Source organism: Neorhizobium sp. T25_27 (genome assembly GCF_002968565.1).
GTDB classification, from domain to species: Bacteria; Pseudomonadota; Alphaproteobacteria; order Rhizobiales; family Rhizobiaceae; genus Neorhizobium; species Neorhizobium tomejilense.
This window is the reverse complement of the sequence record NZ_PVBJ01000008.1, coordinates 57,672-170,036: the sequence shown is the minus strand read 5'-3', so window position 1 is coordinate 170,036 and position 112,365 is coordinate 57,672. Positions and strand designations below refer to the sequence as shown.

104 protein-coding genes, 1 tRNA gene, 1 pseudogene and 1 riboswitch (2 of these 107 running past the window's edge) are annotated in these 112,365 nt (G+C 62.4%); of the genes and pseudogenes, 52 read left to right on the top strand and 54 right to left on the bottom strand.

Going from position 1 to position 112,365, the window contains the following annotated elements; translation table 11 throughout:
• The 3 genes in view from C5J24_RS21605 to C5J24_RS21595 are tightly spaced (each overlapping or abutting the next) and all read left to right on the top strand, a layout consistent with a single transcriptional unit that may run on beyond the window.
• On the top strand, nucleotides 1-907 hold the 3' portion of the coding sequence (locus C5J24_RS21605) for a branched-chain amino acid ABC transporter permease (RefSeq protein WP_105420841.1). 131 nt of this gene lie to the left of the window's left edge; the window shows 907 of its 1,038 coding nt (coding positions 132-1,038); its start codon lies beyond the left edge, outside the window; its stop codon occupies nucleotides 905-907.
• Nucleotides 907-1,656, top strand: a complete 750-nt coding sequence (locus C5J24_RS21600) for an ABC transporter ATP-binding protein (protein WP_105420839.1) — start codon at nucleotides 907-909, stop codon at nucleotides 1,654-1,656. Before C5J24_RS21605 ends, C5J24_RS21600 begins: the two co-directional genes overlap by 1 nt.
• The gene (locus C5J24_RS21595) at nucleotides 1,653-2,372 is read left to right on the top strand and encodes an ABC transporter ATP-binding protein (RefSeq protein WP_105420837.1); all 720 of its coding nucleotides are present in this window, start codon (nucleotides 1,653-1,655) and stop codon (nucleotides 2,370-2,372) included. The genes C5J24_RS21600 and C5J24_RS21595 overlap by 4 nt, the downstream gene beginning before the upstream one ends.
• Nucleotides 2,373-2,511: 139 nt before the next feature.
• On the opposite strand, the gene C5J24_RS21590 is transcribed toward C5J24_RS21595, so the two are convergent.
• From C5J24_RS21590 to C5J24_RS21580, 3 genes are read right to left on the bottom strand one after another with little or no spacing between them, the layout of a single operon-like run.
• Nucleotides 2,512-3,264, bottom strand: a complete 753-nt coding sequence (locus C5J24_RS21590) for an ABC transporter ATP-binding protein (RefSeq protein ID WP_105403900.1) — start codon at nucleotides 3,262-3,264, stop codon at nucleotides 2,512-2,514.
• Nucleotides 3,258-4,334, bottom strand: coding sequence for an iron ABC transporter permease (locus tag C5J24_RS21585; protein WP_105403901.1), 1,077 nt, complete (start codon nucleotides 4,332-4,334; stop codon nucleotides 3,258-3,260). The genes C5J24_RS21590 and C5J24_RS21585 overlap by 7 nt, the downstream gene beginning before the upstream one ends.
• 6 nt (nucleotides 4,335-4,340) lie before the next feature.
• Nucleotides 4,341-5,477, bottom strand: a complete 1,137-nt coding sequence (locus tag C5J24_RS21580) for an ABC transporter substrate-binding protein (RefSeq protein ID WP_105420835.1) — start codon at nucleotides 5,475-5,477, stop codon at nucleotides 4,341-4,343.
• A 115-nt stretch (nucleotides 5,478-5,592) separates the two neighbouring features.
• Between C5J24_RS21580 and C5J24_RS21575 the strand changes: the two genes are divergently transcribed.
• From C5J24_RS21575 to C5J24_RS21555, 5 genes are all read left to right on the top strand, one after another.
• Entirely contained in the window at nucleotides 5,593-6,378 is a 786-nt protein-coding gene (locus C5J24_RS21575; protein WP_105420833.1) for a methyltransferase domain-containing protein, read from the top strand.
• 310 nt (nucleotides 6,379-6,688) lie between these two features.
• Complete coding sequence (locus tag C5J24_RS21570) at nucleotides 6,689-7,204, top strand: invasion associated locus B family protein (RefSeq protein ID WP_105404031.1); 516 nt, start codon at nucleotides 6,689-6,691, stop codon at nucleotides 7,202-7,204.
• Between the two features lie 42 nt (nucleotides 7,205-7,246).
• Complete coding sequence (locus C5J24_RS21565) at nucleotides 7,247-7,513, top strand: type II toxin-antitoxin system VapB family antitoxin (protein ID WP_245446748.1); 267 nt, start codon at nucleotides 7,247-7,249, stop codon at nucleotides 7,511-7,513.
• Nucleotides 7,513-7,905 carry a type II toxin-antitoxin system VapC family toxin gene (locus C5J24_RS21560; protein ID WP_105420831.1) on the top strand — a complete coding sequence of 131 codons (393 nt, stop codon included), beginning with the start codon at nucleotides 7,513-7,515 and terminating at the stop codon, nucleotides 7,903-7,905. Before C5J24_RS21565 ends, C5J24_RS21560 begins: the two co-directional genes overlap by 1 nt.
• Before the next feature lie 336 nt (nucleotides 7,906-8,241).
• Nucleotides 8,242-11,148 (top strand): response regulator, encoded by a 2,907-nt coding sequence (locus C5J24_RS21555; protein WP_105421048.1) that lies wholly within the window; start codon nucleotides 8,242-8,244, stop codon nucleotides 11,146-11,148.
• An 18-nt stretch (nucleotides 11,149-11,166) separates the two neighbouring features.
• Here the strand turns inward: C5J24_RS21555 and thiD are convergent, their stop codons facing one another.
• From thiD to thiM, 3 genes are read right to left on the bottom strand one after another with little or no spacing between them, the layout of a single operon-like run.
• Nucleotides 11,167-11,970, bottom strand: coding sequence for a bifunctional hydroxymethylpyrimidine kinase/phosphomethylpyrimidine kinase (thiD, locus tag C5J24_RS21550; protein ID WP_105420829.1), 804 nt, complete (start codon nucleotides 11,968-11,970; stop codon nucleotides 11,167-11,169).
• Nucleotides 11,967-12,605, bottom strand: a complete 639-nt coding sequence (gene thiE, locus C5J24_RS21545; RefSeq protein WP_105420828.1) for a thiamine phosphate synthase — start codon at nucleotides 12,603-12,605, stop codon at nucleotides 11,967-11,969. The genes thiD and thiE overlap by 4 nt, the downstream gene beginning before the upstream one ends.
• On the bottom strand, nucleotides 12,602-13,414 hold the full coding sequence (thiM, locus tag C5J24_RS21540) for a hydroxyethylthiazole kinase (protein ID WP_105420826.1): 813 nt from the start codon (nucleotides 13,412-13,414) through the stop codon (nucleotides 12,602-12,604). The genes thiE and thiM overlap by 4 nt, the downstream gene beginning before the upstream one ends.
• 38 nt (nucleotides 13,415-13,452) lie before the next feature.
• A riboswitch (TPP riboswitch) is annotated at nucleotides 13,453-13,548 on the bottom strand.
• 114 nt (nucleotides 13,549-13,662) lie between these two features.
• Between thiM and C5J24_RS21535 the strand changes: the two genes are divergently transcribed.
• The 3 genes and pseudogenes from C5J24_RS21535 to C5J24_RS21525 form a co-directional block, all read left to right on the top strand.
• Nucleotides 13,663-15,924, top strand: coding sequence for a heavy metal translocating P-type ATPase (locus C5J24_RS21535; protein WP_105420824.1), 2,262 nt, complete (start codon nucleotides 13,663-13,665; stop codon nucleotides 15,922-15,924).
• Nucleotides 15,925-15,996: 72 nt separating this feature from the next.
• On the top strand, nucleotides 15,997-16,272 hold the full coding sequence (locus C5J24_RS21530) for a type II toxin-antitoxin system ParD family antitoxin (RefSeq protein ID WP_105420822.1): 276 nt from the start codon (nucleotides 15,997-15,999) through the stop codon (nucleotides 16,270-16,272).
• Nucleotides 16,235-16,531 (top strand): annotated as a pseudogene (locus tag C5J24_RS21525) (type II toxin-antitoxin system RelE/ParE family toxin); the annotation flags it as partial. The gene C5J24_RS21530 and the pseudogene C5J24_RS21525, both read left to right, overlap by 38 nt.
• A gap of 48 nt (nucleotides 16,532-16,579) precedes the next feature.
• Here C5J24_RS21525 and C5J24_RS21520 read toward each other — a convergent pair.
• Nucleotides 16,580-18,274: an alpha-glucosidase gene (locus C5J24_RS21520; protein ID WP_105420820.1), complete on the bottom strand. Its 1,695-nt coding sequence runs from the start codon at nucleotides 18,272-18,274 to the stop codon at nucleotides 16,580-16,582.
• 145 nt (nucleotides 18,275-18,419) lie between these two features.
• Here C5J24_RS21520 and C5J24_RS21515 point away from each other — a divergent pair, with 145 nt between their 5' ends.
• Both C5J24_RS21515 and C5J24_RS21510 read left to right on the top strand, forming a co-directional pair.
• Nucleotides 18,420-18,602, top strand: coding sequence for a hypothetical protein (locus C5J24_RS21515; protein WP_105420818.1), 183 nt, complete (start codon nucleotides 18,420-18,422; stop codon nucleotides 18,600-18,602).
• A gap of 10 nt (nucleotides 18,603-18,612) precedes the next feature.
• Nucleotides 18,613-18,840, top strand: a complete 228-nt coding sequence (locus tag C5J24_RS21510; protein WP_105421046.1) for a hypothetical protein — start codon at nucleotides 18,613-18,615, stop codon at nucleotides 18,838-18,840.
• A 74-nt stretch (nucleotides 18,841-18,914) separates the two neighbouring features.
• Here C5J24_RS21510 and C5J24_RS21505 read toward each other — a convergent pair whose 3' ends face one another.
• From C5J24_RS21505 to C5J24_RS21495, 3 genes are read right to left on the bottom strand one after another with little or no spacing between them, the layout of a single operon-like run.
• Nucleotides 18,915-19,997, bottom strand: a complete 1,083-nt coding sequence (locus tag C5J24_RS21505) for an HlyD family secretion protein (RefSeq protein WP_105420816.1) — start codon at nucleotides 19,995-19,997, stop codon at nucleotides 18,915-18,917.
• Nucleotides 19,998-20,048: 51 nt separating this feature from the next.
• A complete protein-coding gene (locus C5J24_RS21500; protein WP_105420814.1) occupies nucleotides 20,049-21,785 on the bottom strand; it encodes an MFS transporter in 1,737 nt (578 codons plus the stop codon).
• A complete protein-coding gene (locus tag C5J24_RS21495) occupies nucleotides 21,772-22,227 on the bottom strand; it encodes a MarR family winged helix-turn-helix transcriptional regulator (RefSeq protein ID WP_105420812.1) in 456 nt (151 codons plus the stop codon). The genes C5J24_RS21500 and C5J24_RS21495 overlap by 14 nt, the downstream gene beginning before the upstream one ends.
• A gap of 252 nt (nucleotides 22,228-22,479) precedes the next feature.
• On the opposite strand from C5J24_RS21495, the gene C5J24_RS21490 reads away from it, so the two are divergent.
• Nucleotides 22,480-22,683, top strand: coding sequence for a hypothetical protein (locus C5J24_RS21490; protein ID WP_105403911.1), 204 nt, complete (start codon nucleotides 22,480-22,482; stop codon nucleotides 22,681-22,683).
• A gap of 224 nt (nucleotides 22,684-22,907) precedes the next feature.
• Here the strand turns inward: C5J24_RS21490 and C5J24_RS21485 are convergent, their stop codons facing one another.
• Nucleotides 22,908-24,401: a DHA2 family efflux MFS transporter permease subunit gene (locus C5J24_RS21485; protein WP_105420810.1), complete on the bottom strand. Its 1,494-nt coding sequence runs from the start codon at nucleotides 24,399-24,401 to the stop codon at nucleotides 22,908-22,910.
• Between the two features lie 187 nt (nucleotides 24,402-24,588).
• On the opposite strand from C5J24_RS21485, the gene C5J24_RS21480 reads away from it, so the two are divergent.
• The 7 genes from C5J24_RS21480 to C5J24_RS21450 all read left to right on the top strand — a co-directional run bounded on the left by C5J24_RS21480 (nucleotide 24,589) and on the right by C5J24_RS21450 (nucleotide 33,664).
• Nucleotides 24,589-25,401: an IclR family transcriptional regulator gene (locus C5J24_RS21480; protein WP_105420808.1), complete on the top strand. Its 813-nt coding sequence runs from the start codon at nucleotides 24,589-24,591 to the stop codon at nucleotides 25,399-25,401.
• 148 nt (nucleotides 25,402-25,549) lie between these two features.
• Nucleotides 25,550-26,302, top strand: coding sequence for a gluconate 2-dehydrogenase subunit 3 family protein (locus C5J24_RS21475; protein WP_105420806.1), 753 nt, complete (start codon nucleotides 25,550-25,552; stop codon nucleotides 26,300-26,302).
• A gap of 12 nt (nucleotides 26,303-26,314) precedes the next feature.
• Nucleotides 26,315-28,081 (top strand): GMC family oxidoreductase, encoded by a 1,767-nt coding sequence (locus C5J24_RS21470; protein WP_105420804.1) that lies wholly within the window; start codon nucleotides 26,315-26,317, stop codon nucleotides 28,079-28,081.
• Complete coding sequence (locus C5J24_RS21465; protein ID WP_105403916.1) at nucleotides 28,078-29,289, top strand: cytochrome c; 1,212 nt, start codon at nucleotides 28,078-28,080, stop codon at nucleotides 29,287-29,289. The genes C5J24_RS21470 and C5J24_RS21465 overlap by 4 nt, the downstream gene beginning before the upstream one ends.
• Nucleotides 29,290-29,474: 185 nt before the next feature.
• Nucleotides 29,475-30,710, top strand: coding sequence for a peptidase T (gene pepT / locus C5J24_RS21460; protein WP_105420802.1), 1,236 nt, complete (start codon nucleotides 29,475-29,477; stop codon nucleotides 30,708-30,710).
• Between the two features lie 204 nt (nucleotides 30,711-30,914).
• Entirely contained in the window at nucleotides 30,915-31,778 is an 864-nt protein-coding gene (locus tag C5J24_RS21455; protein WP_105420800.1) for a hypothetical protein, read from the top strand.
• Between the two features lie 308 nt (nucleotides 31,779-32,086).
• Nucleotides 32,087-33,664, top strand: coding sequence for an ABC-F family ATP-binding cassette domain-containing protein (locus tag C5J24_RS21450; protein WP_105420798.1), 1,578 nt, complete (start codon nucleotides 32,087-32,089; stop codon nucleotides 33,662-33,664).
• Between the two features lie 6 nt (nucleotides 33,665-33,670).
• On the opposite strand, the gene C5J24_RS21445 is transcribed toward C5J24_RS21450, so the two are convergent.
• From C5J24_RS21445 to C5J24_RS21420, 6 genes are all read right to left on the bottom strand, one after another.
• Nucleotides 33,671-34,228, bottom strand: a complete 558-nt coding sequence (locus C5J24_RS21445) for an isochorismatase family protein (RefSeq protein WP_105403920.1) — start codon at nucleotides 34,226-34,228, stop codon at nucleotides 33,671-33,673.
• Nucleotides 34,229-34,379: 151 nt separating this feature from the next.
• Nucleotides 34,380-35,162, bottom strand: a complete 783-nt coding sequence (locus tag C5J24_RS21440; protein WP_105420796.1) for an SDR family NAD(P)-dependent oxidoreductase — start codon at nucleotides 35,160-35,162, stop codon at nucleotides 34,380-34,382.
• A 76-nt stretch (nucleotides 35,163-35,238) separates the two neighbouring features.
• A complete protein-coding gene (locus C5J24_RS21435) occupies nucleotides 35,239-35,658 on the bottom strand; it encodes an HD domain-containing protein (protein ID WP_105403922.1) in 420 nt (139 codons plus the stop codon).
• A 57-nt stretch (nucleotides 35,659-35,715) separates the two neighbouring features.
• The gene (locus C5J24_RS21430; protein WP_105403923.1) at nucleotides 35,716-36,090 is read right to left on the bottom strand and encodes a GFA family protein; all 375 of its coding nucleotides are present in this window, start codon (nucleotides 36,088-36,090) and stop codon (nucleotides 35,716-35,718) included.
• A 64-nt stretch (nucleotides 36,091-36,154) separates the two neighbouring features.
• Nucleotides 36,155-36,526 (bottom strand): type II toxin-antitoxin system PemK/MazF family toxin, encoded by a 372-nt coding sequence (locus C5J24_RS21425; protein ID WP_172724091.1) that lies wholly within the window; start codon nucleotides 36,524-36,526, stop codon nucleotides 36,155-36,157.
• The gene (locus C5J24_RS21420) at nucleotides 36,526-36,789 is read right to left on the bottom strand and encodes an AbrB/MazE/SpoVT family DNA-binding domain-containing protein (protein WP_105403925.1); all 264 of its coding nucleotides are present in this window, start codon (nucleotides 36,787-36,789) and stop codon (nucleotides 36,526-36,528) included. Before C5J24_RS21420 ends, C5J24_RS21425 begins: the two co-directional genes overlap by 1 nt.
• Nucleotides 36,790-36,953: 164 nt before the next feature.
• Here C5J24_RS21420 and C5J24_RS21415 point away from each other — a divergent pair, with 164 nt between their 5' ends.
• Nucleotides 36,954-37,457 (top strand): hypothetical protein, encoded by a 504-nt coding sequence (locus C5J24_RS21415; protein ID WP_105421044.1) that lies wholly within the window; start codon nucleotides 36,954-36,956, stop codon nucleotides 37,455-37,457.
• A 23-nt stretch (nucleotides 37,458-37,480) separates the two neighbouring features.
• Here C5J24_RS21415 and C5J24_RS21410 read toward each other — a convergent pair whose 3' ends face one another.
• From C5J24_RS21410 to C5J24_RS21385, 6 genes are all read right to left on the bottom strand, one after another.
• Nucleotides 37,481-38,857 carry an FAD-binding oxidoreductase gene (locus C5J24_RS21410; protein ID WP_105420794.1) on the bottom strand — a complete coding sequence of 459 codons (1,377 nt, stop codon included), beginning with the start codon at nucleotides 38,855-38,857 and terminating at the stop codon, nucleotides 37,481-37,483.
• Nucleotides 38,854-40,539, bottom strand: a complete 1,686-nt coding sequence (locus C5J24_RS21405; protein ID WP_256427192.1) for a thiamine pyrophosphate-requiring protein — start codon at nucleotides 40,537-40,539, stop codon at nucleotides 38,854-38,856. Before C5J24_RS21405 ends, C5J24_RS21410 begins: the two co-directional genes overlap by 4 nt.
• Nucleotides 40,539-41,768 (bottom strand): alpha-hydroxy acid oxidase, encoded by a 1,230-nt coding sequence (locus C5J24_RS21400; RefSeq protein WP_105420790.1) that lies wholly within the window; start codon nucleotides 41,766-41,768, stop codon nucleotides 40,539-40,541. The genes C5J24_RS21405 and C5J24_RS21400 overlap by 1 nt, the downstream gene beginning before the upstream one ends.
• Before the next feature lie 12 nt (nucleotides 41,769-41,780).
• Complete coding sequence (locus C5J24_RS21395; RefSeq protein WP_105420788.1) at nucleotides 41,781-43,481, bottom strand: thiamine pyrophosphate-requiring protein; 1,701 nt, start codon at nucleotides 43,479-43,481, stop codon at nucleotides 41,781-41,783.
• Between the two features lie 47 nt (nucleotides 43,482-43,528).
• Entirely contained in the window at nucleotides 43,529-44,992 is a 1,464-nt protein-coding gene (locus C5J24_RS21390; RefSeq protein ID WP_105420786.1) for an NAD-dependent succinate-semialdehyde dehydrogenase, read from the bottom strand.
• 139 nt (nucleotides 44,993-45,131) lie between these two features.
• The gene (locus C5J24_RS21385) at nucleotides 45,132-45,923 is read right to left on the bottom strand and encodes an SDR family NAD(P)-dependent oxidoreductase (RefSeq protein WP_105420784.1); all 792 of its coding nucleotides are present in this window, start codon (nucleotides 45,921-45,923) and stop codon (nucleotides 45,132-45,134) included.
• A gap of 369 nt (nucleotides 45,924-46,292) precedes the next feature.
• Here C5J24_RS21385 and C5J24_RS21380 point away from each other — a divergent pair, with 369 nt between their 5' ends.
• The 3 genes from C5J24_RS21380 to C5J24_RS21370 all read left to right on the top strand — a co-directional run bounded on the left by C5J24_RS21380 (nucleotide 46,293) and on the right by C5J24_RS21370 (nucleotide 49,618).
• Complete coding sequence (locus C5J24_RS21380) at nucleotides 46,293-47,078, top strand: alpha/beta fold hydrolase (protein ID WP_105420782.1); 786 nt, start codon at nucleotides 46,293-46,295, stop codon at nucleotides 47,076-47,078.
• Nucleotides 47,075-48,235, top strand: coding sequence for an LLM class flavin-dependent oxidoreductase (locus C5J24_RS21375; protein ID WP_105420780.1), 1,161 nt, complete (start codon nucleotides 47,075-47,077; stop codon nucleotides 48,233-48,235). The genes C5J24_RS21380 and C5J24_RS21375 overlap by 4 nt, the downstream gene beginning before the upstream one ends.
• Nucleotides 48,236-48,946: 711 nt before the next feature.
• Entirely contained in the window at nucleotides 48,947-49,618 is a 672-nt protein-coding gene (locus C5J24_RS21370) for a spermidine synthase (protein WP_105420779.1), read from the top strand.
• Nucleotides 49,619-49,671: 53 nt separating this feature from the next.
• Here C5J24_RS21370 and C5J24_RS21365 read toward each other — a convergent pair whose 3' ends face one another.
• Complete coding sequence (locus tag C5J24_RS21365) at nucleotides 49,672-50,379, bottom strand: GntR family transcriptional regulator (protein WP_105403935.1); 708 nt, start codon at nucleotides 50,377-50,379, stop codon at nucleotides 49,672-49,674.
• A gap of 198 nt (nucleotides 50,380-50,577) precedes the next feature.
• On the opposite strand from C5J24_RS21365, the gene C5J24_RS21355 reads away from it, so the two are divergent.
• From C5J24_RS21355 to C5J24_RS21330, 6 genes are all read left to right on the top strand, one after another.
• Entirely contained in the window at nucleotides 50,578-51,189 is a 612-nt protein-coding gene (locus C5J24_RS21355) for an NADPH-dependent FMN reductase (protein WP_105420775.1), read from the top strand.
• A gap of 68 nt (nucleotides 51,190-51,257) precedes the next feature.
• Nucleotides 51,258-52,382: an LLM class flavin-dependent oxidoreductase gene (locus C5J24_RS21350; RefSeq protein WP_105403938.1), complete on the top strand. Its 1,125-nt coding sequence runs from the start codon at nucleotides 51,258-51,260 to the stop codon at nucleotides 52,380-52,382.
• Nucleotides 52,383-52,396: 14 nt separating this feature from the next.
• The gene (locus C5J24_RS21345; RefSeq protein WP_105403939.1) at nucleotides 52,397-53,176 is read left to right on the top strand and encodes an alpha/beta fold hydrolase; all 780 of its coding nucleotides are present in this window, start codon (nucleotides 52,397-52,399) and stop codon (nucleotides 53,174-53,176) included.
• 274 nt (nucleotides 53,177-53,450) lie between these two features.
• Nucleotides 53,451-55,802, top strand: a complete 2,352-nt coding sequence (locus C5J24_RS21340) for a xanthine dehydrogenase family protein molybdopterin-binding subunit (protein ID WP_105420773.1) — start codon at nucleotides 53,451-53,453, stop codon at nucleotides 55,800-55,802.
• A 10-nt stretch (nucleotides 55,803-55,812) separates the two neighbouring features.
• Nucleotides 55,813-56,535: an enoyl-CoA hydratase/isomerase family protein gene (locus C5J24_RS21335; protein ID WP_172724090.1), complete on the top strand. Its 723-nt coding sequence runs from the start codon at nucleotides 55,813-55,815 to the stop codon at nucleotides 56,533-56,535.
• A 174-nt stretch (nucleotides 56,536-56,709) separates the two neighbouring features.
• Entirely contained in the window at nucleotides 56,710-57,771 is a 1,062-nt protein-coding gene (locus tag C5J24_RS21330; RefSeq protein WP_105420768.1) for a class I SAM-dependent methyltransferase, read from the top strand.
• A gap of 37 nt (nucleotides 57,772-57,808) precedes the next feature.
• On the opposite strand, the gene C5J24_RS21325 is transcribed toward C5J24_RS21330, so the two are convergent.
• From C5J24_RS21325 to speB, 13 genes are all read right to left on the bottom strand, one after another.
• On the bottom strand, nucleotides 57,809-58,771 hold the full coding sequence (locus tag C5J24_RS21325) for a thioesterase family protein (RefSeq protein ID WP_172724089.1): 963 nt from the start codon (nucleotides 58,769-58,771) through the stop codon (nucleotides 57,809-57,811).
• Nucleotides 58,768-59,826: an alcohol dehydrogenase gene (locus tag C5J24_RS21320; RefSeq protein ID WP_105420764.1), complete on the bottom strand. Its 1,059-nt coding sequence runs from the start codon at nucleotides 59,824-59,826 to the stop codon at nucleotides 58,768-58,770. Before C5J24_RS21320 ends, C5J24_RS21325 begins: the two co-directional genes overlap by 4 nt.
• 103 nt (nucleotides 59,827-59,929) lie before the next feature.
• Nucleotides 59,930-60,430, bottom strand: a complete 501-nt coding sequence (locus C5J24_RS21315) for a MarR family winged helix-turn-helix transcriptional regulator (RefSeq protein ID WP_105420762.1) — start codon at nucleotides 60,428-60,430, stop codon at nucleotides 59,930-59,932.
• Nucleotides 60,427-61,296, bottom strand: a complete 870-nt coding sequence (locus tag C5J24_RS21310; protein ID WP_105420760.1) for a fumarylacetoacetate hydrolase family protein — start codon at nucleotides 61,294-61,296, stop codon at nucleotides 60,427-60,429. Before C5J24_RS21310 ends, C5J24_RS21315 begins: the two co-directional genes overlap by 4 nt.
• 25 nt (nucleotides 61,297-61,321) lie before the next feature.
• Nucleotides 61,322-62,371: a gentisate 1,2-dioxygenase gene (gene gtdA / locus C5J24_RS21305; protein ID WP_105420758.1), complete on the bottom strand. Its 1,050-nt coding sequence runs from the start codon at nucleotides 62,369-62,371 to the stop codon at nucleotides 61,322-61,324.
• Between the two features lie 128 nt (nucleotides 62,372-62,499).
• On the bottom strand, nucleotides 62,500-63,402 hold the full coding sequence (locus C5J24_RS21300; RefSeq protein WP_105420756.1) for an IclR family transcriptional regulator: 903 nt from the start codon (nucleotides 63,400-63,402) through the stop codon (nucleotides 62,500-62,502).
• Nucleotides 63,403-63,461: 59 nt separating this feature from the next.
• Complete coding sequence (locus C5J24_RS21295; protein WP_105420754.1) at nucleotides 63,462-64,541, bottom strand: iron-containing alcohol dehydrogenase; 1,080 nt, start codon at nucleotides 64,539-64,541, stop codon at nucleotides 63,462-63,464.
• 86 nt (nucleotides 64,542-64,627) lie between these two features.
• Entirely contained in the window at nucleotides 64,628-65,398 is a 771-nt protein-coding gene (locus tag C5J24_RS21290; RefSeq protein WP_105420752.1) for a carbon-nitrogen hydrolase family protein, read from the bottom strand.
• 12 nt (nucleotides 65,399-65,410) lie between these two features.
• Nucleotides 65,411-66,205 (bottom strand): ABC transporter permease, encoded by a 795-nt coding sequence (locus C5J24_RS21285; RefSeq protein WP_105420750.1) that lies wholly within the window; start codon nucleotides 66,203-66,205, stop codon nucleotides 65,411-65,413.
• The gene (locus C5J24_RS21280; RefSeq protein ID WP_105420748.1) at nucleotides 66,202-67,056 is read right to left on the bottom strand and encodes an ABC transporter permease; all 855 of its coding nucleotides are present in this window, start codon (nucleotides 67,054-67,056) and stop codon (nucleotides 66,202-66,204) included. Before C5J24_RS21280 ends, C5J24_RS21285 begins: the two co-directional genes overlap by 4 nt.
• The gene (locus tag C5J24_RS21275) at nucleotides 67,053-68,090 is read right to left on the bottom strand and encodes an ABC transporter ATP-binding protein (protein ID WP_105420746.1); all 1,038 of its coding nucleotides are present in this window, start codon (nucleotides 68,088-68,090) and stop codon (nucleotides 67,053-67,055) included. Before C5J24_RS21275 ends, C5J24_RS21280 begins: the two co-directional genes overlap by 4 nt.
• Nucleotides 68,091-68,288: 198 nt before the next feature.
• A complete protein-coding gene (locus tag C5J24_RS21270; RefSeq protein WP_105403954.1) occupies nucleotides 68,289-69,377 on the bottom strand; it encodes a PotD/PotF family extracellular solute-binding protein in 1,089 nt (362 codons plus the stop codon).
• A gap of 74 nt (nucleotides 69,378-69,451) precedes the next feature.
• Complete coding sequence (speB, locus tag C5J24_RS21265; RefSeq protein WP_105420744.1) at nucleotides 69,452-70,510, bottom strand: agmatinase; 1,059 nt, start codon at nucleotides 70,508-70,510, stop codon at nucleotides 69,452-69,454.
• Nucleotides 70,511-70,692: 182 nt separating this feature from the next.
• Here speB and gcvA point away from each other — a divergent pair, with 182 nt between their 5' ends.
• The 5 genes from gcvA (at nucleotide 70,693) to C5J24_RS21240 (ending at nucleotide 74,961) form a co-directional block, all read left to right on the top strand.
• Entirely contained in the window at nucleotides 70,693-71,634 is a 942-nt protein-coding gene (gene gcvA, locus C5J24_RS21260) for a transcriptional regulator GcvA (protein WP_105420742.1), read from the top strand.
• 125 nt (nucleotides 71,635-71,759) lie between these two features.
• On the top strand, nucleotides 71,760-73,478 hold the full coding sequence (locus C5J24_RS21255) for an ABC transporter ATP-binding protein (RefSeq protein ID WP_105420740.1): 1,719 nt from the start codon (nucleotides 71,760-71,762) through the stop codon (nucleotides 73,476-73,478).
• Nucleotides 73,479-73,555: 77 nt separating this feature from the next.
• Nucleotides 73,556-73,816 (top strand): type II toxin-antitoxin system prevent-host-death family antitoxin, encoded by a 261-nt coding sequence (locus C5J24_RS21250; protein ID WP_105420739.1) that lies wholly within the window; start codon nucleotides 73,556-73,558, stop codon nucleotides 73,814-73,816.
• 140 nt (nucleotides 73,817-73,956) lie between these two features.
• A complete protein-coding gene (locus C5J24_RS21245) occupies nucleotides 73,957-74,250 on the top strand; it encodes a hypothetical protein (RefSeq protein WP_371674732.1) in 294 nt (97 codons plus the stop codon).
• Nucleotides 74,251-74,289: 39 nt separating this feature from the next.
• Nucleotides 74,290-74,961: a DUF2161 domain-containing phosphodiesterase gene (locus tag C5J24_RS21240; protein WP_105420735.1), complete on the top strand. Its 672-nt coding sequence runs from the start codon at nucleotides 74,290-74,292 to the stop codon at nucleotides 74,959-74,961.
• A 66-nt stretch (nucleotides 74,962-75,027) separates the two neighbouring features.
• On the opposite strand, the gene C5J24_RS21235 is transcribed toward C5J24_RS21240, so the two are convergent.
• Together C5J24_RS21235 and C5J24_RS21230 are read right to left on the bottom strand one after the other, a co-directional pair.
• Nucleotides 75,028-75,351, bottom strand: coding sequence for a hypothetical protein (locus C5J24_RS21235; RefSeq protein ID WP_105420733.1), 324 nt, complete (start codon nucleotides 75,349-75,351; stop codon nucleotides 75,028-75,030).
• A gap of 87 nt (nucleotides 75,352-75,438) precedes the next feature.
• Complete coding sequence (locus C5J24_RS21230; RefSeq protein ID WP_046666016.1) at nucleotides 75,439-76,302, bottom strand: DMT family transporter; 864 nt, start codon at nucleotides 76,300-76,302, stop codon at nucleotides 75,439-75,441.
• Nucleotides 76,303-76,514: 212 nt separating this feature from the next.
• Between C5J24_RS21230 and C5J24_RS21225 the strand changes: the two genes are divergently transcribed.
• Nucleotides 76,515-77,870 (top strand): PLP-dependent aminotransferase family protein, encoded by a 1,356-nt coding sequence (locus tag C5J24_RS21225; protein ID WP_105421042.1) that lies wholly within the window; start codon nucleotides 76,515-76,517, stop codon nucleotides 77,868-77,870.
• Between the two features lie 33 nt (nucleotides 77,871-77,903).
• Here the strand turns inward: C5J24_RS21225 and C5J24_RS21220 are convergent, their stop codons facing one another.
• Nucleotides 77,904-78,947, bottom strand: a complete 1,044-nt coding sequence (locus tag C5J24_RS21220; RefSeq protein WP_105403963.1) for a GlxA family transcriptional regulator — start codon at nucleotides 78,945-78,947, stop codon at nucleotides 77,904-77,906.
• A gap of 149 nt (nucleotides 78,948-79,096) precedes the next feature.
• On the opposite strand from C5J24_RS21220, the gene C5J24_RS21215 reads away from it, so the two are divergent.
• The gene (locus C5J24_RS21215; RefSeq protein WP_105420731.1) at nucleotides 79,097-80,173 is read left to right on the top strand and encodes a class I SAM-dependent methyltransferase; all 1,077 of its coding nucleotides are present in this window, start codon (nucleotides 79,097-79,099) and stop codon (nucleotides 80,171-80,173) included.
• A 92-nt stretch (nucleotides 80,174-80,265) separates the two neighbouring features.
• Here the strand turns inward: C5J24_RS21215 and C5J24_RS21210 are convergent, their stop codons facing one another.
• The 3 genes from C5J24_RS21210 to C5J24_RS21200 all read right to left on the bottom strand — a co-directional run bounded on the left by C5J24_RS21210 (nucleotide 80,266) and on the right by C5J24_RS21200 (nucleotide 82,527).
• A complete protein-coding gene (locus tag C5J24_RS21210) occupies nucleotides 80,266-81,336 on the bottom strand; it encodes a GH25 family lysozyme (RefSeq protein WP_105420729.1) in 1,071 nt (356 codons plus the stop codon).
• Nucleotides 81,337-81,463: 127 nt separating this feature from the next.
• Complete coding sequence (locus C5J24_RS21205; protein ID WP_105420727.1) at nucleotides 81,464-82,018, bottom strand: sugar O-acetyltransferase; 555 nt, start codon at nucleotides 82,016-82,018, stop codon at nucleotides 81,464-81,466.
• 23 nt (nucleotides 82,019-82,041) lie between these two features.
• Nucleotides 82,042-82,527: a GFA family protein gene (locus C5J24_RS21200; RefSeq protein WP_105421040.1), complete on the bottom strand. Its 486-nt coding sequence runs from the start codon at nucleotides 82,525-82,527 to the stop codon at nucleotides 82,042-82,044.
• A 63-nt stretch (nucleotides 82,528-82,590) separates the two neighbouring features.
• Between C5J24_RS21200 and C5J24_RS21195 the strand changes: the two genes are divergently transcribed.
• Nucleotides 82,591-83,535, top strand: a complete 945-nt coding sequence (locus tag C5J24_RS21195) for an NAD(P)-dependent oxidoreductase (protein ID WP_371674731.1) — start codon at nucleotides 82,591-82,593, stop codon at nucleotides 83,533-83,535.
• 32 nt (nucleotides 83,536-83,567) lie between these two features.
• On the opposite strand, the gene C5J24_RS21190 is transcribed toward C5J24_RS21195, so the two are convergent.
• The gene (locus tag C5J24_RS21190; RefSeq protein WP_046666022.1) at nucleotides 83,568-84,017 is read right to left on the bottom strand and encodes a DoxX family protein; all 450 of its coding nucleotides are present in this window, start codon (nucleotides 84,015-84,017) and stop codon (nucleotides 83,568-83,570) included.
• 152 nt (nucleotides 84,018-84,169) lie between these two features.
• On the opposite strand from C5J24_RS21190, the gene C5J24_RS21185 reads away from it, so the two are divergent.
• The 3 genes from C5J24_RS21185 (at nucleotide 84,170) to C5J24_RS21175 (ending at nucleotide 86,365) form a co-directional block, all read left to right on the top strand.
• Nucleotides 84,170-84,472 carry a SelT/SelW/SelH family protein gene (locus C5J24_RS21185; protein ID WP_046629407.1) on the top strand — a complete coding sequence of 101 codons (303 nt, stop codon included), beginning with the start codon at nucleotides 84,170-84,172 and terminating at the stop codon, nucleotides 84,470-84,472.
• 102 nt (nucleotides 84,473-84,574) lie between these two features.
• Nucleotides 84,575-84,661: transfer RNA gene (locus C5J24_RS21180), tRNA-Leu, on the top strand.
• A gap of 531 nt (nucleotides 84,662-85,192) precedes the next feature.
• The gene (locus C5J24_RS21175) at nucleotides 85,193-86,365 is read left to right on the top strand and encodes an SH3 domain-containing protein (RefSeq protein ID WP_105420725.1); all 1,173 of its coding nucleotides are present in this window, start codon (nucleotides 85,193-85,195) and stop codon (nucleotides 86,363-86,365) included.
• A gap of 55 nt (nucleotides 86,366-86,420) precedes the next feature.
• Here C5J24_RS21175 and C5J24_RS21170 read toward each other — a convergent pair whose 3' ends face one another.
• From C5J24_RS21170 to C5J24_RS21140, 7 genes are all read right to left on the bottom strand, one after another.
• Entirely contained in the window at nucleotides 86,421-87,566 is a 1,146-nt protein-coding gene (locus C5J24_RS21170; RefSeq protein ID WP_105420723.1) for a serine hydrolase, read from the bottom strand.
• 92 nt (nucleotides 87,567-87,658) lie between these two features.
• Nucleotides 87,659-89,299 (bottom strand): ABC transporter ATP-binding protein, encoded by a 1,641-nt coding sequence (locus C5J24_RS21165; RefSeq protein ID WP_105420722.1) that lies wholly within the window; start codon nucleotides 89,297-89,299, stop codon nucleotides 87,659-87,661.
• 6 nt (nucleotides 89,300-89,305) lie between these two features.
• On the bottom strand, nucleotides 89,306-90,142 hold the full coding sequence (locus C5J24_RS21160) for an ABC transporter permease (RefSeq protein ID WP_105420720.1): 837 nt from the start codon (nucleotides 90,140-90,142) through the stop codon (nucleotides 89,306-89,308).
• Nucleotides 90,139-91,080 carry an ABC transporter permease gene (locus C5J24_RS21155; protein WP_105420718.1) on the bottom strand — a complete coding sequence of 314 codons (942 nt, stop codon included), beginning with the start codon at nucleotides 91,078-91,080 and terminating at the stop codon, nucleotides 90,139-90,141. Before C5J24_RS21155 ends, C5J24_RS21160 begins: the two co-directional genes overlap by 4 nt.
• A 295-nt stretch (nucleotides 91,081-91,375) precedes the next feature.
• A complete protein-coding gene (locus C5J24_RS21150; RefSeq protein WP_105420716.1) occupies nucleotides 91,376-92,068 on the bottom strand; it encodes a GntR family transcriptional regulator in 693 nt (230 codons plus the stop codon).
• A gap of 169 nt (nucleotides 92,069-92,237) precedes the next feature.
• Nucleotides 92,238-93,587 carry a glutamine synthetase family protein gene (locus C5J24_RS21145; protein ID WP_245446744.1) on the bottom strand — a complete coding sequence of 450 codons (1,350 nt, stop codon included), beginning with the start codon at nucleotides 93,585-93,587 and terminating at the stop codon, nucleotides 92,238-92,240.
• Nucleotides 93,588-93,630: 43 nt separating this feature from the next.
• Nucleotides 93,631-95,118, bottom strand: coding sequence for an aldehyde dehydrogenase (locus tag C5J24_RS21140; protein WP_105420714.1), 1,488 nt, complete (start codon nucleotides 95,116-95,118; stop codon nucleotides 93,631-93,633).
• A 207-nt stretch (nucleotides 95,119-95,325) separates the two neighbouring features.
• Here C5J24_RS21140 and C5J24_RS21135 point away from each other — a divergent pair, with 207 nt between their 5' ends.
• The 7 genes from C5J24_RS21135 to C5J24_RS21105 all read left to right on the top strand — a co-directional run bounded on the left by C5J24_RS21135 (nucleotide 95,326) and on the right by C5J24_RS21105 (nucleotide 104,597).
• Nucleotides 95,326-96,771, top strand: coding sequence for an aldehyde dehydrogenase family protein (locus C5J24_RS21135; protein ID WP_105420712.1), 1,446 nt, complete (start codon nucleotides 95,326-95,328; stop codon nucleotides 96,769-96,771).
• A 7-nt stretch (nucleotides 96,772-96,778) separates the two neighbouring features.
• Nucleotides 96,779-98,710 (top strand): MOSC domain-containing protein, encoded by a 1,932-nt coding sequence (locus C5J24_RS21130; RefSeq protein WP_105420710.1) that lies wholly within the window; start codon nucleotides 96,779-96,781, stop codon nucleotides 98,708-98,710.
• Nucleotides 98,711-98,976: 266 nt separating this feature from the next.
• Nucleotides 98,977-100,359, top strand: a complete 1,383-nt coding sequence (locus C5J24_RS21125) for an aspartate aminotransferase family protein (RefSeq protein ID WP_172724088.1) — start codon at nucleotides 98,977-98,979, stop codon at nucleotides 100,357-100,359.
• A complete protein-coding gene (locus tag C5J24_RS21120) occupies nucleotides 100,356-101,339 on the top strand; it encodes a 3-hydroxyacyl-CoA dehydrogenase NAD-binding domain-containing protein (protein WP_105420706.1) in 984 nt (327 codons plus the stop codon). The genes C5J24_RS21125 and C5J24_RS21120 overlap by 4 nt, the downstream gene beginning before the upstream one ends.
• Entirely contained in the window at nucleotides 101,336-102,136 is an 801-nt protein-coding gene (locus tag C5J24_RS21115) for a 3-keto-5-aminohexanoate cleavage protein (protein ID WP_245437479.1), read from the top strand. Before C5J24_RS21120 ends, C5J24_RS21115 begins: the two co-directional genes overlap by 4 nt.
• Entirely contained in the window at nucleotides 102,133-103,053 is a 921-nt protein-coding gene (locus tag C5J24_RS21110) for a siderophore-interacting protein (protein ID WP_105420704.1), read from the top strand. The genes C5J24_RS21115 and C5J24_RS21110 overlap by 4 nt, the downstream gene beginning before the upstream one ends.
• A 161-nt stretch (nucleotides 103,054-103,214) precedes the next feature.
• A complete protein-coding gene (locus C5J24_RS21105) occupies nucleotides 103,215-104,597 on the top strand; it encodes an aspartate aminotransferase family protein (RefSeq protein WP_105420702.1) in 1,383 nt (460 codons plus the stop codon).
• Between the two features lie 61 nt (nucleotides 104,598-104,658).
• Here C5J24_RS21105 and C5J24_RS21100 read toward each other — a convergent pair whose 3' ends face one another.
• Both C5J24_RS21100 and C5J24_RS21095 read right to left on the bottom strand, forming a co-directional pair.
• Entirely contained in the window at nucleotides 104,659-105,807 is a 1,149-nt protein-coding gene (locus tag C5J24_RS21100) for a C45 family peptidase (RefSeq protein WP_245446742.1), read from the bottom strand.
• Between the two features lie 21 nt (nucleotides 105,808-105,828).
• Entirely contained in the window at nucleotides 105,829-106,761 is a 933-nt protein-coding gene (locus C5J24_RS21095) for a serine hydrolase (RefSeq protein ID WP_245446740.1), read from the bottom strand.
• A 486-nt stretch (nucleotides 106,762-107,247) separates the two neighbouring features.
• Here C5J24_RS21095 and C5J24_RS21090 point away from each other — a divergent pair, with 486 nt between their 5' ends.
• The 3 genes from C5J24_RS21090 to C5J24_RS21080 all read left to right on the top strand — a co-directional run bounded on the left by C5J24_RS21090 (nucleotide 107,248) and on the right by C5J24_RS21080 (nucleotide 110,702).
• Nucleotides 107,248-108,102: a hydrolase gene (locus tag C5J24_RS21090; protein WP_105420696.1), complete on the top strand. Its 855-nt coding sequence runs from the start codon at nucleotides 107,248-107,250 to the stop codon at nucleotides 108,100-108,102.
• Nucleotides 108,103-108,140: 38 nt separating this feature from the next.
• Nucleotides 108,141-109,712 (top strand): ABC transporter substrate-binding protein, encoded by a 1,572-nt coding sequence (locus C5J24_RS21085; RefSeq protein ID WP_105420694.1) that lies wholly within the window; start codon nucleotides 108,141-108,143, stop codon nucleotides 109,710-109,712.
• A gap of 138 nt (nucleotides 109,713-109,850) precedes the next feature.
• Entirely contained in the window at nucleotides 109,851-110,702 is an 852-nt protein-coding gene (locus tag C5J24_RS21080) for a serine hydrolase (RefSeq protein ID WP_105420692.1), read from the top strand.
• Nucleotides 110,703-110,920: 218 nt separating this feature from the next.
• Here the strand turns inward: C5J24_RS21080 and C5J24_RS21075 are convergent, their stop codons facing one another.
• On the bottom strand, nucleotides 110,921-112,365 hold the 3' portion of the coding sequence (locus C5J24_RS21075) for a diguanylate cyclase domain-containing protein (protein WP_105420690.1). It continues 121 nt past the right edge of the window; only the last 1,445 of its 1,566 coding nucleotides appear in the window; the start codon falls outside the window, past its right edge; its stop codon occupies nucleotides 110,921-110,923.

The following is a 112,365-nucleotide window of genomic DNA, read 5'->3' as shown; positions in this document are numbered from 1 at the left end:
GATCGCCGCTTACTTCCTGCTGCCGTCGAAGATGCTGATCCTCACCGAGATCGCCATCCTGGCCCTGTTTGCCGTGTCGCTCGACCTGGTGCTCGGTTTCGCCGGCATCGTCTCACTCGGCCACACCGCCTTCTTCGGCCTCGGCGCCTATGTGGCGGGCCTGATGGCGCAGCATTATTTCGCCGAACCGGTGACCGGGCTGATCGTCGCGGGCGTCGCCTCCGGCGTGCTTGGCCTTCTCACCAGCTTCCTCATCCTGCGCGGCTCCGACCTCACCCGTCTGATGACCACGCTCGGCATCGGCCTGATGATGGCGGAAGTCGCCAACCAGATGGCCTGGTTGACCGGCGGCGCCGACGGGCTTTCCGGTTTTTCGCCCGGCCCAATCCTCGGCATGTTCGAGTTCGACCTGTTCGGCAAGGTCGGTTATCTCTATTGCGTCGGCGTCCTCTTCATCGGCACGATGATCATGCGCCGCATCGCCTTCTCGCCTTTCGGCCTGTCGCTGAAGGCGATCAAGGGCAATTCGATGCGCTCCGCCATGGTCGCCGTGCCTGGCCGCAAGCGCATCGTTACCGCCTATACGATCGCGGCGGTGTTTGCCGGCATGGCGGGGGCGTTGCTCACCCAGACGACGGCCTTCGTTTCCCCCGATGTGCTCGCCTTCCACCGCTCGGCCGATGTTCTGCTGGTGCTCGTCATCGGCGGTACCGGTTATCTCTATGGCGGCATCTTCGGCGCGATCCTGTTCACGCTGGTCAAGGACTGGCTGTCGGTGATCACGCCGCAATACTGGATGTTCTATATCGGCCTGCTGCTCGTTATCCTGGTGCTGATCGGCCGTGACCGGCTGTCGCGCTGGGTCGAATACCTGCCCGAGCGCCTCTCGAAGAAGGAGGACCGCTGATGAACGAGATCGTTCTCGAAACCAGGCACCTGGTGCGCCGCTTCGGCGCCTTCCTTGCCACCAACGATGTGAGCTTGAAGGTGGAACGCGGTGCTCGCCACGCGCTGATCGGCCCGAACGGCGCCGGCAAGACGACGCTGATCAACCTTCTGACCGGCGTGCTGCCGCCGTCGGAAGGCCAGGTTTTCCTCGAAGGCGAGGACATCACCTCGATGGCCTCGTTCCGGCGGGTCAAGCGTGGGCTGACCCGCACCTTCCAGATCAACCAGCTGTTCAACGAGTTCACCCCGCTCGAAACGGTGGCGCTGGCGATCGCCGAACGCGAAGGCGTTGGCCACAATCTGTGGCGATCGATCGCCGGTTACGGCAAGGTGGTGGACGAGGCGGCAGACCTGCTGGCGCGCTTCGGCCTTGCCTCTGTGATGGGCGAGCGCACCGTGATCCTGCCCTATGGCAAACAGCGCCTGCTCGAGATCGCGCTGGCCTTTGCGTCAAAGCCACGCGTGCTGCTGCTCGACGAACCGGCGGCCGGCGTGCCCGAAGACGAGCGGCACGAAGTGCTGCAGATCGTCTCCGACCTTCCGGCCGACGTCACCGTGCTGCTGATCGAGCACGACATGGACCTGGTCTTCTCGTTCGCCAACCGGATTTCGGTTCTGGTGGCGGGCGCGGTCTTTGTCGAAGGAACGGTTGCGGAAATCTCCAATGATCCGCGCGTCAAGGCCGTCTATCTCGGAGAAAACGCATGAGTGCCCCGGTCCTGGTCACCGAAAAACTGGTCGCGGGTTATGGCGAGGCGAGCGTTCTCGCCGGCATCAGCCTGACGATCGGAGAGGGCAAAACGCTAGCGTTGCTCGGCCGCAACGGCACCGGCAAGACGACCTTCGTCAATACGCTCGCCGGCGTCACCACCCATCATTCCGGCTCGATCCACCTGATGGGGCGCGACGTGACGAAACTGCGGGCCGACCGCCGTGCCGCGGCAGGCATCGGCTGGGTGCCGCAGGAGCGCAACATCTTCAAGTCGCTGACCGTCGAGGAAAACATGACCGCGATCGCGCGCCCTGGCGTCTGGACGCTGGAGCGGGTCTACACGATGTTCCCGCGGCTGAAAGAGCGCCGCAAGAACCTCGGCAACCAGCTCTCCGGCGGCGAACAGCAGATGCTGGCGGTCGGTCGGGCGCTGATGGTCAATCCGAAACTGCTTCTCCTCGACGAGCCGACCGAAGGCCTTGCGCCGATCATCGTCGATGAACTGCTTTCGGCGATCCAGCGCATTACCCAGGGCGAGGGCATGTCGGCCATCATCATCGAGCAGAAGGCCCGCAAGGTCCTGCCGCTTTCCGACGACGCCGTCATCCTCGATCGCGGAGCGATCGTTTACCAGGGTACCAGCGCCGACCTGCTCGCTAACGAGGATATCCTCGGAAAGCATCTGACCGTGGAAAAGGGTGCAAGGCACTAGTTCCGAGAGAGGGTGAGGAAGGGCGGCTCCGCCCTTCTTCCCGCGACGGACAGGTATCGGAAGCCAGGCCTCCTGAGGCCGTTATGCTCGACTGCCCGCGCGGCCGAAACCGTCACGGAGCTGGTCTCGGCAAATTCGTTCAGTGTGCCGTCCCGTCGACGATCACGTGGTCGTGGTCCATCGAGCATTTCTCGATGCGGGCGTGGACCTTGTAGACGTCGCGCAGCATGTCGACGGTAACGACTTCGCGCGCGTTGCCGCAGGCGCGCATGCGGCCGTTGGCGATCACCAGGACCTTGTCGGCAAAACGCAGGGCCTGGTTGAGGTCATGGATGGCGATCATCACGATCATGCCTTTCGAGCGCGCCCGACGCCGCATGAAATCCAGCACCTCGACCTGGCGGTGAAGGTCGAGCGCGCTGGTCGGTTCGTCCATCAGCATGATTTCCGGTTCGCGCACGAGCGCCTGGGCGATCGACACCAGCTGGCGCTGGCCGCCGGAGAGCGCGCCGAGATCGCGAAACGCGATGGAGGTGATGTTGAGCGCCCTCATGATTTCGTCGATGAACGAGAGGTCGCTGTCGCTGACGGTCCAGGATTGGCCCTGCTTGCGGGCGAGAAGAATGGATTCGTAGACGGTCAGCACCGCATTGGCCGAAGTGTCCTGCGGCATGTAGGTGATGGCGTTCCTGCTCCTGGCGCCATCGATGACGATTTTGCCAGGGCCCTTCAGAAGGCCGGTGATGCGCTTGAACAGCGTCGACTTACCGGCGGCGTTGGGGCCGATGACGGCGATCAGCTCTCCCGCCTTCATGACTGGCGTCGTCACGTCTTCTACGAACAGCTTGCGGCCGTGATAGGCGCCGACCGATTGCAGTTGCATCGCTACCATGACCGGCTCCGGTTCGAGAGGATGAGCGAGAAGAAGAACGGTACTCCGACCAGCGCCGTGATGATGCCGATCGGGAAGACCACGCCCGGGATGATCGACTTCGAGACGATCGAGGTGACCGACAGAAGCAGCGCTCCTGACAGGATGGAGCCCGGCAGGAAGAAACGCTGGTCTTCGCCGAGGATCATGCGGGCGATATGTGGGCCGACCAGGCCGACGAAACCGATCGTGCCGACGAAGCTGACCGGGACTGCGGCGAGCAGCGAGATGATCAGCATGGTTTCGAGGCGGATGCGCCGGACATTGACGCCGAAGCTCGCGGCCTTGTCCTCGCCGAGCCGGATCGCGGTCAGCGCCCATGCGTGGCGCGCAAACAGCGGCAGCGCGATCAACAGGACGGCAAGGGTGATGCCGATCTTCGGCCAGGTCGCCTTGGTGAGGCTGCCCATGGTCCAGAAGACGACCGCCGACAGCGCCTGCTCGGAAGCGAGATATTGCAGGAAGGCGAGCAGCGCGTTGAAGGTGAAGACCAGCGCGATACCGAGCAGGACGACCGTCTGCACCGAAACGCCGCGCATCTGCGAGATAAAATGGATGAACAGCGTGGCGATCAGCGCCATGATGAAGGCGTTGACCGGCACCAGCAGGGTTGCCGCAACCGGCAGAATGGAGACGCTGGTGACGATCGCCAGCGCCGCCCCGAAACTGGCAGCCGCCGAGATACCGAGCGTGAACGGGCTTGCGAGCGGATTGGCCAGGATCGTCTGCATCTGCGCACCGGCGACCGACAGCGCGGCCCCGACCACGATTGCCATCACGGCGACCGGCATGCGGATATCCCAGACGACCGCCCGTATCTGGGCCGAGACGGAGGAGGGGTTTATCAGCGCGGCGACGACTTCGCCGAGGCTGTAGCGGGCCGGCCCCCAGGCGAGATCGACGGCAAATGACAGGCAGAGAGCGGCCGTCATGGCCGCGAGGATCAGAAGCTTGCGACGGGCGAGGGCGCGGTAGCGCTCCCGCCCCGCTTCAGCTTCGATCGGCAATGGCAATGCGGCGATCTCGGCCATATCGGTTTACTTCGCTGCCTTGGCGTCCAGCCAGTAACCCGGCTGATAAGGGACCGGCAGGAATTTCTCGTGGAATTCCTTGAAGGTCGCATCCGGATCGAGATCGGCGAACAGGTCGGGATGGAACCATTTCGCCATCTGCTGGACGGCGGCGAACTGGTAGGGGCTCGTATAGAACTGGTGCCAGATCGCATGCACATTGCCGCCCGCGACTGCCTTGGAACCGGTGAAGGCGGCGTTCTGCATCAGGGCGTTCAATGCCTTGCCGCTGTTCTCGGCGGTTGCGGTGGCCGTCGGACCGACATTCACGAAGTCCTTGGCGTTCTTGGTCTGGCTCCAGTTGGAACCGGTGACGACGATGACATCCGGATTGGAGGCGACGACCTGCTCGGCATTGATCGAGCCCGTATAACCGGGCAGGAAGTCCGAACCGAGGTTATGGCCGCCGGCCCAATCCACCATCAAACCGAAATTGTCCGGACCGAACGTGCCGCAGCACTCAACCAGGCCGGCCGCACGATACATGAAGACATTGGGTTTCTTCGGGTTGGCGGTCTTGAGCTTGTCCGTCACCCGCGCCATCTGCTGCTTCCAATAGGCGGCGACGGCTTCGGCGCGGTCCTCGTGGCCGAAAAGTTTGCCGAGCACCTTGAGGCTCGGTTCGGTATTGGCAAGAATCTGCTCACGGAAGTCGATATAGACGATCTTCACGCCGATCTTGTTCAGCATCTCCTCGAGCTTCACCTCGTCGGCGGCCTTCTTGTTGCCGATCGGCAGCAGCATGACATCCGGGTTCAGCTTGACGACGGTCTCGGTCTGCAGCGTGCCGTCGGTCAGATTGCCGAGGAACGGCAGTTCCTTGCCCTTCGGGAATTTCGCGAGATAGGTGTCGTAACCGTCCTTGTCGGTGGTCAACAGGTCGTTGCGCCAGCCGACGATCTTGGCGAAGGGATCTTCCTTTTCGATCGGAGCAACCGAATAAAGCATCCGGCCTTCCCCCAGAATGACGCGCTCAACCGGCTTGTCGAACGTCACTTCGCGGCCGGCCACGTCCTTGACGGTGAACGACTGCGCCAGCACGGAAAAGGGCAGAAGGCTCGCCAGCACAACCGTCGATGTTGCAAGCATTTTCGCGAAATTCATCTGGAAACTCCCCCGATGTCTGATAATGTCCGCATGCATATGAAATATGACTTTTGGAATCAAGTTCTATGTTTTAGAGCTTTTCCAAAGTAGTCTGACTGTCGGGGCGCCTATAATGAATTCGATGAACTCCAACTATTCCATCCGTGATGAAATCCGCGACTTCTGGTCGGAGAGGGCGGCGACGTTTGACGAGAGCGTCGGCCATGAAATCTTCTCGGAGGAAGAACGCAAGGGCTGGCAGCGGCTGATCCGCAAGCATCTGGGCGATGGCACCGGCCGCGCCGCTCTGGACCTCGCATGCGGCACCGCCGTCATTTCGCATCTGATGAACGACGTGGGTTTCAAGGTCACCGGGCTCGACTGGTCGGATGCGATGCTGGGCCAGGCGCGCGCGAAGGCTGCGAAGCGCGGCACCGATATCCGCTTCGTGTCCGGTGATGCTGAAAACACCATGGAGCCGAAGAACAGCTACGACGTCATCACCAACCGGCATCTGGTGTGGACGCTGGTCGATCCGTCGGCCGCCTTTGCGGAATGGTTCTCCGTCCTGAAGCCGGGCGGCAAGGTGCTGATCCTCGATGGCAACATGGGCAAGGAGACCTGGGTCAAGGGCCTGCAGAAGTTCTGGTCGAGAATCACCGGCAAGCCTGCGCCGAGCCACATGAGCCCTGCCATGGCGGCCCGTCACCAGAACATCCGCTCGCGCGTCTATTTCTCCGACGCGATGCCGGCTGAAGCAGTGGTCGATCTGCTGACCAAGGCGGGTTTCGTCAACATCGTCGTCGACCGCAAGCTGTCCGACATCCATTGGGCCCAGGCCCGAAAGATGCCCTTCCTGCGCGGTCTCGAACGTATGGTGCAGGAACGCTTCGCGATCTGCGCGACGAAGCCGGAATAATCTCCCGATATGAGGTGGCCCCTGGCGGCCACCTTTCGACCCACGGCAAATGTGCACAGCATTTATGGCCGCCTGACATGATTGTGACCGGGCTGTGACCGTGGGGCATTAACCTTTGACCGCTTCCCCCGAAACCCGGGGGAAGCGCAAAGTAACGCGGATCACGATCTGGCCTCATCCGGGCCCTGCGAGTGCCTCGTTTCGGGATCTGCGCCCGATGCAATTAACCTTGTGATAACCGATCGATTTTTGAATGGGCTATCTTCTGCGCGCGGTCATCGCCGCCGCGGCTCCCTCGCCATTTCCGACCATGGAGACAAGATTGTCCATCAAGCTTTTCGCCCTTTCCGCGCTCGCTCTTTCCACAATCGCAGCACCCGTCCTTGCCCAGCCCACCCCGAGCATGGTGAGAAAATTCGATGCCTGGGGTCTCTATTCCTACAAGGGCGACGGCGGTACGACCTGTTACGTGCTGACCACGCCGACCCAGATGCAGCCCGCCAATGTCGATCACGGCGACAACTTTTTCCTGGTTGCACCAAAGCCTTCCGGGTCCGGCTTCTACCCGCAGGCGATCATGGGTTACGACCTCAAGGGCGGGTCGCAGATGACGGTTACTGTCGACGGCCGGACCTTCGCCTTGGAGCCGAAGGGCAATTCCGGGTGGACGAAGCAGGAGAGCATCGATGCCGCACTCATCGCGGCGATGAAATCGGGAAGCAGCATGACGCTCGAGGCGGTCTCCCAGCGCGGCACGCAGACCAGCTACACCTTCTCGCTTTCCGGCGTAAGTGCTGCATTGACCCAGGCAGGGCGCTGCGGCTGACAGGGTCTCGCTCGCTTTGTCATGGCGGATGTGGTATCTGTCATGACAAAGACCGGAGCGACTGCCATGAACCTGCAGATACGTGATCCTCGTGCCCGCGAACTCGCGGAACGGCTCGCAAAAAAACGTAACGTCAGCATGACCGAGGCGGTAATCGAGGCGCTTGAGGAGACGCTTTCAAAAGAGGAACAGGCGGAAGCGCCCCTGCAGGAACGCGTGATGAAAATCGTCGATCGCCTTCACGCCATCAAGGGTGGCGAGGGACGGGACATGACCAAGGAAGAAATCGACGAAATGTGGGGCCATTAGTGTTCGTCGATACTTCCGTCATCGTCGCAATCTTTACCAAGGAGGAGGATGCGCCACAGTGGATAAGCAAGATCGAAGCGGCGGAAAACCTCTGCACCAGCGCCTTGGTCGTACTTGAGGCCGCCATGAGGCTGTCGACGAAGCTCGATGAGGATCCCATCGTCATTGAGCAAGGTCTATCCTCTTTCTTCAAGGAGGCGAAAATCCAGATCGTCCCAATCGAGGAAGCGGATGGCGAGCTGGCGATCCGGACTTTCCGGGATTACGGCAAGGGCAGGGGACACCCGGCGCAGCTTAACCTGGCAGATTGCCTCTCTTATGCCTGTGCTAAAAACCGCGGCCTGTCGCTGCTCTACAAGGGCGACGACTTTGCCTGTACCGACTTGGCCTGAAGCCCTTCGGACTACGTCGAAAATAGCCCTCTGCGCCCATGGCTTTTTCGTGGCAATGCCCTAGTTGACGATTGTCAAAAAGGCTGTCTCAGGTGATCGTTGTCATGTAAGACGGCATAGCCGATCGCCGCCGAAAGCCCGCTGATGAATCATTCGACTGCCGAGACAGCCTTTCTTTCCCATAGCGGCGAAATGGCCCGTCTTATTGCGGCTTTCGATTGGGCAGGCACCTCGCTTGGGCCGATCGCCGCCTGGCCGCAGAGCCTCAAGACCACGATTTCCCTCATGCTCCGTTCGCCGGTCCCGATCGTCACGCTGTGGAACGAGGACGGGGTGATGATCTACAACGACGCCTATTCCGATTTTGCCGGACGGCGCCATCCCGGCATCCTCGGCTCCAAGGTGCGCGAGGGCTGGCCTGAAGTCGCCGACTTCAACGACAACGTCATGAAGGTCTGTTTCGCCGGCGGCACGCTTGCCTATTCCGACCAGGAAATGGTGCTCGACCGCTCCGGCGTGCCCGCCTCCGCCTTCATGAACCTCTATTATTCTCCGGTCTATGACGAGGCCGGAAAACCTTTCGGCGTGGTGGCGATCGTCGTGGAAAACACTTCCAAGGTGCGGGCGGAGCAACGGCTGCAGGGCGAGGGCGAGCGTCTGAGGCTGATGTTCGACCAGGCGCCGGGCTTCATGGCCATGGTGACCGGACCGGACCATGTTTTCGAAATGGCGAACGGCGCCTATATGCGCCTTGTCGGCGGCCGCGAGCTGCTCGGTCGGCCCATCCGCGAAGCCCTGCCCGAAGTGGCGGAGCAGGGGTTTTCCGACCTGCTCGATGAGGTCCGCAGAAGCGGCCGTCCCCATCTCGGCCAGGGTGTGAGCGTGATGCTGGCGCGCCGGCCCGGCCAGCCGCCGGAAGAACGTTTCGTGGATTTCGTCTATCAGCCGATCGTCGACGACGCCGGCCAGCCGACCGGCATCTTCATCCAGGGCAGCGACGTCACCGACCAGAAGAAGGCGGAGATCGCGCTTCTCAAGGAGACCCGGCATCTCGAGGTGCTGAACCGGCTCGGCGCCGAACTTTCCGCCGAACTCGACCTCGAAAAGGTGGTGCAGATGACCACCGACGCCGGCGTCGAACTGACCGGTGCGCAGTTCGGTGCTTTCTTCTACAACGTCGTCAATGACCGCGGCGAAAGCTACATGCTCTATGCGCTGTCCGGCGTTCCCCGGTCGGCTTTCGAGAATTTTCCGATGCCGCGCAACACGGCTGTTTTCGCGCCGACATTCAGCGGCGAGGGCGTTATCCGCTCCGACGATATCATGGCGGACCCACGCTACGGCCGCAATGATCCGTATTTCGGCATGCCGAAGGGTCATCTGCCGGTGCGCAGCTATCTTACGGTTCCGGTGATCTCCCGCTCCGGCGAGGTGCTCGGCGGCCTGTTCTTCGGCCATGCCCAGCCGGCTCAGTTCCGCGAGGAGCATGAGCGGCTGGTGGTGGGGGCTGCCGGCCAGGTGGCGATCGCCATCGACAATGCGCGGCTTTTCCGCGCCGCCGAACGCGACCTGGCAGAACGCCAGCGCGCCGAAGAGGCGCTGCAGGTGCTGAACGCCGGCCTCGAACAGAAGATCGCCTCCGAAATCTCGGAGCGCATGAAGATGGAAGAGGCGCTGCGCCAGAGCCAGAAGATGGAAGCGCTCGGCCAGCTGACAGGCGGCGTCGCGCATGACTTCAACAACCTGCTGCAGGTGATTTCCGGCAATCTTCAGCTTCTTGCCAAGGACGTTGCCGGCAACGAGCGCGCCGGGCGCCGGGTGGAGAATGCGCTTGCCGGGGTGCAGCGTGGTTCCAAGCTCGCAAGTCAGCTGCTCGCCTTCGGCCGCCGCCAGCCGTTGGAGCCGAAGGTCGTCAATATCGGCCGGTTCCTCACCGGCATGGAAGAGCTGCTGCGCCGGACGCTTGGCGAAGATATCGAGGTCGAGACGGTCCGCTCCGGCGGCCTCTGGAATGTGCTGGTCGACCCGACCCAGATCGAGAATGCGCTCCTCAACCTCGCGATCAACGCCCGCGACGCGATGGAAGGCGGCGGCAAGTTGACGATCGAGGCGGGCAACGCTTTCCTTGACGACAATTATGTGCGCCAGCATGCGGACGTGCCGGCCGGCCAATATGTCATGCTGGCGGTGACCGACACGGGCACCGGCATGACGCCGGAGGTGATGGAACAGGTGTTCGAGCCGTTCTTCTCGACGAAGCCCATCGGCAAGGGCACCGGCCTCGGCCTCTCGATGGTCTACGGTTTCGTCAAGCAATCCGGCGGCCATATCAAGATCTACAGCGAGCTTGGGCAGGGCACGACCGTCAAGATCTATTTCCCGCGCATCCAGCGCAGCGAGGATCTGGTGACCGACGCCGATTTCGGTCCGGTGACCGGCGGCACCGAGACCATTCTGGTGGCGGAGGATGACGAGCAGGTGCGCGCCACCGTCGTCGAACTGCTCGGCGATCTCGGTTATGCAGTGTTGAAGGCGAAGGACGCCGCGGGTGCGCTGAGTATCATCGAAAGCGGCGTGCCGGTCGATCTTCTGTTCACTGACGTGGTCATGCCGGGGCCGCTGAAGAGCACCGAGCTTGCCAGGCATGCGCGCGAGCGGATGCCTGATATAGCCGTGCTGTTCACCTCCGGTTATACGGAAAACTCGATCGTGCACGGTGGCAGGCTCGATCCCGGCGTCGAACTGCTCTCGAAACCCTATACGCGCGAGGCCTTGGCGCGAAAGATCCGCCACGTGCTGAACGGCCAGCAGCATCGCAACCGGGTGAGGGCGTCGTTCGCGGCCAAGCCGCCCGTCCCGCCGATCGGTCAGCGGCCGGTTCTGCCGCGTTATTCCGTGCTGCTGGTCGAGGACGATTTCCTGATCCGCATGAGCACCGCCGATCTGCTGGCAGAACTGGGGCACCAGGTGTCCGAAGCCTCGACCGCGGAGGAGGCGATTACCATGATCGAGGCGCGTAGCTTCGACGTTGTGGTCACCGATCTCGGCCTGCCGGGTCTTTCCGGCGGCGAGTTCGCACAACAGGCGCGCAAGCTATCTCCCGATGTCGGCATTGTATTCGCGACCGGTAACGACCGCATTCCCGACGAGGCGGCAGTGGAAGGCGCGGTGCTTCTGAAGAAGCCCTACGGCAGCCGAGAGATCGCAATAGCCTTCGAGAAGATTGCAGTGCAGAAAGGCTGAGAACCAGTCGTCTCGCCCTCACCACCACACGTAAAAATGCGATACCGGGCCATGGCCGCTGCCGACCGTGAGGGTATCGGCGGCGGCGATTGCGCCGGCGAGATAGGTCTTGGCGACGGCGACCGCCTGCGCGGGCGAGGCGCCCTTTGCGAGCTCGGCTGCGATTGCGCTGGACAGCGTGCAGCCGGTGCCGTGGGTGTTTCTGGTCGCGGTGCGCTCGCCCTCGAACCAGTGGATGCCGGTAGCGTCCGCCAATACGTCCGGGCTGTCCTCGCCTTCCAGATGACCGCCCTTCACCAGGACGGCCTTGGGACCGATCTTCAGCAGCCGCTCAGCCTGGGCTGCCATCTCTTCGCGGGTCGTGGCGATCGTCTCGCCGAGCAGGGCTGCTGCTTCCGGCAGGTTGGGGGTGACGACGGTGGCAAGCGGCATCAGCTTGTAGGTGACGGCATCCACCGCGTCGAGCGCCAGCAGTGGTGAACCGCCCTTGGCGATCATCACCGGATCGAGCACGATCGGCACGGTATCGCGATAGGGCCGCAGCACGTCGGCGACCGCCTCGGCAATCTCGGCATTGGCGATCATGCCGATCTTCACCGCGTTGACGCGCACGTCGAGAAAGACGGTACGGATCTGATTTGCGACGAAGGCGGCGGGCACCGCATGCACCCCGGTGACGCCTTGGGTATTCTGAGCGGTCAGCGCGGTCAGCGCCGCCATGCCATAGGTGCCGCGGGCCGCAAAGGTTTTCAGATCCGCCTGGATGCCGGCGCCACCGGAAGGGTCCGAACCGGCGATTGACAGGACATTCTTGATGCTCATGCGCGCGCCCTTTCGATTTCCGCGGCAATTCCGCGGGCTGCGGCCTGCGGATCGGGCTGGCCGCAGATAGCGGAGACGACCGCGATACCCTTTGCGCCGGCGGCGAGTGCGAGGCCGGCATGTTCCGCCTTGACGCCACCGATCGCGACCGCCGGAACCGGCGCCATGGCGACGATGCGCGCAAGCCCGTCGAAACCGATCGGCTGCTTGTGGTCGGGCTTGGTGCCGGTCGCAAAGACGGGACCGATGCCGACATAGTCGACGATGGAAGGATCCACCCGCCGCGCCAGGTCCTCGGTCTCCACCGAGAGGCCAAGGATCATGCCATGGCCGGCGCGCTGCCGCGCCATCACTGCCACCATGTCGCTCTGGCCGACATGCAAGCCTTCGGCGCCGATCGCGATCGCCGCCTCCACGTCGTCGTTGATGATCAGGGGAACCCCGGTACCGGCCAGTACCGCCTTCAGCGCCCGGCCGGTTTCGATCATTTTTGCCGTGTCCGCCTGCTTGTCGCGGAGCTGGACGATGGTGACGCCGCCGGCGACGGCCAGCCTTGTCGTCTCGATCATGCCGATCTCGCGGCAGAGATCGGGATCAAGGACGAGGTAGACGGAAAGGTCGAAGGTCTTTTTCATGCTGCGGCGATCCTTGCCTTTGCATCGAGCGTCTCGCTGGTTAGCGCCGCGAGGCGGTCGAGGAAGATCGGCGAGAAGAAGCCGGGACCGGAGGCGGTAAACGCCGCTTCCTCGCCCGCGACCGCGAACATCGCGAGCGCGGCGACCGTCGCCTCGAAGGGATCGTCCGCGGTGGCGGCAAAGGCGCCGACCAGGCAGGTGAGCGAGCAGCCGAGCGCTGTGACCCGCGGCATCAGGGCAGAACCGCCGAGGATGTGGACCGAACGCCGGCCGTCGGTGACGAAATCCACCTCGCCGGTAACAGCCACCACGCAGGCCTGCTGCCGGGCGATGGCGATGGCGGAGCTTTCGGCCGCCGCGACGCTGTCGCCGCTGTCGACGCCATGGCCGCTCGACTGGCTGCCGGCCAGCGCGATGATTTCCGACGCATTGCCACGGATGATCGTCGGCCTCAGTTCCATGAGTTCAGCGAGCGCCACGCGGCGATAGGCGGTGGCGTAATGGGCGACGGGATCGAGCACCCATGGCTTGCCAGCTTCCGTGGCGGAGGCGGCCGCGGCCTTCATGCCGGCCAGGAAATCCGGCGACAGGGTGCCGATATTGATCGTCAGGGCCGAAGCGATGCGGGCGAATTCGCCGGCCTCTTCCTTCGTATGCACCATGGCGGGCGAGGCGCCGGCAGCAAGCATCACGTTGGCTGCGATGTTCATCGCTACAAAATTGGTGATGTTCTGGACGAGCGGATTTTTCGCGCGCATCGCCGTCAACAGCTGGCCGGGGGTTTCCGCAAGGAGCGTTGTCGTCTGCATGTCTGCCTCGTTCGGCGGGGCAGGCGCAGGGCGCAATGTTGAACGCCCGGACGACTCCCTCCGCCAGCATGATCTGGTTCAGGTTCTAAGGGTGCTTCTCAGCCCGGCTCTGCCGGACGCCCCTGTCTTCACCATGGCTTACAGCAAAGAGAATGCGCTTCGCCAGTGATTTTTTCTGATTTTAGGCCTTGCAGCTCTAGTCGCTAGAGGTTGTAGAGACGGGGCTCGGTCCAAACGGGAAAGAGACGATGAGCGCCACGACACAGGCACGATACAAGGTTGGCGGCATGGATTGCGCCAGCTGCGCGACGAAGATCGACACCGCGGTTCGCCGCATGCCGGGCGTCGCGGACGTGTCCGTTTCGGTTGCGTCCGGCACGATGACGGTAAAGCACGACGGGACAGGCGATCTTGGCGCCATCGAGAAGAAAGTTGTCGGGCTGGGGTATACGCTGAGGGCGCTGGGGCAGAAGTCCGGTGAGGATGCGCGGCGGCGCGGCACGCTCCCACTAATCTCCCCCCTTGAGGGGGAGATCGGCAAGACGCACGACCACCATCACGCCCATGACGGCGGGCACGATCATTCCCACCACGACCGTGCCACAACAGAAATCGAAGACCTGCATGGCCACGATCACGGGCCGATGGACGGGCCGTGGTGGAAATCGGAGAAGGGCCGCCTGACCATCCTGGTCGGGTTCGTGTTGACGGCGGCTTACGGGCTCGGCCACCTCGGTCCCGCCTATGGCACCTATATCTTCACTGCCGCGATGTTGGTCGGCCTCGTGCCGATCGCCCGGCGCGCGATCATGGCAGCACTTGCCGGCACGCCGTTTTCGATCGAGATGCTGATGACGATCGCCGCCGTCGGCGCTGTCATCATCGACGCGTCGGAAGAGGCGGCCGCCGTGGTTTTCCTTTTCCTCGTCGGGGAACTGCTGGAGGGGGTTGCGGCCGGCAAGGCGCGCCAGAGCATCCAGAGCCTGACGGCGCTCGTGCCGAAGAACGCGCTGCTCGAAGAAAACGGCCAGACCCGCGAAGTGCCGGCCGAGAGCCTTACGGTCGGCGCGACCATCCTCGTGCGTCCCGGCGACCGCATTTCGGCGGACGGTGTCATCATCGCCGGCGAAAGCGCGATCGACGAAGCGCCGGTGACTGGCGAGAGCACGCCGGTTGCCAAGGGCATGGACGACACGGTCTTTGCCGGCACGATCAACGGCGATGCCGCCTTGCGGGTTCGCGTGACGGCAGCTGCCGAGGACAATACGATTGCCCGCGTGGTGCGGTTGGTCGAGGAGGCGCAGGAGAGCAAGGCCCCGACCGAACGCTTCATCGACCGGTTCTCGCGGTATTACACGCCGGGTGTCGTCGCAGTGGGGGCACTGGTCGCCATCCTGCCGCCGCTTGTCGCCGGCGCGTCCTGGAGCGAGTGGGTCTACAAGGGCCTGGCGATCCTCTTGATCGGCTGCCCCTGTGCGCTGGTCATCTCGACGCCGGCTGCAATCGCCGCCTCGCTGTCGTCGGGTGCCCGCCGCGGCCTCTTGATGAAGGGCGGCGCGGTGCTGGAAACGCTCGGCAAGATCACCGCCGTCGCGCTCGACAAGACCGGCACGCTGACGGCCGGCAGACCCCAGGTGACCGATGTCATCGCCTTCGGCCGCAATGCGGAAGACGTGTTGCGCTTGGCCGCCGCGCTGGAAACCGGCTCCAGCCATCCGCTCGCCGTCGCCATCCTTGCCAAGGCTGCCGATGACGAGGTGGAGATCCCGGCTGCGACGGATGCCCGGGCGCTCGGCGGCAAGGGCGTCACGGCGATTGTCGAAGGCCAGGAGGTATTCTTCGGTTCGCCGAAGGCCGCAGTCGAACGCGTTTCGCTGCCCATGGCGCACGGCCGGCGGATCACCGGCCTCAACGACGAAGGCAAGACCGTCTCGGTGCTGATCGTCGGCGGGGTCCTTGCCGGTGCCGTCGCCATGCGCGACGAACCGCGTCCCGACGCCAGGGAGGGCCTGAAGGCGCTGACCGATGCCGGCATCAGGATCGTGATGCTGACCGGCGACAATGCCCGCACCGCGGCCGCAATCGGCAAGGAGCTCGGCATCGAGGTGCGTGCCGAGCTGATGCCGGAAGACAAGAGCCGCATCGTCGGCGAGCTGAAAAGCCGGGGTTTCGTGGTCGGTAAGGTCGGCGACGGCATCAACGACGCGCCCGCACTTGCCGGCGCCGATGTCGGCATCGCGATGGGCGGCGGCACCGACGTGGCGCTCGAAACCGCTGACGCCGCAACGTTGCACGGTCGGGTCGGCGACATCGCCGCCATGATCGAACTGTCGAAGCGGACGATGCGCAATATCTACCAGAACATTACCATCGCACTCGGCCTGAAGGCCGTCTTCCTGGTCACGACCATTTTGGGCATCACCGGCCTGTGGTCGGCGATCCTCGCGGACACCGGCGCGACGGTGCTGGTGACGATCAATGCGTTGCGGCTGCTGCGGGTGAGGAACTAGCGCCAGCCTACGGGAGGTTGCGCAAGACACTGTCGTGTTGCAAGATAGGGCAGCGTAAAACGATAGGCTGACATGCGCACCAACAAATCCATCACCCTGACACTCGGTAAACAGCAGCAAGTTCTCGATGCAATGGTGGAATCGGGGGACTATGACTCCGCCTGCGAGGCAGTGCGCGCTGCGCTGCGGGCACTTGAGCGCGAAAGGGAAGCCTTGGACGAAATCATGCGCCTGAAGGTCCAGGAAGCTATGGACGATCCGCGCCCCAGTATTCCCGCAGCCAAAGTATTCGCGGAACTTCGCGAATTCCATGCCAGCCAGGCGAAAGCCGACAAGCGTGGTTCATAGGGTCGAGTTTCGACCGGCAGCCGTCACTGACCTCCGGCGGATTTACCTGGGAATTGCCCAAGAGGCCGGGCACGAGCGCGCTGGAAACTATATCGATCGAATTGAAGCGGCCTGCATGAGCCTCGCGGCATTTCCCAAGCGCGGCACGGTCCGGAACCATATCCATCCGGGCCTGCGCATCATAGGGTTTGAGCGTAGCGCCGCCATAGCGGTCGTCGTCGAGCAGGACAGGGTTAATATCCTGCGTATTCTACCGCGGGGCATGGATTTTCCCTCTGACTGGTCCACGGATGATTGCCGCTCCTTCTCAAAGCGTCCGCGCCAAAACCGCGAAAGCCTCGTATGGCTTCAGCATCAGGTTTTCACCCAGCCGGTCGACCGGTTCATAGTTCGAGATCAGGCACTCGCCGGGCATCCTCAATTCGCCCGGCAGCTCGACGGGAACCTCGCGGGCCCTGAAATTGGCGACCACCACCAAACGCTCCCCGTCGAGCGTTCGCGAGTAGACGAAGACGTCCGGATGGCTGTCGAGCCAGCTCTGATAAATCCCATAGACGATCACCGGGTGGCGTTTCCTGAGCGCGATCAGCTTGCGATAGTGGTTCCAGATTGACTTCTCGTCGGTCATCTCCCGCTCGGCATTGATCGTCGGGTAATTGGGATTGACCTCGATCCACGGCACGCCGGTCGAGAAGCCGCCATAGGGCGCGGCGCTCCATTGCATTGGGGTGCGGGCGTTGTCGCGGGCGTTTTCGTTGGCGCCCTTGATGAACTCTTCCGGCGACAGGCCGGCCTCGATATGGAGGCGGTGCATGTTGAGTGTCTCGATGTCGCGATACTGCTCGATCGTCGTGAACGGCACATTGGTCATGCCGATCTCCTCGCCCTGGTATATGAAGGGCGTGCCCTTCATCAGGTGCAACACGGTCGCCAGCATCTTGGCCGATTCTGCCGGATGACCGGTCGCATCGCCATATTTGGAGACAGCGCGCGGCAGGTCGTGATTGCCCCAGAAGAGCGAATTCCAGCCGTCGTCCGACAGCGCGTATTGCCACTTGCCGAGCACCGATTTCAGTTTCACCAGGTCGAACGGTTTCGACCGCCATTTGCCGAATATCTCATCCCATTGCTGGGTCACATGCTCGAACTGGAAGACCATCGACAGTTCGTGGCGGTTGCGGCCGGAATAGAGGAGAGCCGAACCGGGTGTCGCGCTCCAGGTCTCGCCGACGGTCAGGATATCGCGATTGCCGAATGTTCTGCGGTTCATTTCCTGCAGGTAGTCGTGCAGGTGCGGACCGTCGTGGACGATTTCCTGGTCCACCTGCTTGCCGATATAGTCGATGACATCCATGCGGAAACCGGCAATGCCGCGCTCCAGCCACCAGTTCATCATCTTGTAGATCTCGGCGCGGACCGCGGGGTTTTCCCAGTTGAGATCCGGTTGGCGGGTCGAGAACAGGTGCAGGTAATATTCACCGCTCAGGGGATCGAGCGTCCAGGCCGGCCCGCCGAAGGAGGATTTGAGGCTGTTGGGCGGCCCGCCGTCTGCGGCCGGCTTGCGCCAGATGTAGAAATCGCGGAACGCGTTGCCCGGCCCCTTGCGGCTCTCGAGAAACCACGGATGTTCGTCCGACGTGTGGTTGACGACGAGGTCGAGGACGATGCCCATGCCCCGGTTCCGCGCCTCCGATACCAGCCTGTCGAAATCGGCCAGCGTGCCGAATTCCGGGGCGATGTCCTGGTAATCGGAAATATCGTAGCCGTTGTCGTCCATCGGCGACTTGTAGATCGGCGATAGCCAGATCACGTCGATGCCGAGGGATTTCAGATAGCCCAGCTTTGAGGTGATGCCGGGGATATCGCCGACGCCGTCGCCGTTGAGATCGCAAAAACTGCGCGGATAGACCTGGTAGACGGTGGCGGTGTGCCACCATTTGCGTTCTATCGGCAATTCAGCCTGCTTGATCGCTGCGGCAAGCTGATCCTGAAAGTCGTTCATCGAAGCCCTCCCTGCCTCTTTAAGCTGTTCGAACGCGAGAGTGCGGCCAGGGTTCCTCACCCCGGCGGCAACAACTCGTCGGATGGAACATCGTGACTCGCTGCGGGTTAGACCAGTGGGAAACCGCAAGAAAAGGAGACCCTTCATGAGCAGCAGACTTCCCCCGACGCCTTCGGAAAACTTGAGCCACAAGGGCTCCGGCGAACAGACCCATGCGTCCGACATCAAGCGCGGCAAACCGCAGGCGGCGAACGATCCCGGCAAGCAGGGCCAGCAAGGCAATACCAAGGTCAACACGACCCATCAGGGTTATCAGCAGGACCGATAGGGAGTTCATGATGTCGACATCGCAGAAGACACCCGCAAGCATCCGCCAAGGCGGGCCGGGTGCGTCCCATGAAAACGCCCCCGATGCGAAAAAGGGTGTGCAGCTCGACGTGAAGAAGCCACCGGCCGACGACGACCTGCGCTCCAAGAGCCGGGTCTCGGGCGGCGGCGGCGAACGCGACAGCCACCACACCCACGATGCGAAGAAGAAGGGCGGCCAGGTGAACACGGCGCACTGACCCGTTACTTTGGATCGATGAAGAAACGCCCTTCCGGAGCGCCGGGAGGGCGTTCTAGTTCGATTGGCCGTCGGTCAGTCGAGCTTGCCCCCGACCAGAGCCACGCCGCGCGCCATGTTCCCTTGCGCGAGGTCTACACTTGCGACCACCGACATGCCAGGGACCAGCCTGTCGGTGAGCTTCTGTTGCGGCTCGATTGCGATCCGGACCGGGATGCGCTGGGCAACCTTGGTGAAGTTGCCGGTGGCGTTGTCGGCCTTGATGACCGAGAATTCCGAGCCCGTGGCCGGCGCGAAACGCTCGATCCGTCCGGCGAACCTCTCATGACCGAGGGCATCGACAGTGAAGGTCACCTTCTGGCCAGCAGCCATGCCGTCGAGCTGGGTTTCCTTGAAGTTGGCGACGACCCAGACCTGCGCAGGCACGATCGAGCCGATCTGGGTGCCGACCGAGACATACTGCCCGACGCGGCCGGCGACTTCGCCGAGAGTGCCGTCCTGCGGGGCGGCGATGCGGGTATTGGCAAGGTCGATCTCGGCGAGCTTCACCGCCGCCTTGGCGCTTTCGACATTGGCCTCCAATGACTTGCGGCTAACCACGATCGTGTTCAGGTCCTGTTCGGCAACCAGTACGGCGGCCTCCGCCTGATGCACCGCGGCCTGGGCCTGGTTGAAGGCGGACCGGGTCTTTTCCGCGTCGCTCTGGGTGGCGATGTTCTTTTCGAGTAGGCTCTGGGTGCGGTCGTAGGCGGTTGTCGCCGCATCGAAGGCGGCCTTGGCGCTTTCGACGGCGGCCTTGGCGGACTGAATTTTGGCTTCCGCAGACTTGCGGCTCTGTTCGGAGTTGGCGAGCGAAGCCTGCGTCGTCGCCAGCGCTGCCTTCGCCTGTTCGAGCTTCTGGGCGTAGATTCGGTCGTCGATCCTGGCGATCAGATCGCCCCGGCACACCCTCTGGTAATCCTGGACCGGCACTTCCGTGAGGTAGCCGGCAAGCTGGGGACTGAGGATGGTCACTTGGCCGCGCACATAGGCGTCGTTGGTGGTTTCGACCGAGCCGTGGAAGGGCGGCAGGTTCCAGGCGTAGAGCACGACGATGATGCCGGCGGCGCCGATGGCGAGCGCGACATAGGTGGCGATGAAGCGGAAGATCTTGGACATGGCAGTTTCGTTTCTTGTTCTTTGTTTCTTCTTTGGGCTCTGTTCGGAGCGTCAGCCGGCGGCGGGCATCGGGTTGCTGGTGGGTAAAAGCCGGTGGCGGTTGCGCCAAGCGACGTGGAGGAGAAGGCAGGCGAGGGCCGCGAGCGATGCCCAGGCGGTCAGCAGGGAGGCATCGTTGTAGGCGAGCGCGTAGGCCTGTTGCTGGACCTGCTTGGCGAAGAGGGCGGCGCCCTGCAAAGCCTGCTGGTTCTGGTCGGTCAGCACCTTGCCATAGGCGCTGCTGAGCTGTTTCAGGCGGGATGCGACCAGCGGATCGGTGGAGGCGAGTTCGGAGACCAGCCGGAAGGAATGGAACTGCTCCCGCCACTGCACGAAGGTGCCGTAGAGCGCGCTGCCGAGATAACCGCCTATCTTCTGGGTGGCGAGGAAAACGACGATGAAGGAGAGGATGTAGCTTGGGCCGCGCTTCATCGCAGCACCCATGCCGATCATCAGCGCCGGCGGCAGGAAGAGGCCGCTCGCGAAGCTCACCAGGAACTGGCTGAGATACATCTGTTCCGGGCGGGTGAGGATGGTCGACTGGCTGTCCATATAGCTGCCGACTGCGACCAGCAGCAGCGCGACCGCGTGGATCGCCGAGGCCCGGCCGGGTTTCATGACCATGGCGCAGATGATGCCGGAAGCGACGGCTCCGGCGAGGATAAGCCAGTTGAGGCCGGCCATCTGATCGTTCAGCAAGCCGGTATTGCGCAGAAAGTTGACAGCGCCGCTGGTCTGTTCGGAAAACAGCAGGCGGGATACCATCAGCGCGCCGGCAAAGTGCAGGATTTCGCGGGAGGTGAGCCAGCGGATGTCGACCAGGTGGTTCTTCCGGTTGAGTTCGATCGCCGCAAAGATTGCCGAGGCCGCAATGCCGCCGATGATCATCCAGCCGAGCCAGTCGACCGCAATCCACCAGTAGAGCCGGCCGACGGTGAACGCCACGGCAAAACAGCCAAGCCCGGCAGCGAGGAAGAGGTAGCTGACAAGGTCGAGACTGCTGATTACTTTCGCCCGCGGCGGCGAGGTCAGCGGCAGGACATAGACGAGGCCGAGCGCGACCATGGCAAGCCCCATCTCGACGAGATAGAGCGCGTGATAGCCTCCGGTATCGAGGAGATAAGGCGAGATGATGCCGGCCACCGGCGTGGGCAGGGCAAGCGCCGTTAGCGCGCCACAGAGGCCAACGCTCAACTTCTTCGTCGGGGAAACCGGCTCGAGCACATAAAGGAAACCGAGCGAGGTCATCGGCGCGGCCGCGACGCCTGCAAAGAAGCGCAACGCCAGCGCGCTTTCGTAACTGTCGGACCAGAAATGCGCCAGGCACACGAGCACATAAACGACGATCGCCACTTCGGCGAAATTGCGCAGACCGTATTGTGCCCGCACCTTGAAGAGCAGCAGCGTCAGGCTGGCATTTGGAAAGAGATAGGCGGCCATCAGCCAGGTAGCTTCGGTCTGGGTCAGATCCATCGCCCCGGCGATCTGCTGCAGATTGGTGGAGATGAAGCTCATGCCGAGCCCCTGCGTCAGGGCAATCAGCATGCCTGCCAGCATATAGGCCGCGGTCATCGCCGGTGATTTGGGCACGAAGGCAGGCGGCGCGACCGGGGCAGGCGCCGAGGGAGCGGCGGGTTCCGGGGCGCGCGGGGTTATCTCAACGGTTTCGATCGGCTCCGCCGTTCTACGGAAATCCGGTCGTATGATCGTTGCGTCGTCCTGCCTTGCCGTCGTCTCACGCGGGGACATCGATGTCCTCCAGCTCCCCGATATTGGCCGTGATCCGCTCGAACAGTGCCATGGCGACCTGCACCTGCTCGGCATCGATGTCCTGAAAGATTTGCTCGCGCATGTGGTCGGCAATCGAGCTCACGAGGCTTGCCTGTTCCTCGCCGTGGGCCGTCAGGAACAGAAGCTTGACGCGACGGTCGTTTGGGTCCGGCCGGCGTTCGATCAGGCCGTTCTCCTCCATCCGGTCGAGAAGACGCACCATGGTCGCCTGTTCGAGTTCCAGCTCGCAAGCAAGCTCGCTCTGCGTCATGTTCTGCTTCTTGGCGAGGCGAAACAGGGCGCGCGCGCGCGGGTAGGTCAGCCCATGCGCCATGACACGCTGGTTGAAGGCGGTACGGATCTTGCGGCTGACCTTGGTCAGCGCCTCGAAGAATTCGGATGCGATCGGATCGGGTTTCATCGTGGGCTTACTATTAGTGTGCTAAGTTCTTTGTCGCCTTTAGCTAGCGCACGAGCCGGTCCGTTTCAAGGGCGGGCGGTGCGCCCCACTGCGGATTCGGCAGACGATGACAAAGGGCGGTTGGTGCCGGCACTCGGACCCGCAGTCATTTTGCGGCAGGTCGTCCGTGGCGGGTTTAACCTCCCGTTAACCATCGAGGGCTAAAAATGCTGGTGCGCGAATGACTGCGCGCCTAACCTCTGTGGGATCAACATGTACGTTGTATCGGTGCTCGACAATGGCGACCAACGGACCTTTGTGTCCGAAAGCCTGAAAATTTTAGACCGGATCGTCTACGCCACCATCTGTGGTTCTCCAAAGCAGTTCCTGCTTTCACAGGTCGTCGATATCGTCCCGGTCGACGCAAAACCTACCAAAGCTCCAACGACACGCAACGTCGCCTCGCTGATCCAATAGTCCCCTCAGACTGGACTGGACCGAGAGCGAAAACCCTTTCATCGCCGTGAGCGGCCCACAGGCGCGTCCTTGACCATAGGTCATGGACGGACCCGCGATGGCCTGTTCGCGCGCGCCTGCTCACGTTGGCTGCAACCGATCACACACGGGGTCGCAGCCACGGAGGGCTCGCCGGCCAATGTCGGCGAGCTTCAATTCGCCACGCCCCATAAGCGGCCGCATCGTTACTCTGCCGCATCGGCCTGCTCGGCCGCTATAGCTTCCCCCTTCGCTTCCTTCTTGCGACCCGCGAGCACGTCGCCGGCCGTCCCGGACAGGCGGAAGAAGGAGAAACACGAGGATGCGGAAATGATTGCGATGATGAGGAAGGACATCGCGAAGGCGAAGTTGGTCAGCGTCTCGGAGCCGCCGGAAAAAGAGTGCAGGAGCATGGCCGACATCGCGACGCCGGTACTCTGGGCGATGCGCTGTGCCATCTGCGACAGCGATGTCGCGTGGCTCATCTCCGAGTCTTCGGTTTCCGCGAATGTCAGCGTGTTCAGCGATGTGAACTGCAAGGCGCGGAAGAAACCGCCAAGCAGAATGATGATCACCATGACCATCGGCGCCGTGCCGGGCGTGAAACTGGCGAGCAGCGCCATCGAGGCACTGGCGATCAGCGCGTTCCAGAAGAGCACGCTGCGGAAGCCGAAACGACGCAGGATGCGCCTCGTCATGGTTCGCATGCCGAAGGCGCCGATCGTCGAGACGAAGGTGATGGCGCCCGATTGCAAGGGCGTATAGCGGAAGACCTCCTGCATCAGCAGCGGCAGCATGAAAGGCAGGGCGCCCATGCTGATCCGGAACAGCGAACCGCCGGTGACGCTCGATCGGAATGTGGGATATCGAAAGAGTTTGAGGTCGAGGATGGCATTTTGCGTTTTGCGTGCATGGCGGATGTAGAGGCCAAGCAGGGCAACGCCGCCCGCAACCAGGACCAATGCGCTGGAATTCATGCCGCGGGCGAAGGAATCGAACCCGAAGATGACCGCGCCGATCCCGGCACCGGTGAGGATGAAGCCGGGGAAATCGAAGGAGGTGCGCTCCGTCGGCGGGATTTTTTCGATGAGCGCGAGCGTCAGGATGATCGCCACGATGCCGACCGGCAGGTTGATCCAGAAGATCCAGTGCCACGAGCTGATGCCGGTGATGAAGCCGCCGAGCAGCGGCCCGATCGCCGGGCCGACCACGGCCGGCATGCTCATCAGCACCATGGCGGACACCAGTTCCTCGCGCGGCACCGAGCGCACCAGGATCAGCCGTGCCGTCGGCAGCATCAGCGCGCCGCCGAAACCCTGCAGCGCGCGCGCTGCGATCAGCATGGTGAGGGTGGTCGAGGCGGCGCAGAGCAGCGAGGCGAGGGTGAACAGCGCGATTGCCAGGCAGAACACCCGCCGGGCCCCGAAACGGTCGGCGAGCCAGCCGCTCAAGGGCAGGAAGACGCCCAGCGAGAGTACGTAGACGGTGATCGTCGAATGCAGCGTCAGCGGCGGTTCGCCGAGCGCATCGGCAATCGTCGGCAGGGCCGTGGCGATCGCCGTCGAATCGATCTGCTGCATGATGAGCGCCGATGCGACGATCAACGGCACGGTCTTGCGGGGGTCCAATTCGGTCGCTTTCGGTTCAAGTCGTTGTTCGGTAAGCCCGGTTCCTGGCAGGCCACCAAACCGCGCGGCCACCGATGGTGTTTCCGCTTGCTTCAGTCGTCGTCATGTGTTCTTCTATATGGAACGTCGGTCCATAAACAGAATATTCCCTTGGATATCGGGCTGTCAACGGCGCTTTTGTCACTGCCGCGTTGACGGCGTCCGGATGCACGCCGGCCGATTGCGTGGGAGCGACAACTGAAATGAAGACGGTGGGGACATGAAGATCACGGGAGCGCAGGACGAGGACCAGCAAAAGGGCCGCCTGTCTTCGGTCTCGATGGCGATCCGCATCCTCAAAGCCTTCGAGGGTGACGATGCGGAGATCGGCATCACCGAGCTCGCCCGCCGTCTCGGCATTGCCAAGAGCACCGTGCATCGCCTGGTGGTGACGCTGATGGCGGAGGATTTCCTCGAGCAGAATCGCGACACCGGTCGCTACCGGCTGGGGCTCGAACTTTTCGGGCTCGGTTCGCTGGTGCGCAACCGCATGGACCTTTCCACCGAGGCGCGCACGCTGCTGATGGATCTCAGGCAAGAGACGGACGAGACGGTGCTGCTCGGCGTACCGGCCGGGCCGGAGATCATGTATGTTCGCGTCCAGCCTTCCCGGCAGGCGGTGCGCATCAGCGCGGAAATCGGTATGCGCGCGCCCTATCATTCGACGGCTGCCGGCCGCGCAATTCTCGCCTTCCAGCCGGAAAGCCGCATCGCTGCCCTTGTCGGGGCTACCCTGCCACTAAGGACCCCAAAAACCGTCACCGATCCCGACAAGCTGCAGAAACTGCTCGGCAATGTCCGCCGCCTCGGTTTCGCAGTGGAAGACGAGGAGAACGAACTCGGCATGCGCGCCATCGCCGCACCCATCCGCGACGCCCAGTCGGACGTGGTCGGCGCGGTCGCCATCGCCGGTCCCGTCCAGCGCCTATCGCTGAAGAATCTCAACGCTTTTGCCGAACCGCTGCTCGTCGCGGCACGGGCGGTCTCTGCCCGTCTCGGGCATCGCGGCGCGCTCGCAGGCGGCGACGCCTGACGGACAGCAGCGGTGACGATTTAATGTTCCAGAAGGGTTGCCTCGGGTCGGACCTGCTCTAGGTCACTCATTGAACCGTTCGGTTCGATCACATCGGCGCACGTCGTTTCGGCGCGTCACCGACCTTTTCTCTCCGGGGAGGTCTCTTATGGAAACCCACTGTCTTAAGCGCCCCACGCGGCGCCAATTCCTTTCTTCCGTCGCTTTTACCGTTCTCGCCAGCAGCGCCGCACCGGTGATGGCGCGCAGCATTTCCGGCAGCCTTCCCTGGGAGGCGCGTTCCGCCGATCCGCCGGTACAGGTCAAGCCCGGCGGCTGGCTGTTCTTCACGCTCGAGGAGGCCCAGACGATGGAAGCGGTCGCCGACCGGCTGGTGCCGGCGGACGATCTGTCGCTCGGCGGCAAGGATGCCGGCTGCGTGCTTTATCTCGACCGGCAGCTGGTGGGATCCTACGGCACGTCGAGCCGGCTCTACACCAAGGGCCCGTTCATGCCCGGCCTGCCGACGCAGGGTTACCAGGCGCCTGACACGCCGGCCCAGCGCTACCGATCCGGGATTGCCGCGCTCAACGCGTTCACCCGCGAAACCAAGGGCGGCAAGCGCTTTGCCGAGCTCGCCCCTGATGAGCAGGACGCCGTGCTGAAGGATCTCGAAGCCGGCAAGATCACCCTGCCGAACAAGGTGGATGCCAAGTCCTTCTTCAACCTGATGCTCGCCAACGTGATGGAAGGCTTCTTCGCCGACCCGATCTATGGCGGCAACAAGGACATGGCCTCGTGGAAGATGCTGGGCTTTCCCGGCGCGCGATACGACTACCGCGACCACGTTTCCAAACACAACCAACCCTATCCCCTGCCTCCGGTTTCGATCGCAGGCTCGACGGAATGGATGACCAGGTAGGGACTGAAAAATATGACTACTATTCTACCTCGCAAGGACGCCGTGATTGTCGGCCTTGGCTGGACAGGCGCGATCCTCGCCCATGAACTGACCGAGGACGGGCTCGACGTCGTGGCGATCGAACGCGGTCCGTGGCGCGATACGGCCACCGATTTCAACATCGGTTATGCCCAGGACGAACTTCGTTATGGCATCCGCCGCGACCTCTTCCTGCAGCCGGCGGTCGAAGCGATGACGATGCGCAACAACACCTCGCAGACGGCGCTGCCGATGCGCGACTACGGCTCCTTCCTGCCCGGCAACGGGGTGGGCGGCGCCGGTGTTCACTGGAACGGCCATACCTGGCGGTTCTGGGACAGCGACTTCCAGATCGCCGACCACCTGAGGGACCGCTACGGCGCAGCCCGGATCCAGGACCTGCAATTGCAGAACTGGGGCGTGACCGGCGCCGAGATGGAAAAATCCTTCGACCGCTTCGAATATCTCGCCGGCATTTCCGGCAGGGCCGGCAATATCAACGGCCGGATCCAGGAGGGCGGCAATCCGTTCGAGGACCCGCGCTCGCGCGACTATCCGCTGCCGCCGCTGCAGATGACCTATGCGCCGACGCTGTTTGCCGAAGTGACCAGGTCTTTGAACCTGCACCCGTTTCCGACGCCGGCGGCCAACCTTTCCAAGGACTATATCAACCCGCTCGGCATCGCCATGGGCCAATGCACGATGTGCGGTTTCTGCGAACGCTTCGGCTGCGCCAACTATTCGAAATCCTCGGCCCAGACGACCATCCTGCCGGCACTGATGAAAAAGAAGAATTTTGAGGTTCGCACCGACTCGGAGGTTCTGCATGTGGATCTCGACGTCTCGAAGAATCACGCCCGCGGCGTCACTTATGTGAACACCTCGGGCGAAGAGTTCTTCCAACCGGCCGATATCGTGCTGCTCTGCGCCTATGGTCTCCACAATGTCCGGCTGATGATGCTCTCCGGTATCGGCGAGATCTACGATCCGAATACCGGCGAGGGGACTGTCGGGCGGAACTACTGCTACCAGACCAATGCCGGCGCGCAGGTGTTCTTCGACGACAAGAACTTCAATCCGTTCGTCGCTGCCGGCGCGCTCGGCCAGACGGTGGACGACTTTAACGGCGATGCCTTCGACCATGGGCCGCTCGATTTCGTCGGCGGCGCGGGCATCAACTGCATTCCCTCGAACGGCCGGCCGATCCAGACCCGTCCGACCCCGCCCGGCACGCCGCGCTGGGGCAGCGACTGGAAGAAGGCGACTGTCAAATCCTACAAGTCGACGCTCGGCTTTTCCTCGCAAGGGTCGAGCTACCCGACCCGCGGCAATTATCTGGATCTCGATCCGACCTATACGGACCGGTTCGGACGGCCGCTCTTGCGCTTCACTTTCGATTTCCCGGACAACGACATCCGCATGTCGAACTGGGTCTCGGACCGGATGGAGGAGATCGCCAAGGCCTTCGGCGGCAGGCAATACACCAATACCCGCCGCAAGAAGGGCTGGGATTCGGTGCCCTACCAGAGCACCCACAATACCGGCGGGGCGATCATGGGCACGGACCCCAAGACCAGCGCCGTCAACAAGTACCTGCAGAGCTGGGACGTCGCCAACGTCTTCGTCATCGGCGCTTCCGCCTTCGCCCACAATGCCGGCAAGAACCCGACCGGCACCGTAGGGGCGCTCGCCTATCACACGGCGGATGCGATCCGCCAGCAATATCTCCGCAACCCGGGCCAACCTCTGGTGTCGGCATGAGCAGGATTGTCTTTTCCCTCACCCTTGCCGCAACCGCCCTCTCGGCAGGCCTGGCGCTTGCCCAGGCTCCCGACCAGGCGGACCAGATCATCCGCGGTCGTTACCAGGCGATCCTCGGCGATTGCGCCGCCTGTCACACCGCGCCGGGGGCAAAACCGCTCTCCGGCGGGCTGCCGCTCGAAACGCCCTTCGGCCAGATCATTCCGCCGAACATCACCCCCGACAAGGCGACCGGCATCGGCAACTGGACGGAGGCGGATTTCCGCAGCGCCCTGAAGACCGGCATCGGCCATGACGGCAAGCGGCTCTACCCCGCCATGCCCTATCCGGCCTATACCAGGATGACCGACAGGGACATCGGCAATCTCTGGTCCTATCTCAGGACCGTCGATCCGGTCTTCAATCCGGTCGAAGCCAACCAGTTGCCGTTCCCGTTCAACATCCGGCTGTCGATGATGGGCTGGAACATGCTGAACTTCACGCCTGGCGAATTCCAGCCCGATCCGTCGAAATCGGCCGAATGGAACCGCGGCGCCTATATCGTCCAGGGGCCTGGCCATTGCGGCACCTGCCATTCGCCCAAAACCGCGCTCGGGGCGGACGAGACCAGCGAGCCGTTGCAGGGTGGTTCGCTGCAGGGATGGTATGCGCCCAACATCACCGGCAACAGCTATGTCGGCATTGGCAGCTGGAGCGAGGAGGAGATCGTCCGGTACCTGAAGACCGGCACCAACGGGCATACGATCGCTTCGGGCCCGATGGCGGAGGCGATCCAGGCCTCGACCTCGCTGATGACCGACGCGGACGTGCACGCGATCGCCACCTACCTCAAGAGCACCGAGGGCGGTCCGACGCAGAAACCGCAGCCGATCCCGGCAAGCGATGCGCGGATGAAGGTGGGGGCGGCGATCTATCACGACACCTGTTCGGCCTGCCATGGCGGCGACGGCAAGGGGGCGAACCAGCTTTTCCCGGCACTCGCCGGCAGCTCGATCGTGCAGCAGCCGAGTGCGGAGACGTTGACGCGGCTGGTGTTGCAGGGCAGCCAGGCGGTGCATACGCCTGAGGCGAAAACGACACCCGCCATGCCTTCGCTCGGCTGGCGCCTGACCGACGCGCAGGTGGCTGCGGTGCTCACCTATGTCCGCAACAGCTGGGGCAATGCCGCGCCTTCGGTCGGGGCATCGGATATCGGGGCGCAGAGGTAAAAGCGTTCGTCCTCGGCTATATTTGACGTATACCCCTCACCCTTCCCTTCTCCCCGCGGGGAGAAGGGAAGGCAGTCGGATGAGGGGCAATTGCCGAGCCACAACCTTCATTTCCCCGCTTCACGCGCCTCTATCTGCCGGCTACAACTCCATTATTCCGTTCTGCAATTTTGGATTTGAGAACCATGGCCGATAGCGTTACCGATCGTTTCCTCCGTTATGTCGTCATCGACACCCAGTCGGATGCCAAGTCTCCCTCCCAGCCGTCGACCATGAAGCAGAAGGATCTCGGCCGGCTGCTGGTCGAGGAAATGCTGGCGATCGGCATTACCGATGCGTATCTCGACGAGCACGGCTATATCTACGGGACGATTCCGGCCACGACGTCGAAAAACAACGTGCCGGTGATCTGCTTCTGCGCTCATATGGATACGGCGCCCGATTTCACCGGCACCAACGTCAAGCCGCAGATCGTCAGGAACTATCAAGGCGGCGATATCCAGCTCACCGGCGACAAAAACCAGGTGATCCGGGTGTCCGAACATCCGGTGCTGAAAGACCAGATCGGCAACGACATCATCACCTCTGACGGCACCACGCTGCTCGGCGCCGACGACAAGGCGGGCATTGCCGAGATCATGTCGGCGGCCGAATTCTTCATCAACAACCCGGACGTCAAGCACGGCGCGATCCGCATCCTTTTCACCACCGACGAGGAGATCGGCCGCGGCGTCGACAAGGTGGACCTCGCAAAGCTCGGTGCCGATTTCGGCTATACGCTGGATGGCGAGACGGCCGGCACGATCGAGGACGAGACGTTTTCGGCCGATGCGGTGGAGATCGCCATCAAGGGCGTCGCCATGCATCCGGGCTTCGCCTTCGGCAAGATGGAAAACGCCATCAAGATCGCCGGCGGCATCGTCGCCAGATTGCCGAAGGACATGACGCCGGAGACCACCAAGGGCCGCGACGGCTTCATCCATCCGACCGGCATTTCCGGCGTGATGGAAAAGGCGAACCTCTCCTTCATCATCCGCGATTTCACCGAGGAGGGCTTGAAGACCAAGGAGACCCTGCTCGAGGAGGTCACCAGGCAGGTGATCGCCGACTATCCGGGCTCGACCTACACCTTCACCATCAAGGAACAGTACCGCAACATGAAGGTAGTGCTCGACCAGCATCCGGGCATCGTCGATTACGCGGTCGAGGCGATCAGCCGGGCCGGGATGACCCCGGTGCGCGGCAGCATCCGCGGCGGCACGGACGGCTCGCGCCTCTCCTTCATGGGCCTTCCCTGTGCCAACCTCTTCGCCGGCGGCCACGCCTTCCATTCCCCGCTGGAATTCGTCAGCAGCCAGGACATGGAACTGGCGGTGAAGACGGTGGTGGAGCTTGCGAAATTGTGGGAGGAGCGGGCGTAAGCGCACTTGAGCGTCTATCAAGACAATAGGAAGCCGATGTATTCCTGAAGAGGGGGGCGATGCGGCTTCCTTATTCTGCTATCGCAAGTTACGTGCAAGCCATTCCCGCTAACCTCGGAAATTGCATCTCCGCCGCTGGTGATGTGTTGCGATCATTTTGATCACAACGTCGCTTGGTCCGGAAAACCTGGACACGGGGGTAGGATGACGACGATTGGCAGTTCGATGCTTGGCGTAACCAATACATACGCGCTCAAGCTTCTGCAGGGTGCGGAAACGCCTGCTACTGTGGGCACGAAACCCAGGGCTTCGGAGAACCCATCTTCGCCAGCAACCTTGCTCGACGGCGCAGGAAGCAGCGATGTCAGTGAGTTTATCTATGATGCTTTCGGGAAGTTCTCGACCGCTCCCGATCTCGACGATGTCATCGGGTTGCCGCCGCCGTCAGCGGAGCAAATTGCCGATCCAACGGCGAGCAATCACCCCAGCAAAGTAAAGTTCGAAATCAAGATTGGCGATGTTGTCCTAGCACGAATCTATGAAGGCGGCGTGGCGGAACTTGCCGACGGCTTCGACTATTCCTCCATCGGCTTCGACACCGAGGAGGCAGGTCTTGAAGGAATGGCCCTGGCCCAGGATAGGACCGCCCGCATCCTTAAATTCTTCGCCGAGTTGACATTCGACGTCACAGCTTTTGGCCCCGATGGTGCACCAGTCGTTCCCGCGCCCGAAGTGGAGAGTCCGGTCAATGAAGGCGAGGCCGATGGCCCAGACATGTCCGCAAATAAGCTGCTGCTTTCGCTCATGCTGGAAGCTGATCGCTTTCAGAGCGCGGTAGAGGTCCGGAAAGATTCGACATCCAAGGATCAGGTTGATCGAACCCATGTTCCCGAGAACATGACCGAAGAGGACGTTGCGGCGCTCAGCGACAGTGAGTATCTGTCGCTCCTAAAGGGAACTATCGCCGGGATGATCGATGACTGGTATGCCCACCTTCGCAGCATCTCCATGCAGGAACCCTACATCTATTCTCCAGTGGTGACGGCCGTATCTGAGCCAGCGGGTTGATGCATTCTCCGTTCATGACCCCTCGGATCGTGCCCGTTTTTGCCACCGCAAAGATATACCCAAATTGGTCAATGCCGAGCAAGGACAATACCCGGCGGGATGTGCTTTAAAGTTGGTGAGGCATCTCCTGTTGCCTCCGGTCAACAGACAAGGGATCCTCGCGCTATCCTGCGGGGGTCCTTGTCTGTCCTTGAACGCGCCGCATTTTCCGCTTAGAAAACCGCCATCTGTAGCACCAACAGGACGGTGGACCATGGACCTCAACCGAAACGCAACGCCGCTTTGCCTTGCCATTCGGGAATCCGTCCATGCCTTCCATTACGCTTGCAAACCTTTCATGGTCCACGCCTGACGGCCGGCCGCTTTTTTCCCATCTGAACCTCAGCTTCGGGCCTGAACGCGCCGGCCTTGTCGGGCGCAACGGCGTCGGCAAGACGATGCTTTTGAAGCTGATCGCCGGCGAACTGACGCCCGCATCCGGCACGGTCTCCGTCGCTGGCAGCCTCGGCGTGCTGCGCCAGAGCGTGCAGGTCGCGCCCGGCGAAACGATCGCCGACCTCTTTGGCACGCGCGATGCGCTGGCCACCTTTGCTCGCGCCGAAGCGGGCGAGGCGTCCGCCGAGGAACTCGCCAATGCCGACTGGATGCTGGAGGCGCGCATGGCGGAAGCGCTGGCGCGGGCAGGCCTCGATGCGGATGCGAACACGCCGCTCGAAACGCTGTCGGGCGGCCAGCGCACCCGCGCAGGGCTGGCGGCGCTGGTCTTCGCCGAGCCGGATTTCCTGATCCTCGACGAACCCACCAACAATCTCGACCGAGACGGCCGCCGGGCGGTGATCGACCTGCTCGCCGGCTGGCGCGGCGGGGCGATCATCGTCAGCCATGATCGCGGGCTTCTGGAAACCGTCGATGCGGTCGTCGAATTGACCTCGCTCGGTGCCACCCGTTATGGCGGCAACTGGAGCCGATACCGGGAGCGCAAGGTGCTGGAACTGGCCGCCGCCGAGCACGATCTCACTGACGCCGAAAAGCGGATGGCGGAGGTCAACCGTGTGGCGCAGGAAACCGCGGAGCGCAAGGCGCGCAAGGACAGAACCGGCAAGAAGAAGGCCGCCAAGGGCGACATGCCGCGCATCGTCGCCGGCGGCATGAAGCGGCGGGCGGAAAACACCAGCGGCGACAATGCCCGGCTTGCCGAGCGGCTGCGAACCCAGGCGGCTGATGACATCTCGGCTGCGCGTGAAAAGATCGAGATTCTGCAGCCGCTCTCCGTGACGCTGCCGCCGACCGGCCTGCCGGCGAGCCGGGTCGTGCTCCGGATCGACAACGTCACCGCCGGTTACGAGATTGAAAAGCCGGTCCTGCGTGACCTCTCCTTCGAGATCACAGGGCCGGAACGCATCGCCGTCACCGGTCCGAACGGTTCGGGAAAGACGACGCTGCTATCGCTGATTTCGGGCAGCCTGTTGCCGTTCTCGGGCACGGTGCGGGTGCCGGTCAGATCCGCCATGCTCGACCAGCGGGTGAGCCTGCTCGATCCGGCGCTGTCGATCCGCGACAATTTCCGGCGGCTCAATCCGCAGGCGGACGAAAATGCCGGCCGCGCGGCGCTCGCCCGGTTCATGTTCCGCGCCGATGCCGCGCTGCAGGTGGTCGGCACGCTGTCGGGCGGACAGATGCTGCGGGCGGGGCTCGCCTGCGTGCTTGGCGGACTGGCGCCGCCGTCGCTGCTGATCCTCGACGAGCCGACCAACCATCTGGATATCGATTCCATCGCCGCGGTCGAGGCCGGATTGCGCGCCTATGACGGCGCGCTGCTGGTTGTCAGCCATGACGAGGTGTTTCTGGAGGCGATTGGCATCACCCGCCGGCTGGAGTTGGGCTAGAACCGGTCAGGCGGCTGGCGAGCCGGTCAGCGCCTCGGTCGTCACCAGATTGACGTCGGCCTCGGCGAACTGGGCATTGTAGCGGCGGATGATGGCGGCGGCGCTCTCCTGCGGCTGATCGAGCGTGCTGTGGGCGTCGGAAACCACCGTCACCTTCAGCCCGGCCGCGATCGCCCCCTGCACCGTGCCGGCGACGCAGAAATCCGTCTGGGCGCCGAGGATCACCACTTCCGGCGCACCCTGGTTCTCGATCCAGGCGCCGAGTTCCGGATTGCTGAACGAGTCCCGGACGGTCTTCGAGAAGGTCGGCTCGTCGTCCCGCTGGCCGAGCGCCGGCCAGACGGGCCAGCCGGGCTCTCCCGGCGCCAGCGGATCGCCCTCCGGCCCGTCATGGCGCACGAAGGCGATCGCCCGGCCTTCGCGCCGCGCCCAGTCGATCACCTTTCGGGCGCGCTCGGTCAGCAGATCCGCCTCGTGCAGGGGCGGCTCGACAAGGCCGTCGAACATATTGGTCTGCAGGTCGATGATGATGACCGGCGCTTTTTCCGCGGATGTGCTGGACATGGGGTTGCCTCCATTGAAGACAGGGAAATTGCCGGATTCCCTCCGGATTTCAACCCATATCTTCGCGCTGAGGGCGCGATCGCTCGAGGATAAGGTCAACCGCCGGTCAGCCTGGAAGGGCAATCCGGGAACTTCGGCGCGGAAAACAATCCTACCTTAGCAGCCCTTGGCCGCCGTCCACATAGATCGGGGTGCCCGTCACATGCCGGGAGCGGTTGGAGGCGAGGAAGGCGATGACTTCGGCGACGTCCTCGCTTTTTCCCGGCCGGCCGTCGCTGATCGGGACCTGGCCCTCCGGCCATTCCACCGGGATTGCGGTTTCCTGCGCGTGGCGGAGCTTGGTGTTGTCGCCGATATTGGTTTCGATCTCGCCGGGGCAGACGGCGTTGACGCGGATGTGGTGCTTGCCGAGTTCCAGCGCCAACTGCTGCACCATCGCCACTTGCGCGGCTTTCGTGGCGGTATAGGCGGTGGCGCCGGGTGTCGTGAAGGTGCGGTTGCCGTTGATCGAGGAGACGACGATGATCGAGCCGGCGCCCTGTGCCTTCAGATGCGGCACGGTGAGATGCAGCGTCAGATAGGTGCCGCGCAGGTTGACGGCGATCGTCCTGTCGAACTCTTCCGGCTTCAGGTCGTCGATCGGCGCCCAGACGCCGTTGATGCCGGCATTGGCGACGACGATGTCGAGCCGCCCGAATTTTCCGGCAAGCTGATCGATCGCTGCGCGCATCCGGCTCTCGTCGGAAACGTCGGCTTCGAGCACCAGCGCTTCTCCGCCGGCCTTCTCGATCTCTCGGGCAGTCTTTTCGATCTCGGTTCTCGTATGGCCGAGCAGGGCGACCTTTGCGCCTTCCGCAGCAAGTTTCATCGCCGCCGCCTTGCCGATGCCCGAACCTGCCCCGGTTACCAGAGCCACCTGATTCTTGAGTTCCATGAGCCCATCCTGTCGTCGGATCGCGGCTTCTGCCGCGCAAAAACGAACGGCAAGGGATGGCGCAAGGTTCCCGGGATCAGGATGGATATCGCTCGTCGAGGATGCGCAGGCCTTCCGCGAATTTCGAACCGTCGCCGCCCATCTGGCGCATCTGGGCAAGATTATCGGTGAGGTCGGCGCGCTTCACGGGCCGGGCAAGCGGGTTTTCGATCGAGCGGCGGACGAAGGCGAAATATTCCTCGCCGTCGCGTTTGCTCATCGCGTCCACGGCATCGACGACCGCTTTTGAAAAGCCTTCTTCGCGCAGCCGCTCGAACGTCCAGCCAGGGCCTTTCTCGACCACATCATGCAGCCAGGCGATCTGTTTTTCGTCCTCGCCGGCCACGTTTTCGGCGACGCGCCTGACATGGTCGATGAACGGGCCGCCGGTTTTCGACGACTGTCCTTGATGGGCCTGCGTCGCGATGACGATCGCCTTGTCGATCAGTTCCGACATTTGTCTGTCTCCCGTCCGCTGGGCGGCTCTACAGGGTCCGCGCCCGACGACAATGCGTCAATTGCGATCTTCTTCGAACTGAGGGACGGGAAGCGGGCTCAGCCAGTTCTCCCGCCGCTTCACCCATATTTCGTAGACCGGCTCGAGATCGGTCGGCGCCATGTCGAGCGATCCGACGCGGATCTCGATCTCGTCGCCGTCGCTCTCGTTGAAGACGCGCGAGCCGCATTCGGGGCAGAAGCCGCGGCCATGGAAATACTTGACCTCGCCTTTGCTTTCAAAGCCATGCCGCGGCCAGATGCCGAACGTGACGAAGCTCGAGCCACTTTCCTTGCGGCAATCGGCGCAATGGCAAAGCCCGATCCTGACCGGCGCATCCTTCACCGAATACCGCACGCTTCCGCAAAGGCAGCTTCCAGACCGGATGATCATACTCGCTCCTCCTTCTTCCTCGCCCGGAAATGCAGTTAGGGCAGGGGAGGATGAAGGGAAGAGATCAGGCGGGTTCAGGTGCAGGGTCGATGGCGCTGACGACACGCGAGACGATTTCGTTCATGGTCGCCTCGTCCAGCGTCTCGATATATTGCGCGGTTTTCTGCTGGATGCGGGCGGGAATGTCGAAGCTGCGGACCTGGTTGCAAACGGCGATGCCGGTCGTGTCATGGCCGGAAATCGCCACAGCAAGACCGACATCGCGGATAAAAGCCCCACCGGTGGTGATGGGCACCGTCATGCTGACGCCCAGCCTGTTGATCTCGATCGGCGTGATGACGACGAAACGATGCCGGTTCTTCATTTCCCGGCCGGCGACGGGGTTTGGGTCGATCCAGTAGACATCGCCGCGCCTCGGCACGTTGCTGCGGATCATCAGATCTCGTGCCCTATCGGATCGCCTTCCTGAGCATCGGCGACCGCGGCATTCAACGTCGCCATGGCCTCGCTCCCCTTCAGCAATTCGCTGAGGGTGTAGCGCTTGCGGCCGCTCTCGACAGGACGGGCGATCAACTCACCATTGGCGACGTCGAGCGTCAGTTGATCGCCGACTTCGGTATGCATCAGCTTCAACAGGGCCGGCGGGATGGTAATCACCGCAGCACCGCCTTGGCGTCGGATTTTGGTGGTGACCGGCATGGTTTGCTCCTGAAAGTGCTACATATGTAGCATGTTCTTGCGCGGCAGCAAGGTCGAAGTGGGTTTACGCGCGTCGCTGGGCCACTCGATGGCGGCTCGGGATGCCAGATGGAACAGAATGGCTCAGCCGGCGTTCGAAGCGAGCATTCAGATGGATCGTCGCCATGCGCTCATTTCTCGCCTCTGCCGCGTTTATCGCCTCCGCTTTTTCGCCAAGCTCGGCTCTGGCGGCCGAGGGGGATTTCCTGAAAACGCTTGCCGGCAACTGGAGCGGCAAGGGCACGGTTCTGACCCGCATCGGGGCAAGTCCTATCAATGTCACCTGCAGCTTCACTTCGACGGCCGGGGCGACTACCCTTTCGATGCAGGGAACCTGCCGCGGCCTGCTGGTCATCCGGCGCAGCATATCGGCCGACCTGCAGGCTTCGGAAGACGGTTATAGCGGCACCTATCTCGGACCGTCCGGCCAGCCTTCGGTGCTTTCCGGCAACCGCCGCGGCAATGCGATCAATCTCGGCGTCCGCTGGGCGAGGGTGATTAACGGGGATCGGGTTGCCAACATGACGATCGAGAAGATCGGCGACGACCGCCTCAGGCTTCAAACGATCGACAAGGATCTTTCGAGCGGCAAACCGGTGGTGACCAGTCGCATCGACCTCAGCCGGTGATCATCCGACGTCGGCGGTTTCGTTTATTCCACCTGGCCAAGCTTGCCGGGGTTCATGATGCCCTTCGGATCGATCGCCGCCTTGATGGCGTTCATCATGTCGACGGCGTCGCCGTGTTCGCGGCGGAGATATTTCAGCTTGGAAATGCCGATCCCGTGCTCGCCGCTGAACGTGCCGCCCATGTCCATGGCGCGCTGGTAGAGCCGTTCGGCGAGGCGTTCCGCTTCGGCCAGTTCTTCGGGGATTTCCGGCTTGATCAGGTAACCGACATGGAAATTGCCGTCGCCGACATGGCCGATGATCTTGCCCATGACGAAGGAATTATCGATATCCTCGCGGGCGGCAAGCACCGCTTCGGCAAGCCGCGAGATCGGCACGCAGACATCTGTCGTAAACGCCTTGCAGCCGGGACGCAGCGTCTGGTTGGAATAGATCGTCTCGTGGCGCGCCTTCCACAACCGTTCGCGGTCCTCGGTGCGGGTCGACCATTCGAAGTCCGAGCCGCCGAACTCGTCGGCGATTTCGCGCACCGTGTTCGACTGTTCCTCCACCCAGCGCGGGCTGCCATGGAATTCCAGGAACAGGGTCGGCGCCAGTTTCAGGGTCAGGCCCGCATGCCGGTTGGCGGCTTCGACCGCCACTTCGTCGAGGAATTCGATCCGGGCGACCGGGATGCCGCTCTGGATGGTCGCGACGACGGCTTCCACCGCGCCACGCATCGTCTCGAAGGCGCAGACGGCAGAGGCGATGGTTTCCGGGATCGGATGCAGCCTGACGGTCACCTCGGTGATGACGCCGAGCGTTCCTTCGGCACCGACATAGAGCTTGGTCAGGTCGTAGCCGGTGGAAGACTTCTTCGTCCGCCGGCCGGTGGTGATGATTTTTCCTTGCGGGGTGACGACGCGCAGCGCCAACACGTTTTCGCGCATCGTGCCGTAGCGCACGGCCGTGGTGCCGGAGGCCCGGGTCGAGGCCATGCCGCCAAGCGAGGCGTCGGCGCCGGGGTCGATGGGGAAGAACAGGCCGGTATCGCGGATATGGGCGTTGAGCTGCTTGCGGGTGACGCCGGCCTCCACCTGCATGTCGAAGTCCTCGTGGTTGACCGCGACAATCTTGTTCATGCGGGTGAGGTCGAGCGAGATCCCGCCCTTCAGCGGGATCGTATGCCCTTCCATCGACGAGCCGGCCGCGAACGGCGTCACCGGTATGCCCGCCTCGAAACAGGCCGAGACGACGCGGGCCACCTCCTCTTCGTTCTCGGCATAGACCACCGCATCCGGTAGCCTTGTCGGCTGCCGGGACATGTCGTGGCCGTGGTGCTCGCGCACCGCTTCCGTGGTCGAAAGCCGGTCGCCGAAGTGCAACTTCAGAGTGTCGATGGTGGATTGCAGGGAGGTCATTTTTTCTCACCCGTCAGCATGCGGTGGTAACGCGAACGGGCAATTTCCTGAGTCGTGATGAATTCGAGGAGAACCGGCACGCCCTTTTGCGTCTGCTCAATGCCACGCTTGATCGCCGGAATGATCTGATCCGGCTCGGTGACGCGTTCGCCGTAACCGCCGAGAGCGCGGGCAAAAGCGGCGTAGTCGCCGGAAATGTCGGTCGAGCGGTATTTCTCGGTCGAGACCTTCATGATCGGCAGTTCCATCGCCATCGAGAAATTGTTGAGCAGGATGGACAGGATCGGCAGGCGCTCGCGCACCGCGGTTTCGAAATCCATGCCGGTAAAACCGATCGCCGCATCGCCCCAGACGTTGATGCAGAGCTTGTCCGGATGCATCAGCTTGGCGCCCATGGCGAGGCCCAGGCCATAACCGAGCTGGGTCGTCTTGCCCCAGCCGATATAGGTGAGCGGCTTTACCGACTTCCAGAACGGCGAAAGCTGGTCGCGCGGGCTGCCGGCGTCATGGGTGATGATGGTGTTTTCGATATCGACCGTGTGCTGCAGGTCCCAGAGCACGCGATAGGGCGACAGCGGCTTGCTGTCGGAGGTGAGCTTCGGCATCCATTCGGAAAGCCATTCCTCCTGCACCTTGGCGATCTCGGCGGCGATTTCCGCATGGTCGCGCGGAGAAACCTTGCGGGCTTCGAGCTCGGCAAGCACCGCGTCGAGCGTCAGTGCCGCATCGCCGACCAGTGCCACCTTGGCTTCGATGTCCTTGTTGACGTGGTCGGGATCGAGCGTCGCGTGGATGACCGTCTTGTCGAGCGGCATCTGCACGCCGAAGGCGGTTTCGGTGAAGGAGCAGCCGATGCCGAAGATCAGGTCGGATGTGTCGAGGAAATGGCGCAGGGTCTTCGAGATCGCCGCCCCGCCGGCGCCGACCGACAGCGGGTGGGTTTCCGGAAACGCGCTCTTGCCTTCGAGGCTGGTGGAAACCGGGATCGCTAGCAGTTCGGCCAGCTGTTTCAGCTGTGGCCAGGCCTGTGCGTAATGAATGCCCTGGCCGGCATAAAGGATCGGCCGTTTGGCGGCGAGCAGCAGGTCGACGGCGTCGCGCACCGCGATCGGGTCCGGCCCGTAGCGGGTGGAAAGAACCGGCCGGTAGTTCAGCGGTTCCGGCACCTCGTCCTGCCACATGTCGTTCGGGATCTCGACCAGAACCGGACCGCCGCGGCCATTGCGCAATTTGGAGAAAGCGCGTCGAAAAATGTTCGGGATCTCGGCGGCCGAGGTGATCGGCTCGGCGGACTTGGTGATGTCGCGCATCGAGCGGGTCGCATTGTAGTTCGGATCGACATGCGCGACGCGGCGCTCATAGCCCATCGGCAGGACCAGCAGCGGCACGGATTCGGAATAGGCCTGGGCGATGCCGCCATAGGCATTTTCGGTGCCCGGCCCAAGCTGCATGGCGAAGACGCCGATCGTCTTGCCGGACGAGAGGCGCGACATGGCGTCGGCCATATGCAGGCCGTGGCGCTCCTGGCGCACGATGATCGGGCGGATATCGCCCATGGCCGCGTGTTCGAGAACGTGGTTCACGGGGTAACCGCAGATGACCTCGATCCCCTCGCGCTTCAGGATTTCCACGATGGCGTCGGCAACTTTCATGGCTTTCTCCTCCCCGGAGACATGGTCGATTAGAGGTGCGGTTGGAAATCCTGTGCAGTCCAGGCGCCGGGATGGCGCACGGGCGCGCGGCGAGCCTGGTCGGTATTCAAAAGCCCGCTCTGGCCGAGCGTGATGCGATATTCCTCGATGAAGGCCTGCGCCATATGGGCGGCGCCATGGTCTCCGAGTGCGGCAAGGCCGAGCATGAAGGCGCGGCCGGCAAACGACGAATGGGCGCCGCAGGCAATTGCGCGTGCCATGTCGACGCCGGAGACGACGCCGCTGTCGAACAGGACCGTACCACGGGCGCCCACGGTGCGGGCGATTTCCGGCAGGACGTCGATCGTCGCGGGCGCTGCATCGAACTGGCGGCCGCCGTGGTTGGAGACGACCACGCCGTTCAGGCCGAGTTCGAGCGCCTTTTCCGCATCCGCCGGGTGCATGACGCCCTTGACCATCATCGGTCCGGTCCACCTGTCACGCAGGCGGGCGATCTGCTCCCAGGGGAAGCCGCCGCCGATATGCTTCTGCACGAAGGCGGACGTGGTGACGCGGTCCGGCGCGCCGGCGAAACCAGCCATGTTGGCGAAAGTCGGCATGCCCTTGCGGCGGATCGCATCCAACCAGAAGGGAGCCATCGCCGCCGCGATCATTGTCTTCGGCGTCAGCTTGAAGGGCATGGTGAGGCCATTGCGAAGATCGCGCGGGCGCTTGGCGCGCACCGGCACGTCCAGCGTCGCGACCAGAACCTTGGCGCCGGCGATGCGGGCGCGATCAGCCATTTCCAAGCTGTATTGGTGGTTGTTCGGTGCCATCGGATAGAGCTGGAACCAGGTGACATCTGGCGCCCATTCCACGACCTTTTCGATGGTCGCGCAGGCCAGCGTGCCGACCATGTAAGGGATGTTGTGGGCCTGGGCGGCCTTCGCGAACTGTTCGGTGGCGCCTGGCCACATCATTCCGTCGAAGCCGATCGGCGAGATGCCGATCGGGGCGGCATAACGATGGCCGAAGAGCTCGACCGAGGTATCGATCTTGGACACGTCCAGCCCGTAGCGCGGCACCACTTCGACCGCCTGCAGCGCTGTCCGGTTTCGGTTGAGGCCGGTTTCATCGCCGGCGCCGCCCTGCAGAAACTCGTAGGCGAAACGCGGAATACGCCATTTCGCCCGTTTTTCGAGATCGCCGACCATCGGATAACGCCGGCGGAGTTCCTCCAGCGTTTCCGTCGTCCTTGCGTCGTTCCCGGCTCCCCCCATGACCGACGCCTCCTAGTATGAAACCATGACTTCGATCATGGCCTGCTGGCCACTCCTGGTCGCGGCCAGTGCCCGCTGCAGCGCCGCCGGAAGGTCGGCGCCGGTCTCGACGCGTTCGGCATGGGCGCCGTGGGCGCGGGCGACGGCGGCGTAATCCGGGGCCGGATCGAGCGCGGTGATCGGCATGGTGTTGGCGGTCGCAGCACTTCCGTCCGGATACATGTAGAGCGTCGAGCGGCGCACGGCGTTCCAGATGCCGTTGTTGAAGACGACCGTCAGCAGCGGCAGTTTCAGCGCAGTCGCCGTCTGGTGGCAGGCGACGGGATTGGCGAACATGTAGGACCCGTCGCCGATCGTGGCGATCACCTGCCGGCTGCGGTCTCCAAGCTGGGCGCCGAGCGCTGCCGTGAGGCCGAAGCCGAGACCGCCGGACAGCGGGGTCGAGAAGTAGGATTTCGGATATTTGAAACTCATCACCGACGGGTCGATGCCGAGTTCGTTCACGACGGTCGTCCTGTCGTCCAGGATATCGGAGATGCAGCGGCTGACATAGGCCGGTGTCATCGGCGAACCGTTGCCCATGGCGGCGCGCTTGTCGGCCGCCTCGGCCTGGGCCGCCTTGATCTTCGCCCACTTTTCGCGGCGCTCGGAGAAGGTTTCCGATGCAGGCACGCGCTCGGCCATCGCAGCGGCAAGCGCTGCGATTGTCTTGTTGACGCCGCCCGCAAGCGCGATGTCGATCGGGAAACTGCGGATCGGTACGCGGCTATGCTGCGGGTCGGGGCCGATGGCGATGACCTTGGCGCCTTCGGCTATGTCCGTATGGTCGGAAATCCACGGCACCGCGGCATTGATCACGACCACGACGTCGGCTTCCTTCAGGACCTGGGTGGAGTCGCGGCCAATCATCATCGGATGGTCGCTCGGCAGTGCCAGGCGGGTTGCCCACATCTCGATTGTCGGCAGCGCGAACTTCTCGACGAAGCCGGCGAGCGGCTCGAAATCGGGAGCGAGCTCCGGGCTCTGGGTGATGATCAGCGGTTTTTTTGCCTTGGCGAGCAGGTCGGCAGCCTGGGCGACCAATTCCGGGTCGGCCGGACCGTAGGTGGTCGGGGTGACCGTCGAGCGGTGGCTGATCTCGACTTCCGCACCTTCGGCCAGCGCCTCGCGCGGCAGGCTCAGATAGACGGGGCCACGCGGCTCGCTCATGGCGATGCTCATGGCGCGGTCGATGACGATGCCCGCCTGTTCCGGATACCGCAGTTCATAGTCCCATTTGACCACTTCGCGGACCATGCCGCCCTGGTCGAACATTTCCTGGCCCCAGTGGATCGGCGAGGAACGCGAGCCGAAGCGGCCATGTTCGGTGATCGGCGTGCGGCCGGAGAACATCATCACAGGCACGTTTTCCGACCGGGCGTTGATCAGGCCCATGACCGAGTTGGCAAGCCCGACATTGACGTGGACGATGACGCCGGCCGGTTTTGACGTCATCAGGTAATAGCCATGCGCCATGCCGACTGCGACACCCTCATGCGGGATGACCAGGGCTTCCGGCATTTTCAGGCCGGTTTCGGACTGGCGGGCAAAGGCCTCGATGATCGACGGAAAGTCGGTGCCGCCATTGGCGAACAGGACATCGATGCCGGCGGCCTTCATGTGGGTCAGGACAGCTTCGGCGGCGAAGGTGCCGGTCGGTTTTTCGTGTTTCATGCTGCAATCCTTGTGGAAATTCTTGAAAACCCGCCGGGAACTCGTCCTCAGGTGATGCTGATCGTCTTGGTAACCATGTAGGCATCGACGCCCTCGATCCCGACTTCGGAACCGTGGCCGCTCGCTTTCACCCCGCCGAACGGCGTTTCCGGCATGGAAATGTTGAAGGAATTGATGCCGACCATGCCCGCTTCCAGCGCGTCGGAAAGTTTTGCGATGGTCTTGTGCGAATTCGAGAAGGCATAGGCCGCAAGGCCGTAGGGCAGTTCATTCGCCTTGGTGATAGCATCGTCGAAATCCGAGAAGCGGTTGAGCACGGCGACCGGGCCGAATGGCTCCTCGCTCATGATCCGCGCATCGCCCGGCACGTCGGCGAGAACGGTCGGGGCATAGAAAAAGCCTTCGTTGTTGGTGCGATGGCCGCCGGCGAGCAGCCTGGCGCCCTTGGCGGTGGCATCCTGCACCAGCGCCTCGATTGCGTCGCGGCGGCGGCCGTGGACCAGCGGTCCCATGCCGGTCGCCGGATCGAGGCCGTCGCCGACCGTGATCTTCGCGGCACGCTCGGCAAAGCCGGCGCAGAAGGCGTCATAGGACTTGTCCTGCACGTAGAAGCGGGTCGGTGAAACGCAGACCTGGCCGCCGTTGCGATATTTGCGCTGTACCGACATGTCGAGCGCCGCGGTCTGGTCGGCATCGTCGAAGACGAGCACCGGCGCATGGCCGCCGAGCTCCATCGTGGTGCGCTTCAGGCTTTCCGAGGCAAGCCGGATGAGGTGCTGACCGACCGGGACCGAGCCGGTAAACGAGATCTTGCGGATGATCGGCGAGGCGAGCAGGTGGCGCGAGATGAAGTCGGGCACGCCGTAGACGACCGCGATGACGCCGGCTGGAACGCCCGCATCGATAAGGCACTGGGCGACGGCCGCGGCAGACGCCGGTGCCTCTTCGCCGGGCTTGTAGATCATCGTGCAGCCGGCAGCGAGCGCCGAGCCCATCTTGCGGGCGGCATTGCCGACCGGGAAATTCCACGCCGAAAAACCAGCGGTCGGGCCGACCGGTTCCTTGACCACCTGAAAGCGGGTTTCGCCGATGCGGCCGGGAATGACGCGGCCATAGGTGCGGCGGCCTTCCTCGGCGAACCACTCCATTTCTTCCGTGGCGAAATGGGTTTCCAGCCGCGCTTCGGCGATCGGCTTGCCCATTTCGAGCGTCGCGAGTGTGGCGATCTCCTCCTGCCGGTCGTGCATCAACTGGGCTGCGCGCTTCAGGATGCGGCCGCGTTCGCGCGGGCTGGTCGCACGCCATAGCGAAAAGGCTCGGCTTGCGGCTTCGAGCGCCCGGTCGAGATCCTGGGCAGTCGCATGCGGTACCACGCCGATGGCCTTTTCGGTGGCCGGGTTGATCAGCGGCTGCGTCTTGCGGTCGCCATTCTCCAGCCAGACGCCGTCGATCAGGAGACGCGCGGATTGGTAGCCGTCGGACGAACGGGCTGGATTGGTCGCGATGTTCATGGTCGTCTCCTCCGATTTCATGAGACGAGTGCGTTTGGCATTCGTCAATTTCGGGCTTTTCTCGAACCCGGCTTCCTCGTCCACTTCAAGGGGATAAAGCAGGGAGCCTGATATTGTCAATTCCGACGTTCACGTCGGCTCAAATAGCCACCGTACCGCCGTCGATCGGGATTACCGCGCCGGTCATGAAACTCGATGCCTTCGATGCCAAAAGCAGGGCGAGGCCCATGATCTCGTCGGTCTCGGCGATGCGACCGAGCGGCACGGTATCGGCGAAGGCCTTTTCCACCTCCGGCTCGCGGATGCGGCCGCCGGCGATATTGGTGCGGAACGGGCCCGGCGCAATGCCGTTGACGAGCACGTTATAGGGCGCCAGCTCCCAGGAGGCCTGCTTGACGAGGTTGACGACGGCGCCTTTGCTGGACGCATAGGCGTAACCGGTCATCGGATCGCCCCGCATGCCGGCGATCGAGGCGATCGCGACGATGCGGCCTTGCCTCTGCTTCTTCATATGCTTTGCAGCGGACTGGATAGCGACGAAGGTCGCGGTGAGGTTCACGTCCACCACCCGGTTCCACAGCTCGTCGCTGACATTTTCGATCGCACCCGCCTCGGTGCGGGAATTCGGCCCGCCGCTGATGCCGGCATTGGCAACGAGGATATCGAGGTGTCCGTGCTTTTGCGCAATGCCGTCGATCGTGTTGCGCAGGCTTGCGCTGTCGGAGACGTCGACCTGATGGCTCTCGGTAGAAAAGCCCTGGCCGTTCAGCCATCGATAGGCGGCGGCAAGCGCCTCGGCGTCGAGATCGATGAGCGCCACATGGGCACCGTTGGCGGCAAGCGTCTTGGTGATGGCGAGCCCCAGGCCGCTCGCGGCGCCCGTCACAATCGCCACCTGGCCTTTGAGATCAAACAGTTTTTCGGCCTGCATTTTTGTCCTCCCTAAGTCTCCTCGCTCTTGCCCGGAGCGCCCCCTCACCCTGCCTCCGCTTCGCTCGGCCACCCTCTTCCCGAAGGGAGAGGGGGTGCGGCCGCGGTGCGGCATATCTCTTCCCCAGCGGGAAGAAGGTGCCGGCAGGCGGATGAGGGGATCTTCGAGCAACCGTCCCGCGGCTCAACCCACCCTGCCAACCTTGTATGCAATTTCCAAAGATGCAAGTTAGAAATTTGCTATTATCAATCAAAATTTGACAGAGTCATATTGACGCTCTCCGAAAGGTTATACAGATTGCCGCCATTCGCGGGTGCCGAGGAGCGCCTGCCTTAACGGTTGTCAGGTCCCGGGGAGGGTGAAACACCGATGAGCTTTACCGAAAGCTTTGAAACCGTCACCGGCACGAAGATCCGGCTCATGCGGAAAGGTACCGGTTCGCCGCTGCTCTTCCTGCATGGCGCGAGCGGCGCCTCGCGCTGGCTGCCCTTCATGGACAAGCTCTCCGAAACCCATGAGGTGATCGTGCCGGAACATCCGGGTTTCGGCGCCTCCGACAGTCCCGAATGGCTGGACAACATTTCCGACCTCGCCTTCTTTTATCTGGACGTCCTCGACCATCTCGGCCTTGAGAAGGTCAACCTCGTCGGCACGTCGATCGGCGGATGGCTGGCGGCCGAGATCGCCATCCGCAATGCGACGAAACTCGGCACCCTGACCGTCGTGGCGCCGGCCGGCATCCGGGTGAAGGGCGTGCGCAAGGGCGACGTCTTCATGTGGAACCCGGAGGAGACCGCCCGCAACCTCTTCCACGACCAGGCGTTTGCCGAAGCAATGCTGGCGGCCCCACCGCCGTCGAAGGAAGGGATGGAAATCCTTCTCAGGAACAAGCTGACCACGGCCAAGCTCGCCTGGGAGCCGCGTTTTCTCAACCCGGACCTCCACAAGTGGCTGCATCGCGTGTCGGTGCCGACGCTGATCGTCTGGGGCGACGACGACAAGGCAATGCCGGTCGGTTACGCACCGGCCTGGCGCGACCTCATTCCCAATTCGCGGCTCGAGATCATCGAGAACTGCGGGCATCTGCCGCAGATCGAAAAGGCCGACCGTTTCGTCGAACTGGTCAATGGCTTCATCGGGGAGGTTACGCGATGAAATTCTACTTCATGCACCTGATGCCCTATGCGGATCTCGATCTGTCCTATGACGAGAAGCACAATTCCGCCTGGGTCACCCTGCCGAACACCTATTACGACCCGAAAAAGGGCCACCAGCTCTACAACCGTTATCTGGACGAGCTCGAATATGCCGACCAGCTCGGTTTCGACGGCATCTGCGTCAACGAACACCATTCGAACGCCTATGGCCTGATGCCGATCCCCGGCGTCATGGCCGGCGCGCTCGCCCGCCGCACCAAGAACGTCAAGATTGCCATTCTCGGCCGGGCGCTGCCGCTCCTCAACAACCCGCTGACCGTGGCGGAAGAATTCGCGATGGTCGACAACATTACCGGCGGCCGCCTGATCGCCGGCATGGTGCGCGGCATCGGTGCCGAATACCACTCCTGGGGCGTCAACCCGGCCTTTTCCCACGAGCGGTTCCAGGAGGCGCATGACCTGATCCTGCAGGCCTGGACGCAACCGGGTCCGAGCGTCTTCGAAGGCAAACATTACAATTTCGAATACGTGAACGTCTGGCCGCGGGTCTACCAGGACAATCCGCATCCGCCGATCTGGATCCCGAGCCAGGGTTCCAGCGAAACGATCGAATGGGCCGCCCATCCGGACCGCAAATACACCTATCTCCAGACCTTCGCCTCGGTCTCGACCGTGGCGCGCTACATGAAGATGTATAAGGACGTTGCGGCCGGTTACGGCTACGAGGCGACCGAGGACCAGCTCGGCTGGTCACTGCCGCTTTATGTGGCCGAGACCGACGAGATCGCCCGCAGGGAGGCCAAGGATCATATCGAGGCCTTCCTGCAGAAATTCCTGCGCATGCCGATGGAGATGCTGCTGCCGCCGGGCTACACCTCGGTGAAGTCCATGGTCGGGGCGATGTCGGCCAAGGCCGGCCATTCGATGAAGCAGACGATCGACAGCGTCATCGAAGAGGGCAAGTTCATCTGCGGCAGCCCGGCGACGGTGCGCGAGAAGCTGGAAGAATACCAGGCCCAGATCGGCTTCGGCCATCTGCTGACGCTTCTCCAGTTCGGTACCCTGCCGGCCGAGCTAACCCGCAAGAACATGGAGATCTACTCCAAGGAGGTCATGCCGTATCTGCGCAATGTGACCGCCAGGCGGGTGGCCTGACGAGGGGGTGCCAATTTGATGATTTTGATAAGCCCATGAAGCCTTTGGGCGTAGTCATATCACCCAAGGTTCATCTTGATGTGCAGTCGCGATTGTCGTCATTTGAGGCGCAGGACCGCACAATTGTCACCCCCCAGTCGCTGCGGTCTTAGCGGCCGGCGCCCCAAAAGCCGGCCGCTCCCCTCGGGGCTATACCCCTTGTGCTAGGTCTTTTGGACGAATTGAGGACTTTTCAGTCCGGAGTACAATGGCATTCTCCTAAGTCGAGCGTAGAAGAGGTTACGTCTTAGGAGAGGCCCGCGCAGGGGGAAAAGGCGCGGGCCTTTTTATTTGTGGAGCACAGCATCAAAAAGGTGATGCTATTTACAAAATTTCATGCATGTTCGCCGCGGGCTGGGGCGAGACATGAATCCAAAAAACAACGATGGGTGCTCGGATAATCTTCCGATCGGAGACGATTATTCAGAGTTTACCGATGGCGAACTCGAAGAGCTCGCTTTTGTGCTGATCCAGGCACTGACAATTCCGCCGCTATCGGTCTGTTGCAGGTCGGGTGCTGCGGAGCCTGCCCCACAACTGCCATCGGAATGAATTCACCATCGTCAGCATGGCCTCGGTGACCCGATTCTTCCACCGGCAGGCGATAGTCCGGTATTTTCCCCGCAACGTCTGTGTTAGGAGGCGTCCCAGACGAGACGATGAGATAGGCCGATGCTTCCCTGGATCCAGCTTGACCGCGCAACCATTCCCGGCGAGGGCGGCGAACTGCGCCTGAAGCAGCGCGGGGCGGAATTTTCGATCATGCTCGGCTCGACCGAGCTGATGAACAGCCGGCTGAGCGGTTCGGAAGAGGCGCTGGCGACGCTCTCCTGCGAGCGGATTGCCGGCCGGAAAAATACCCACATGCTGATCGGCGGCCTCGGCATGGGGTTTACCCTGAGGGCGGCCCTGGGAGCCCTGCCGGACGATACCAGGGTGACCGTCGCGGAACTGGTTCCGGCCGTGGTCGACTGGGCGCGCGGGCCGATGGCGGAATTTCACAAGGGCACGCTCGACGATCCGCGTGTCGATATTCATGTCGGTGATGTCGGGGCGCTGATCCGGTCGCGCAACGCCGCTTACGATGCCATCCTGCTCGACGTCGACAACGGGCCCGACGGCCTGACGCGGGCTTCCAACGACAGCCTCTATAACCACGCCGGGCTTCGGGCCGCCAAGGCTGCGCTGCGCGACAACGGTGTCCTGGCCGTCTGGTCGTCGGCGCCAGACGCCGGCTTTACCCGTCGGCTGCGGGATGTCGGATTTGCCACCGAGGAAATCTTTGTGCGCGCCAACGGCAAGCGCGGCGGCCGCCACGTCCTGTGGATGGCCACCAACCGCTAGCAGATCAGCAATGGCCGGCCCGCGGGAGCCTCAACGAAAGCGGGGCTCGCGTCTCATTTCGCCCCGTCTTCATGCTCCAGCGAGCCCGAAGCGGTCGGCAAAAGCGAGAAGAGATGAGCGTTCATCGCCGCCTGCGCCCATTCCGGGTTGCGGGCTTTCAGTGCCGCGAGGATTTCCCGGTGCTGGGCGTGGGTGCGGCGCGTGCGCACCTCGACCGGCTCCGAATAGCGGTTGAAGATCGACGCCGGCAGTTCCAGCGAGGAGGCGAGGATCTTTTCAAGCCGCGGGCTTTCGGCGGCAGCGGCGATCACCGCGTGGAATTCCCCATTGAGCTTGTCGAACCCTTCAAGATGTTCGTTCCAGCCGAGTTCCTCGAACTGGGTCTCCATCAACCGTTCCAGCTCCTGCAGCCGCTGCAGGTCGGCTTCCGAAATGCGGGTGGCGGCACGACTGGTCGCGTGACCTTCGAGAATGGCACGCAGCCGAAAGATCTCGACCGCGTCGTCGAGCGAAAAATCCGCGACGATCCCCCGCCGGTAGCGTTCCAGCACCACCAGGCCCTCGGCGTTCAGCCGGTTCAAAGCCTCTCGGATCGGCGTGCGGGAAACGCCGATCGCGACGGCAAGCTGGTTTTCGAGCAGCTTGTCGCCGGAGCGCATCTCGCCGGTGAGGATCAGGTGCCGGATGCGGTGATAGGCGGTTTCGACGGCGCTCTGCGTCGCCCCGTCCTTGGCTCCGTCTCTGGTTGTCTCGTTCGTCAAGCCGCCACCTGTTCCTTCTTCATGATGGAGGAGACTACGACAAACCATCCGCCGAGGCCAATCGACAAAAAGTGTATACCAGTTGAGGGGCCATGGCTTAATGAAGGCATAAAATCCTTGACTTTCATTTTAAAGGTATACAAACTCTCCTTAAGGCGCCTGATAAGGCAATCGGCTTCGGCCGAAGGAGGAGACCCCATGACGCAGACCCGCAAACCCTTTATCGTCGGTATCGGCGGGACCCAGCGCCCCGGCTCGAGCTCCGAGCTCGCGCTACGCTACTGTCTCCTGGCTGCCGAAAAGGCGGGCGCGGAAATCGACCTCATCTGCGGAGCAGAACTCGAGCTGCCGCTCTTCGACCCGGGCGTGACGCACCGCACTCCGGCCGCCCTTCGCCTGCTCCAGTCGCTTCGCCGTGCCGACGGCATCATCATAGCAACGCCGAGCTATCACGGCGGTATGTCCGGCACGATCAAGAACGCCATCGACTATACGGAAGACATGCGAGGAGACGTGCGCTCCTATTTCGACGGCCGCGCGGTCGGCTGCATCGTCTGTGCCGCCGGCGACCAGGCGCTGGGCGCAACGCTGATCGGCCTGCGCTCGGTCGTGCATGCGCTACGCGGCTGGCCGACCCCTTACGCGGCGACCATCAAATCCAACGAGAAACCTTTCGTCGATGGCAAGCCGGCTCGCCGCGAGGTTGCCCAGCCACTCGAAATCGTCGCTTCGCAGGTCGTCAGCTTTGCCGAAATGGTGATGGCCAGCCGCGTCGACGACGTCGCGCCGCGCCTCGTCGCCAGCAACTGATCCAGTTTCAATCCTCGTCGTCGGATCCGTCTTGCCTTCATCCGGCGACGGTCCCAGCGGAGCTTTCCATGAAGTTCAACTTCTTCCACCTGATGCCTTATCCCGATTACGACAAGCTGCCGCATGAATGGCCGGTCAGCACGCACGGGATCGACAGCACCCGCATCCAGGCGCTCTACAACGAATATATCGACGAGATGGTCGATGCGGAGAACTACGGTTTCGACTGGGTGGGCTGCAACGAGCACCATTTCAGCCCATACGGCCTGATGTCGAACCCGAACCTGATCGCCGGCGCGCTTGCCCGCCAGACCAGCAAGGCGAAGATCGCCATTGTCGGCAACCTCCTGCCGCTCCTGAACCCGGTCCGCGTCGCCGAAGAATATGCGATGATCGATGTAATGTCGGGCGGTCGCCTGATCGCCGGCTTCCTGCGCGGCATCCCGCACGAATACATTGCCTACAACATCCCGCCGAGCGAATCCCGCAGCCGGCTGCGTGAAGCCACCGAGCTGATCATCAAGTGCTGGACCGAGGACGAGCCCTTCGGCTGGGAAGGCGAGCATTATCAGTTTCCGGCCATCTCGATCTGGCCGAAGCCAATCCAGAAGCCGCATCCGCGTATCCTGATGTCCGCCAGCAACGCGGAATCGGCCGAGTTCGTCGCCAAGATGCGCGCCATCATGGGCATCACGCTGATCCAGGACCTGTCGATCGCCAAGGCCGCCGTCGAGAATTTCAAGAAGACCGCCCGCTCCTACGGCTGGGAGCCGACGCCGGACGATATCCTGGTCGGCCAGCAGATCTGCATCGCCGACACCGACGAGGAGGCGAGGCACCACATGGCGGCCGCTCAGACCTATTTCCACCAGACGCTGATGCGGCCGCAGCGCTCCGCCCAGCAGCTCGTGCTCGGACAGAGCCGCTACTACACCGAGGCCGATGCCGGCGAAAACTTCCAGAAGCGCCTCGCAACGCTGCGCGGCCGTACGGTGGAAGAACAGATCGAAGCCGGTTCGATCATCTGCGGCAGCCCTCAATCGGTCATCAAGCAGATCAAGCGCCTGCGCCAGGAACTGGATTGCGGCCTGCTGAACCTGACGATCAAGGTCGGCAACATGCCGGGCAGCGTCGTTCGCCGCGGCATGGAACTGTTCCGCGACCGCGTCGCCCCCGAAGTGGCTGGCCTGTAAGAGGAGTTTGACCCATGAGCTTTGAATTGAAGACGATCGAGCTTTCCCGCGGCAGGCTCTCCTATCATGTCGGCGGCACGGGGCAGCCGGTTGTCTACCTGCATGCCGCCGGCGGCGTGATGCTGACCGAGCCGCTGAAGGCTCTGACCGCAAACCACACGGTCTATGCGCCGATCTGCCCGGGCTTCGACGGCACCGAGGGCAACGAAAGCCTGAAGACGGTGCGGGACTGGGTGGCCATGGTCGCCGAGTTCGCCGAAAAGCTGGTCGGCCCGCGGTTCGACGTGATCGGCTCGTCCTTCGGCAGCTGGTCGGCCTTGTGGCTTGCCGCCGAGCACCCGAAAATGGTCGACCACCTGATCCTCGGCGTGCCGGCCGGATTCCGCTTCGAGGGCAAGGGCGGTTTGCCCGCCGATCCGGACGCGCGGTTCAAGGCGCTCTACGCCCATCCGCAGAAGATCAGGTCGACGCCGAAATCGCCTGATGTCATGGCCGCCAACGGCCGCACCTACGAGCGCCTCGCCAATAACATTCAGGTCGACGAGGCACTGAGTGCCCGCCTGCCGTCGATCGAGGCGGTGACGCTGATCCTGCTCGGTACCGAAGACAAGGTCGTGCCGGCGGAGGCCGGCGCACACCTGAAGCGCAATATCCCGACCTCGCAGCGTGCCTTCATCTTCGACGCCGCCCATTCGATCGAGGTCGACCAGCCGGAGCGCACGTTGCGGCTGTGGACCGACTTCCTGAAGCGCGGCCCCGGCTACGTGCTCAACCAGGGGCCGGAAGCCGCCTGACGCCATTCCCTTCCCAGGGAGCCTTGGCCCAGACCTCGGTCTGGGCCTTTTTTTCTTGCGAGGCTCTGCACTTTCCTCATTCCGGTCGGCGCTCGGCCGTCGTCGAAGGCGAGAGCTTTTCCAGGCCAATTTCCGAAGCTACAATTTTTCAACATTGACGGATATGATATGTCTATTATGAATTGATTTGCGTTTCGCTTCAGGAAGGCCCAAGAGCCGGATGCGGAATGCCATCGTCCGGGATATGTGGGACGATGTGAATGGGAGGAATGGCATGATCGGTGAAGACGTCAGGCGCAAGGAAGATAACCGGTTGATCACCGGCAAAGGCCAGTATGCCGACGACCTCAAATTCGAGAACACGGCCTATGCCGCCTTCGTGCGCTCGCCGCATGCGCATGCGATCATCCGCAGCATCGACACGTCCGCCGCCCGCGACATGCCTGGCGTGCTCGCCGTCCTGACCGGCGAGGATATTGTCGCCGCTGGCATCGCGCCGATCCCGCATGCGATCGGCAGTTCGCAATTCGGCTCCGACATCCGCATCAAGAACTATGACGGCACAGAGCGCGCCCGCACCCAGCATCAGGCGCTGCCGACCGACAGGGCTCGTTTCGTCGGCGAGGCGGTCGCCATGGTGATCGCCGAGAGCACCAATCTCGCCAAGGATGCGGCTGAGGCAATCGAGATCGACTGGGAGGAGCTGCCCGCGGTCGTGCGCGGCGTCGACGCGCTGGAAGAAGGTGCGCCGCAGCTCTGGGACCACGTGCCGGGCAACAAGGCGATGGATGGCGAAGTCGGCGACAGGGCCGGCACTGAGGAGGCTTTCGCCAAGGCCGTTCATGTCTTGGAATTCACCAGTTGGGCGCAACGCGTCACCGGTGTGCACATGGAGCCGCGTTCCTCCGCCGCCGAATACGACCCGGAGACCGGCAAATTCACCATCCACGCCTCCGGCGGCCATGGCGTCGTGATGATGCGCGAGCAGATCGCGGCGTCTCTCGGCGTCGACATGGCCTTCGTGCGGGTCGTGGCGCCCCGCGATGTCGGCGGCAATTTCGGCACCCGCAACGCCACCTATCCGGAATTCGTGCTGCTGCCCTATGCCGCCAAGCTCACCGGCCGGCCGGTCAAACACCAGGCGGAACGCATCGAGGCCTTCCTGTCGGATTTCCAGGGCCGCGACCTGCATGTGAAGGCCAGGCTGGCGCTCGACGAAAACGGCAAATTCCTCGCCTTTCACTCCGTCAATACCAGCAATATCGGCGCCCATACGGTGTCCTACACGCCCCTCAACAAGGGCATCCAGCTGATGACCAGCCTTTATCGGGTGCCGGTCGCGCATGTGGAATTCCGCGCGGCGATGTCGAATACCGTGCCGACCATCCCCTACCGCAGCGCCGGCCGCCCCGAAGCCATGTACATCATCGAGCGGATGATCGACCTTGCCGCCCGCAAGTTCGGTTTCGACCGGGTGGAGCTGCGCCGCATCAACATGATCCCGGAGGAGGCCTCTCCCTATTCCAACCCGATGGGCGTCATCTATGACAATGGCGACTATATCGGCTGCATGGACAAGGTGCTCGACATGGCCGACTGGAAGGGTTTCGAGGCGCGTCGCGCTGAAGCCCGCAAGCGCGGCATGTATCGCGGCATCGGCCTTTCCAATTATATCGAGGGCACCAGCGGCGTGCCGCGCGAGCGCGCCGAGATCACCATCGACCCGACCGCCGGCATCGTCGACGTCGTGATCGGCACCCAGAACACCGGGCAGGGGCACGAGACGGCGTTCGCCCAGCTGGTCGGGTCCTTTCTCGGCGTTTCCCACGAGGTCGTGCAGATCCGCGCCAGCGATACGGATTTCGTCTCGGCCGGCGGCGGCACGCATTCCGGCCGCTCGCTGCGTTTCGCGAGCATCGTCATGCACAAGGCGACTGCCGAGATCATCGAGCGCGGCCGCAAGATCGCGGCGTTCATGCTGAACGTCGCGCCGGAAGAAATCGACTTCACCGACGGCCATTTTCGCGCCCGCGGATCGAACGGCGTCGTTAGTCTGTTCGAGGCGGCGCAGGCTGCGGAAAACGATCTCGGCCTGCCGGACGAGCTGCGGGGAACGCTTGCGGCGATTTCCGACGAGACCACCCATGGGCTTGCCTACCCCTATGGCGCGGCGGTCTGCGAAATCGAGATCGATCCGGAAACCGGGTTCTTCCATATTCCGCGTTATTCGACCGTCGATGACGTCGGCAAGGCGCTGAACCCGATGATCGTCGATGGCCAGACCCATGGCGGCATCGTCCAGGGTGTCGGCCAGGCACTGTTCGAATGGTCGCATTACGACCAGGAGACCGGCCAGAACCTGTCGGCTACCTTCATGGACTATCAGGTGGCGCGTGCTTCCGATTTCCCGAGCTTCGACACCCATATCAGCGAAGTGCCGGCCAAAAGCCATCCGCTCGGTTTCCGTCCGGGCGGCGAGGGTGGTACGACACCGTCGCTCGGCGTGACGATCAACTCCATCACCGATGCGCTCGCCGATCTCGGCGTGACCCATATCGAAATGCCGGCAACGCCCTCCCGTATCTGGGAAGCGATCCGGGCGGCAAAAGCCAAACAAGAAGCCTGAGGAGAAAGCATTGTCCGACGTCCTGATCAATACCCGGGGGAACGTCCTCGAGATCACCCTCAACCGTCCCGACAAGGGCAATGCGCTGACGCCCGAGATGGCGCAGGCCATCACCGCTGCATTGAAGTCGCTGTCGCCGGAAACCCGCGTCGTGCTGATGAATGCCAAGGGCGGCGATTTCTGCACCGGGCGCAGCGCCGCCATGCCTGCCGCGGGTTCTCGCGCCACCGCGCTCGACCTGCGCACCGTGATCTCCGATCCGGTCCTCGGTTTCTATGAAGTGCTGCGCGAAATCCCGGTTCCGTTCATCACCGCCATCCGCGGCAGGGCAGCCGGCGTCGGCTGCGCCGTCGCGGCTCTCGCGGACGTGGCGATCGCCGCCGAAAGCGCCACCTTCCAGGTGCCCGAAATGAACCACGACATCGCTCCGACGCTGGTGCTCAATGCGCTCGCCGACCGGGTTTCCCGCGCCACGCTCGCCCGCATGGTCTTTACCCGCGATGTGATCCCCGCGACGGAGGCAAAAATGCTTGGCATCGTCGGCATCACCGTTGCCGACGCCGGTATCGACGCGGAAGTGGAACGCGTCGTCGGCCAGCTCGAGAAGAACTCGGTGCCGACCGTGCGCGGCATCAAGGCTTTCCTCTCGATGAGCCCGGAAACCTCCTTCGCCTCCCGCAAGGAACTGGCGGCGCTGATCAACTGCGTGGCGACGGCGGAGAAGTTCCGCTGAGATAGATCCGCAGCCAGGATCCCCCTTCATCCACATACCGCCATGCCTCGGGGAGTTAAGCCTTCTGATCGGCCGTCTAGTCCTAATGCTTCATTGACGGGGTGCGGCCTCGGCGTAGGATCGCTTTGGGGTAAAACACATTGGGCTGGGGCCGGCGTATCTTTGGAGGGTGCCATGCAGGAACCTGATATGCAGAAACTCGATGCACTTGTCGGTCGGCTGGTGGGCGATCTCGGCGCTGGCGTGTCCGGCGTTCTGGTCGTGCTTGGCGACCATCTCGGCCTGTTCCGGGCGATGATGGACGGACGGCTGCGATCCTCGATGGAGATCGCGGAAACGACGGGGCTGACCGAACGCAATGTGCGTGAATGGCTCGCCGCCATGGCTGCGGCCGACTACATCACGTTTGATGAAAACTCGAACAAGTTCGGCATGACGCCCGAGCAGGCGATGGTTTTTTCCAATGAGGACAGCCCTGCCTTTTTCGGAGGCGCTTTCGAAATCGTCCAGTCGATGTGGATGGACGAGCCGAAGGTGGAGGAAGCCTTTCGCACCGGCCGCGGGCTCGGCTGGCATGAACACAGCACCTGCCTCTTCCGGGGCACCGAGCGCTTCTTCCGGCCCGGCTACAACACTCATCTGGTCGACGAATGGATCCCGGCGCTTCAAGGCGTCAGGGAAAAGCTGGAACGCGGGGCGGAGGTCGCCGACGTCGGCTGTGGCCACGGCGCTTCGACGATCCTCATGGCCAAGGCCTTTCCGAAGTCGCATTTTCACGGGTTTGACTACCATGCCCCTTCCATTGAGCGGGCGAAGCGCGCAGCGCAGGAGGCTGGCGTCGGCGACCGGGTGACGTTCAGTCAGGCTTCGGCGAAGGAGTTTCCAGGGGGCAACTACGACCTCGTCGCCATGTTCGACTGCCTGCACGATATGGGCGATCCGGTCGGAGCGGGCCGTCATATCCGCGAGACGATGGCGAAGGGTGGCACCTGGATGATCGTCGAACCTTTCGCGCATGACGGCCTGAAGGACAACCTCAACCCGGTCGGGCGCGTTTATTACGGCGCCTCGACGATGATCTGCACCCCCGCCTCTATGGCACAGGAGGTAGGTCTTGGCCTCGGAGCCCAGGCTGGGGAGATGAAGCTTCGCAAGGTGGCGCTCGACGCCGGCTATTCGCACTTCCGACGGGCGAGCGAAACTCCATTCAACATGATCTTCGAGGTGCGGGCCTGACCTGCTTTGGGTCTACGCGGTTCCCAAAAGCCGCCAGCTAAAGCGCTAGTCCTTCGGTCACCAGCGGAGCTAGCGCCTCCGTGGCCGCCGGCGAGATCTGCACGATCGCCCGTGCATCGAGATCGAACACGATAGCGACCGATTGCATCGTGCCGAATACCCGGCCGCTGAAGGGATCGACCATCCAGAAGATCAGCGACATGACGCGCTGGTCGGTCTTCTGCAACCCGCCCCAGATCTCGAAACAGTCGCCGAGACGCGGGGTTTCGCCATAGAGGATGCGGAATTCCAGCACCGCGCCGCCGACCTTGCCGGGCGGCGTTTCGGCATGTTTGCTGACGACTTCGCGGATCGGGCCGGTGAGCTGCTTCACCCCGCCGCCGACCGCGCCGATGAATTTCTGCGGGCCGAGGCGGTGGAAGGCGTCGCAGGCCTCCGGTTCGATCAGGCTCATGGCGGTGCGCTTCAGGCCGAGTGCGACCGCCCGCTCCCGCGAGGCGCTGATCGTCACCGGCTCATTGCCGGTGCCGCGGGCAAGCGCTTCCCTGGGGGCCTCGACCAGCGAGGCGGAAGCCTTTTCGCGGAAGGCCGTTGGCCAGGGCCGAGGCGTCTTGAGGTCGGCCGCATTCACATGGGTCAGCCGCACCCTGAAGCTCGCGGCAAGCTGGCCGGAATGGCTGTTGTAAAGCATCAGCACCGCAAACGCCGTCGTCTCGCCGATTTCGAGGAAACCGCCTGTCATGTGCAGCGACGTGCCGGCATGCGCTTCGCGATGGAAACGGATGTGATGCTCGTTATAGGCGAGCGTCATAGCCGACGTTGGCGAGAAGAGGCCGGGTAGGCCATTGAAGCCGAAGAGCACTGCAAGGCCCTCGTTGGCGCGGGCGACGTAATACTGGGTGTTCCAGTGGGCGTTTTCGTCCACTTCCCATTGGCGCACGCTGCCGCGCCAGACCTCGATCATTGGGGATTCGATCATTTCGCCTTGCGGTGCACTCACGCCGGCTCCTCCTCCAGAACGATACGTCCCTTGACTGCACCTTTGGACAACCGGCTCATCGCGTCGTTGATCGATGATTTCGGCAGAGCCTCATAAGGGATGGCATCGAGTTTTCCGCTTTTGGCGAGTTCCACCAGGTCGCGCAATTCCTGCAGCGAGCCGGTGATGCTGCCGATCAGGCTCAGGCCCCCTTGCGCCATGCGCATGGTCGGGATGGTGAGCTGGCCGCCGAACATGCCGACCATGATGATGCGGCCGCCGCGCGCCAGCGCCGGGAAGCAAAAGGCGGCCGTCTGGCTGTTGTTGACGAAGTCGATGATGGTTCGCACCGGCCGGCCGACCGCATCGACGATCCTCTTCGTCACGTCGTCGCCGGTCGAAAGTACGGTTTTGTGGGCGCCGGCATCGGTTGCGATCTTCAGCTTCTCTTCGGAAACATCCACCACGACGATGTTCTCGTGCCCGAGCGCCTTCAGGATGACGATGCCGCTGAGGCCGAGCCCGCCCGCGCCGACCACGACGATCGCCTCGTCGGGACGCACCGGCATCGCCTTGCGGATGGCGGAATAGGCGGTGAGGCCGGAACAGGCATAGGTGGCGGCAAGTGCGGGGTCGAGATCTCCGGTATCGATCAGGTAACGGCTATGCGGCACCACTACATGGCTGCCGAAACCGCCGGGCCTGCGCATGCCGAGCGGCCGGCCCTGCATGCAGAGGTTCTCCTCGCCGGCACGGCAGGTTTCGCACTCGCCGCAACCGAGCCACGGATAAACAAGCCTTATATCGCCGACCTTCACATCCGTCGCATCGGGGCCAATGGCGATGACGGTGCCGAGGATTTCGTGGCCCAGGGTGAGCGGGTATTTCATGCCGATGCTGTCGATCGACACTTGTCTGTCGCCCATGTCGAAAATGCCCTTCCACAGGGTCAGGTCCGAATGGCAGAGCCCGCAATGAGACACCGAAACGACGACTTCCGAGCCCACCGGCTGCGGGTTCGCCTCCTCGACCTCCCGGAGCACTTCCGATGCTTCGAATACCTGCCATGACCGCATGATCTAGCTCCTCCCAGATGTGGGGAACGTATCAGGCTGCCTGTTATGTGGCAATTGGGAAATGGTTGGTGGGTGGGTGGATGACGGAAGGGGCGGGAGACAGTTACTCCGCCTTCTCCTGCCCTTCGATCGCCGCCTCTGCTCCGGCAATCGCCTTGTCGAGCAGTTCCAGAAACGCTTGCCGTTCCTCGACGGACAAAAACCGCAGCAGGTCGGCCTCGTGCAGCGGCAGCGAGGTTTCCACCAGCGCTGCGGCTTCGAGCCCCGCCTTGGTGAGCCGCAGTTCATAGACGCGGCCGTCATCGGCGGCGCGGTCGCGTTCGACGAGTTTGTGTTTGATGAGGGGACTAAGCGTCTGGATCAGCGTCGGCGGTTCGATGCGCAACCGCCTTGCGAGCGCGATCTGGCTGATGCCGGGATAACGGCGGATCAGGAGCAGCACGCCGCCCTGGACCGGGGTGACCGCAAGCGAGCGGGCGCGGAACCAGTTCTGCCAATGGCTGCCGAACAGCGATTGCAGGCGGCGGATGCGGATGCCGACGACGCCGTCGAGAAGGACGGCGTGGCCGTCCCTCTCTCCGGGTGCATTCGGTTCCAAACTCATGTCTTGTCCCAGCTGCCGTAGACCTTCACGTCCATCGAGCCGATGCCCTCGAACGTGCCGTGCAGCACGTCGCCGGCAGCGATCGGCGCGACGCCTTCCGGCGTGCCGGTCATGATGATGTCGCCCGGATAAAGCGTGTAGGCCTTGCTGGCGAATTCGATCAGCTTCTGGACATTGAAGATCAGCATGCTGGTGTTCGATTTCTGCCGGCTCTCGCCGCCGATCGTCAGTTCGAAATCGAGATTGTTCGGGTTGGGGATCTCGTCTGCGGTGACCAGATAAGGGCCGAGCACGCTGAACGTGTCGAGCGACTTGCGGTAGCTGCGCTCTTCGGGGCCGCGAATGGTGATGTCGTAACAGATCGCGTAGCCGGCGACATAATCCAGCGCGTCGGCTTCCGACACGCGAAAACCTTTTTTGCCGATGATGACGGCGAGCTCGATCTCGTGGTCGGTGCGGCGGTCGGCCCAGTCGACCACGACGCCTTCCGACGGGCCGACCAGCGAGCTCACCGCCTTCAGGAACACGCCGGCCTCGGCGATCGGCTTGATCTTCATGCCGTGATGCAGCTGGTCGCTGTCCAGCACTTCGTCGAGATGGAGCCGGTAGTTGACCGGCGCGCCGACGATCTTGCCGGGATTGGCGATCGGGCTGAGAAGCGCGACGTCGGATAGCGGCTTCGACGGCGCGGTCTTTGCCATTTCTTCCATGACCGGCCGCAGCTCGGCGAAATGAGCCATGAACTGGTCGCCATGAGGCAAGGGATAACGGTAGTTCGGCAGGCGATCGAGGACGCTGGTGACGTCCTTTACCTGATCGCCGACGACCACGCCGAGACGATTATCGTCGTAACGACAAAAACGCATGATTTCTCTCCCTGATCTCGTTCGCTCAGACGCGGGTGCGGTCTTCGCGGAAATAGCCGAGCTTCTCCTGGGCCACGCGGTCGGAGAAGCAGAATACGACGACGTCCTCGCTGGCCTTGAACGAGCGCCATGACCAGCCGGGCACGACGATCACGTCCTTGGGGCCGAAATCGAAGGTTTTGGCCCCAATCGTGATCGAGCCGGTGCCTTCGGCGATGCACATGACGATATGGTCCGTGGAGCGGATTTTCGCCGTTTCCATGCCCTTCGGGACATGGCTGAGCCATGCGGACATGGTCGGCATCGTCCAGCCGCCGTCGATCGGGTTGGCATAGCGCAGCGTCGTGCCGATATGGGCGTCGATTTCTTCGCCACGCGAGGCGCGGTAGAGGGCTTCGCGGCTGCGCTCATAGGGATAGTTGAAGATCGGCGTCGTCTGGCCATAGGGGCTCGTGCCGCCGATCGGCATCATGCCGGAGCCGAAACGGGCAAGCGAGTCGCCTTCCGGCCGAAGCAGTTCCTGTTCGGTGTCGTCGGAATCCTCGCGGAACACCGCTTCGAAAAAGGCGATCATCGGCACGTCGAGACCGTCGAGCCAGGCGGCCGGGTCCGAACCGTCATTGCCGTGGTCGTGCCAGGCCCAGACGGGCGTGATGACGAAATCGCCAAACGCCATGCGGGTGCGCTCGCCGCCGACGGTCGTATAGGCGCCTGAACCTTCCAGCATGAAGCGCAGCGCCGACGGCGTGTGGCGGTGAGCCGGCGCCACTTCGCCCGGCATGATGATCTGGATGCCGGCATAAAGCGTCGAGGTGGCGCGCGACTGGGCCGGGAAGGCGGGGTTTTCGAGGATCAGCACCCGGCGCTCCGCTTCTTCGGCGGTCAGCAGGCTGCCGGATTCGAGGATCAGCGGGCGGATGTCGTCGTAACGCCAGCGATGCGCCTGCGCCTTGGAAGGCGGCTCTGGCGGCAGCATGCCCTTCATCACTTCCCAAAGGGGCGCCATGTTGTGCGGCTTGAGCCGCGCGTAAAATTCTTCCCGTTTCGCGACGGTGGCGGCATCGATCTCGTGCATGAAATCCTCCTCCTCGGCTCCTCCAGCCGAAGATCGTAAGGTACACTAATTAATTTGGCGAGGTCAATTGTATTTGGAGGAAGATGCCACCGGCTGTATCTGATCTCCCCCTGGTGGGGTTGATCAGCCTAGCGCACTGCCGTGCTCTTCGCCCGCGTCGGCTTCGGCGGCGCGGGCGGCTTGACGTTGTCCTCGCCCTTTGCCCCGCGGCCGGGCGCGCCAAGCCGTTCGGAAAGCCGGTGGGCGGCGGCCATCAGGGCGTCGATCGTCGGTTTCTTGCGGGGGCCGGCAAGCTGTTTGTCGGAGCCGAGCACGGTCATGGTCGCGACGATCCGGCCGCTATAGTCGAAGACCGGCGCGGCGATCGCGGCGAAGCTCGAATTGATGCTGTTGACCGTCATCGCATAACCCTGGTGGCGCACGGTCTCGATGATCTTCTGGATTTCCTTGGTCGTGGTGACGCGCGGCGAGAGCGAGGCGGTGTCATCCGGCGCACCACGCTTGGCTGCAGCGATCTCGTCCTGCCGCACCGCCATGGTCTCGCTTTCGTTGAGATAGGTGAGGAAGACCTGGCCGGTTGCCGAAGTGAGGAGCGGCAGCACGTAGCCGAGGCGCACGGCAAGCGATCCCTGCCGCTCGCCGTCGACCTTGGAAACGATACCCGGTCCACGATCTCCCCAGAGCGAAAGATAGGTGGCGAAACCGGCGGTGCGCTGCAGCGCCGCCAGTTCCTCACGGGCGAACTCCACCACGTCGAGCTGGCGGATGGCCGACAGGCCGAGCTGGATTGCGAAGCGGCCGAGCCCGTAATGCCCGGTGACCGGATCCTGGAAGGCGACGCCTTCCTTGACGAAGCTGACGAGATAGAGATGAGCCTTGCTGGGCGGCATGCCGGCGGCGGCGGCGATATCGCGCAGCGGCAGCGGTCCGTTCGCCGCCTCCATGGCGCGGATGACCTGGAACCCGACCTCGATCGATTGAATGCGGCGCTGGGTCCATTCCTCCGGCGCCTTGGTCTTATCTGACGGCATCCTAAATCCCCTGTGTTCCCAGTTGATTATATTTATATCTGCAGCAGGTCGAGCCCGCGTTAAGCGTAGTTTTCCACAGCGCGGAAGGCTGCGACCAGATCATCGGCATCGAGCATCCGCTCCTGGTTGACCAGGAACGGGCTTTTTGCGCAGGCCGCGGCAAGATTTTCGATCGCCGCATTACCGACATCCGGCAGGCCAAGCGCCGAAAGCCGGCGCGGCATGCCGATTTCGTCGTAGAAGCCGAACAGCGCCGTCAGCTCTTCTTCGGCGCGGCCCTCCGCAACGGCCTGCACCAACGTGCCATAGGCGGCATGTTCGCCATGCAGCGATTGTTTTCGCACAGGCTCGATCGCCCCGAGCTCGGTCGCCACCGCATGGGCGATGGAAAGACCGGTATTTTCGAAGGCGACGGCGCTGAGCCAGAGGATCGCCTCGATGACGGCTTCGAGATCCGGCGTCACCTCGCCTGTTCCGGCCACCCGCATGGCACCCGGACCGTGTTCGAGCAGCATCCGGTAACAGATATCGCCGAGCATCACGCCCGTTTTCAAGGGCCGCGTGCCTTGCTTGGAAAGGCCGGTGCCCTTCCAGGCGCCTTCTGTCTCGAATTTTGCCGTCAGCGCATCGCCGATGCCGCCGCGCAGCAGCCGGGCAGGGGCCTTGGCGATGATGGCGGTGTCGACGATCACGAAGGCCGGGTTCTGGTCCATCTGCTCGACGGCGATCATCCTGTGATGGTCGTCATAGATGACGATGCCACGGGTCGAGGGCGCGTCGGTGGAAGCGACCGTCGGCACGCTGACGAAGGGCAGGCCGGTGCGGCGCGAGACGCCCTTGGCGACATCGAGCGTGCGGCCGCCGCCGATGCCGACCACCACTTCGCCGCCCTTGGCCCGCACCAGCTCGGCCAGACGGTCCATTTCCCGATATGTAACATCCGCATCGAAGGGGATGATGGTGGGTGAAATGTCCTGCCGGTTCAGGGTCTCGGTGAGATCCGCCTCGATATGCGGAAGCACCACGGCGTCGCAGATCGCCACGACCGAACGGCCGAGCGTCGCCGCCTTTTCACCGAGCAGGTTCAAGGACCCCGAACCCTGGATATAAAAAGCCGGCGCCCGGAATATACGTGTCATGCCTCCCCCGGAATGCTGTAACGCCGAATGCTATACAACATTATCAAAGGAAATGGGAGCTTCGCATTACTCCGGCGGCCCGCGACTCAAACGAGATCGGCGAGATAGGTGTTTTCCGCCCGCGACTGCGCATAGGCCGCCGGATCGACCTCGGCGATGATCAGGGCCTCGCCCTTGGCGGGTGCCTCGGCGATCAGCTTGCCATCCGGTGTCGCAATCCGCGACAGGCCGGCATAGGAAAACAGATCGTCGGAGCCGCAGTGGTTAATATAAGCGACGAAAACCTGGTTCTCGAAGGCGCGGACCTGGATCATGTGTCCGGCGATGAATTCCCCGGACCAGCCGGTCGGCAGCGCCGTCGGCACGACGACGAGATCGGCGCCGCCCTTTGCCAGTCGCCGGACGTTTTCCGGGAACTCGACGTCGTAGCAGATCAGGAATCCGAGCCTGATGCCGCCGAGCGTCACCAGAACCTGGCGGCGGTCCTCCTGGGCGAACCATTTGCGCTCATAGGGGCCGTAGAGGTTGCATTTGCGGTAGACCGCCGTCTGCCCCATGCCATCGGTGAAGAAGGCGCTGTTGAAGGTGTTTTCGAAGGTCTTTTCGGCAAAACCCGCGACGATCGCCAGCCCGTGTTTCGAGGCGATCTCCGACAGCCGATCGGTCACCGGACCGTGCGCTGGCGTGGCGAGATCGGGAAATTTCTCCGCCGCGCCATAACCGGTCAGGGCCAGTTCCGGAGTGATCAGCAGTGCGACGCCTTGGGCGGCCGCCTCGTCGGCAGCCGTCTCGATCTTGGCGAGGTTCGCCTCGATGTCGCCGACGACGGGCTGCATCTGGAAACCGGCGATCTTCATGGGCTTGTTCCTTTAGCGTTCGTCCGACATGGCGCCGAGCAGTTTCGGCAGGTCGCCGAAGCGGGCCACCAGACCGAAAACAACTGCTGCGATGACCAGGAACAGCACCGTCACCGCGGCCATGGTCGGCGTATAACCGTAGCGCAGCGCGTTGAAGATCTTGATCGGTAGGGTTTCCATGGTGAAGCCGACGGTCATGTAGGCGACGATATACTCGTTCAGCGACAGAACGAAGGCGAAGGCGTAACCGGAGACGAGGTAGGGCAGGATCAGCGGCAGCACGACGGTGCGGAAAATCTTGCGGTCGTCGGCCCCCATGGTGGCGGCCGCTTCCACCAGCGAACGGTCGATGGCCGAAAAGCCGAGCGACAGGGTCACCAGCGGCAGGGTGACGAAGAAGATGCCGTGGCTGATCACCGCCGTCCAGGCCTGGCCGTAGAAGCCGGTGGTCGCCCAGAAGGTGAGGAGCCCGAGCGCGGTGATGACCGGCGGCAGGGTGAAGGGCGCGACGCCCAGAAGCTGGAAGATGTTGGCCCAGGGGGCAATCCGACGCCACAGGAACCAGGCAAGCGGCAGGGCGATCAGCAGGGCCAGAAGCGCGGAGGAGGCAGCCAGGGTCAGCGAGGCGACCAGCGCATTGCGCCATTCGGGATTGGTGAAGATCTGGCCGTACCAGGAGAGCGAAAAGCCCTGCGGCGGAAAGGCGAGCGTCTGGCGGGCATTGATCGAGACGCCGGCGACGACGATCAGCGGCAAAGCCAGGAATAGGCCGACGACGAAGAAGAACAGGCGGCGGAGTATGGTCATTTCGCTTGCCTTTGCTGTCCGGCGTAAAGCGAGAGGCCCACCAGCGCCAGCGATACCAGCACGAGGAAAACGGCCATGGCGGCGGCAAACGGCATGTTCGACTGGTAGATCGCCTGGTCGGTGATCAGCACCGACAGCGTCCAGTGCTGCGGCCTTCCGAGCAACTGCGGCAGCAGGTAGGAGCCGAGCGCGAAGATGAAGACCATGATCAGCGTCGCGAGAATGGTGTTGCGCAGCGCCGGCACCACGACGGTGAAGAAGGCCTTGACCGGCGAGGCGCCGAGCGTGCGTGCCGCTTCCGTCAGCGTCGGGTCGAGCCGTACCAGCGCCGGATAGAGGACCAGGACCGTATAGGGGAAGGCCTGGTAGGTCATGGCGGTCATGACCGCCCCGAAACTCGGGGTCAGCGCCTGGGCCTGGGCCATCAGCCCCAGCCAGACGAACAGGTTGGTAATGCCGGCGGTGCGCGAAAACAGCGTCGACCAGGCAAAGCCGATCATCACTTCCGAGAGCGACAGGATGGACAAGAGCGCCACCAGCCAGACGATCTGTATTCTTCGCGCCGAGCGGGAGAGCAGATAGGTGAAGGGAATGCCGATCACCACGCAGGTGGCCGCAACTGCGATCGCCAGGAACAGCGAAAAGCCGAGGACCTTGCCGAAGAACAGGCTGAGGAAGCGGGCGTAATTGTCGAACACGAAGGCCGGCGTATAAAAGCCGCCCTGTTCGCGCTGGAAAAAGGACACGGCGATCATCGTGGCGAACGGCACCACGAAGAACACGGTCAGCATGCCCGCGGGGAAAAAGAGCGGTCCGTAATCGGCAAGACGCTGCGGCGGTTCGCGTCTCATCTGGCGAGCACCACGCTGGTGGCCGGATCGAGCCTTATGCCGACGCTCTGGCCGACCGAGACGTCCGGCCGGTTGCGCGGCGAAGACACCGCGATCACCTGGGTGCCGGCCGCTTCCACGAAAGTTTCAATGGCGCCGCCGAGATCGCGGATGAAGGTGACGGTGCCGGCAATCGCGCCGTGGCCGGGGGCGGTGAGCTGCACATCTTCCGGCCGCACCGACAGCATGCCTTTTGCAGCACCTGCGGGCAGCGCGATGCCCTCGACCACCTCGCCGAGCACGCTGGCGCGGCCGGCGCTGTCGGCCGCGACGGGCAGGAGGTTGGTCTGGCCGATGAAATCTGCGACGAAACTGTCGGCCGGGCGTCGGTAGATATCGACCGGGGCGGCCGCCTGGCGGATCTCGCCGCCGTTCATGACGACGACCGTATCGGCCATGGTCATCGCCTCGCGCTGGTCATGGGTGACGACAATGGTGGTGATGCCGAGCCGCTGCTGCAACTGGCGCAGCTCGACCTGCATCGCCTCGCGAAGCTTCGCATCGAGCGCCGACAGCGGTTCGTCGAGCAGGAAGAGCTTTGGCGAGATGGCGAGCGCCCTGGCGATCGCCACGCGCTGCCTTTGGCCGCCGGAGAGTTTTGCCACCGAACGATCGGCAAAGCCCGGCAGATGGATCATCGCCAGCAGTTCGTCGACGCGTTTCTTCTGCACGTCCTTGGGCGTACCGCGGATGCGCAGCGAATAGGCGATGTTCTCGCCGACCGTCAGGTGCGGAAACAGCGCCAGCGACTGGAAGACCATGCCGAGGTCGCGCTTGTGGGTGGGTACCGCGGTGATATCGGCGCCGCCGAGCTCGATCGAACCTTTAGTCGGCAGATCGAGGCCGGCGATCATCCGCATCAGCGTGGTCTTGCCGCAGCCGGATGGTCCGAGCAGGCAGACGAACGTGCCGTCCGGAACCGAAAGGCTCACGTCGTTGACGGCCGTGAAGTTGCCGAACTGCTTCGTCACGTGGTTGAGGTTCAATCCGGACATTCGGTCTCCGCGGTTTAAGACTCTCCCAATTGACGAAGAGTAAGGATCCCCTCATCCGCCTGCCGGCACCTTCTCCCCAAGGGAAGAAGGGATATGCCGTGCCGTCGCTCTTCCTTCCTCTCCCCTTGGGGAGAGGTGGCCGAGCGAAGCGGAGGCCGGGTGAGGGGGCTTCCGGCTCCGACCTTATACGGATTTAAATCACCCTGCGATCATCTCCGTCCACTTCTGGTTCAGGAAGTCGGACTTGGTCTGGTAGAGATCGTAGCGCGGGATGATCGGCTCGATATCGGAGGAGACCGAGGCGAATTCGGCGGCGGTGAGGTCGAGCAGGTCGCGCTTGACGGTCGGCGAGGTGCCGACTTTCCGCGACAGCGTCGCTTGGATGGCCGGCTGACACATGTAATTGATGAACGTATGCGCTTCCTCGGTCTTCTTCGAGGCACGCGACAGCGCCCAGCAGCCGCTGTCCTGGATGCCGCCTTCCTTCGGGAAGGTCGAGCGGACGGGGCTTCCTTGAGAGGCGGCAAGGCCGGTGACGTCGTGGTAATACTGGCCCATCGGAATTTCACCCGACTTCAGCGCCTGTTCGAACTGCGCCTCGTCGCGATACCAGAGGCGGACGTTCGGCTTCACTTCCGCGAGCTTTTCGAGCGCCTTGAGGATGCCCTCCTCGGTATCCAGCGCCTTGGTGCCGCCCATGAAGGTCTTTGCCGTCACTTCGAGCAGGAAGGAGTTGGAGACGAGTGCCAATAGGCCGAGCTTGTCGGCATTCGCCTTGTCCCACAGGGCTGCCCAGGAGGTCGGGGCTTCCTTGTAGGCCTGCGTATTGGTCACCAGCGTGATGTACCAGGAAACGGCGCCGATGCCGGCGATCTTGCCGTCCGGATATTTGTTGACGAAGTTGTCGATGAGGTTCTTGGAATTCGGCAGTTTAGCGGCGTCGAGCGGCGCCCAGAGCTTGGTCGTCTGGCCCTTCAGCATGGCGACCTGCGACATCATCGAGACGTCGGCCGGGGCGGCACCCGCCTTGGCGGCCTGTTCGAGCTGAACCAGCCAGGCTTCGCCGGTCGGCTCGGCGACGGATTCGATGGCGATGCCGGTCGCCTTGGTGAAGTCCGGAAAGATGTTCTTGTCGAACGAATCCTTAAAGAAGCCGCCATAGACGCCGACCTTCAGCGACTTGTCCTGGGCGCGCAGCACCGAGGGCATGGCCAGCATGGAGGCGCCGGCGAGGCCGGCACCGAGCACGCTACGACGGCCCAGTTTGGCATTCAGAATGTCACGCATGATGTTCTCCTTTGTTTTTTAGGCCTGCCGGTGCTTCGCCGGCCGGCGAGTTCCCTTGTTGAATGCAGTTTATCTCAGGCGCGGCCCTTCACGGAAGGGCTGAAGACCATCAGGCTCAGGATTTCGAACAATATCTGGGCGCCCGCATGGGCGGTGTTGTTGGTCGCGTCATATTGCGGCGCCACCTCGACCACGTCGCCGCCGACGATGTTGATGCCCTTGAGCCCGCGGACCAGTTCCAGCACTTCGCGGGTGGTGAGCCCGCCGATTTCGGGCGTGCCGGTGCCGGGTGCAAAACTCGGGTCGAGGCTGTCGATATCGAAGGAAACATAGGTCGGGCCGTCGCCGACGATCTTTTTCGCCTTCTCGATGATCGCCGGAAGCCCCATGCCGGTCACTTCCTCGGCGTGGATGACGGTCATGCCGGACTCGTAGGAGAACTCCCAGAGATATTCGGCAGCTCCGCGGATGCCGATCTGGATCGTCCGGGTCGGGTCGAGCACGCCGTCGAGCACCGCGTTGCGGAAGGGACCGCCGTGGTGGAACTTGGTCTCGTCGAAAAAGCCGCTCGTATCGCAATGGGCGTCGATATGGATCATGCCGACCGGCGCCTTTTTGCCGACCGCCTTCAGGATCGGATGGGTGATCGAATGGTCGCCGCCGACCGAGAGCGGCAGCACGCCCGCATCAACGATCTGGCCGACGCGCTTTTCGATGTCGTCATGACTCATTTCCAGCCGATAGCGGCTGCGGAAGGCCACGTCACCGATATCCGCGACGTTCAGTTCATAGATCGGCGCGCATTCCATCACGTGGTTATAGGGACCGACGCGCTCGATCGTGCGCAGCGCCCTCGGTCCGAAGCGCGAGCCCGGGCGGTTGGTGACGCCGAGATCCATGGGCATGCCGACCATCGCCACCTGCAGGTCGCCGAAATCCGGATTCTCCGCATCGAGCGGCCTGTAGGGCGCATCGAGAAGCGTGGGAATGCCCGCATAGGGCGCGACGCGGGTGCCGGCCTTGTCGAAGATCTTCTCGCCGACCTTTTTGAATTTCGGGTCAAAGATCTCGCCACCCCGGCTGTCGAGATATTTTGCGCGCAATTCGTCGAGCTTCTTCGCGTCGAATGTCATGATCGCCTCGCCTGTCTGCCAGCCGCTTATGTGCAGCCTAATTTTTGTTCCACTGGGCTTAGCGCCCTTGTTTTCATCATTATCCGTCAGGTGCGGGTGGAAAAGCAATTGAGATTGTTCTAGCAGTGGCTGTGAGAAAAACTAACACTTAAGATCAATTCGAGGATCAGTCCGGGACCAAGATGAGCAACCGCCTGCCGCCCCTCAATCCACTGCGCGCCTTCGAGGCCACGGCCCGCCGCGGCTCGGTTTCTGCAGCGGCCCGGGAGCTCAACGTCACCCACGGCGCGGTCAGCCACCAGATCAAGGCGCTGGAAAGCTCGCTGCAGGTCTCGCTGTTCGAACGCGGCGCCAAGCGGCTTAAGCTCACCTCGGAGGGCGCGCTGTTATTGCCGGCGGTCAGCCAGGCGTTCGGCGAGATCGCCGCCGCGACCGCGCAGATGAAGCGGCCGGCGACATCAGGCGAATTGTCGATTACCTGTGTTCCGGCGCTGCTGTCCTTCTGGATCGTGCCGCGCCTCAATTCCTTCACTGAACAGTTTCCCGGCGTCAGGCTGAAGCTCGCCGCCTCCAATGATCCGGCCGTGCTGCATTCCTCGGATGTCGACGTCGCCGTTCTCTATGGTGACGGCAACTGGCCGGACGCCTGGACGCGGCTCTGGAGCAACCTGCAGCTTTTCCCGGTTGCGAGCCCGACCCTGCTCAACAGCCGGCCGCTGCGCTCGATGCGCGATCTCGAAGACCATGTCCTGCTGCATGGCGACGCGGACGGGCGCGAATGGAACACCTGGCTTTCCGCCGCCGACGCCGTCGACCTGCCGCGCCGGCAGCAGTATTTCATGGGCGACGCGCGGTTTTCGACGGAAGCCGCGCTGCACGGCCAGGGGATCGCGCTCGGCGACACGATCACCGCCAGCAAGCTGATTGCCCGCGGCGAACTGGTCGTGCCTTTCGACCTGAGCGTTCCGGCCAACGATGCGTTCTACGTCGCCTGCCGGTCGGCCATGCGTTCGGCACCGATCGTGCGGGTCTTCATCGACTGGCTGTTTTCCTCGCTGGAGGCAGATCAGCTCGCCGAACCGCATACCTCGGCCCGCATCCTGTTGCGCGGCCGCCGCGCCTGATATCTATCCTGTATCCATTGTCCGGGAGATCAGGAGAGCGGAGGTTTACCTCGCCGGCGAACCCGGCTAAGCGGGGTTCAAAAACTTGCCACTGTTGCTCATCTATTGATTTCATAGAGTGTCCGATGCTTCGTCGCTTCTTTGCCTATTACCGGCCATACCGCGGGCTTTTCATCCTGGATTTCGGCTGCGCGATCATTTCGGGCGTGCTGGAACTCGGCTTTCCGATGGCGGTGAAGCTGTTCGTCGACCGGCTTCTCCTCAGCCACGAATGGCTGCTGATCCTGGTCGCATCGGCGGCGCTGCTGGTGATCTATGCAATCAATACCGGCCTGATGGCGATCGTTACCTATTGGGGCCATATGCTCGGCATCAATATCGAGACGGACATGCGCCGGGCCGCCTTTAACCATCTCCAGAAGCTCTCGTTCAGCTATTTCGACAATCAGAAGACCGGCCATATCGTCGGGCGCCTCACCAAGGACCTGGAGGAGATCGGCGAGGTCGCCCATCACGGACCGGAAGACCTGTTCATCGCGATCATGACGTTTGCCGGGGCTCTCGCGCTGATGTTCTCGGTCAACCCGCAACTGGCGATGATCACCGCCGTCGTGGTGCCGCTGACCGCCTGGGTGACGAGCCATTTCGGCGGGCGAATGACCGATAATTTCCGCCGTCTCTTCGGTCGCGTCGGTGATTTCAATGCTCGCATCGAGGAAAATGTCGGCGGCATCCGTGTGGTCCAGGCTTTCGCCAACGAGCAACACGAGCGCGCTCTTTTCGAAAAGGACAACCAGAACTACCGGCGCGTCAAGCTCGATGCCTACAAGCTCATGGCTGCGAGCAGCTCGCTCAGCTACATGAGCATGCGGCTGACCCAGATGGTGGTGATGATTGCCGGTGCCTATTTCGTGCTGTCGGGCGAGCTGACCGCCGGCGGTTTCATCGGTTTCCTGCTGCTGGTCGGGGTATTCTTCCGCCCGGTCGAGAAGATCAATTCGGTGATCGAGACCTATCCGAAGGGCATTGCCGGCTTCCGCCGCTTCACCGAACTGATCGATACCGAGCCGGATGTCGCCGATGCTCCCAATGCGGTCGACGTCGACCACCTCAAGGGCGAAATCGCCTATCAGAACGTCTCCTTCGGTTATAGCCCGGACAAACCGGTGCTTGAAAACGTCAACCTCTCGATCCGCGCCGGCGAAACAATCGCCTTCGTCGGCCCCTCGGGCGCCGGCAAGACGACGATCTGCTCGCTGCTACCGCGCTTCTACGAGATCGGGGCCGGAAACATCACCATCGACGGCATCGACATCCGCGCCATGACGAAGGTGTCGCTGCGCCAGCAGATCGGCATCGTCCAGCAGGACGTCTTCCTGTTCGGCGGGACGATCCGCGAGAACATCGCCTATGGCCGCCTCGGCGCCAGCGAGGTGGATATTGTCGAGGCGGCGCGCCAGGCACGGCTGGAAGAAATGCTCGCGGGCCTGCCGCAGGGGCTCGACACGGTGATCGGCGAGCGCGGCGTGAAACTCTCCGGCGGCCAGAAACAGCGCGTCGCGATCGCCCGCATGTTCCTGAAAAACCCGCCGATCTTGATCCTCGACGAGGCAACCTCGGCGCTCGACACCGAGACGGAACGCGCCATCCAGCGTTCGCTTGCCGAGCTCTCACAAGGCCGCACGACACTGATCATCGCCCACCGCCTCGCCACCATCCAAGGCGCCGACCGCATCGTCGTCATCGACGGCAACGGCATTCTCGAACAGGGCACCCACCAGGACCTGATCGCCAAACGCGGTGCCTATACCAGGCTTCACGCGGCGCAGGTTGGGACGATGTAGGCGGAGGACGCAGGGCCGGTGTCGATCCATTGCAAGAATATCTATTTTATCTATAATAGATAGAAGGGAGTCTTGAAATGAAAATTACGTCCACCGAATTTCAGCAAAATGTCGGTCGCTATCAGGATGCGGCCCAGCGCTCGCCCGTCGCTATAACCAAGAACGGCCGGACCCATACGGTCCTGGTATCAGCCGAATTCTTCGATCTGGCGATCAAGGGCCGCATCGCTCGCACCGTGGAAGATCTGGACGAAGACACGCTGAAGGCCATCGCAAACAGCAGCGTGTCCGCCGATCATGCCGACCTTGATGATCTGCTGAAAGACTGGAAAGCGTGAGCCTTCCTGTCCCGCGACCAGGCCTCGTCATTTGTTACTCTTATCTTTGGGCAGTTGAAAGTCGACGCGGAATTGAGGAGGGCGCCAAGAACCGGCCCTGCGCCATAGTCGCGGCACGACAAGTCATCGAAGGCCGGCAGGTGGTGACGGTAGTACCGGTCACCCACGCTCCTCCGCACGATCCGGCCGATGCAGTCGAAATCCCGGCGGCACTCAAAGCGCACCTGGGGTTGGACGATATCCCATCTTGGATCGTGGTGACGGAAGCGAACGATTTTATCTGGCCAGGTCCGGACTTGAGGCCGGTGCCGGGTTCCAAACCCGCTCGCTACGAATTCGGAATTTTGCCGCCGCGGTTCTTTGCCCATCTCCGCGACAAGATTCTGGAAGCTCACCGGCGCCGTCGTTTCGGCCAGGTTGAGCGCACTGAGTAGTGCTATCATGAACTGACTGATTCACCGCCGCCGGATCGCATGGAAACTTCGCTTTATCTCCCCGTCAAAACCTTTCTCGAAAGCTTCGGATACGAGGTGAAGGGGGAGGTGGGCGGCTGCGATCTGGTGGGGTTGAGCGAGACGGATCCGCCGGTCGTGGTGATCTGCGAGTTGAAGCTCACCTTCAATCTCGAACTGATCCTGCAGGCGGTCGACCGGGCCGGTGTTTCGGACGAGGTGTGGATCGCTGCGCGGGTTTCCGCCAAGGGCAGGGGTCGGGAGGCGGACAAGCGGTATCGCGATCTCTGCCGCCGGCTCGGGATCGGCATGCTCGGCGTCTCGGATCAGGGCGAGGTGAGCGTGCTGGTCAGTTCGGTCTCGCCCATGCCGCGCACCAACCCGAAACGGCGCACGCGGCTGGTCAAGGAACATCGCAAGCGCAAAGGCGATCCGGCCGTCGGCGGCAGCACCAAGGTACCGGTCATGACCGCCTATCGTCAGCAGGCGCTCGCCTGCGCTTCGGCGCTTAGTGGCGGCCCGCTTCGACCGCGCGACATGAAGCAGGCGGCGCCTACCGCCGGCACGATCCTGCGCGCCAATTATTACGGCTGGTTCGAGCGCATCGACAAGGGGGTCTATGGGCTCACCGAGGTCGGCCGGCAGGCGCTGCAGCGCTGGCCGCAGACGGCGTCGGGCGAGATAGAGCTTTAATTACACCAACAGAAAAGCCGCCCGCTTCGGAAGCGGGCGGCTTTGTTGATCTCTCGAGCGCGAGGCTTACGGCTGCGTGCCGGTGCCGCCAGTCGCGCCGCCAGCCGGCGGAGTTGCCGGAGTGGCATTGTTAGCCGGCGGAGCTGCCGGGGTCATCGGAGCCGGTGCAGGGGACGACGTGGAGTTGTCGGTTACCGGCGGGTTGGTCGAAGACGTAGTCTGCGGATCGGTCGAGGAACCGCCCATCTGCGACCATACGAAAGCGCCGACCAGAATGACGGCGATCACGGCTACCCACGGTACCCACGAAGAGGTGCTGCTCCGGACTTCAGTGGCCCGGAGGTCCGGATCACGGGTCTCGAACTTTCTGTCATTGGGATCAAAAGTCATGCTTGCTTCCTCCTTCTGCAGCCGGATAATGCCTCGGTACGCGTTTGGTTCCCGAATTCGTGAACGCCGCAAGCAGGTCGTGCCGAATTAACGGGCAAATCTCTTGGCGCCTGCCACGCAGGCAACCACCGCAAGCGTCGCGGCGAACATGCCCAGACTGACCTTTTCGCCGAGAAGTGCTGCGGCCAGAACCAGGCCGAAAAAGGGCTGAAGAAGCTGCAGTTGGCTTACCCCGGCAATGCCGCCGAGCGCCAGGCCGCGATACCAGAAGATGAATCCGATCAGCATGCTGAACAGCGAGACATAGCCAAGACCAAACCAGGACGTGCTGTCGAGATCGGGCAGGGAGACCGGCATCACGGCGATCGACACGGTCAGCATCACAGGCAGGGAAAGTGCCAGCGCCCAGGAGATGACCTGCCATCCGCCGAGTTTGCGCGACAGGCTGGCGCCTTCCGCATAACCGAGCCCGCAGGCGATGATCGCCCCCAGCATCAGGAGATCGCCGATCGAGGAGACGGCCTCTTCCTGAAACAGCGCGAAGCCGGCGACGATGGCGCTGCCGAGGCAGGAGAACAGCCAGAAGACGGCCTTCGGGCGTTCGCCGCCCCTCAGCACCCCGAAGATCGCCGTCGACAGCGGCAGCAGGCCGACGAACACGATGGAGTGAGCCGAGGTGATATGTTTCAGCGCCAGCGCCGTCAGCAGCGGAAAACCGATGACGACGCCGAGCGAGACGATGGCGAGCGGCAGAAGATCGGACGGGGCCGGGCGTTTTTCGCGAAAGGCCAGCAGCAGGCATATGGCGAGCAGCCCGGCGATCGTGGCCCGCGCCACGGTCAGGAACAGCGGATCGAAATCCGCAACGGCAATGCGGGTAGCGGGAAGCGACCCGCTGAAGATCAAAACGCCAACGAAACCACTGATCCAGCCGCTTGTCGTGTTGTTCATCGAAGTCTCCTGATTTCCAAGCCTTGCCCTTGAGCGCCTCCCTTGGACGTTCATCGCAGGCATTCCTTGGGTATTTTCCCGCTATCGGCCGGAAGCCATGGCGGCACCAGAGACAATGCGATACAATTTCCAGAAACTGTTATGGTTTGTGGAGCAGTACGGTGGATGCAAGGGCGGAACAGAAGGGTGGCGGCCAGCGTATCGGCGCCGTCATGGCGGAGATTCGCAGTCGCATCGCCGGACGCGGACTGGTGCCCGGCGCACGGCTTCCTTCGGTGCGTGCGTTCGCCAAGGCGATGCATGTCTCCGTCTCGACCGTCGTGGAGGCCTATGAGCGGCTGGCCGCGGAAGGGTTGATCCGCTCCCGACCGGGGTCGGGTTTCTACGTCTCGAGTCCGCTGGCACCGCTGTCGCTCTCCGAGATCGGCCCGAAGCTCGACCGGGCAATCGATCCGTTCTGGGTATCGCGCCAGGCGCTGGAGGACGGCGACCTGTTGAAGCCCGGCTGCGGCTGGCTGCCGTCCTCCTGGATGCCGGAGGCGGCGATCCGAAGGGCTTTGCGCAGCCTGTCGCGCAGCGAGGACCGGGTCCTGTCGGACTACGGTACGCCGCTCGGCTCGCCGCAGCTGCGGCAACTTCTCTCCCGCCGGATGAGCGAGCGCGGCATACCGGCGGCTCCGGACCAGATCATCCTCACCGAATCCGGCACCCATGCCATCGACCTTCTCTGCCGTTTTCTGATCGAGCCGGGCGATGCGGTCCTGGTCGACGATCCCTGTTACTTCAATTTCCACGCCTTGCTGCGTGCGCATCGCGCAAAGGTCGTCGGCGTGCCGATGACACCGGCCGGGCCGGATATCGAGGCATTCGGAAAGGCGATCGAGGAGCACAAGCCGCGGCTCTACATCACCAATTCGGCGATCCACAATCCGACCGGCGCGACGCTTTCGCCGGTTGTAGCGCATCGGCTCCTGAAACTCGCCGACCGGGCCGGACTGACGGTCATAGAGGACGATATCTTCGCCGATCTGGAGCATGAGCCGGCGCCGCGTCTGGCCGCCTTCGACGGGCTCGATCGGGTGGTGCATATCGGCAGCTTTTCGAAGACGCTGTCGGCTTCGGTACGCTGCGGCTTCATCGCCGCCAAGCGGGAATGGATCGAGGGTCTGGTCGACCTGAAGATCGCCACGAGTTTCGCGGCGGGCCGGCTGTCCTCCGAGCTCGTATTGCTGCTGTTGACCGATGGCAGCTACCGGAAACATCTGGAAGAACTGCGCGTCAGGCTGTCCCGGGCAATGGAGGCGACGACGGGGCGTCTTGCAACGCTTGGCATCACGCCCTGGCTGCAGCCGCGCGCCGGCCTGTTTCTCTGGTGCAGGCTTCCGAACGGGATAGAGGCGGCGGACGTGGCGCGCGCCTGCCTTGCCGACAATATCGTGCTGGCCCCAGGCAACGCATTCAGCCTCTCCCAGAACGCCGGCAGCTTCCTGCGCTTCAACGTGGCGCAGTCGGAGGATGCGAGGATATTCCGCAGTCTCGGACGGGCGCTCGACGCCCTGGGTCAATGATGGGGTGAGAGCTGCCGGCCGGGGCTTCGGTCGTCAGGTATTCTTGTCCGAGCGCGCAAAATCCGGGATTTGGAAACGCCGCCGGTAGGCGCCGGGTGCCAGGCCCGTGACACGCTTGAACAGACGGCGGAAGAAGGCGGGCTCTTCATAACCGACCTGCCAGCTGATCTCGTCGACCGAAGCTTCCGTTCCCTCCAGCCGGCGCTTGGCCTCCTCGATCCTCAGGCGCTGCACGTAGGCGATCGGGCTGACACCGGCTGCAGCCGTGAACCGGCGCTTGAAGGTGCGTCCGGTAAGACCGGCCCGCAGGATCATCTCCTCGAGCGGGTTTGCGACGGAAAAGTGGGTTGCGACCCAATCCTGCGCCGCCTGGATCGCCGTGTCGCCATGGTCCTTGCGGCCTTCGAAGACGATATAGGGGGCGAGCCCGTCCTGATGCCATTGCAGCGCGAAGAAGCGCGCGATCGATCGGGCGGCCGCGGCGCCCATATGGCGTGCGATGAGGTAGAGAACGAGATCGTGCCAGGTCATCGAGGCGCCCGAGCTGATCAGCTCCTCGCGCCGTCCGGAAACCACCAGCACCCGTTCGGGATGGATCGGCACCTGCGGAAAGGCGGCCGCGAAGGCACCGGCATAACCGAAATGCACGGTCGCATCGGCGCCGTCGAAGAGGCCGGTCTCGGCCAGCAGGAAAATGCCCGAACAGGCCGAACATATCAGCGCGCCGCCCGCATGCATCCGGTTTACCCAGTCGACCAGCTCCGGGTAGCGGCCTTTCCGCCAGCCGTCTGGCCTCAGCAGGATCGACGGAACGATGACGATATCGGTCGCCTCGAGCGTGGCGATGCTGCGCTGGACGGTGATCGGCACAAGGCTCGCGAGCGTCAGCGGCCCGGTCTCTATTCCAACAATCTGGACTTCGAACGGGCGGGTTATCGCAACGTCCGGCGGCGGCAAGACGGAAAAGGCGTTCATCACGTCGAAGACGCCGCTCAGCGTCGAGACCACGGCGTCGGGAATGGCCACCAGGCTCACATGCAGCGGCTTCAAACTTGTCCCGGTCGCCTCACGCGGCATAACGATCCCTCCAATGATCAAATGCGTACACCGAGCCTGAGAATGGCGCAAACGGCCCGATTGTGGATTTTCCCGCTCTGCCCGAACCGGTTCGGACCTGCGATCCTTTGCCATCGTCAACTTCCGATGAAGGAACAGGAGATAGCAATATGGACTACGTCAAGACAAACGAGATCGATCCGGCCAAGCTGGACGCGATCGTTTCCCGCGCCATCGGCGATCTGTCGGCGGGGTACGGAGGGGTCATGGTCAGTATCGGCCACCGTCTCGGCCTCTATAAGGCGATGGCCGGGGCCGGACCGCTCAGTGCCCACGAGCTGGCAAGCCGCACCGGCTGCGCCGAGCGTTACATCCGCGAGTGGCTGAATTCGCAGGTTGCCGGGGGTTATGTTCTGTTTCATGCCGTCAGCGACAGCTTCGAACTTACCCCGGAACAGGCGCTGGTGCTTGCCAACGAGGATAGCCCGGTCTTCCTCGCCGCCGCCTGGGGCGTGCCGGCTTCCATGTGGTCGGACGAGGAAAAGGCGCTGGAGGCCTTTCGCAAGGGTTCCGGCATTCCCTGGGGCGGCCATGACGGCCGGCTTTATTGCGGCGTCGCCTCGCTCTATCGCAATGCCTACAAGGCAAGCCTGGTCCCGGAATGGCTGCCGGCCCTCGATGGCGTGGTCGACAAGCTGAAGGCCGGCGCCTCGGTGGCGGATGTCGGCTGCGGCCATGGTCACTCCACGGTGCTGATGGCGCAGGCTTTCCCGGCTTCGCGTTTCCGTGGCTTCGATACGCATCGGGTATCCCTCGACGAAGGCCGCAGGATCGCCGCAGACGCGGGCGTCACCGGACGGATCGCGTTCGAGACGGCGCGCGCCGAAAACTATCCCGGCAAGGGTTATGACCTGATCTGCTTCTTCGATTGCCTGCACGACATGGGCGACCCGTTGGCGGCAGCCCGGCACGCGGCGAGAACGCTTGCGCCGGATGGTACGGTGATGCTCGTCGAGCCCTTCGCCAATGACCGCGTCGACGACAACATCTCGCCCGTCGCCCGCATGTACTACGCCGCATCGACGACGATCTGCTGCGCCCATGCGATTTCCGACGGCGGCCACATGGTGCTCGGCGCGCAAGCCGGCGAAGCAAGGCTGCGGGAGATTTTCTACAAGGCCGGCTTCACCCGCTTCCGGCGGGCGATGGCAACGCCGTTCAACCTCGTCCTCGAGGCGCGGCTGTAATCCGGCCGCAGTGACCTAACCTCCAGGGAGCGCGCGGGGCCGGTTTCACAGGCCCTGCGCGCTTGTTCTTTCGCCGGCCTCGTTGTCGGCGTCTAATTCTGTGCGATCGTCGTGCGCGGCGAGGCCCAGTTGTGCCACTGCTCTTCCGAACCGTGGAAGACGTTGAGGTCGATCTTGCCGTCGACGCCGTGCGACAGGCCGGAGCCGGAATATTGCCAGAACAGCCACCTGCGGCCGGGATAGACCTTGGAAGGATGCTGGGCGACCGCGCGCAGCCAGAACGGATAGTTGAGAAGCTCTCCCGAGAGGTTGTCCTCGTAGAAGTCCGGCGCCGTGTAGATGATCGGCCGCTGGCCGTAATAGCGCTCCAGCTTGTCCATGAAGACCTGCATCTTTTCGAGCACCCGGGCGCGGGAGAGTTTCGCCTTGCAACTCGACTCGCCGTTCCATTCGACGTCGATCACCGGCGGCAGCGCTTCCGGATCGCGGGGCACGTTGCGGATGAACCAGTCGGCCTGTTCGCCGGCGGTGCGGCACCAGTAGAAGAAATGGTAGGCACCGCGCCGGATGCCCGCCTCCTTGGCTCTTCGCCAATTGGTCCTGAACATCGGATCGAGATGGTCGCCGCCGTCGGTGGCCTTGATATAGGCGAAGTTGGCGCCCTGGGTGCGGAGCTTCGCCCAGTCGATGTCGCCCTGCCAGCGCGACACGTCGACGCCGTGCACTGGGTAGCTTCTCGGCGAAACCCTGCCGAAATTGATCGGCTTGGCATCGCGGAACTGGCGGCTGTAGATCTGCAGGCGCCCTCGGCGGGGTACGGTTTCCAGCGCCGGCTGGTCGGGCACCAGCATGGCGACCGGCCGCTCGGCGGGAAGCGGCATACCGACCGTCGTTTCCCGCACGAAGGCCTGCGGCGCCGGCATCGCACCGTTCCAGGCGATCTCCTGCTGCTGCGGCAAGGTCTGCTGCTGGGGCGCTTGCGGCGCGCCGATCCGCGCGGTCTTGCCGACACCGACCGCCGGGACGGGGGCGGGCAGATCGACCGAGCCTGTTTTCTCTTGGGTGGCGACGCCGGCGACCAGCTCGTCCGGACCGGATGCCGAGGCGCAGCCCGCCAAAGCGAGGCAGGTGACAAGGAGTGCTGGCACAGCCGATAAACGCATTTTGAAACCCGTACGCAAGACAACAAAGACGGCCGCCCCCGCCGTCGATAAACCCCGACAGGAATTGCTAACGGAAAATTACCAAAAAATGCTGAATCCAATCTTTACGCGCGGAGATGTTTCGAAATCAGCTGCGCGGCGTGATCGACCGCGCCGGATTTCCCACGACCGTGGCGGCCGGCGGCACGTCCCGCGTGACGACGGAACCTGCGCCGACGATCGCCCCGTCGCCGATCGTGATGCCGCCTAGAATGATCGCGCCGCCACCAATCCAGACGTCGGCGCCAATGCTGATCGGACGGCCGATCTCAAGACCTTGGGCGCGCAGGGCGGGGTCGCGGTGGTGATCGGCGCAATAGAGCTGGACGCCCGGCCCCAGCATCGAACGGGCGCCGATTCTGACCGGTGCGGTATCGAGGATCGTGCAGCCGGAATTCAGATAGACGCCTTGCCCAAGAAAGACGTTGAAGCCGTAGGCGCAGTGGAAGGGCGCTTCCAGGAATGCGTCGGGCGCTGCGCCGAACAACGCCCGGAGGGCGGGTGCCATCGCACCGCGCTCGACGGGCGACATGGTGTTATGCGCATGGACGGCAATGCGTGCCTTGTTCCTCAAAGCGTCGAGTTCCGGATCGAGGCAGCAATACCACTCGCCGGCCGCCATCTTTTCGCGTTCGCTCGCCATACCGCTTCGTGACCCTTCCCGCTTCAGCGTTCCGCCCCCGCCTTGGCCCGGGCGGCCTCGCGCCGTGCGAGGCTTTCGGGCGGCCACATCCTCTTCGTACTATAATATTCATCGAAGACGTTAGCGCCTTCCGGCAGGCCCACCCAGCCGACTTTCGAGCGCGTAAAGATATGCACGTCCGGGGAGAATTCGGAGCGCCTTTCGAGCGTCTGGACCCGGACGAACAGCATCCATTGGCGCCGGCCGTAGTCGCTCCAGACCGCTGTCTGGCATTGCGGGCAGCGGTAGATATCGTGGGGCAGGCCGCTATCGGTCTTCATGGCCACTGCGACCGGCTGGCTCTCCGTGATCTCCACCCGGTCGGCTTCGATCAGCGCATTGATCGCAAAGGCGCCGCCCGTCTGCTGCTGGCAGTCGGTGCAATGGCAGCAATGGATGAACATCGGCCGCCCATGCATGCGATAACGCACTTTGCCGCAGAAGCAGCCGCCCTCGAATATTTCGCTCATCTTCCGTCCGGGCTCCCTCAGATTACGCATGTCGAATATGAAATATTCCTTGAGCCTCCCGCAATGCAAAATGAAGAAGACGAGACCGGCATGTTCTGCTTTAAAGTTCGCGAACACGACATGAGCAGGATCAAACGCATGACAAAAGAGCGCATTGGTATCGTCGGCCTCGGCCGGATGGGCAGCGCCATGGCGGAACGCCTTGCAATGCAGGGCTTTGCAGTGGCGGGATGGACACGCAGCGGTCTTGCGCCCGAGACGGCGACGGCCCTTGGGATCTCCGCCTCAGTCGACCTGGCTGCACTTCTCGATGCTTCGGATATCGTCATCCTGGCACTGCTCGACGATGCAGCGGTGCACGCGATGCTCGGTGAACTCACCGCCGCCGATCTCACCGGCAAGCTGATCGTCGATACCAGCACGGTGAGCCCCGAGACGCTGCGCGCCCATCACGATGCCATGGGCAGGGCGGGTGCGGCGCTTCTCGACGCGCCGATCTCCGGCGGGCCGGAAATGCTGCTGGCGGGCACGGTCGGCCTTTATATCGGCGGCGCGGAGAAGGATTTTCGGCGTTTCCTGCCGGTCGCGGAAAGTCTCTCAAACAGGATTCACCATGTCGGGACGCTGGGCGACGGCGCGTCCGCCAAGCTCGTCAACAACATGATGCTGATGGGGCTGTGGCAGATCATGAAGGAAGCCGTCGAGCTTGGCGGCAAGGCGGGCCTCGGGCGCGACAAGATGATCGAGATCCTGTCCGGCAGCCCGGCGGCGAGCCCGGCCATGCGGTCCCGGCTTCCGGTCATACTCGGAGAGACCGAGGCAGTCGGCTTTCCGGTCTCCGGCGTGCTGAAGGACATGGGGGTTGTTCTCGATCTTGCCCGCGGCCTTGGCGTCGCAACGCCGGCCATCGAGGCGGCACGCGCCAGCTTCGAGAATGCGGCGGCGCTTGGGTTTGCCGAGGCCGATCTCGGCACAGTCGTACGGCTGGTGCTCGAAGGAAAAGGCTGAACCCCGAAAGAGGCTCAGCCCTGATAGCGAGACTAGAACGTCCGGCCGAGGCGGGCGTCGACCGACTGGCTATTGCCGCCGCGCAGGGCGAAGAACAGGAAGATCGCCGCCCAGAGAATGGATTTTTCAGCGCCGGCGAGACCCTGGTTCTGTGCGATGCCGTGGAAATAAACGGTGACCAGAAGCACGATCATCGCCGCGAAGGAAGCCGGGCGGGTGAAGAGGCCGATGGCAACGAGGATGCCGCCAAAAAATTCCGTCGCGGCGAGCAGCGGCGACCAGAAGACGCCCGGATAGAAGCCGAGGCTTTCCACCATGCCCGCTGCGCCGAACGGGTTGGTGATCTTGCCGAAACCGTGGGTGACCAGCAGCACGCCGGCCGTCACGCGCAGGATCGTCTCGACGATCTCATGGGCGGAGGTATAAACGGGGGCAAGCGCCGGAATGATCAGGCGGGAGCGGGTGGTGGATTGAAGAGCCATGGGACCTCATTTTATGAAAACGACGCGACTATCGTTGCTGCAGCCCCAAATTGACGTTCGCGCTCCTTCTGTCGAGGTGCCTGCGTTCAAAAACTTGACCATTCCAGTTGACATTATTGTGAGACCGAATTGACTAGGGTAGAAGGCGAAACATGATGGAAAAGCCGCGCATTACGATTCTCTATTGCACCCAGTGCAATTGGCTGCTCAGGGCCGGCTGGATGGCACAGGAGCTGTTGCAGACCTTCGGCGACGCGCTCGGCGAAGTGGCGCTGATCCCGGGCACCGGCGGCAATTTCGAGATCCAGGTGAATGGCGAGCTCATTTGGGAACGCAAGCGGGACGGCGGGTTTCCCGGGCCCAAGGAGTTGAAGCAGCGGGTGCGCGACATGATCGACCCGGACCGCGACCTCGGCCACCTGGACCGCAAGGCGAAGGAAGACGGCGAGAGCTGAGGCCGTCCGTGACAGATCCGTGAAGGTTTTTTGGCGACGGGCGCGGAAACTTCAAAAAGCCAGTTGACAGGGGAAGGTCACACCCGTACATGGCTCTCCGTCGCCCAGATGGCGGAATTGGTAGACGCGCCAGCTTCAGGTGCTGGTACCCGAAAGGGTGTGGAGGTTCGAGTCCTCTTCTGGGCACCATTCCGATTTGATCCCTACCAAGATCAAATACTTAACGCCTTTCCAGATAATTACGCATTGGACACCTTGTAACAAAGGTCTGTAACAATGCGCTTGAGGCTTGTGCGCCCGATGGTTGCGAAGGCTCATCTATTCCGCATTTTGTAAAGCGGATTCTGTCAGACATCCGAGACCTACTCGTCGGCTGAAAGCTGGTCATTCCGCTGGGTGAGGAGATTGTGGAATTCGCCGTTACCCAGAGCACCCAAAGCCTTCGGTTCTTTCTGCGAACATCTGATCCCACCCTTGCGAAGGTGAGGCCGGCAGAGGCCATCTCGTATCTGGAGCAGTATTTTGAAGCGCTTTCCCATCGGCCAGTAGAGCTATCACATCGGCAGCTTCATGCTCTAGCTGGAGAGTTCTTAAAAGATTGACGATCTATTAAAACGAAGCTTGAAGGGGGTATGAAACCGCGCAATAGTTGAAGCCGCTGTGGGGGCTGTCGTAATGCGTTTATGTTGTCGGGGTGCATGTATTTTTCTGCTAATGGGGATGCTTGGGCTTTGCGGCAGAGCCGAGGCTAGGCTTTCCTATACTTCGCAGCAGACCGACAAGGGGACCCACTACCTCGTCGTGCATGGAGCGTTCGAGCTCACGGATAACATTCAAGACTTCGTCAATGCCGTTCGGGCATCGGGCGCAACGGTTATCTTTTTCAATTCGACAGGCGGGAACGTAAAGAAAGCTATGGAGCTCGGCAGAGCAATCCGGCTGCTCAAGATGACCACCGTACAGCTTCGCGGAGACGAGTGCGCCTCTGCCTGTTCTCTTGCTTTTCTCGGTGGCATCGAGCGTTATGCGCAGCCCGGTTCGATAGGCGTCCACAAATCCTCCTTCGCGGATACCAGCGGCCTGACAGTCGAGGAAGCGGTCTCGACCGTGCAACAGCTTACCGCCGAGGTGATGACCTACATCATGGAGATGGGCGTTGACCCAGCGCTGTTAATGCTCGCGCTGCAATACGACAGCAATGATATCAGGTATCTATCCGGCAGCGAGATGCTCAAGCTTCGGGTGGCCATGAATTTCCCGATGGCCGATACTGCCCAGCCGCAGCAAAGCCTAATCCCTTCACCGGCACCGGCACCGGCACCGTCGCCAGCGCCGCAGGCCTATGCTCCTACGGGCAATCCTGCCGTCACGAGCCTGACACAGCCCATGGAGGCGCCGCCGGAACCATCGCTGATCATCCCGCTCGCGCAGAGTGGCCGCGTGCAGCATCCGAAAGGATCGGTGACACTGAAAACCGCCCCGGCGGGGAGTTCGAAGACAATCACCCGGGTCGCGAATGGCGCTGCCGTCACAATCCTCGCGGATACCGAGAAGTGGTTTAAGGTATCGGCTGTCGGCAAGGTCGGCTATCTACATCACTCATGGGTCTGGGTGTCACAGTTCGAAGCCGCTCCGTTCGGCACCGCGTTCGTGCAGGTGAAGAGCTTTGACAACCTTGCGGAAACGAGGGACTACATCCGAAATTCCACGCTGCCTCTTTCTGCCTATCTCGCGACCAACGGATGGTTTGCGATAACGCTCAACCGCACGTTCACGGATGGCCAGTTCGCTGCCCGGCTGACGAATGACCTTAAGCAGAACAAGGCCGTACCCGACGATTCCATCGCGACATACGGGAACGCTTTCGTTCGAAAAGTCTGCTGTTCGCGATAGTCTACGAAGTTTTCTTGGGCCGGACTACCCTGAGGGTTGCCGTTCAGAAAGAGCTTCAGGCCGCAGAGACCGCCTTCATCACGGCGATGACCTTCTGATCGAGCCTGTCGTCGACCGGAAGCGCTTCGGATGCCAGGCGCACGATGACTGTTTTCGACGCGCGGTCGATCCAGACCTGCTGCCCATGGATGCCCATGCCGGTAAGGGCGCCGGTGCCGGTCTCGTACCAGAAGTATCGATAGCTGCCGCCCGGATAAAGCAGGCGCTGCTCGCCCGACGCCCAGACGTCGCGATTGCCGCCCTGCCAGAGTTCATCGACCAGCCGCCTCGGCAAGATGCCGTTACCGCCGGTTCGGACCAGTTCGCCAAGGCGTGCGAGATCGCGGGCGGTCATCGAAAGGCCGCCCGACGATCGCGCATTGCCGGCACGGTCTATCGTCAGGAACGCGTCGGAATATGCGCCCATCGGCTTCCAGATTGCGGCTTCCAGCAGCTCGGCATACCGCTGCCCACTGGCGGCCTCGATAACGAGTGCGGCCATGTCGGCATTCGGGGAGCGATAGGCATGGTGCGTTCCGTGCTCGTGCGCGGCGCGCGGCAGCGAGCACAGAAGCTCGCGCAGGGTCGGCGTAGGCTCGTCCGGACGTTCGGGGTTCCAGAGCATGGCGCGCCGATAGCGGTCGTAGTCGCCACTCTTGTCGAGATAGGCTTCGCTGAAGTCGACCGCGACGGTCATGGTCAGGAGGTCTCTGATCTTGAGGTCGCCATAGGCCGAGCCCAGAGCATCCGGAACATAGGTGGAAACCAGTTCGTCGGGGGAAAGGGAGCCGCGGTCGATGAGGATGCCGGCAAGTAAGCCGGTGACCGATTTGGAGATTGAAAAGATGATATGCGGTCTGTCGGGATCGAAATGATCGGCCTGCCATTCGGCAATGATCTCGCCGTCCCGCATGATGACCAGGGCGTCGCTTTCGCTCTCTTGGAGAAAATCCTCAAGCCCTACAGTCTCCTCGGCCAGGTTGCTCACCTTGAGGTTGGCGAAGTGGCCGAGATCAAGCGCCGGCCGTTCCTGCTTGCGCGCGCTGCGGATCACTGCCGAAGGTACGAATTCCGATACGCTCTGAAACGACCAGGTCGAGTAGGGGCGCGCACGCCAGTTCGATAGATTGATGTCTGCGCGTGCGAAGGTATGGCTGGTCATTGGGGTTCCTCCCAAAGGCTTCGTTCGATCGAGGATATCGGGCCGGTTCGTTATGCCTTTGCCGGGCAGGAAAGGTGTTATCCAGGCGGCGGTCAGGCCGCGCCCTTTGCACCGTCGAACTTGCGGTCGAGCAACATAGCCGCGTCGAGCAGCCGCCGAGTGTATTCGTGCTTCGGCCGGTCGAAGATGTCATCGCGCTCGCCGATTTCGACGATGCGGCCGTTCTGCATGACGGCGACGCGATCGGCGACCTGTTCCACCGCCCCGAGATCATGCGAGACGAAGAGGCACGCAAAGCCGTAGCGCTCCTGCAGGTCGCGGACGAGTTTCAAGATCTGCTTCTGCACCGTCATATCGAGTGCCGAAACCGGTTCGTCGGCCACGACGAAGGCCGGCCGGCGGACGATGGCCCGGGCGATCGCGACGCGTTGGCGCTGGCCTCCCGAAAGTTGATGTGGCAGCCGGCGCAGGAACGCGGTATCGAGCCCGACCTCGGAAAACACCTCCAGCACCCGCTCGCGGCGTGCCGCAGCTGACATGTCCTTTTCGAGCTTCAGCGGCTCCCCGACAATGTCTCCGACCCTCTGGCGGGGGTCGAGCGACGAATAGGGGTCCTGGAAGATGATCTGGATATCGCGGCGCTGTTTTCGCGCCAGGTCGCTGTTGCCGGTTTCGATCTTTTCGCCGCCGAAGGATATCGTCCCGTCGGTTATGCCAACCAGGCCTACGATCGCCCGGCCGAGGGTGGTCTTTCCCGAACCCGAGCCGCCGACGAGCGCGAGGGTCTCCCCGCGTCCGATCGACAGATCGACGCCATCGACGGCCCGCTTCGGTTCAGTCGGCTTCAGGAAATTGCGCCGGCCGGGATAATCGATGGTCAGGTCACGGATCTCGACCAGCGGCTGCTGCTGGGTGACATTCCTTGTGCCGCCTGCGGCTCGTCGCGGAAGCGCATCGACGAGCCTGCGGGTGTATTCATGCCTGGGCGCGGAAAGTACGTCGATGCTGCGGCCCTGTTCGACTGCCTTGCCCTTGTGCATAACCACGACATCGCGCACGTAATGCGACACCATGCCGAGGTCATGGCTGATCAGCAGGACCGCCGTGCCGTTTTCCCGGGTCAGCTCCGCCATCAGGTCGAGGACGTCTCGCTGCACCAGCGTGTCGAGCGCGGTTGTCGGCTCGTCGGCGATGAGCAGTTCCGGCTTCAGAAGCATGACCGATGCCAGCATGATGCGCTGGCGCATGCCACCGGAAAACTCGTGCGGATAGGCGGAGAGGCAGCGTGTCGGATTCTGGATCTGGATGCGCTCCAGCATGACAAGGCAGCGGTCGCGGATCTCGGCCTTGCCTAGTTTTCGATGCAGGGCCAGGCCCTCGGCCATCTGGTCGCCGATCGTCATCGATGGATTGAGCGACACCATCGGCTCCTGGAAGACCATGCCGATCCGGGCGCCGCGAATATCCCGCATCGATTTCGATGCAGCTCCGACAAGTTCCCTGCCATGAAAGCGGATGCTGCTTTCCGGCGTGACGGCCAAAGGTGACGGCAGCAGGCCAAGGATGGACCGCGCCGCCATCGTCTTGCCGGAGCCGGACTCGCCGACTAGCGCCAGCATGCCTCCAGGCTCGATCGCAAAATCAAGCCCGTCGACGACCCGGGCCAGGCCCTTGACGCTGACGGAGAGGTTTTTCGCGGCGATGACGGCTGTGCTTTGGTTATCTTCGTTCATTGTTTCTCAGCCCTGCATCTTGGGGTCGAGCCAGTCGCGCACCGCATCGCCCAGCATGTTGATGCCGAGCAGCGTCAGCGCGATGCAAAGGCCGGGAAGCACGATGAGATAGGGCGCCTGGGTGATGAAGGGCCTGGCGCTCGCCAGCATGTTGCCCCAGCTCGGTGCCGGCGGCGGCACGCCGAGACCCAGGAAGGAGAGGGCGCTTTCCGACAGGATCACCCAACCGAACATGGTGGTCGCGAGCACGGTGACGGGTGCGACGCAATTGGGCAGTACATGGCGGACCATCGTCACGATCTCGCTGTTGCCCATCACATGCGATGCCTCGATATATTCGCGCTCGCGGATCGACATCACACTCGCCCGGACGACGCGCACGACGGCTGGCATATAGGCAAGCCCGAGCGCCACGACGATTGCTTCGCGGCTGGCTCCGGTCACGGCCATGATCCCGAGCGCCAGGAGCAGGCCCGGAAAGGCGAGAAGGGCATCGTTGAACATCATGATCACCCGGTCGCTAGCGCCGCGGTAAAAGCCGGCAAGCACGCCAAAGACGAGGCCGAAGGCGATCGCGAAGGCGACGGTCGCAAACGCGATCCAGGCGCTGGTGCGCGCGCCATACATCAGTCGACTCAGAATATCGCGCCCGAACTCGTCGGTGCCGAGCAGGTGGCCGGTTGTTCCCGGCGCTTTCATGCGCGCGAGAAGGTCGAGCTTCAGCGGATCGTAAGGTGAGATCAGCGGCCCGCCGACCGCCAGCAGCACCAGCAGCGCCACGATCGTTCCGCCGATGGCGGCACTCACGCCGCGGCGAGGGAGGCGAAGAGACATAGCGGTCATTGCGCAACTCTCGGATCGAAGATCGGATAAAGCAGGTCAACCATGAGATTGACGAGAATGTAGATCGTGCTGATGAACAGGATGCATCCCTGCACGACGGGATAGTCGCGAGCATAGATGGCATCGATCAGCAGCCGACCGAGGCCGGGAATGGTAAACACCGTCTCGGTGACGGCAATGCCCCCGAGCAACCCGCCAAGAATCAGCCCGATCAGGGTCCAGGTCGGCGCAAAAGCGTTCTTGAACGCATGCCGCCACATGACGGCGCTCTCGCTGAGCCCTTTGGCGCGTGCATGGGTGATATATTCCAGCCGGGCGACCTCGATGGTCGCGGCGCGCGCCATGCGGACGATGGCACCGAGTTCGACCAGGACCAGGGTCAGCACCGGCATGAAAATATACATGAGCGCGGTGCCAAAATCCTCGCTGAACGACACGTAGCCGATGATCGGGAACCATCTCAGCCAAAGGCCGAAAAAGAGGAGGATCATCAGCCCCAGCCAGAAGCTTGGTATGGACAGGAGAAGTGTGGACGTCGCGACCACGCCGATATCCGCAAGACTGTGCTGCCGCCAGGCGGCGATCATGCCCGCCGGCACCGCGATCAGCGAGGCGAAAAAGACGGCGACGACGACGATCGTTGCAGATACGCCGAACCGCTCCAGTATCATCGGCAGAACCGGATCGCCGGTGCCGATCGACGTGCCGAAATCGCCGGTGAGGATGTTGCCCAGCCAGATCAGGTACTGGAAGACGATCGAGCTATCGAAGCCCATCTTGCTGCGGAGCGCGGCGAGCTGCTCGGCCGTTGCCAGATCGCCGAGCATCATCGACGCCGGATCGCCGGGGATCATCCGCATCATGACGAAAACAGCGGTAGAGGCGATGAAGAGGGTGGGAATTGCCGAAGCGAGGCGGCCAGCCAGGAAGCGGATCATCGCCTTACGCCTCCCAGGCCTGCCGCGACGTAGTTCGTTCCTGCAGCAGGGCAATCGCCGGGCCGCGCGAGCGGCCTGACGAAATCATCGATTTCGCAGGCAGATTCCATGTTCTCTGTTCCCATGTCTGACATTCGCAGATCGTTGTTATGGCTTTAATATATTGCGATCTTCGATCGCGCAATACGTATGCGAAAATGAGAAAGAGATGCAGTTTAAATTACTGAAGATAAATGGTAATATTTTCTGTAAAAGTGGATGTCTGCCAAGTTTTCTAATAAAACAGTCGGCAGTTTTAGCCCGCTGCAAACTCTGCATGCTTCAGCAGATAGGCAGCCCCTTCGCTGATATCGCGCACGATGGCCCCGCGGGCTTTTGGTCCGTCACCCTTCTCCAGCGCTTCGAGTGCATCCTCATGATAGTCGATTTCCAGGATGCCCGAGAGGGCCCCGTCGAAGCTGCCGGAATAACGGCGGAGAAAAGGGCCGATCTGCATCCACAATGTCTCGATGAGGAAGAGCAGCGGCGCGTTGCCACAGTGGCGGTAAATGGTGAATTTGAAATCGTAGTTGGCGGCAAGGTAAAGGTCGATATCGCCGGCTCGCGCCGCATTGGTTAGCTCTTCGCTGAGCTTGCGGATTGTGCGCAGATTGTTGCCGTTGATGATCGAAGCGGCGCGCTCCGTTGCGGCACCTTCCACGACGGTGCGGGCATCCATCAGCTGGGCGAATTCGGAAGCGGTGATCTGCGGCACCTCGAGACTACCGTTCGGCAGGGGACGCAGCGCCTGCTGGGCCTGCAGGCGCATTAGCGCGGCCCGAACCGGCATGTCGCTTGTGCCCAGTTCCTGTGCGAGCTTGCGGGATGTCAGCTTCTGGCCCGGCTCGAACCGCCCGGACACGAGGGCACGGACGATTTCCGCATAGACTTTCTCGTGAAGGGGTTCGACTTCGACCGCCGAAAGACCGAACTGCTGCTTTTTAGCCATCTTACTTCCCTTGTTGTTGCCGCGCCCGCCTGATGGGCTGCGACCTTAAACCTCATCTTTTATTGTTTTTCTAAACTGTTAGCCGGCTGATGTCACCGGGACAACCATGTCATCCCGGCAAAATTGTGCGATCTGCGATCGTAATTGTTCGCAAGGCGGGGATGATATCTCACGCCGTCTCGAGATAGGTGCGATATTCGAACTGGGTGATCTGGGTGGCGAAGGCTTCGAGCTCCTGTCGCTTGCAGGCCACCAGTCCAGACCGCAGGACAGGAGAAAATATCTCCGCGGCATGCTGTCCCACCTCGAAGGCATTGATGGCCGAATGCCAGTCGAGAGGCAGTTTTTCGAGATCCTTGCCGTATGCGTCGCCGCTACGCGGCTCCCCCGGCGAAAGCTGCTTGCGGATGCCGATCAATGCCGCTCCGAGAACCGCCGCCATCACCAGATAGGGGTTGGCGTCGGCGCCTGCGACCCGATGTTCGATGCGACGCGCCTTGTGGCTTCCCCCGGGGATGCGAATTGCGACCATGCGGTTTTCGTAACCCCAGGCGACCGCGGTCGGGGCGTAGGAGTTCGGCCGCAGCCGGCGATAGGAATTGTAGTGCGGGGCAAAGATCAGGGTGCTTTCAGCCATCGCCGCCAGCATGCCGCCGATCGCATGCCGCATCATCTCGGTTCCTTCGTCTCCGCCATTGTCGAAGACGTTATTGCCCTCTCGGTCGAGCAGGCTGAAATGGATATGGAACCCGCTGCCTGAATGATGGCCGTAGGGTTTCGCCATGAAGCAGGCCGCCAGCCCATGCTTGCGCGCGATACCTTTGACGGTGCGTTTGAAGAACAGGGCGTCGTCCGCTGCCTGAAGGGCATCGGACGTGTGGTTGAGATTGATCTCGAACTGACCGATGCCGTTTTCGGCGATCGTCGTATCGGCCGGGATCCCCTGCTCATGGCAGGCGACGTAGACGTCGTCGATAAAGGCTTCGAACTGATCGACCTCGTCCATATCCATGGCCGCAGCACTGTCGAGGCGCCGGCCGGTGGCAGGGGAAAGGGGCCCAAGCGGCAGATCCGCATTGGGATCGACCAGGTAGAATTCGAGTTCCGTCGCCGTCACCGGCGTCAGGCCCAGTTCGGCATAACCGGCCAGCACGGTGGCCAGTGCGCGGCGCGGATCGCCGAGAAAAGGAACGCCATGCTCATCGGCAAGCCAGACCGGCAGCATGGCCGTCGGCCGGGCGAGCCAGTTCATCGGCATCACGGCGCGACCCGTCCAGTCGCATCGGCCATCGGCATCGCCCGTCTCGAACACCATGGGATTGCCGGCGATATCCTTGCCCCAGATATCGAGGCCCGGGACCGAGAGCGGCATTCTCAAGCCGCCTGCCAATGCCTTTTCGGCCTGGTCGCGCGGAAGACGCTTGCCGCGCATGATGCCGTTCAGGTCGCAGACCGCCGCTCGGACGCTTTCGATTTCGGGATGCGCCTCAAGCCATTTCAATGCACCGGCAATGTCCATTCTCTTCCTACTTTCTCCCATGAAACCCTGTCCGCTTTGCACGTTAGCACCGATAACGGATCCAGGTGGTCTTCAAAGCGGTGTATTTCTCGATGGCGTGGCGCGACAGGTCGCGACCCGAGCCGGACTGCTTGAACCCGCCGAAGGGAACCGCCGGGCTGACCGGATCGACCACGTTGACCGCTACGACTCCGGCTGTCAGTCGCGCGGATACCCGATGGGCACGCGACAGGTCGTCGGTGAAGACCGATGCTGCGAGGCCATAGATGCTGTCATTGGCGATGCGGATCGCCTCGTCCTCTTCCGAGAAGCGTATGACCGACAGAACCGGCCCGAAAATCTCGTCCCGGGCGATGGTCGAATCCGGCTTTACGTCGGCAAAGATGGTCGGCTCGATGAAGCTGCCCTTGCCGCCGATGGTGACAGCCTTGCCTCCCGCCACCAACGTGGCCTCCCGCCGCCCCTCGTCGATGAACCGCATTACATTGGAGGCATGCTTGGCCTCGACCATGGCGCCAAGGCCGGACTTCGGATCGAGAGGGTCTCCCGGCTGGTAGGCCGGCAGGCGTTTCAGCAGGAGATCGATAAACGTCTTTTCGATCGATTGATGGACGAGGAGACGCGAGGAGGCGGAGCAGACCTGACCCTGGTTATAGAAGATACCGCTTGATACCTGATCAGCTGCGGCTTCCAGGTCACCGCAGTCCGGGAAAACGATGACGGGCGATTTGCCGCCGCATTCGAGCCAGACCTGCTTCATGTTGGATTCGCCGGCATATTTCAGGAAGAGTTTGCCGACTGCAGTCGATCCCGTAAAGGCGAGGCAGTCCACATCCATATGACGGCCCAGCGCCTGGCCGGCCGTTTCGCCGAAACCGGGCACGACATTGAGAACCCCTTCGGGCAGGCCGGCATCGAGTGCCAACTGGGCGAGCCGAAGCGCCGTGAACGGAGATTGCTCCGCTGGCTTGAGGACGACGCTGTTGCCGGCGGCAAGCGCCGGCGCGCATTTCCAGATCGCCATGTTGAGCGGGAAATTCCAAGGCACGACCGCGCCCACGACACCCAGTGGTACGCGGCGGATAAGGGCCGCGTTGCCTTCCGGCAAGGGCGCCATTTCATCATAGACCTTGTCCGCCTCTTCCGCATGCCACTGAAGGATATTGATGGCAGCCGGGATGTCGTTGCCGGCGGCATGGCGAACGAGCTTGCCCATGTCCACGCTCTCCATGGCGGCGAGTTCGGTCAATTCGGCGCGCATGAGTTCGGCGAGACGCAGCAGGACCTTCTTGCGTTCCACGGGTGCGCGCCGGCTCCAGGCGCCGCTTTCGAAGGAATTCCGGGCGGATGCTACCGCTGCGTCGATATCCTCGGCATCGCCTGCGGCGACCTCGGCGAGCGTCTCTCCCGTGGCTGGATTGACGGATGCAAAACCTTGCCCTGACCGGGCCTCGACCTGTCGACCGCCGATCACCGCGCGGTTGCCAAGGCTGAGGGAGCGGGCAGTCCTGTGCCAATCGGTGAGGTTCATTCAGAAGTCCTTCTTGCGAGTTTTATCTTTGCCAGGCGATCGATGTCATAAAATTTATGGTACATTTACATGTGTTTATGAGGCTTAATTCCTCTTTATCTGATGGGATATTGCGTGATCTGTGATCGCACTATATGGATGGTTTCTCGAAAAGCCAAGCGGCATCGTGAAATGCCGTGTTTCAATTTCCAGCGGGAGTGACAAGCGATGAGATCGCACAACGAGGCGAAGCCCAACATCATCGGCGGCGAATGGATCTCATCACTCCAGGCAGTGGAAAATTTCAATCCCTCCGACCTGTCTGATGTCGTCGGTCTCTACTCAACCGGCGACGCTGCGGCCGTGGATGCAGCGGTCGCCGCGGCCCGCAGCGCCCTTCCCGGCTGGGTGCTCGCCACCCCGCAGCAACGCTTCAACATTCTCGACAAGGCCGCAGCCGAAATTCTGGCGCGCGAGGAAGAGCTTGGACGACTGCTCAGCCGCGAAGAGGGCAAGACGCTGCCCGAGGGGCGGGGCGAAGTGGTTCGCGCTGGGATGGTGTTCAAATACATGGCGGGCGAGGCGCTCAGAAATCCGGGCGACGTATTGCCCTCGGTGCGCCCGGGCATCAGGGTGGAGGTAACGCGCGAGCCGGTTGGCGTCATCGGCATCATCACGCCCTGGAATTTCCCGATCGCCATCCCGGCCTGGAAGATCGCGCCAGCGCTTGCCTACGGCAATGCCGTGGTTTTCAAGCCTGCGGAACTGGTGCCCGGCTGCGCCTGGGAACTGGTCGATATTCTGCATCGCGCAGGGCTGCCGGCTGGCGTCCTCAACCTGGTGATGGGGGCCGGGCGCATCGTTGGGCAGGCAATCCTCGATCACCGGGATATCGACGCGGTTTCCTTTACCGGTTCGGCCGGAGTCGGTCGCGCAGTAGTGGCGACCGTCGCGGCGCGCGGTGCCAAGGTGCAGGCGGAAATGGGCGGCAAAAACCCCTTCGTCGTCCTGGATGATGCAGATCTCGATGTCGCGGTCGAGGCGGTCGCCAACGGATCGTTTTTTTCGACCGGCCAGCGCTGCACGGCGTCGAGCCGCATCATCGTGACGGACGGCATTCACGACCGTTTTTTGGCCGCGCTGAAAACAAGGATCTCAAGGCTGAACGTCGGGCATGCACTCCGCCCCGAAACGGAGATCGGGCCCGTCGTCGACAAGCGTCAGTTCGAGCAGGACCTGAACTATATCGAGATTGCGCGGAACGAGGGCGGCATTCTCGAGACCGGCGGCGAGTTGTGGAAGCGCGATACGCAGGGCTTTTTCCTTCAGCCCGCCCTTTTCTCCGCAACGACGAACGACATGCGCATCAATCGCGAGGAGGTTTTTGGGCCGGTCGCGGCGGTCATTCGCGTCAAGCACTACGACGAGGCGCTGCAGGTCGCCAGCGACACGGAATTCGGCCTTTCCGCCGGCATCGCGACGACGTCGATCAAACATGCCGAGCACTTCAAACGGCATGCGCGCAGCGGCATGGTGATGGTCAACGTGCCGACTGCCGGCGTCGACTACCATGTGCCCTTCGGTGGTATTCGAGGGTCGAGCTATGGCCCGCGGGAGCAGGGCGCCTATGCGAAGGAATTCTATACGAATGTGAAGACCGCCTATTCGATGTGAGGCGGCCATGCCTGCGCCAACGATCCGGATCGAAAGCCTGCATCTCTATCCGCTGAAATCCGGTTCAGCGATCGACATCCTTTCCGCATGGGTCGAGCCGGAAGGCCTGGCCGATGATCGAACCATGATGGTGACCGATCTTTCGGGGGAGTGCCTGACGTCCCGAGAATTTCCCGCCTTGCTGACGCTACGCTGCCTGATCGACGGTGGCGAGATCATCCTGATGGGGCCGGGTGCCAGGCCATATGTCTTTTCCCGCATGGCGCTTCGCCAGACTGCCAATTGGGCGGCGCGCGTATGGGGCGACGAGGTTGCCGTCCTCGATGCCGGCGACCCTGCGGCCGACTGGCTCTCGCGCTTTCTCGGCCATTCCTGCCGGCTCGTGTTGAAGGGGCCGCAAACGTACCGGCCTCTCGCCTTGAAGCCCGGCCATGCCGTCAGCTTTGCCGATACCGCACCGCTTCTGCTGATCGGCAAATCCTCTGTCGACGACTTGAACGAGTATCTGGAGACGCCGGCCGAGATGGCCTGTTTCCGGCCCAATGTCGTCGTTTCGGGAACGCTGCCGTTTGACGAGGACGGTTGGGGATTGATCCGTATCGGCGGGGTCGAATTCGATGTCGCCGGCGGCTGCGATCGCTGCGTGGTGACGACGCTCGACCCGCAAAGCGGGGAGGCGCGCACCGATCGGGAGCCTTTGGCGACGCTCGCAAAACGGCGCCGGGGAGAGGACGGAAAACCCTATTTCGGGCAGTTTCTCGTTCCGCGTCAATCAGGACGCATTTTTGCCGGGGATGCAGTCGAAATCCTCTCCCGCAAGGAGCCCGTCAGGCTTCGCCCGCCTCCGGACATGGAGCGGATCCGGAGGTTCGCGAAGCGGGAAGCGGTACGAGGGCCGGGACCGATCCCGATGATCTGCACCGGCATCGTGGCTGAAACGGCAGACATGCGGAGCTTTCGGTTCAAGGCGGAGGATGGTGCTGCGATCGACCATCTGCCTGGCCAGTTCATCACGCTTCAGCTGGAGATCGGCGGCGTTCCGGTACGCCGCAGCTATACGATTTCGTCCTCGCCGTCCCGGCCGCATCATATCGCCGTCAGCGTGAAACGGGTCCGTGGAGGTCGCGTTTCCAACTGGCTGCATGACAATCTGAAGGTCGGTGACCGGATGCTCGGTCTTGGACCGCATGGACGGTTTCATCTTGCTGCGGCGGACGAGAAACACTCGCTGCTGATGGTGTCGGCCGGCAGCGGTATCACGCCGATGATCGCCATGCTGCGGTATGTCGCCGACCTCGATCTGCCACATGATGTCGTCTTCCATCACAGTGCTCGCAGCACCGAAGATCTGCCCTTTACAGAGGAACTGCTTCTCCTGAAGCGGCAGATGGGAGACAGGTTGAAACTCTCCTGGAGTTTGACGTCCCCCGGGGTGGCCTCGATCGATGGTCCTTCGTCCCCATCTTACAAGGGACGCCTCAGTGAGATCATGCTTGCGGACATTTGCCCTGATATTCGCGATCGCGTGACCTTTTGTTGCGGGCCTGACGGCTTTCGGCAAGCGGCAAGAGCGATGCATCGGGAACTTGCACCCGATGCTACCTATCTTGAGGAAAGCTTCGGTTCCGACCTGACGGCAACCGTGGAAGAGGAGGTTTTGCCATATCGGGTGAATTTCCGGAAAAGCGGCATTATTGCCGAAGGCAAGAGCCCAGAAACACTCCTCGATATTGCGCGAACCATGAACATTCCGGTGCATGCCGATTGCGAGGCAGGTATCTGCGGGACCTGCCGCTTCCGTGTCGTTTCGGGCGACTGGATACTTGCGGCGAACTGCGCCGACCCCGAGCGTACAGCGCTCAGCGGGGAGGAAAAGCAGGAGGGATATGTGCTTGCCTGCAGCACCCGGCCGATTGGGAACCTCGTCGTCGACCTTTAGGTATCCACCGGCAGTTTTCACAGGCTCCAAACGGATTTTCGGCGATCTGCGGAAATCAATGCCGCGGAAATGTATATCTATATCAAAGAAATACGCCGACTCTTGTGACGGCGCAAAGAATTCTCCATCTTGCATATTGTGCGATCTGCGATCGCGATATATCGTCGACGAAAATGAGTTTCGGCGGTTCATCTGGCCGTCGTCAAACAGGATTGGGGTCGAAGCATATGGATACGGCGGGCACGAATGCCGTCTCGGACGGGAACATGAGCCTGGCGGACCGGGATCGGGGGGGATTTTTCCATCCGTTCACCTCCATCAGGGACCAGAAGGTCAACGGCGCCCTGGTCATGTCCTCGGCGAACGGATGCCGGATCCGTGATACTGACGGGGTCGAATACCTCGATGGCGCCGCCGGGTTGTGGTGCGTCAATGTCGGGTATGGTCGCAAAGAAATTTCGGATGCGATCCACGCCCAGTCGTTGTCGCTTCCCTATTTCCACACCTTCAACACGATCGCCAACGAACCGGTCATCCGCCTTTCCGAGCGGCTGCTTGCCCTTGCGCCGGCGAACATGCGCCGGGTCTTCTATGGATCGTCGGGATCGGACGCGAACGACACGGCGGTGAAGATGCTGTGGTCCTACAATATCTGCCGGGGCAAGCCCGAGAAGCGGAAAATCATTTCGCGGGCCTATGCGTATCATGGGGTTTCGGTCGCCTCGGGCAGCCTCTCTGGAGTGCCGATGGTGCACCAGTATTTCGGCCTGCCGATCGATTTCGCCCGCCACGTCTCGCGGCCCGATCTCTATCGCGATGCGCCGGCCCGCGGCTTTGCGACCGAAGAAGCCTATTCCGCCTATCTGGCGAAGGAGATCGAAGAGGTGATCCTTGCCGAGGGGCCGGATACGGTCGCCGGCTTTATCGCGGAGCCAGTCATGGGTACTGGTGGTGTCCTTCCGCCGCCGAAGGGTTATTTCCAGGAAATCCGCAAGGTTCTCGACAGATACGACGTGCGGATGATCGCCGACGAGGTGATCACCGGCTTCGGTCGTCTGGGCCGCTGGTTTGCCTCCGACCTTTACGAGATCGAGCCGGACCTGATCCTGGCCGCCAAGGGCCTGACCAGCGGCTACCTGCCGCTTTCGGCGGTCCTGGTCGGGGAAAAGATCTGGGACGTGTTCGAAACCGTCGCCGGTGACGGCCGGGCTTTCGCGCATGGCTTCACCTATTCCGGTCATCCGACCTGCGCCGCCGCCGCCATGGCGAACCTTGATATCCTCGAACGCGAGAACCTCGTGGAGCGTGTCGCCGAAATGGCGCCGGTGTTCCGCAAGACCTTCGACGACCGGCTGCTCGATCTCGACATTGTCGGCGATATCAGAAGTACCGGTTTCATGATGGGTATCGAACTGGTGGTGGATAAGACGCAGAAGCGCTCCTTCGAGGCTTCCGCCAAGATCGCCGGGCGGGTTTCGCTTGCCGCCCGCCGTCATCGGCTGCTGCTGCGGGCCTTGCCGAATTCTGACGTGCTGGCGCTCTCGCCGCCGTTTATCACCACGACCGAAGACATGGCCACGATTGCCGATCTTGCGCGTGCCGCTATTGTCGACGTGACGGATGAACTCAAGGCGGAAGGATTGTTATGAGCGCAGGTGTTGGCCGCTTCCGATCCGAGAACATCGAAACGGTCGCGATTATCGGCGCCGGCCTGATCGGCGGCGCCTGGGCGGCATTTTTCCTCAGCCGCGGCCTGAAAGTACGGGTCTACGACACCGATCCTGAGGGTGCTCGGCGGCTGGAAAAGGTCGTCGGCAACGCACTTGAGGATCTACGTCAGGTCGGATCAGTCGCGCCGGTAGCGACGGATGCTCTGTTTTTCTCCGGCGACCTCGAAGAGGTCCTGGCCGGCTGCGACTATGTCCAGGAGAATGCGCCGGAAAAATTGCCCCTCAAGCAGGCGCTCCTGAAACGGATCACCGATCTTACGCCTTCCGACGTGGTGATCGGTTCGAGCACGTCGTCTTTTCAGCCAAGCGAACTGCAGGCAGGAGGTGCGGAGGCGGAGCGGATTGTCGTCGCGCATCCCTTCAACCCGCCGCATCTCCTGCCGCTGGTGGAGATCGTGGCAGGGCCGAAAAGCAGCCCGGAGGCGCAGGCAGCCGTCTACCGGTTCTTCGAACGGCTCGGCAAGGCTCCCATCCGCATCACCCGGGAGGCCGCAGGCCATGTCGCGAACCGCATGACGGCGGCGCTCTGGCGCGAGGCGGTCCATATCGTCGCCGAGGGAATCGCCAGCGTCGAGGACGTGGACCGGGCCATCCGCTTCGGGCCGGGTCTGCGCTGGGCGATCGACGGTCCGCATATGCTTTATCATCTTGGCGGCGGCGAGGGCGGCATCGCCCATTATCTCAAACATCTCGGTCCGGCACAGGAAGCGCGCTGGCGTTCGCTCGGCAATCCATCGCTCACGGAAGACGTTCAGTCCCTGCTGATCGATGGGGTCATGCAGGAAGCGGCCGGCCGCAGCATCGAAGAACTCGGCGCGCGGCGAGATCGACTGCTTATTGCCCTTCTGAAGGCGCTCGATAGCACTCCCCTGTCCGGCAAGAGCGAGGTTGCGGGGTGATCCATTCACAGGAATTGCCGCGCATCATGGTGGCGCCGACCGGCGCTCGTCGGACAAAGGCCGACCATCCGTTACTGCCGATGACTGCCGACGAAATCGTCGGGACCGCCGCTGCATGTTTCGCGGCAGGCGCCGGTGCCATTCATGCACATGTGCGCGATGCTGAGGGAGGCCACAGCCTCGACATCGGTCTTTATGCCGATCTCGTCTCGCGTCTGCGCGAACGCGTGCCCGGCATGCTCGTCCAGATCTCGACGGAAGCGGTAGGTATCTACACGCCCGAGGAACAGATCGCACTAGTCCGTGCACTGAAACCGGCCTTCGTTTCGGTTGCCCTTCGGGAGATCTTCCCGGAAGGCGGTGACGAGGCGAGGGCGGTCGATTTCTATAGCGGGTGCAAGAGCGAGGGCATCTCCGTCCAGCATATCCTCTACGACGCCGTTGACGTACTGCGCCTTGCTGAATTTCAGGCGCGTCACCTGACTTCGACCTCGCGGCTTTCGGTCATCTATGTGCTTGGACGTTATGCGGTCGATCAGGAAAGCGGCCCCCAGGATCTGGAGCCGTTTCTCGATGCTGCCCTGCAGTTTTCGCAGCCGCCCGACTGGATGGTCTGCGCCTTCGGCCGCGGCGAAACGGACTGCCTCGCAGCGGCTCTTGCGGCCGGAGGCAAGGTAAGGGTCGGTTTCGAAAACAGCTTCTGGCACAGCGACGGGCGGATCGCGTCTTCCAATGCGGAACGGGTTGCCACTATCCGTGAAATTGCCGACCGCATGCAGGAAGGACGGCGCGCATGACCATGACGATTACGACGCCCTACCGGATTTTCGATGTCTCGCTGGCGCGGCGCGAGATATTGTCCCCCAATATGGCGCGGCTGACCTTCACGGGTCCGCAGGTCAGGCACATGGCGACGCTTGCGCCGGACCAGCGCATCAAGATCTTCTTTCCGAAACGGGATGGCTTGTCTCCGGCCATCCCGCATCGCCCGGACTGGTACGAACTCTACAAGGTCCTGCCACCTGGCGAACGCGTGCCGATGCGCACCTACACGATCCGGTATCTGCGTGCCGATGCCTGCGAAGTCGATATCGATTTCGTTCTGCACGGAGACAACGGACCCGCATCCCGCTGGGCCGCACATGCCGATCTCGGAGATCCCGTCCAGATCTCGGCCCCGAACCGGGACCATCTCGCAGGCAACCAGGGTTACGAGTGGAAACCTCCGGCAGGCGTGCGCAACGTCCTGCTGATCGCGGACCTGACGGCCGTCCCTGCGGCGATCGGTATTCTGGAGGAGCTTTCCGAGCTTCCCGATCCACCGATGACACAGGCTTTCTTCGAGGTGCCGGATGCGGGAGACCGACTGCCGCTTCCGCGGTGGCCCGGTCTCGATGTCCATTGGATGGTCCAGTCCGAAGCGGCGGCAGAACTCGCTCCCTATGGAGCTCTGATGATCGACGCTGCGGCAAAGGCCCGGCTGCCGCAGGGTGCGATCGGATCGATCGCTGTCCCGGAACTCGCCGAGATTGATGTCGACAGGGATTCGCTTTGGGAGCGCGCCGATACCAGCGACGGCAGCTTCTATGGCTGGGTGGCGGGCGAAGCCGATGCCGTGCGGATCATCCGCAATCTGCTGATCAAGGATCGGGGCGTCGATCGCACGCTCGTCAATCTCATGGGCTACTGGCGGCACGGCCGCATTCGGGACTGACCAATGCCGAGGTACGTTATTCTCAGGGACGATTTCGTTTCCACGCCATCGGCGCGGACGCTTTATGCCGACCTGCTGCGTCTCTGCGCACGTATCGGATATTCTCCACCTTCGCCTTTCTGAGCCTGATGGACATCAAACTCGGATAAAGGACAATAGTGATGAATATCCAGAAATACTCGCTGGCGGAGCTTCAGCGGATCGATTCGACCCATTTCCTCCATCCCTTCACCGATCACAAGGATTTGCGTGCCAAGGGCGCGCGGATGATCGTGCGGGGCGAGGGGCCTTTCATCTATGATGCGGAAGGAAACGAGATTCTTGACGGGATGGCAGGCCTCTGGTGCCTCAATGTCGGCTACGGCCGCGAGGAGCTGGCCGACGCTGCCTCCGCGCAGATGCGGGAACTACCGTTCTACAACTCGTTCTTCAAGTGCACGACGCCTGCGCCGGTGCAGCTTTCCGCCAAACTGGCGGAGCTCGCACCGCCGAACATGAACCAGGTCTTCTACGGCTCATCGGGCTCGGAAGCCAACGACACGGCGCTGCGCCTCGTTCGCCATTACTGGGCGCTGGAAGGCAAGCCGGAGAAGAATATCGTCATCTCCCGCAACTACGGCTATCACGGTTCGACGATCGCCGGCGCGTCGCTCGGCGGCATGCCCGACATGCACAAGCAGCTCGGCGGCGCCGTGCCGAACATTGTCCATGTCATGGCGCCCTACGCCTTCGATCTGGCCCTGCCGGGCGAAAGCGATCATGATTTCGGCCTGCGGGCGGCGCGTGCGGTGGAGGATGCGATCCTTGCCGCCGGTGCCGACAAGGTTGCAGCCTTCATCGGCGAACCGGTCATGGGGGCGGGCGGCGTGAAGATCCCGCCGGCGAGCTATTGGCCGGAGGTCCAGCGCATCTGCGAGAAATACGACATCCTGCTGATGCTCGACGAGGTGATCACCGGTTACGGCCGCACCGGCGAGTGGTTCGCCGCCACGACCTTCGGCATCAAGGCCGACACGATCACCACCGCCAAGGCTCTGACGTCAGGTTATCAGCCGCTTTCGGCGCTGTTCGTCGGCGACCGGATCGCCGAGACGCTGGTGGAAAAGGGCGGCGAATTCTATCACGGCTACACCTATGCCGGCCATCCGGTATGCTGCGCCGTAGCACTCAAGAACCTCGAAATCATCGAGAACGAGGGGTTGGTGGAGCGCGTCCGGTCCGAGACCGGTCCTTATCTCAGCGAGCAGCTCGGCAAGCGGCTCGGCGGCCATCCGCTCGTCGGCGAGACCCGCTCGGTCGGATTGATGGCGGCGATCGAGATCGTCAAGGACAAGAAGTCGCGCGAACGGTTCCAGCCGGGCGGTTCGGCCGCAACGCTGGTGCGTGACCACGCGATTGCGGGCGGGCTGATGGTGCGCGTGGTGGACGACACGATCATCATGGCGCCACCCCTGATCTGGACGCGGGAAACGATTGATCTCGCCTGCGATCGTCTTGTCGCTGCGCTCGATCTTGCCGAAGCGACGCTCGCCTCGAAGCGATAAACGAAAGGCGGCCCGGCGCACAGGTTGCGCCGGGCGGCTGATTGAAATCGATGACTTGAAATCAGGCGACGCTGCGAGCCGTTGATGCCGCCCGCTGATCTTTATCCATCTTGAGCTCATACTGGGTGAAATGGCTGCTGGTCGCCGGCAACGGGGCCACTTCCATCAATCCCTTGTCCGGCTGGCAGACGATCATCGCGACCGTGGCGGAGAGGTTGCCGACCTCGTTCTTGATCGCCGGCCGGCAAACCGCATAAGGCGCGCCGAATGTATCGAAGAGAGCTGTCTTGACGTCTTCCGCGGTGATGTCGCCAGTCTTTTCCGCCAGGATTTCACGCACCCGGAGATCGCGGTAGAGGCTATCGGGAACGTTGTTCAGGCCGGCTTCGCGCAGCTTGGAAAGCGCCACGGGGCTTTGCCAGTGGTTGGCATGAACGATCAGCCCGTTTTCGGGATAGAGCGGAAATACTTCGTCGGGCGCGCATTCGAAGTCGATGGCGACGCCCTCCCTGGCGCTGAGAATGACGTTGTTGGAACCGGATTTCGGCGTCGTCGCGATGGTGCGGATCGCCTGGGCGAAATGCGGCGATGCCAGCGCCTTGCGTCGGATGAAGGGCAGGGGAACGCCAAGCGCTTTGTAGTCCCGATCCGATTCCAGATAATTGGCGGTGATTGTCATTCCGTTCGAATTGAAGCCGCTGCGCATCAAGCCGCCGGCCTCCGTGAACATCAGGATATCAGGCCCATCCTCCTGAAGCACCCTGACCACGACGGAAGTCTCGGCGCATTCCGCCCGCCAGTCCCAGTTCTGGGCGTGGATGAGCGCGCCGTCGCGCGCCGCTTTCGGCATCACCACGACGCCGGTGCATCCGTCCTTTTCGCTGTCCTTGAAGCTCAGGCCGCGGCGGGCGACCTGCAGCAGTTCGGTGCGGGCGTTGATGAGGAAGACCGACGTGAAATCCAGCCCGGCGCCTTGCGCAATGCCATGCATCTCGTCCACCAGTTCCGGCGCCCAATCGCGGATGGCGGGCGGGAAATTCTCGACGAGCTCGACGACTTTTTCCCGGCTGAAGCCGACTCTCCCGAGCTGCTCGCGGTAAAGTTCGCTCGATAGCCGGACGCGCTCGCGGGCCTGTTCGCCGTACATTCTCCCGCGCTCGACGGGGGATCCGCTGATTTCGATAAAGGGAAAGGGTCTGATCTGCTCCACGGACTTCTCCATCGCATTGCGTTAATCGGCGGCCGCAACCGCCATCAGCATGCGGATGACCGCATGGTCGAGATCGTCGTCGACTGGCCCGGGTTCGGAAGAGAGCCGTACGATCACGGTCTCCGTCTTCGGATCGATCCACAGCCATTGGCCGTGAATGCCGATGGCGGCGAGTGCACCGGTGCCAGTCGAATACCAGTAGGAGCGATAGCTTCCTTCCGAGAAGAGCCAGGCCTGGTTGCCGGTGGCCCAGGTCTGCCGGTTGCCGCCTTGCCAGATCGATTTTATCCACTGTTCCGGAATGATGCCATTGCCCATGAGCCGCACCATTTCTCCGATGCGGGCAAGATCGCGCGCGGTCATCGAGAGACCAGCGGAGGCCCGTGCATTGCCAATCCTGTCGAGTGTCAGATGCGCGTCGCTATAGGCGCCCACGGGTTGCCAGAGATAGGTCTCGACCAGATCGGCAAACCGCTTTCCAGAGGCAATCTCCAGCAGAATGCCTGCGACATCCGTGTTCGGCGAATGATAGGCGTGGATGCTGCCATGGGGATGCGGCCCCCTGGGGATGGTGCAGAGGAACGACTTGAGGTCCGGCGCCGGATCCGACGGCTTTTCCGGGTTCCACAACATGGCGCGGCGATAGCGATCGAAGGCGCCGGTCAGGTCAAGGTAATCCTCCGCAAAGTCCAGGCTGACGCTCATGTTGAGCAACTGCTCGACCGTAGCGTCGCCGTAAGCCGATCCGCGCGCGCCCGGCAGGATATCGGCTATGCCATCGGAGAGCTTCATCATGCCCTGTTCGATCAGCACGCCTGCAATCAGAGCCGTGATCGACTTGGAGATCGAGAAGATCATATGCGGCCGGGCTGGATCGCAATGTGGAGCATACCATTCGGCAGTGATCTCGCCCTTGCGCATGACGACCAGGGCATCGCTATGAGTGTCCGTCAAGAACGTCTCGAGCGATATCGCCTGCCGGCCGAGCCCGGCAATCGGCAGATCCGCTAACGACCCCAGAGGCAGTTCCCTATCTTCCCGGATGCGCCGGCTTGCGATGATCGCCGAGGGAACGATCTCGGATGCATTCTGAAATGACCAGGAGGAATAGGGTCGCGTACGCCAGTTCGCGAGCGTTATATCTGCGCGGTTGAATGGATCCATAAACAGCGTCTTTCCGAGGATCGAATGGGGAATGTCGCCCAGTAGTACAGCGCGATTTGCGATCGCACAATCAATTCTCGCGAAAACTCCCGTGATTTTCTCTTGGTTGCCCGCAGCTTGATATCAAAACGCGAGAGAGAATTTGCATTAAGTTCTTAAAAATAAACGGGTAATTTTTTAAAAATTCAAATTTCCTACTCCCCGTAAAAATTTTCATTGTGCGATCGCAGATCGCGATATAGGTTTGCCTTAATCAAGAAATAAAGGGGTATGTGAATGCGGAAGATTTTCGGCAACGGAAAGAAGCTAACCTTTTATGACTTCGGGGCGACGATCGTCTATGCGTCCCGGTTCGATCAGCGATTCCCCTATTGCGCCTATGTGCCGGAAGACTACGACGAGGATTCCGACAAGACCTATCCGCTGCTGGTCGTGGTGCATGGTACCGAGCGGCACATGGAAGGATACAGGAATGCGTTTGCCGACTTTGCAGAAGCGAACGGCGTCATCATCCTGAGCCCGCTGTTTCCCGCAAGCATTGCCCGCCCGGGCGATATCAACAGCTACAAGATGATCCGCTACGGCGACCTGCATTATGACGCGGTGATGATCGACATGATCGCCGAGATGAAGGAGCGCTATCGCATCGCCGGCGACAAGGTGATGATGTACGGCTTCTCCGGCGGCGGGCAGTTCACCCACCGCTTCCTCTATCTGCATCCGGAGCAGATCCTTGCCGCCTCCATCGGCGGACCCGGCACCGTTACGCTCATCGATCCAGATCGGGATTTCTGGGTCGGAACCCGCAATTTCGAGAGCGTCTTCGGCAAGCCTCTAGATCTCGATGCCCTGCGGCAGATACCCGTTCACATGATTATCGGCGGCAACGATCACAACACCTGGGAAATCACGGTGAAGCCGACCGATCGATGGTGGATGGAAGACGCCAACATCGCCGGCGTCGATCGCGTCGACCGTATCGTGTCGTTGAAGAACAGTTTCGAAAAGGCGGGCGTGAACGTGACCTTCGATGTCGTGCCCGGTATTGCCCACGACGATGAAACGATGATTCCCCTGGTGAAGAATTTCTTTGCGAAAATCCTCGGCGACCTTCGCGGTCGCAGTCTTTGAAAACGGATTGCCTGAACATATCAACCCGGGAGTTCACGATGAGAACCTGTTTACGCATGGCAGCCGCTGCCGCACTTATGCTATTGCCGGATATGACGTTTGCGCAGGCGCCACAGAAAGGCGGCACGTTGACGATCGCATTGAATTCCGACATCCGCAGCCTTGATGCCAGCCGCCGCGACGCCAATACCGACACCGTCCTTAACCATATCTACGAACAGCTGGTTGCCTATCGCGACGACCTGTCCGTCGGGCCGGCTCTCGCCGATTCCTGGGACATTTCTGCCGACAAGACGGTCTACACTTTCCATCTTCGCCCGGACGTCCTCTACCACAACGGCGATGGCGTTCGCGCCGCAGACGTCAAATGGCTGTGGGACAGGCGTATGAACACCGCCAAGACCGACAATCCGTGGGTCTGCGTTCCGAATTTCGACGGATCGCAGGGCTTCAAGGTTGTGGCAGTCGAGGCGCCTGACGACAGGACGGTGGTCTTCAAGCTGGACCAGCCAAGCGGCATGTTCCTGATCCGCATAGCGAGCATTGCCTGTAACGTGTGGGCGGCAAGTCCCAAGAATGTCGGGCCCGACGACAAGTGGATTGCCAATTCGGCCATCGGCAGCGGGCCATTCAAGCTGAAGGAATGGAAGAAGGAGCAGCAGATCGTTCTGGAGCGCTTCGATCGCTACAAGCCGTCCAAGGCGCCGGGCAGCGGCTATAGCGGCGACCGCACGGTGAATGTCGATACAGCGCGGTTCGTGCTTATTTCCGACAAGTCGTCGGCGGAAGCGGCTCTGCTGGCTGGGCAGGTCGATGTCATGCAAACCGTGCCGGCCACACATATGGATGACCTGAAGGGCAAGGGCGCCCAGATCGTATACTCGCCTAGCCTGTCGTTTACGGCCCTGATGGTACAGACCAAGGATCCGCTGCTTTCCGACGTCCGGATGCGCCGCGCGATCGCTCAATCGATCGACCTGAAGCAGATCGCCGAAGTCAAGACAGCGGGCCTTGCGAATTACAACCCCTCCGCCGTTGCGCAGTCCAGCGCCTATTTTGACGATGCGTTCCTCAATTGGCCGTCATACGATCCCGAGGCCGCAAAGGCTTTGCTGAAGGAGGCCGGTTACAAGGGGCAGCCGATCAAGATCCAGACCAATACGCGCTATCCCGGCATGTATGACAATGCGGTCCTGATACAGGCCATGCTGACCAGCGTCGGCATGAATGCGCAACTGGACATCCTGGACTGGGCGGCGCAACTCGAGAACTTTCTCGCCGGCAAGTTCCAGCTGCAGTCGTTCGGTTTTTCGCCGCTTGCAGATCCGAGCCTGAGATATGCGGGTCTCATCGGCGACAAGGCGAAGGATCCCACTCTCCAATGGGAGAACAAGGAGGCCATGGCACTGAATATCGAGGCCATGAGGGAGACCGACACGGCAAAGCGGCTGGCACTGTTCAAGCAGATCCATGCCTTGATGGTCAAGGACCTGCCGATCTTCGGTCTCTACTACACCCCGATCGTGGATGCGGCAGCGTCGGATGTCCGAGGCTACAAGGTGTGGGCCATGGACCGGGTCAGGGCCTGGCACGTCTGGAAGGCAAAATAGCATCTGCCTCAAATCCATCGGCAATGATGCAGCTGTGGCATTCCAATCAACCACTCGCCGAAATCGGTCGGCGGGTGGCTTTCTTTACGACCACCGCGGTGATCTGCGGCGATCAATCTCCAGGAAGTGGACGGCGAGATGAAAATATCGGAACTTGAAGGACGGCTTCAGGCTTTGTCGGAAGGCCGGGGTTTTGATGTTTACTGGCATCTCCGGTTGGCGGCCGGTGGAGAAGAGTTGACACGCAATGGTACGGCAGTCCTGCCATCGGCAAGCGTTCGCAAGATATCGGTGATGATGGCCGCACTGTACGCCGCTGCCGAGAACCGTCTGGATCTCGAGCAGCCCGTCATCATTGAGAAGGAGCTGCAGGAAGGAATTCTTTCCGGTGTATGTCAGTATATGACACCCGGCCTGACTTTCCCGATGAGGGATGCCATTCTGCAGATGATCATTACCAGCGACAACATCTGCACCTATGAGGTCATGAAGAGTTTCGAGATACCCGAATTCACCGATTATTGCCGCCGCATCGGAATGGACAATACAATCCATCGTACCCGCTTGCCGCCGGTCGGATTGAAGCGGGAACATGAACTCGATCAGGTGACGACCACCACGGCCAGCGATCAGGTGCTTCTGCTCAATCTGATCCTCGCCGGAGCAAACGGCGATCTGGCTGCTGTAGAGTGCCTTGGTGTGGATGCCGAAAAATGCGCAATGGCGCTGCGCTTCCTGACGTGGCAGCGCTATCGCAGCATGATCCCGGGACATCTCCCGACCTTGACGACTGTTGCCAATAAGACCGGCTGGGGAGAGCGTGGATGGATGGATGCCGGTATCGTCTTCAAGGACGGTGCTCCCCTCTACATCATGAGCGCGACGACCGACAATGTTCCAAAGACCATGCCTGACGGCATGCCTGGTCGCGTGGCGTCTGCAACGTTGATTGCTGAACTTTCCCGTGCGTGCTGGGACATGCTGGGCTGAGCGACGCGGGATCCGTCCGATCCTCCGCGAAACCCTGAGGATCCAAGCGACCCTCGGATGTGATCATGCTTGGCTATGATTTCGTCGATCCATCGGCGATGCGGGATCTGTTGCCTCGGGCCGCCGAAGCCAATCATCGGCGTGATGGCTGCGGACCCAATCCACGGAGCCTTGGCCGCCAGGGCCGGATTGCCGACCTTGTGGCGCCAACGCGGGACTCACGACGCGGCGGCGTAGCGGCTGCGGCCTGTCTTTTTCGCCTCATAAAGAGCAAGATCGGCTCGGCGCATCAAAGCGTCTGCCGACTTCGCGTCGTGAGGATACCTTGCCAGACCGATAGAAATTCCGACTTCCAGCGTTTGGCCGCCAACCACAATCGGATTGACCATTGCCTCCAGCAGGCTTTCAGCTGCGCTGGCGGGATCGCTTTGTCTTGATGCGTGCTTGAATAGAACGACAAACTCATCTCCACCAACACGCGCAAGCAAATGCCGTTCGTCCAGAACCGAACGGAAGCGTTGCGCCACCGCGTGGAGAAGAGCATCTCCGATCGCATGCCCATGCGTGTCATTAACTTCCTTGAAACGATCGAGATCGATCCACAGTAGCCCAAACTCTTGATTGGACAGCGCCTCTTTTTTGAGCTCAGCATGCAACAACCTTCGATTCGGAAGTCCCGTCAACTCGTCATGGTTCACGAGGTGGTCCAAGCGTTCACGAGCACGTTTATGATCGCCAATATCGCGAACTTCGACGAGATGTCGCAACATGCCTCCCGACAGGATCGGTGTCGTGTTGAGGGCTACGTCCACCCGCACCCCATTGGTCGCCTTTAGCTGTCCTTCAGTCTCGTACAGGCGAAGTGCGTGACGATTGGCGCCTGCCGGGAGTTCAAAAAAGTCGGCAACGGCACGACCTTCGATACTCGACCCTTCACAGCCGACTAACCGCTCGAATGCCTTGTTTGCCGAGATGACCTCATCATCCTGACAAATAAGGATGCCGATCTGTGCGGCCTCGAGAATGCATCGCATCTGTTGGGCGTCAGCGGTCGCGTCATGAGCACGTCGATCAAGCATAATCGTCACCAGACTGAAGATCACGATCAATGTTGTGACCACGGCAATGGAGAGCCCGAGGAGAAATTCCGACAGGTTCCCATCCGCAACTCGGAGAGACGGGTCTGTCCTGAGAAGGGCGGCACTCATCGCCGTGAAATGCAGTATGCAGATAGCTGCACCGAATAAGGTTCCCGCGGCAAGGCGAGATCCGACCGAAGCACGTCGACGTCCAGCGAATGTCGCCGCGATCACCAGTGAGCTGCCCGCGCAGATCGAAAGCGCAACGAGAGGCAAATGCCACTCGAAAGTGCCGGCAAATAGCAAAGCCCTCATGCCGATGAAGTGCATGATGCCAATTGCGGCGCTAAGAAGAAGACCGCCCGCGAGAACGTTGACAAGACCAGGCGACAGCAACAGGGGCGTCGCAGTTGCGGCAAAGGCAATTGCAAGAAAGGCCGAAATCGCTGTGAGACCTACATCGTAGCTCACAAACGCAGCAGGTTGAAAACCCAGCATGGCGATGAAGTGCGTCGACCAAATTCCACCACCCGCCGCGAAGGCAGCCACAAATACCCAAACGATCTTCATACGTCCAGATCGCG

Excerpts from the sequence above, each read along its gene's own strand:
- thiE (WP_105420828.1), bottom strand. The coding sequence starts at position 12,605 with ATGAAAAAGACCTTCGACCTTTCCGTCTACCTCGTCCTTGATCCCGAT.
- C5J24_RS21165 (WP_105420722.1), bottom strand. The coding sequence starts at position 89,299 with ATGAACGAAGATAACCAAAGCACAGCCGTCATCGCCGCGAAAAACCTC.
- C5J24_RS21370 (WP_105420779.1), top strand. The coding sequence starts at position 48,947 with ATGCTTCCCTGGATCCAGCTTGACCGCGCAACCATTCCCGGCGAGGGC.
- C5J24_RS21375 (WP_105420780.1), top strand. The coding sequence starts at position 47,075 with ATGAAATTCTACTTCATGCACCTGATGCCCTATGCGGATCTCGATCTG.
- C5J24_RS21220 (WP_105403963.1), bottom strand. The coding sequence starts at position 78,947 with ATGCCGCGTGAGGCGACCGGGACAAGTTTGAAGCCGCTGCATGTGAGC.
- C5J24_RS21390 (WP_105420786.1), bottom strand. The coding sequence starts at position 44,992 with ATGAACATCGCGACCAATCCAGCCCGTTCGTCCGACGGCTACCAATCC.
- C5J24_RS21445 (WP_105403920.1), bottom strand. The coding sequence starts at position 34,228 with ATGTCCAGCACATCCGCGGAAAAAGCGCCGGTCATCATCATCGACCTG.
- C5J24_RS21530 (WP_105420822.1), top strand. The coding sequence starts at position 15,997 with ATGCGCACCAACAAATCCATCACCCTGACACTCGGTAAACAGCAGCAA.
- C5J24_RS21455 (WP_105420800.1), top strand. The coding sequence starts at position 30,915 with ATGACGACGATTGGCAGTTCGATGCTTGGCGTAACCAATACATACGCG.
- C5J24_RS21600 (WP_105420839.1), top strand. The coding sequence starts at position 907 with ATGAACGAGATCGTTCTCGAAACCAGGCACCTGGTGCGCCGCTTCGGC.
- C5J24_RS21315 (WP_105420762.1), bottom strand. The coding sequence starts at position 60,430 with ATGAGTTTGGAACCGAATGCACCCGGAGAGAGGGACGGCCACGCCGTC.
- C5J24_RS21490 (WP_105403911.1), top strand. The coding sequence starts at position 22,480 with ATGTACGTTGTATCGGTGCTCGACAATGGCGACCAACGGACCTTTGTG.
- C5J24_RS21240 (WP_105420735.1), top strand. The coding sequence starts at position 74,290 with ATGGAAACTTCGCTTTATCTCCCCGTCAAAACCTTTCTCGAAAGCTTC.
- C5J24_RS21310 (WP_105420760.1), bottom strand. The coding sequence starts at position 61,296 with ATGCGTTTTTGTCGTTACGACGATAATCGTCTCGGCGTGGTCGTCGGC.
- C5J24_RS21130 (WP_105420710.1), top strand. The coding sequence starts at position 96,779 with ATGCCTGCGCCAACGATCCGGATCGAAAGCCTGCATCTCTATCCGCTG.
- thiM (WP_105420826.1), bottom strand. The coding sequence starts at position 13,414 with ATGCAGACGACAACGCTCCTTGCGGAAACCCCCGGCCAGCTGTTGACG.
- C5J24_RS21185 (WP_046629407.1), top strand. The coding sequence starts at position 84,170 with ATGATGGAAAAGCCGCGCATTACGATTCTCTATTGCACCCAGTGCAAT.
- pepT (WP_105420802.1), top strand. The coding sequence starts at position 29,475 with ATGGCCGATAGCGTTACCGATCGTTTCCTCCGTTATGTCGTCATCGAC.
- C5J24_RS21415 (WP_105421044.1), top strand. The coding sequence starts at position 36,954 with ATGCGCTCATTTCTCGCCTCTGCCGCGTTTATCGCCTCCGCTTTTTCG.
- C5J24_RS21235 (WP_105420733.1), bottom strand. The coding sequence starts at position 75,351 with ATGACTTTTGATCCCAATGACAGAAAGTTCGAGACCCGTGATCCGGAC.
- C5J24_RS21435 (WP_105403922.1), bottom strand. The coding sequence starts at position 35,658 with ATGTCGGAACTGATCGACAAGGCGATCGTCATCGCGACGCAGGCCCAT.
- C5J24_RS21275 (WP_105420746.1), bottom strand. The coding sequence starts at position 68,090 with ATGTCCGGATTGAACCTCAACCACGTGACGAAGCAGTTCGGCAACTTC.
- C5J24_RS21210 (WP_105420729.1), bottom strand. The coding sequence starts at position 81,336 with ATGCGTTTATCGGCTGTGCCAGCACTCCTTGTCACCTGCCTCGCTTTG.
- C5J24_RS21515 (WP_105420818.1), top strand. The coding sequence starts at position 18,420 with ATGAGCAGCAGACTTCCCCCGACGCCTTCGGAAAACTTGAGCCACAAG.
- C5J24_RS21410 (WP_105420794.1), bottom strand. The coding sequence starts at position 38,857 with ATGACCTCCCTGCAATCCACCATCGACACTCTGAAGTTGCACTTCGGC.
- C5J24_RS21255 (WP_105420740.1), top strand. The coding sequence starts at position 71,760 with ATGCTTCGTCGCTTCTTTGCCTATTACCGGCCATACCGCGGGCTTTTC.
- C5J24_RS21300 (WP_105420756.1), bottom strand. The coding sequence starts at position 63,402 with ATGCCGTCAGATAAGACCAAGGCGCCGGAGGAATGGACCCAGCGCCGC.
- C5J24_RS21200 (WP_105421040.1), bottom strand. The coding sequence starts at position 82,527 with ATGAGCGAAATATTCGAGGGCGGCTGCTTCTGCGGCAAAGTGCGTTAT.
- C5J24_RS21110 (WP_105420704.1), top strand. The coding sequence starts at position 102,133 with ATGACCATGACGATTACGACGCCCTACCGGATTTTCGATGTCTCGCTG.
- C5J24_RS21480 (WP_105420808.1), top strand. The coding sequence starts at position 24,589 with ATGAAGATCACGGGAGCGCAGGACGAGGACCAGCAAAAGGGCCGCCTG.
- C5J24_RS21140 (WP_105420714.1), bottom strand. The coding sequence starts at position 95,118 with ATGAACCTCACCGATTGGCACAGGACTGCCCGCTCCCTCAGCCTTGGC.
- C5J24_RS21345 (WP_105403939.1), top strand. The coding sequence starts at position 52,397 with ATGAGCTTTGAATTGAAGACGATCGAGCTTTCCCGCGGCAGGCTCTCC.
- C5J24_RS21155 (WP_105420718.1), bottom strand. The coding sequence starts at position 91,080 with ATGATCCGCTTCCTGGCTGGCCGCCTCGCTTCGGCAATTCCCACCCTC.
- speB (WP_105420744.1), bottom strand. The coding sequence starts at position 70,510 with ATGACATTCGACGCGAAGAAGCTCGACGAATTGCGCGCAAAATATCTC.
- C5J24_RS21205 (WP_105420727.1), bottom strand. The coding sequence starts at position 82,018 with ATGGCGAGCGAACGCGAAAAGATGGCGGCCGGCGAGTGGTATTGCTGC.
- C5J24_RS21350 (WP_105403938.1), top strand. The coding sequence starts at position 51,258 with ATGAAGTTCAACTTCTTCCACCTGATGCCTTATCCCGATTACGACAAG.
- C5J24_RS21175 (WP_105420725.1), top strand. The coding sequence starts at position 85,193 with ATGCTTGGGCTTTGCGGCAGAGCCGAGGCTAGGCTTTCCTATACTTCG.
- C5J24_RS21160 (WP_105420720.1), bottom strand. The coding sequence starts at position 90,142 with ATGACCGCTATGTCTCTTCGCCTCCCTCGCCGCGGCGTGAGTGCCGCC.
- C5J24_RS21555 (WP_105421048.1), top strand. The coding sequence starts at position 8,242 with ATGATCTACAACGACGCCTATTCCGATTTTGCCGGACGGCGCCATCCC.
- gtdA (WP_105420758.1), bottom strand. The coding sequence starts at position 62,371 with ATGCACGAGATCGATGCCGCCACCGTCGCGAAACGGGAAGAATTTTAC.
- C5J24_RS21150 (WP_105420716.1), bottom strand. The coding sequence starts at position 92,068 with ATGGCTAAAAAGCAGCAGTTCGGTCTTTCGGCGGTCGAAGTCGAACCC.
- C5J24_RS21440 (WP_105420796.1), bottom strand. The coding sequence starts at position 35,162 with ATGGAACTCAAGAATCAGGTGGCTCTGGTAACCGGGGCAGGTTCGGGC.
- C5J24_RS21395 (WP_105420788.1), bottom strand. The coding sequence starts at position 43,481 with ATGAAACACGAAAAACCGACCGGCACCTTCGCCGCCGAAGCTGTCCTG.
- C5J24_RS21355 (WP_105420775.1), top strand. The coding sequence starts at position 50,578 with ATGACGCAGACCCGCAAACCCTTTATCGTCGGTATCGGCGGGACCCAG.
- C5J24_RS21190 (WP_046666022.1), bottom strand. The coding sequence starts at position 84,017 with ATGGCTCTTCAATCCACCACCCGCTCCCGCCTGATCATTCCGGCGCTT.
- C5J24_RS21080 (WP_105420692.1), top strand. The coding sequence starts at position 109,851 with ATGAAAATATCGGAACTTGAAGGACGGCTTCAGGCTTTGTCGGAAGGC.
- C5J24_RS21340 (WP_105420773.1), top strand. The coding sequence starts at position 53,451 with ATGATCGGTGAAGACGTCAGGCGCAAGGAAGATAACCGGTTGATCACC.
- C5J24_RS21520 (WP_105420820.1), bottom strand. The coding sequence starts at position 18,274 with ATGAACGACTTTCAGGATCAGCTTGCCGCAGCGATCAAGCAGGCTGAA.
- gcvA (WP_105420742.1), top strand. The coding sequence starts at position 70,693 with ATGAGCAACCGCCTGCCGCCCCTCAATCCACTGCGCGCCTTCGAGGCC.
- C5J24_RS21510 (WP_105421046.1), top strand. The coding sequence starts at position 18,613 with ATGTCGACATCGCAGAAGACACCCGCAAGCATCCGCCAAGGCGGGCCG.
- C5J24_RS21380 (WP_105420782.1), top strand. The coding sequence starts at position 46,293 with ATGAGCTTTACCGAAAGCTTTGAAACCGTCACCGGCACGAAGATCCGG.
- C5J24_RS21400 (WP_105420790.1), bottom strand. The coding sequence starts at position 41,768 with ATGGGGGGAGCCGGGAACGACGCAAGGACGACGGAAACGCTGGAGGAA.
- C5J24_RS21135 (WP_105420712.1), top strand. The coding sequence starts at position 95,326 with ATGAGATCGCACAACGAGGCGAAGCCCAACATCATCGGCGGCGAATGG.
- C5J24_RS21230 (WP_046666016.1), bottom strand. The coding sequence starts at position 76,302 with ATGAACAACACGACAAGCGGCTGGATCAGTGGTTTCGTTGGCGTTTTG.
- C5J24_RS21430 (WP_105403923.1), bottom strand. The coding sequence starts at position 36,090 with ATGATCATCCGGTCTGGAAGCTGCCTTTGCGGAAGCGTGCGGTATTCG.
- C5J24_RS21280 (WP_105420748.1), bottom strand. The coding sequence starts at position 67,056 with ATGAGACGCGAACCGCCGCAGCGTCTTGCCGATTACGGACCGCTCTTT.
- C5J24_RS21120 (WP_105420706.1), top strand. The coding sequence starts at position 100,356 with ATGAGCGCAGGTGTTGGCCGCTTCCGATCCGAGAACATCGAAACGGTC.
- C5J24_RS21170 (WP_105420723.1), bottom strand. The coding sequence starts at position 87,566 with ATGACCAGCCATACCTTCGCACGCGCAGACATCAATCTATCGAACTGG.
- C5J24_RS21450 (WP_105420798.1), top strand. The coding sequence starts at position 32,087 with ATGCCTTCCATTACGCTTGCAAACCTTTCATGGTCCACGCCTGACGGC.
- C5J24_RS21270 (WP_105403954.1), bottom strand. The coding sequence starts at position 69,377 with ATGCGTGACATTCTGAATGCCAAACTGGGCCGTCGTAGCGTGCTCGGT.
- C5J24_RS21495 (WP_105420812.1), bottom strand. The coding sequence starts at position 22,227 with ATGAAACCCGATCCGATCGCATCCGAATTCTTCGAGGCGCTGACCAAG.
- C5J24_RS21145 (WP_245446744.1), bottom strand. The coding sequence starts at position 93,587 with ATGGACATTGCCGGTGCATTGAAATGGCTTGAGGCGCATCCCGAAATC.
- C5J24_RS21575 (WP_105420833.1), top strand. The coding sequence starts at position 5,593 with ATGAATTCGATGAACTCCAACTATTCCATCCGTGATGAAATCCGCGAC.
- C5J24_RS21565 (WP_245446748.1), top strand. The coding sequence starts at position 7,247 with ATGACAAAGACCGGAGCGACTGCCATGAACCTGCAGATACGTGATCCT.
- C5J24_RS21295 (WP_105420754.1), bottom strand. The coding sequence starts at position 64,541 with ATGACACGTATATTCCGGGCGCCGGCTTTTTATATCCAGGGTTCGGGG.
- C5J24_RS21585 (WP_105403901.1), bottom strand. The coding sequence starts at position 4,334 with ATGGCCGAGATCGCCGCATTGCCATTGCCGATCGAAGCTGAAGCGGGG.
- C5J24_RS21250 (WP_105420739.1), top strand. The coding sequence starts at position 73,556 with ATGAAAATTACGTCCACCGAATTTCAGCAAAATGTCGGTCGCTATCAG.
- C5J24_RS21425 (WP_172724091.1), bottom strand. The coding sequence starts at position 36,526 with ATGATCCGCAGCAACGTGCCGAGGCGCGGCGATGTCTACTGGATCGAC.
- C5J24_RS21225 (WP_105421042.1), top strand. The coding sequence starts at position 76,515 with ATGGCGGAGATTCGCAGTCGCATCGCCGGACGCGGACTGGTGCCCGGC.
- C5J24_RS21215 (WP_105420731.1), top strand. The coding sequence starts at position 79,097 with ATGGACTACGTCAAGACAAACGAGATCGATCCGGCCAAGCTGGACGCG.
- C5J24_RS21595 (WP_105420837.1), top strand. The coding sequence starts at position 1,653 with ATGAGTGCCCCGGTCCTGGTCACCGAAAAACTGGTCGCGGGTTATGGC.
- C5J24_RS21475 (WP_105420806.1), top strand. The coding sequence starts at position 25,550 with ATGGAAACCCACTGTCTTAAGCGCCCCACGCGGCGCCAATTCCTTTCT.
- C5J24_RS21535 (WP_105420824.1), top strand. The coding sequence starts at position 13,663 with ATGAGCGCCACGACACAGGCACGATACAAGGTTGGCGGCATGGATTGC.
- C5J24_RS21505 (WP_105420816.1), bottom strand. The coding sequence starts at position 19,997 with ATGTCCAAGATCTTCCGCTTCATCGCCACCTATGTCGCGCTCGCCATC.
- C5J24_RS21420 (WP_105403925.1), bottom strand. The coding sequence starts at position 36,789 with ATGCCGGTCACCACCAAAATCCGACGCCAAGGCGGTGCTGCGGTGATT.
- C5J24_RS21285 (WP_105420750.1), bottom strand. The coding sequence starts at position 66,205 with ATGACCATACTCCGCCGCCTGTTCTTCTTCGTCGTCGGCCTATTCCTG.
- C5J24_RS21500 (WP_105420814.1), bottom strand. The coding sequence starts at position 21,785 with ATGTCCCCGCGTGAGACGACGGCAAGGCAGGACGACGCAACGATCATA.
- C5J24_RS21090 (WP_105420696.1), top strand. The coding sequence starts at position 107,248 with ATGCGGAAGATTTTCGGCAACGGAAAGAAGCTAACCTTTTATGACTTC.
- C5J24_RS21320 (WP_105420764.1), bottom strand. The coding sequence starts at position 59,826 with ATGCGGTCATGGCAGGTATTCGAAGCATCGGAAGTGCTCCGGGAGGTC.
- C5J24_RS21330 (WP_105420768.1), top strand. The coding sequence starts at position 56,710 with ATGCAGGAACCTGATATGCAGAAACTCGATGCACTTGTCGGTCGGCTG.
- C5J24_RS21125 (WP_172724088.1), top strand. The coding sequence starts at position 98,977 with ATGAGCCTGGCGGACCGGGATCGGGGGGGATTTTTCCATCCGTTCACC.
- thiD (WP_105420829.1), bottom strand. The coding sequence starts at position 11,970 with ATGAGCATCAAGAATGTCCTGTCAATCGCCGGTTCGGACCCTTCCGGT.
- C5J24_RS21465 (WP_105403916.1), top strand. The coding sequence starts at position 28,078 with ATGAGCAGGATTGTCTTTTCCCTCACCCTTGCCGCAACCGCCCTCTCG.
- C5J24_RS21105 (WP_105420702.1), top strand. The coding sequence starts at position 103,215 with ATGAATATCCAGAAATACTCGCTGGCGGAGCTTCAGCGGATCGATTCG.
- C5J24_RS21590 (WP_105403900.1), bottom strand. The coding sequence starts at position 3,264 with ATGGTAGCGATGCAACTGCAATCGGTCGGCGCCTATCACGGCCGCAAG.
- C5J24_RS21570 (WP_105404031.1), top strand. The coding sequence starts at position 6,689 with ATGGAGACAAGATTGTCCATCAAGCTTTTCGCCCTTTCCGCGCTCGCT.
- C5J24_RS21290 (WP_105420752.1), bottom strand. The coding sequence starts at position 65,398 with ATGAAGATCGCCGGTTTCCAGATGCAGCCCGTCGTCGGCGACATCGAG.
- C5J24_RS21195 (WP_371674731.1), top strand. The coding sequence starts at position 82,591 with ATGCAAAATGAAGAAGACGAGACCGGCATGTTCTGCTTTAAAGTTCGC.
- C5J24_RS21385 (WP_105420784.1), bottom strand. The coding sequence starts at position 45,923 with ATGCAGGCCGAAAAACTGTTTGATCTCAAAGGCCAGGTGGCGATTGTG.
- C5J24_RS21580 (WP_105420835.1), bottom strand. The coding sequence starts at position 5,477 with ATGAATTTCGCGAAAATGCTTGCAACATCGACGGTTGTGCTGGCGAGC.
- C5J24_RS21085 (WP_105420694.1), top strand. The coding sequence starts at position 108,141 with ATGAGAACCTGTTTACGCATGGCAGCCGCTGCCGCACTTATGCTATTG.
- C5J24_RS21470 (WP_105420804.1), top strand. The coding sequence starts at position 26,315 with ATGACTACTATTCTACCTCGCAAGGACGCCGTGATTGTCGGCCTTGGC.